At 67.5% G+C, this 113,399-nt stretch carries 106 protein-coding genes (1 of these 106 only partly in view); 45 read left to right on the top strand and 61 right to left on the bottom strand.

What is annotated here, in order from left to right; all coding sequences use genetic code 11:
- The 3 genes in view from dgoD to ACIA49_RS16830 are tightly spaced (each overlapping or abutting the next) and all read right to left on the bottom strand, a layout consistent with a single transcriptional unit that may run on beyond the window.
- A protein-coding gene (gene dgoD / locus ACIA49_RS16840; protein WP_396378071.1) for a galactonate dehydratase crosses the window boundary here: on the bottom strand, positions 1-250 show its 5' portion. 896 nt of this gene lie to the left of the window's left edge; 250 of the gene's 1,146 nt are visible here — the first part of the coding sequence; it begins with the start codon at positions 248-250; its stop codon lies beyond the left edge, outside the window.
- Entirely contained in the window at positions 247-957 is a 711-nt protein-coding gene (locus ACIA49_RS16835; protein ID WP_396378070.1) for a FadR/GntR family transcriptional regulator, read from the bottom strand. Before ACIA49_RS16835 ends, dgoD begins: the two co-directional genes overlap by 4 nt.
- Positions 954-1,691, bottom strand: coding sequence for an SDR family NAD(P)-dependent oxidoreductase (locus ACIA49_RS16830; RefSeq protein ID WP_396378069.1), 738 nt, complete (start codon positions 1,689-1,691; stop codon positions 954-956). Before ACIA49_RS16830 ends, ACIA49_RS16835 begins: the two co-directional genes overlap by 4 nt.
- A gap of 206 nt (positions 1,692-1,897) precedes the next feature.
- On the opposite strand from ACIA49_RS16830, the gene ACIA49_RS16825 reads away from it, so the two are divergent.
- From ACIA49_RS16825 to ACIA49_RS16805, 5 genes are read left to right on the top strand one after another with little or no spacing between them, the layout of a single operon-like run.
- Positions 1,898-3,190 carry an ABC transporter substrate-binding protein gene (locus ACIA49_RS16825; protein ID WP_396378068.1) on the top strand — a complete coding sequence of 431 codons (1,293 nt, stop codon included), beginning with the start codon at positions 1,898-1,900 and terminating at the stop codon, positions 3,188-3,190.
- 2 nt (positions 3,191-3,192) lie between these two features.
- Complete coding sequence (locus tag ACIA49_RS16820) at positions 3,193-4,131, top strand: carbohydrate ABC transporter permease (protein ID WP_396378554.1); 939 nt, start codon at positions 3,193-3,195, stop codon at positions 4,129-4,131.
- Complete coding sequence (locus tag ACIA49_RS16815; protein ID WP_396378067.1) at positions 4,128-4,949, top strand: carbohydrate ABC transporter permease; 822 nt, start codon at positions 4,128-4,130, stop codon at positions 4,947-4,949. The genes ACIA49_RS16820 and ACIA49_RS16815 overlap by 4 nt, the downstream gene beginning before the upstream one ends.
- A complete protein-coding gene (locus ACIA49_RS16810) occupies positions 4,946-7,054 on the top strand; it encodes an alpha-galactosidase (protein WP_396378066.1) in 2,109 nt (702 codons plus the stop codon). The genes ACIA49_RS16815 and ACIA49_RS16810 overlap by 4 nt, the downstream gene beginning before the upstream one ends.
- A 42-nt stretch (positions 7,055-7,096) precedes the next feature.
- Complete coding sequence (locus tag ACIA49_RS16805) at positions 7,097-9,163, top strand: NPCBM/NEW2 domain-containing protein (RefSeq protein ID WP_396378065.1); 2,067 nt, start codon at positions 7,097-7,099, stop codon at positions 9,161-9,163.
- Between the two features lie 129 nt (positions 9,164-9,292).
- On the opposite strand, the gene ACIA49_RS16800 is transcribed toward ACIA49_RS16805, so the two are convergent.
- Both ACIA49_RS16800 and ACIA49_RS16795 read right to left on the bottom strand, forming a co-directional pair.
- Positions 9,293-10,885: a family 20 glycosylhydrolase gene (locus ACIA49_RS16800; protein WP_396378064.1), complete on the bottom strand. Its 1,593-nt coding sequence runs from the start codon at positions 10,883-10,885 to the stop codon at positions 9,293-9,295.
- A gap of 505 nt (positions 10,886-11,390) precedes the next feature.
- The gene (locus ACIA49_RS16795; RefSeq protein WP_396378063.1) at positions 11,391-13,253 is read right to left on the bottom strand and encodes a glycoside hydrolase family 5 protein; all 1,863 of its coding nucleotides are present in this window, start codon (positions 13,251-13,253) and stop codon (positions 11,391-11,393) included.
- A 235-nt stretch (positions 13,254-13,488) separates the two neighbouring features.
- Between ACIA49_RS16795 and ACIA49_RS16790 the strand changes: the two genes are divergently transcribed.
- From ACIA49_RS16790 to ACIA49_RS16780, 3 genes are all read left to right on the top strand, one after another.
- Positions 13,489-15,225, top strand: a complete 1,737-nt coding sequence (locus tag ACIA49_RS16790; protein ID WP_396378062.1) for a bifunctional metallophosphatase/5'-nucleotidase — start codon at positions 13,489-13,491, stop codon at positions 15,223-15,225.
- A gap of 61 nt (positions 15,226-15,286) precedes the next feature.
- Positions 15,287-15,799, top strand: a complete 513-nt coding sequence (locus ACIA49_RS16785; RefSeq protein WP_396378061.1) for a SigE family RNA polymerase sigma factor — start codon at positions 15,287-15,289, stop codon at positions 15,797-15,799.
- The gene (locus ACIA49_RS16780; protein WP_396378060.1) at positions 15,796-17,010 is read left to right on the top strand and encodes a hypothetical protein; all 1,215 of its coding nucleotides are present in this window, start codon (positions 15,796-15,798) and stop codon (positions 17,008-17,010) included. Before ACIA49_RS16785 ends, ACIA49_RS16780 begins: the two co-directional genes overlap by 4 nt.
- Before the next feature lie 47 nt (positions 17,011-17,057).
- Here ACIA49_RS16780 and ACIA49_RS16775 read toward each other — a convergent pair whose 3' ends face one another.
- The 7 genes from ACIA49_RS16775 to ACIA49_RS16745 all read right to left on the bottom strand — a co-directional run bounded on the left by ACIA49_RS16775 (position 17,058) and on the right by ACIA49_RS16745 (position 25,615).
- Positions 17,058-18,458: a GH1 family beta-glucosidase gene (locus tag ACIA49_RS16775; RefSeq protein WP_396378059.1), complete on the bottom strand. Its 1,401-nt coding sequence runs from the start codon at positions 18,456-18,458 to the stop codon at positions 17,058-17,060.
- Between the two features lie 75 nt (positions 18,459-18,533).
- Positions 18,534-19,544 (bottom strand): ABC transporter ATP-binding protein, encoded by a 1,011-nt coding sequence (locus tag ACIA49_RS16770; RefSeq protein WP_396378058.1) that lies wholly within the window; start codon positions 19,542-19,544, stop codon positions 18,534-18,536.
- Positions 19,541-20,569, bottom strand: a complete 1,029-nt coding sequence (locus tag ACIA49_RS16765; protein WP_396378057.1) for an ABC transporter permease — start codon at positions 20,567-20,569, stop codon at positions 19,541-19,543. The genes ACIA49_RS16770 and ACIA49_RS16765 overlap by 4 nt, the downstream gene beginning before the upstream one ends.
- 1 nt (position 20,570) lies before the next feature.
- A complete protein-coding gene (locus ACIA49_RS16760) occupies positions 20,571-21,551 on the bottom strand; it encodes an ABC transporter permease (protein WP_396378056.1) in 981 nt (326 codons plus the stop codon).
- Complete coding sequence (locus tag ACIA49_RS16755; protein WP_396378055.1) at positions 21,548-22,627, bottom strand: ABC transporter ATP-binding protein; 1,080 nt, start codon at positions 22,625-22,627, stop codon at positions 21,548-21,550. Before ACIA49_RS16755 ends, ACIA49_RS16760 begins: the two co-directional genes overlap by 4 nt.
- Positions 22,628-22,699: 72 nt before the next feature.
- Complete coding sequence (locus ACIA49_RS16750; RefSeq protein WP_396378054.1) at positions 22,700-24,382, bottom strand: ABC transporter substrate-binding protein; 1,683 nt, start codon at positions 24,380-24,382, stop codon at positions 22,700-22,702.
- Between the two features lie 183 nt (positions 24,383-24,565).
- Positions 24,566-25,615 carry a LacI family DNA-binding transcriptional regulator gene (locus tag ACIA49_RS16745; protein ID WP_396378053.1) on the bottom strand — a complete coding sequence of 350 codons (1,050 nt, stop codon included), beginning with the start codon at positions 25,613-25,615 and terminating at the stop codon, positions 24,566-24,568.
- Between the two features lie 254 nt (positions 25,616-25,869).
- On the opposite strand from ACIA49_RS16745, the gene ACIA49_RS16740 reads away from it, so the two are divergent.
- Positions 25,870-27,072, top strand: coding sequence for an ROK family protein (locus ACIA49_RS16740; protein ID WP_396378052.1), 1,203 nt, complete (start codon positions 25,870-25,872; stop codon positions 27,070-27,072).
- Here the strand turns inward: ACIA49_RS16740 and ACIA49_RS16735 are convergent.
- Positions 27,069-28,316: a family 16 glycosylhydrolase gene (locus ACIA49_RS16735; protein ID WP_396378051.1), complete on the bottom strand. Its 1,248-nt coding sequence runs from the start codon at positions 28,314-28,316 to the stop codon at positions 27,069-27,071. The two genes, ACIA49_RS16740 and ACIA49_RS16735, sit on opposite strands and share 4 nt — an antisense overlap.
- A gap of 240 nt (positions 28,317-28,556) precedes the next feature.
- Here ACIA49_RS16735 and ACIA49_RS16730 point away from each other — a divergent pair, with 240 nt between their 5' ends.
- The 3 genes from ACIA49_RS16730 to ACIA49_RS16720 all read left to right on the top strand — a co-directional run bounded on the left by ACIA49_RS16730 (position 28,557) and on the right by ACIA49_RS16720 (position 31,750).
- The gene (locus ACIA49_RS16730) at positions 28,557-30,446 is read left to right on the top strand and encodes an RICIN domain-containing protein (RefSeq protein ID WP_396378050.1); all 1,890 of its coding nucleotides are present in this window, start codon (positions 28,557-28,559) and stop codon (positions 30,444-30,446) included.
- 116 nt (positions 30,447-30,562) lie between these two features.
- The gene (locus ACIA49_RS16725) at positions 30,563-31,393 is read left to right on the top strand and encodes a MerR family transcriptional regulator (protein WP_396378049.1); all 831 of its coding nucleotides are present in this window, start codon (positions 30,563-30,565) and stop codon (positions 31,391-31,393) included.
- A gap of 3 nt (positions 31,394-31,396) precedes the next feature.
- The gene (locus ACIA49_RS16720; RefSeq protein WP_396378048.1) at positions 31,397-31,750 is read left to right on the top strand and encodes a VOC family protein; all 354 of its coding nucleotides are present in this window, start codon (positions 31,397-31,399) and stop codon (positions 31,748-31,750) included.
- 254 nt (positions 31,751-32,004) lie between these two features.
- On the opposite strand, the gene ACIA49_RS16715 is transcribed toward ACIA49_RS16720, so the two are convergent.
- From ACIA49_RS16715 to ACIA49_RS16695, 5 genes are all read right to left on the bottom strand, one after another.
- Positions 32,005-33,279, bottom strand: a complete 1,275-nt coding sequence (locus tag ACIA49_RS16715; protein ID WP_396378047.1) for an MFS transporter — start codon at positions 33,277-33,279, stop codon at positions 32,005-32,007.
- Positions 33,280-33,399: 120 nt separating this feature from the next.
- Positions 33,400-34,134 (bottom strand): sugar isomerase domain-containing protein, encoded by a 735-nt coding sequence (locus tag ACIA49_RS16710; protein ID WP_396378046.1) that lies wholly within the window; start codon positions 34,132-34,134, stop codon positions 33,400-33,402.
- Entirely contained in the window at positions 34,118-35,281 is a 1,164-nt protein-coding gene (locus ACIA49_RS16705; RefSeq protein ID WP_396378045.1) for an N-acetylglucosamine-6-phosphate deacetylase, read from the bottom strand. The genes ACIA49_RS16710 and ACIA49_RS16705 overlap by 17 nt, the downstream gene beginning before the upstream one ends.
- Entirely contained in the window at positions 35,278-36,027 is a 750-nt protein-coding gene (locus ACIA49_RS16700) for a 6-phosphogluconolactonase (RefSeq protein WP_396378044.1), read from the bottom strand. Before ACIA49_RS16700 ends, ACIA49_RS16705 begins: the two co-directional genes overlap by 4 nt.
- A 23-nt stretch (positions 36,028-36,050) precedes the next feature.
- A complete protein-coding gene (locus ACIA49_RS16695) occupies positions 36,051-37,580 on the bottom strand; it encodes a glycoside hydrolase family 3 protein (RefSeq protein ID WP_396378043.1) in 1,530 nt (509 codons plus the stop codon).
- Between the two features lie 152 nt (positions 37,581-37,732).
- Between ACIA49_RS16695 and ACIA49_RS16690 the strand changes: the two genes are divergently transcribed.
- The 8 genes from ACIA49_RS16690 to ACIA49_RS16655 are packed head-to-tail and all read left to right on the top strand — an operon-like array spanning position 37,733 to position 45,033.
- Positions 37,733-39,013 (top strand): ABC transporter substrate-binding protein, encoded by a 1,281-nt coding sequence (locus tag ACIA49_RS16690; protein WP_396378042.1) that lies wholly within the window; start codon positions 37,733-37,735, stop codon positions 39,011-39,013.
- Positions 39,010-39,936, top strand: coding sequence for a carbohydrate ABC transporter permease (locus ACIA49_RS16685; protein ID WP_396378041.1), 927 nt, complete (start codon positions 39,010-39,012; stop codon positions 39,934-39,936). The genes ACIA49_RS16690 and ACIA49_RS16685 overlap by 4 nt, the downstream gene beginning before the upstream one ends.
- Positions 39,933-40,748, top strand: coding sequence for a carbohydrate ABC transporter permease (locus ACIA49_RS16680; protein ID WP_396378040.1), 816 nt, complete (start codon positions 39,933-39,935; stop codon positions 40,746-40,748). Before ACIA49_RS16685 ends, ACIA49_RS16680 begins: the two co-directional genes overlap by 4 nt.
- Positions 40,745-41,806 carry a Gfo/Idh/MocA family protein gene (locus ACIA49_RS16675; protein WP_396378039.1) on the top strand — a complete coding sequence of 354 codons (1,062 nt, stop codon included), beginning with the start codon at positions 40,745-40,747 and terminating at the stop codon, positions 41,804-41,806. The genes ACIA49_RS16680 and ACIA49_RS16675 overlap by 4 nt, the downstream gene beginning before the upstream one ends.
- A complete protein-coding gene (locus tag ACIA49_RS16670) occupies positions 41,803-42,831 on the top strand; it encodes a LacI family DNA-binding transcriptional regulator (RefSeq protein WP_396378038.1) in 1,029 nt (342 codons plus the stop codon). Before ACIA49_RS16675 ends, ACIA49_RS16670 begins: the two co-directional genes overlap by 4 nt.
- Positions 42,832-42,856: 25 nt before the next feature.
- Positions 42,857-43,678, top strand: coding sequence for a LamG domain-containing protein (locus ACIA49_RS16665; protein WP_396378037.1), 822 nt, complete (start codon positions 42,857-42,859; stop codon positions 43,676-43,678).
- 30 nt (positions 43,679-43,708) lie between these two features.
- Positions 43,709-44,359 (top strand): DedA family protein, encoded by a 651-nt coding sequence (locus ACIA49_RS16660; RefSeq protein ID WP_396378036.1) that lies wholly within the window; start codon positions 43,709-43,711, stop codon positions 44,357-44,359.
- 59 nt (positions 44,360-44,418) lie between these two features.
- A complete protein-coding gene (locus ACIA49_RS16655) occupies positions 44,419-45,033 on the top strand; it encodes an NADPH-dependent FMN reductase (protein ID WP_396378035.1) in 615 nt (204 codons plus the stop codon).
- Here the strand turns inward: ACIA49_RS16655 and ACIA49_RS16650 are convergent.
- Positions 45,030-45,287 (bottom strand): hypothetical protein, encoded by a 258-nt coding sequence (locus ACIA49_RS16650; protein WP_396378034.1) that lies wholly within the window; start codon positions 45,285-45,287, stop codon positions 45,030-45,032. The two genes, ACIA49_RS16655 and ACIA49_RS16650, sit on opposite strands and share 4 nt — an antisense overlap.
- Before the next feature lie 79 nt (positions 45,288-45,366).
- Here ACIA49_RS16650 and ACIA49_RS16645 point away from each other — a divergent pair, with 79 nt between their 5' ends.
- From ACIA49_RS16645 to ACIA49_RS16635, 3 genes are read left to right on the top strand one after another with little or no spacing between them, the layout of a single operon-like run.
- The gene (locus tag ACIA49_RS16645; RefSeq protein ID WP_396378033.1) at positions 45,367-45,744 is read left to right on the top strand and encodes a class I SAM-dependent methyltransferase; all 378 of its coding nucleotides are present in this window, start codon (positions 45,367-45,369) and stop codon (positions 45,742-45,744) included.
- Positions 45,745-45,770: 26 nt separating this feature from the next.
- Positions 45,771-46,199: a hypothetical protein gene (locus ACIA49_RS16640; RefSeq protein WP_396378032.1), complete on the top strand. Its 429-nt coding sequence runs from the start codon at positions 45,771-45,773 to the stop codon at positions 46,197-46,199.
- Entirely contained in the window at positions 46,133-46,762 is a 630-nt protein-coding gene (locus ACIA49_RS16635) for a hypothetical protein (RefSeq protein WP_396378031.1), read from the top strand. The genes ACIA49_RS16640 and ACIA49_RS16635 overlap by 67 nt, the downstream gene beginning before the upstream one ends.
- Positions 46,763-46,805: 43 nt before the next feature.
- Here ACIA49_RS16635 and ACIA49_RS16630 read toward each other — a convergent pair whose 3' ends face one another.
- Together ACIA49_RS16630 and ACIA49_RS16625 are read right to left on the bottom strand one after the other, a co-directional pair.
- On the bottom strand, positions 46,806-49,283 hold the full coding sequence (locus ACIA49_RS16630; protein WP_396378030.1) for an ABC transporter permease: 2,478 nt from the start codon (positions 49,281-49,283) through the stop codon (positions 46,806-46,808).
- Positions 49,280-50,059 (bottom strand): ABC transporter ATP-binding protein, encoded by a 780-nt coding sequence (locus ACIA49_RS16625; RefSeq protein WP_396378029.1) that lies wholly within the window; start codon positions 50,057-50,059, stop codon positions 49,280-49,282. The genes ACIA49_RS16630 and ACIA49_RS16625 overlap by 4 nt, the downstream gene beginning before the upstream one ends.
- 113 nt (positions 50,060-50,172) lie before the next feature.
- On the opposite strand from ACIA49_RS16625, the gene ACIA49_RS16620 reads away from it, so the two are divergent.
- Positions 50,173-51,168: a hypothetical protein gene (locus tag ACIA49_RS16620; RefSeq protein ID WP_396378028.1), complete on the top strand. Its 996-nt coding sequence runs from the start codon at positions 50,173-50,175 to the stop codon at positions 51,166-51,168.
- Here the strand turns inward: ACIA49_RS16620 and ACIA49_RS16615 are convergent.
- From ACIA49_RS16615 to ACIA49_RS16575, 9 genes are all read right to left on the bottom strand, one after another.
- Positions 51,157-52,281: a condensation domain-containing protein gene (locus tag ACIA49_RS16615; RefSeq protein WP_396378027.1), complete on the bottom strand. Its 1,125-nt coding sequence runs from the start codon at positions 52,279-52,281 to the stop codon at positions 51,157-51,159. The two genes, ACIA49_RS16620 and ACIA49_RS16615, sit on opposite strands and share 12 nt — an antisense overlap.
- Positions 52,278-53,303, bottom strand: coding sequence for a hypothetical protein (locus ACIA49_RS16610; RefSeq protein ID WP_396378026.1), 1,026 nt, complete (start codon positions 53,301-53,303; stop codon positions 52,278-52,280). The genes ACIA49_RS16615 and ACIA49_RS16610 overlap by 4 nt, the downstream gene beginning before the upstream one ends.
- Positions 53,300-54,157, bottom strand: coding sequence for a phosphotransferase family protein (locus ACIA49_RS16605; protein WP_396378025.1), 858 nt, complete (start codon positions 54,155-54,157; stop codon positions 53,300-53,302). The genes ACIA49_RS16610 and ACIA49_RS16605 overlap by 4 nt, the downstream gene beginning before the upstream one ends.
- Positions 54,154-55,110: a Gfo/Idh/MocA family protein gene (locus ACIA49_RS16600; RefSeq protein WP_396378024.1), complete on the bottom strand. Its 957-nt coding sequence runs from the start codon at positions 55,108-55,110 to the stop codon at positions 54,154-54,156. The genes ACIA49_RS16605 and ACIA49_RS16600 overlap by 4 nt, the downstream gene beginning before the upstream one ends.
- Positions 55,100-56,287, bottom strand: a complete 1,188-nt coding sequence (locus tag ACIA49_RS16595; RefSeq protein WP_396378023.1) for a hypothetical protein — start codon at positions 56,285-56,287, stop codon at positions 55,100-55,102. Before ACIA49_RS16595 ends, ACIA49_RS16600 begins: the two co-directional genes overlap by 11 nt.
- Positions 56,284-56,538 carry an acyl carrier protein gene (locus tag ACIA49_RS16590; protein ID WP_396378021.1) on the bottom strand — a complete coding sequence of 85 codons (255 nt, stop codon included), beginning with the start codon at positions 56,536-56,538 and terminating at the stop codon, positions 56,284-56,286. Before ACIA49_RS16590 ends, ACIA49_RS16595 begins: the two co-directional genes overlap by 4 nt.
- A 3-nt stretch (positions 56,539-56,541) precedes the next feature.
- Positions 56,542-57,717 carry a radical SAM protein gene (locus tag ACIA49_RS16585; protein ID WP_396378020.1) on the bottom strand — a complete coding sequence of 392 codons (1,176 nt, stop codon included), beginning with the start codon at positions 57,715-57,717 and terminating at the stop codon, positions 56,542-56,544.
- Positions 57,717-58,952, bottom strand: coding sequence for an MFS transporter (locus ACIA49_RS16580; protein ID WP_396378019.1), 1,236 nt, complete (start codon positions 58,950-58,952; stop codon positions 57,717-57,719). Before ACIA49_RS16580 ends, ACIA49_RS16585 begins: the two co-directional genes overlap by 1 nt.
- A gap of 178 nt (positions 58,953-59,130) precedes the next feature.
- Positions 59,131-59,727: a TetR/AcrR family transcriptional regulator gene (locus tag ACIA49_RS16575; protein WP_396378018.1), complete on the bottom strand. Its 597-nt coding sequence runs from the start codon at positions 59,725-59,727 to the stop codon at positions 59,131-59,133.
- 113 nt (positions 59,728-59,840) lie between these two features.
- On the opposite strand from ACIA49_RS16575, the gene ACIA49_RS16570 reads away from it, so the two are divergent.
- From ACIA49_RS16570 to rfbB, 6 genes are all read left to right on the top strand, one after another.
- Positions 59,841-60,818: a hypothetical protein gene (locus tag ACIA49_RS16570; RefSeq protein WP_396378017.1), complete on the top strand. Its 978-nt coding sequence runs from the start codon at positions 59,841-59,843 to the stop codon at positions 60,816-60,818.
- Positions 60,819-61,000: 182 nt separating this feature from the next.
- Entirely contained in the window at positions 61,001-62,392 is a 1,392-nt protein-coding gene (locus ACIA49_RS16565; protein WP_396378016.1) for an extracellular solute-binding protein, read from the top strand.
- A 14-nt stretch (positions 62,393-62,406) separates the two neighbouring features.
- The gene (locus ACIA49_RS16560) at positions 62,407-63,345 is read left to right on the top strand and encodes a carbohydrate ABC transporter permease (protein ID WP_396378015.1); all 939 of its coding nucleotides are present in this window, start codon (positions 62,407-62,409) and stop codon (positions 63,343-63,345) included.
- Positions 63,342-64,169: a carbohydrate ABC transporter permease gene (locus tag ACIA49_RS16555; protein ID WP_396378014.1), complete on the top strand. Its 828-nt coding sequence runs from the start codon at positions 63,342-63,344 to the stop codon at positions 64,167-64,169. Before ACIA49_RS16560 ends, ACIA49_RS16555 begins: the two co-directional genes overlap by 4 nt.
- Before the next feature lie 281 nt (positions 64,170-64,450).
- A complete protein-coding gene (gene rfbA, locus ACIA49_RS16550; RefSeq protein WP_396378013.1) occupies positions 64,451-65,332 on the top strand; it encodes a glucose-1-phosphate thymidylyltransferase RfbA in 882 nt (293 codons plus the stop codon).
- Positions 65,333-66,316, top strand: coding sequence for a dTDP-glucose 4,6-dehydratase (gene rfbB, locus ACIA49_RS16545; protein ID WP_396378012.1), 984 nt, complete (start codon positions 65,333-65,335; stop codon positions 66,314-66,316).
- Positions 66,317-66,452: 136 nt separating this feature from the next.
- On the opposite strand, the gene ACIA49_RS16540 is transcribed toward rfbB, so the two are convergent.
- Both ACIA49_RS16540 and ACIA49_RS16535 read right to left on the bottom strand, forming a co-directional pair.
- Complete coding sequence (locus tag ACIA49_RS16540) at positions 66,453-67,145, bottom strand: hypothetical protein (RefSeq protein WP_396378011.1); 693 nt, start codon at positions 67,143-67,145, stop codon at positions 66,453-66,455.
- 54 nt (positions 67,146-67,199) lie between these two features.
- Positions 67,200-68,423 (bottom strand): MFS transporter, encoded by a 1,224-nt coding sequence (locus tag ACIA49_RS16535; RefSeq protein WP_396378010.1) that lies wholly within the window; start codon positions 68,421-68,423, stop codon positions 67,200-67,202.
- Positions 68,424-68,645: 222 nt separating this feature from the next.
- On the opposite strand from ACIA49_RS16535, the gene ACIA49_RS16530 reads away from it, so the two are divergent.
- Both ACIA49_RS16530 and ACIA49_RS16525 read left to right on the top strand, forming a co-directional pair.
- The gene (locus ACIA49_RS16530) at positions 68,646-69,071 is read left to right on the top strand and encodes a CBS domain-containing protein (RefSeq protein WP_396378009.1); all 426 of its coding nucleotides are present in this window, start codon (positions 68,646-68,648) and stop codon (positions 69,069-69,071) included.
- Positions 69,072-69,127: 56 nt separating this feature from the next.
- Positions 69,128-69,907, top strand: coding sequence for a DUF4190 domain-containing protein (locus ACIA49_RS16525; RefSeq protein ID WP_396378008.1), 780 nt, complete (start codon positions 69,128-69,130; stop codon positions 69,905-69,907).
- 28 nt (positions 69,908-69,935) lie between these two features.
- On the opposite strand, the gene ACIA49_RS16520 is transcribed toward ACIA49_RS16525, so the two are convergent.
- Genes ACIA49_RS16520 through hisN form a run of 4 tightly spaced genes read right to left on the bottom strand, consistent with a single transcriptional unit; the run spans position 69,936 to position 73,716 of the window.
- Positions 69,936-70,265 (bottom strand): DUF4190 domain-containing protein, encoded by a 330-nt coding sequence (locus tag ACIA49_RS16520; protein WP_396378007.1) that lies wholly within the window; start codon positions 70,263-70,265, stop codon positions 69,936-69,938.
- Between the two features lie 10 nt (positions 70,266-70,275).
- Positions 70,276-71,622: a M16 family metallopeptidase gene (locus ACIA49_RS16515; RefSeq protein ID WP_396378006.1), complete on the bottom strand. Its 1,347-nt coding sequence runs from the start codon at positions 71,620-71,622 to the stop codon at positions 70,276-70,278.
- Positions 71,619-72,905, bottom strand: a complete 1,287-nt coding sequence (locus tag ACIA49_RS16510) for a M16 family metallopeptidase (protein WP_396378005.1) — start codon at positions 72,903-72,905, stop codon at positions 71,619-71,621. Before ACIA49_RS16510 ends, ACIA49_RS16515 begins: the two co-directional genes overlap by 4 nt.
- Positions 72,906-72,936: 31 nt before the next feature.
- Positions 72,937-73,716, bottom strand: coding sequence for a histidinol-phosphatase (gene hisN / locus ACIA49_RS16505; protein ID WP_396378004.1), 780 nt, complete (start codon positions 73,714-73,716; stop codon positions 72,937-72,939).
- 95 nt (positions 73,717-73,811) lie between these two features.
- Here hisN and ACIA49_RS16500 point away from each other — a divergent pair, with 95 nt between their 5' ends.
- Positions 73,812-74,303, top strand: a complete 492-nt coding sequence (locus ACIA49_RS16500; protein ID WP_396378003.1) for a DUF2231 domain-containing protein — start codon at positions 73,812-73,814, stop codon at positions 74,301-74,303.
- Here ACIA49_RS16500 and rsgA read toward each other — a convergent pair.
- The 5 genes from rsgA to ACIA49_RS16475 are packed head-to-tail and all read right to left on the bottom strand — an operon-like array spanning position 74,296 to position 79,282.
- Positions 74,296-75,306, bottom strand: a complete 1,011-nt coding sequence (gene rsgA, locus ACIA49_RS16495; RefSeq protein ID WP_396378002.1) for a ribosome small subunit-dependent GTPase A — start codon at positions 75,304-75,306, stop codon at positions 74,296-74,298. The genes ACIA49_RS16500 and rsgA overlap by 8 nt on opposite strands.
- On the bottom strand, positions 75,306-76,577 hold the full coding sequence (aroA, locus tag ACIA49_RS16490; protein WP_396378001.1) for a 3-phosphoshikimate 1-carboxyvinyltransferase: 1,272 nt from the start codon (positions 76,575-76,577) through the stop codon (positions 75,306-75,308). The genes rsgA and aroA overlap by 1 nt, the downstream gene beginning before the upstream one ends.
- Positions 76,578-76,624: 47 nt before the next feature.
- A complete protein-coding gene (locus ACIA49_RS16485; RefSeq protein WP_396378000.1) occupies positions 76,625-77,920 on the bottom strand; it encodes a hypothetical protein in 1,296 nt (431 codons plus the stop codon).
- A 26-nt stretch (positions 77,921-77,946) separates the two neighbouring features.
- Complete coding sequence (locus ACIA49_RS16480; RefSeq protein WP_396377999.1) at positions 77,947-78,525, bottom strand: DoxX family membrane protein; 579 nt, start codon at positions 78,523-78,525, stop codon at positions 77,947-77,949.
- 52 nt (positions 78,526-78,577) lie between these two features.
- A complete protein-coding gene (locus ACIA49_RS16475) occupies positions 78,578-79,282 on the bottom strand; it encodes a DsbA family protein (RefSeq protein WP_396377998.1) in 705 nt (234 codons plus the stop codon).
- A 58-nt stretch (positions 79,283-79,340) separates the two neighbouring features.
- Here ACIA49_RS16475 and ACIA49_RS16470 point away from each other — a divergent pair, with 58 nt between their 5' ends.
- Positions 79,341-80,204, top strand: coding sequence for an aminoglycoside phosphotransferase family protein (locus tag ACIA49_RS16470; RefSeq protein WP_396377997.1), 864 nt, complete (start codon positions 79,341-79,343; stop codon positions 80,202-80,204).
- Between the two features lie 24 nt (positions 80,205-80,228).
- On the opposite strand, the gene ACIA49_RS16465 is transcribed toward ACIA49_RS16470, so the two are convergent.
- The 7 genes from ACIA49_RS16465 to ACIA49_RS16435 all read right to left on the bottom strand — a co-directional run bounded on the left by ACIA49_RS16465 (position 80,229) and on the right by ACIA49_RS16435 (position 90,431).
- Entirely contained in the window at positions 80,229-81,011 is a 783-nt protein-coding gene (locus ACIA49_RS16465; protein ID WP_396377996.1) for an alpha/beta hydrolase, read from the bottom strand.
- On the bottom strand, positions 81,011-81,727 hold the full coding sequence (locus ACIA49_RS16460) for an alpha/beta hydrolase (protein WP_396377995.1): 717 nt from the start codon (positions 81,725-81,727) through the stop codon (positions 81,011-81,013). The genes ACIA49_RS16465 and ACIA49_RS16460 overlap by 1 nt, the downstream gene beginning before the upstream one ends.
- 128 nt (positions 81,728-81,855) lie before the next feature.
- A complete protein-coding gene (locus tag ACIA49_RS16455) occupies positions 81,856-84,519 on the bottom strand; it encodes an ATP-binding protein (protein ID WP_396377994.1) in 2,664 nt (887 codons plus the stop codon).
- A 16-nt stretch (positions 84,520-84,535) separates the two neighbouring features.
- Positions 84,536-85,792 (bottom strand): ArgE/DapE family deacylase, encoded by a 1,257-nt coding sequence (locus tag ACIA49_RS16450; protein ID WP_396377993.1) that lies wholly within the window; start codon positions 85,790-85,792, stop codon positions 84,536-84,538.
- A 7-nt stretch (positions 85,793-85,799) separates the two neighbouring features.
- Positions 85,800-86,663, bottom strand: a complete 864-nt coding sequence (locus ACIA49_RS16445) for a phosphotransferase family protein (RefSeq protein ID WP_396377992.1) — start codon at positions 86,661-86,663, stop codon at positions 85,800-85,802.
- A gap of 2 nt (positions 86,664-86,665) precedes the next feature.
- A complete protein-coding gene (gene aspS / locus ACIA49_RS16440; protein WP_396377991.1) occupies positions 86,666-87,955 on the bottom strand; it encodes an aspartate--tRNA(Asn) ligase in 1,290 nt (429 codons plus the stop codon).
- A 250-nt stretch (positions 87,956-88,205) separates the two neighbouring features.
- A complete protein-coding gene (locus tag ACIA49_RS16435; RefSeq protein WP_396377990.1) occupies positions 88,206-90,431 on the bottom strand; it encodes a sigma-70 family RNA polymerase sigma factor in 2,226 nt (741 codons plus the stop codon).
- A 459-nt stretch (positions 90,432-90,890) separates the two neighbouring features.
- On the opposite strand from ACIA49_RS16435, the gene ACIA49_RS16430 reads away from it, so the two are divergent.
- The 5 genes from ACIA49_RS16430 (at position 90,891) to rsrA (ending at position 94,689) form a co-directional block, all read left to right on the top strand.
- Positions 90,891-91,562 carry a hypothetical protein gene (locus ACIA49_RS16430; protein WP_396377989.1) on the top strand — a complete coding sequence of 224 codons (672 nt, stop codon included), beginning with the start codon at positions 90,891-90,893 and terminating at the stop codon, positions 91,560-91,562.
- A gap of 134 nt (positions 91,563-91,696) precedes the next feature.
- Positions 91,697-92,488, top strand: coding sequence for an SOS response-associated peptidase (locus tag ACIA49_RS16425; protein WP_396377988.1), 792 nt, complete (start codon positions 91,697-91,699; stop codon positions 92,486-92,488).
- 536 nt (positions 92,489-93,024) lie between these two features.
- Complete coding sequence (locus tag ACIA49_RS16420) at positions 93,025-93,666, top strand: alpha/beta family hydrolase (protein WP_391547282.1); 642 nt, start codon at positions 93,025-93,027, stop codon at positions 93,664-93,666.
- Between the two features lie 124 nt (positions 93,667-93,790).
- Positions 93,791-94,414 carry a sigma-70 family RNA polymerase sigma factor gene (locus tag ACIA49_RS16415; RefSeq protein WP_391547212.1) on the top strand — a complete coding sequence of 208 codons (624 nt, stop codon included), beginning with the start codon at positions 93,791-93,793 and terminating at the stop codon, positions 94,412-94,414.
- A complete protein-coding gene (rsrA, locus tag ACIA49_RS16410) occupies positions 94,411-94,689 on the top strand; it encodes a mycothiol system anti-sigma-R factor (protein ID WP_391547211.1) in 279 nt (92 codons plus the stop codon). Before ACIA49_RS16415 ends, rsrA begins: the two co-directional genes overlap by 4 nt.
- A gap of 18 nt (positions 94,690-94,707) precedes the next feature.
- On the opposite strand, the gene ACIA49_RS16405 is transcribed toward rsrA, so the two are convergent.
- Positions 94,708-97,446: a helix-turn-helix domain-containing protein gene (locus ACIA49_RS16405; protein ID WP_396377987.1), complete on the bottom strand. Its 2,739-nt coding sequence runs from the start codon at positions 97,444-97,446 to the stop codon at positions 94,708-94,710.
- Positions 97,447-97,501: 55 nt separating this feature from the next.
- Complete coding sequence (locus tag ACIA49_RS16400; protein ID WP_396378553.1) at positions 97,502-97,576, bottom strand: 50S ribosomal protein bL37; 75 nt, start codon at positions 97,574-97,576, stop codon at positions 97,502-97,504.
- Positions 97,577-97,830: 254 nt separating this feature from the next.
- On the opposite strand from ACIA49_RS16400, the gene ACIA49_RS16395 reads away from it, so the two are divergent.
- Positions 97,831-99,192 (top strand): HD-GYP domain-containing protein, encoded by a 1,362-nt coding sequence (locus tag ACIA49_RS16395; RefSeq protein ID WP_396377986.1) that lies wholly within the window; start codon positions 97,831-97,833, stop codon positions 99,190-99,192.
- Complete coding sequence (locus tag ACIA49_RS16390; protein WP_396377985.1) at positions 99,189-100,469, top strand: HD-GYP domain-containing protein; 1,281 nt, start codon at positions 99,189-99,191, stop codon at positions 100,467-100,469. Before ACIA49_RS16395 ends, ACIA49_RS16390 begins: the two co-directional genes overlap by 4 nt.
- On the opposite strand, the gene ACIA49_RS16385 is transcribed toward ACIA49_RS16390, so the two are convergent.
- The 3 genes from ACIA49_RS16385 to ACIA49_RS16375 all read right to left on the bottom strand — a co-directional run bounded on the left by ACIA49_RS16385 (position 100,431) and on the right by ACIA49_RS16375 (position 103,076).
- Complete coding sequence (locus ACIA49_RS16385) at positions 100,431-101,018, bottom strand: DUF5317 domain-containing protein (RefSeq protein ID WP_396377984.1); 588 nt, start codon at positions 101,016-101,018, stop codon at positions 100,431-100,433. The genes ACIA49_RS16390 and ACIA49_RS16385 overlap by 39 nt on opposite strands.
- Before the next feature lie 130 nt (positions 101,019-101,148).
- Entirely contained in the window at positions 101,149-102,738 is a 1,590-nt protein-coding gene (gene mctP / locus ACIA49_RS16380) for a monocarboxylate uptake permease MctP (protein WP_396378552.1), read from the bottom strand.
- A 62-nt stretch (positions 102,739-102,800) separates the two neighbouring features.
- On the bottom strand, positions 102,801-103,076 hold the full coding sequence (locus ACIA49_RS16375; protein ID WP_396377983.1) for a DUF3311 domain-containing protein: 276 nt from the start codon (positions 103,074-103,076) through the stop codon (positions 102,801-102,803).
- Between the two features lie 84 nt (positions 103,077-103,160).
- Here ACIA49_RS16375 and ACIA49_RS16370 point away from each other — a divergent pair, with 84 nt between their 5' ends.
- Positions 103,161-104,135, top strand: coding sequence for an endonuclease/exonuclease/phosphatase family protein (locus ACIA49_RS16370; RefSeq protein ID WP_396377982.1), 975 nt, complete (start codon positions 103,161-103,163; stop codon positions 104,133-104,135).
- Here the strand turns inward: ACIA49_RS16370 and ACIA49_RS16365 are convergent.
- Positions 104,122-104,490, bottom strand: a complete 369-nt coding sequence (locus ACIA49_RS16365) for a VOC family protein (RefSeq protein WP_396377981.1) — start codon at positions 104,488-104,490, stop codon at positions 104,122-104,124. The two genes, ACIA49_RS16370 and ACIA49_RS16365, sit on opposite strands and share 14 nt — an antisense overlap.
- Positions 104,491-104,542: 52 nt before the next feature.
- On the opposite strand from ACIA49_RS16365, the gene ACIA49_RS16360 reads away from it, so the two are divergent.
- Complete coding sequence (locus ACIA49_RS16360; RefSeq protein ID WP_396377980.1) at positions 104,543-105,463, top strand: helix-turn-helix transcriptional regulator; 921 nt, start codon at positions 104,543-104,545, stop codon at positions 105,461-105,463.
- Here the strand turns inward: ACIA49_RS16360 and ACIA49_RS16355 are convergent.
- On the bottom strand, positions 105,422-106,327 hold the full coding sequence (locus tag ACIA49_RS16355; protein WP_396377979.1) for a DUF2785 domain-containing protein: 906 nt from the start codon (positions 106,325-106,327) through the stop codon (positions 105,422-105,424). The two genes, ACIA49_RS16360 and ACIA49_RS16355, sit on opposite strands and share 42 nt — an antisense overlap.
- Positions 106,328-106,410: 83 nt before the next feature.
- Here ACIA49_RS16355 and ACIA49_RS16350 point away from each other — a divergent pair, with 83 nt between their 5' ends.
- Complete coding sequence (locus ACIA49_RS16350; RefSeq protein ID WP_396377978.1) at positions 106,411-107,889, top strand: sensor histidine kinase; 1,479 nt, start codon at positions 106,411-106,413, stop codon at positions 107,887-107,889.
- 60 nt (positions 107,890-107,949) lie between these two features.
- Here ACIA49_RS16350 and ACIA49_RS16345 read toward each other — a convergent pair whose 3' ends face one another.
- Positions 107,950-108,201, bottom strand: a complete 252-nt coding sequence (locus tag ACIA49_RS16345; RefSeq protein WP_132169366.1) for a WhiB family transcriptional regulator — start codon at positions 108,199-108,201, stop codon at positions 107,950-107,952.
- A 569-nt stretch (positions 108,202-108,770) separates the two neighbouring features.
- On the opposite strand from ACIA49_RS16345, the gene ACIA49_RS16340 reads away from it, so the two are divergent.
- Positions 108,771-109,067, top strand: a complete 297-nt coding sequence (locus ACIA49_RS16340; RefSeq protein WP_396377977.1) for a hypothetical protein — start codon at positions 108,771-108,773, stop codon at positions 109,065-109,067.
- A gap of 8 nt (positions 109,068-109,075) precedes the next feature.
- On the opposite strand, the gene ACIA49_RS16335 is transcribed toward ACIA49_RS16340, so the two are convergent.
- The 5 genes from ACIA49_RS16335 to ACIA49_RS16315 all read right to left on the bottom strand — a co-directional run bounded on the left by ACIA49_RS16335 (position 109,076) and on the right by ACIA49_RS16315 (position 113,003).
- The gene (locus ACIA49_RS16335) at positions 109,076-109,861 is read right to left on the bottom strand and encodes an RNA polymerase sigma factor SigF (RefSeq protein ID WP_396377976.1); all 786 of its coding nucleotides are present in this window, start codon (positions 109,859-109,861) and stop codon (positions 109,076-109,078) included.
- The gene (locus ACIA49_RS16330) at positions 109,858-110,250 is read right to left on the bottom strand and encodes an ATP-binding protein (RefSeq protein WP_396377975.1); all 393 of its coding nucleotides are present in this window, start codon (positions 110,248-110,250) and stop codon (positions 109,858-109,860) included. The genes ACIA49_RS16335 and ACIA49_RS16330 overlap by 4 nt, the downstream gene beginning before the upstream one ends.
- 82 nt (positions 110,251-110,332) lie before the next feature.
- Positions 110,333-111,130, bottom strand: a complete 798-nt coding sequence (locus ACIA49_RS16325; RefSeq protein WP_396377974.1) for an amino acid ABC transporter ATP-binding protein — start codon at positions 111,128-111,130, stop codon at positions 110,333-110,335.
- Positions 111,130-112,101 carry an amino acid ABC transporter permease gene (locus ACIA49_RS16320; protein ID WP_396377973.1) on the bottom strand — a complete coding sequence of 324 codons (972 nt, stop codon included), beginning with the start codon at positions 112,099-112,101 and terminating at the stop codon, positions 111,130-111,132. The genes ACIA49_RS16325 and ACIA49_RS16320 overlap by 1 nt, the downstream gene beginning before the upstream one ends.
- Positions 112,101-113,003, bottom strand: a complete 903-nt coding sequence (locus tag ACIA49_RS16315) for an ABC transporter substrate-binding protein (RefSeq protein WP_396377972.1) — start codon at positions 113,001-113,003, stop codon at positions 112,101-112,103. The genes ACIA49_RS16320 and ACIA49_RS16315 overlap by 1 nt, the downstream gene beginning before the upstream one ends.
- Between the last annotated feature and the right edge of the window lie 396 nt (positions 113,004-113,399).

Raw genomic sequence — 113,399 nt, 5'->3', positions numbered from 1 at the left:
CGACCGCGGAGGACAGCACCGGGCCGCCGCGGTAGAAGCCGCCCTTGGTGAGGATCTGCCAGTGCCGCTCGATCTGCAGCGGGTCTTGGCCGATCAGGTACTCCGACAGTACGTCGATCGCTGTCCGCACGACCTCCGCGCGGCCCTCGACCACCGGCTCGCCCCAGCCGACGACACCGTCGCTGGTCTCGATCCGGCAGAACAGCCAGCGCGGCGGAACCAGGAACGTCTCGATGCGTTCGATCTTCATTGGCCACGCACCTCGTGCAGGTCCTCGGCGGCCTTGGCCAGCAACTCACGCATGGCCTGCTCGGCGGCCACCGGGTCGTGCGAACGGATCGCTTCCAGCACGCGGCGGTGGCTCGGTACCGGGTCGTCGGACGGTTTCACCTTGTGCACAAGGCGGTCTCGATCGGCCAGGCCGGTCTCCATGATCACTTCCATCTTGGTCAGCAGTTCGTTACCCGTTGCCGCGAGCAACGCTCGGTGGAAGGCGAGGTCCGCGGCCACGGCGGCGTGGTCGTCGGTGGCCGACTCCATCGCTGCCATCGCGATGTCCAGCGCCTCCAGGTGCGCGTCCTTGGCCCGTACGGCGGCCAGTCGCGCGGCCGCGGGCTCCACGATGCCGCGGACCTCGTGCAGCTCCTCGAGCAGTTCGGGCCGCACATCGGAGTCGCTGAAGTGCCAGCGGATCATGTCCGGGTCGAGCAGGTTCCAGTCCGTTCGCGGGCGCACGAACGTGCCGCGCTTCTGCCGCGCATCGACCAAGCCCTTGGCCGTCAGGACCTTCAGCGCCTCGCGGACCGCCGTCAGGCTGACCCCCAGGTCGGCCTGCAGATCGGGCACGTTGATGGTCGCGCCCTCCGGAATCGTCCCCGACAGGATGCGCTGCGCCATCACCTCCACGATCTGCCCGTGCAGTCCCCGCTGAATCCCCGCCACTGCGCTCTCCCTCATGCCGAATCCTTGACGGCCGACCAGCCGCCGTCGACCACAATGCTCGTCGCGGTGACGTACGACGCCTCCGCCGACAGCAGGAATGCCACCACCTGCGCTACTTCGTCCGGCTGCCCGAGTCGGCCCGCAGCGGTTGCCTTGGCGCTCCGCTCCAGATCCTCAGGCCCGTACCGATCCCATGCGGCGGTCTTGATCGGCCCCGGCAACACCGAGTTCACCCGGATCGAACCGCCGTACTCGACACCCAGTTGCCGAGCCAGCGCCACCAATGCTCCCTTGCTCGCCGCATAAGCAGCATGCCCCGGGATCCCGGCCAACGCGTGCACCGACGACACCAGTACGACGGATCCGTCGCGCGCGGCCAAGTCGTCGTACAGGCTGCGGAAGCCGAGGAACGCGGCGGTCAGGTTCACGTCGAGCTGGCGCTGCCAGGAGGCCGGCGTCATCTCGTGGGCCGGCCGGACGTCGGAGATGTAGGCGTTGCTGACGAACCCGTCGATCGGTCCGAGCTCGTCGCGGCCACGTGACACGACCTCCGCCCAGGTGTCGGCCGACGTCACGTCGCCGACCACGCTGAGCGCCTTGCCCGGCACCTCGCGCGACGGGTGGATGTCCACCTGCACCACCTTGGCGCCCTCGCTCAGGGCGCGCTCGGCAGCCGCCGCGCCGATTCCCGACGCGGCCCCGGTCACCACGATCACCCGCCCAGCCAGCCGCACGCGCGCCTCCTCCACAAGCCCGTCCCCACCCAAGCACGCGGACAGGCACGTTCCAACGATGAACGAGGCACCAGTTGACCGTGATCGACTGATCACGTCAAGCGATTTGCTCGTAATTTACGAATTAATATTGACACTCGTGGTCGCTCGCCGCAAGATCGTCGGCAACACACCACTCCCTCGACTGGCACGCTGGTCGAGCAGATCTCAGGAGTTCAGGCATGACGGGTCTGGCAGCAGATCGACGTACTTTCCTCAAGGGACTCGGGCTGCTCGGCGCGGCCGCTCTGGTGCCCGGATGCGCGACCAACGCGCCGAGTCCGGGGAGCGGCGGTGCGAGCAGCGGGGCAACTGGTGAGCTCTCGCTGCAGTCCAACCTGTCGGCCGAGCAGGCCAAGGGTGCGATGGAGAAACTCGTTGCCGCGTACAACAAGACCGGTGGAGCCCAGGTCAAGCTCAACACCGTTGCGTCCGAGATCTACCGCACCCAGCTCCCGACGTACCTGACCAGTGCGAACCCGCCGGACGTCTACACCTGGTACGCCGGTTCGGTCGCGGACTCGTATGCGAAGAAGGGCCTGCTGCTCGATGTGTCGAGCGTATGGGAGGGCCTGGGCAACTATCCGAAGGCGATGCAGACGCTGTCGACGAGCAGCTCCGGCGAGAAGATCTTCGTGCCGACCAGCTACTACTGGTGGGGCATGTTCTACCGCAAGTCGAACTTCGCCAAGTGGGGCGTCACCCCGCCGAAGACCTGGGACGAGTTCCTCGCGGTCTGCAAAACCATTCAGAGCAAGGGCGTTCCGCCGATCGGCATCGGCCTCGGCGACACCCCGTGGGTGGCCTCGGCCTGGTTCGACTACCTGAACATCCGGATCAACGGCGCGCCGTTCCACCGCGACCTGCTGGCCGGCCGCGGCCGCTTCGACGACCCGAAGGTGAAGGCGGTCTTCACCAAGTGGCAGGAGGCGCTGCCGTACTTCGATCCGAAGGGCAAGTCGTTCCCCTTCCAGGAGGCGACCTCCGCGCTGCTCGGCGGCAAGACCGGGATGTTCCTGATCGGCACCTTCTTCGCCGACTCCGCGCCGAAGGACGCCCTGGACGACATCGACTTCTTCCAGTTCCCGATCATCGATCCCGCCGTACCGGTCGCCGAAGAAGCGCCGACCGACGGCTACTTCGCCTCGAAGAAGGCCAAGGACCCCGAGGGCGTGAAGAAGTTCATGACCTGGCTGGCGACGGCCGAGGCGCAGGAGATCTACGTCCAGAGCTCCTCCGGTACGGCGATCCCGGCCAACCCGGACGGTAAGTCCGCCGACACCCCGCTGGTGAAGAAGGGCAAGGCGATGATCGAGAGCGCCGCCGAGCTCACCCAGTTCTTCAACCGTGACTCGAGCGACGCACTGCAGCCGACCGCCGACGCCGCGCTGACCAAGTTCCTCGACAAGCCGGACCAGATCGACAAGATCCTCAAGGACTGGCAGGCCGCAGCCGAAAAGGTCTTCAAAGCGTGACGATGACGGAAGCGGTGACCACCTCCGACCGGCCTGCGCACCGGGCCGGCGGCGGTGGGGATCGCCGTACGAAGAAGCCGTGGAAGGTTTCGCCGCTCATCCTGGTGTTCGTGTTCGTGCCGTTCGTGATCGAAGCGGTGTGGGTGTTCTGGCCGGCGTTGCAAGGGTTCTGGCTGGCGCTGACGCACTGGGACGGGTTGTCGGCGCCGACGTTTGTTGGCTTCGGCAACTTCAAGGACATGGTGTCCGACCCGATCTTCCGGACGGCACTGAAGAACACCGCGATCTGGCTGGTGCTGTTCGGCGGGCTGAGCGTCATCGGCGGGTTCGGGATGGCGTTGCTGTTGCAGCGCGAACGGCGGGGCGTCGGGATCTATCGAGCCGCTCTGTTCACGCCCGTCGTGTTCTCGCTGGTCGTCACGGCACTGATCTGGCGGGTGTTCTACCAGCCGGACGGACTGGTCGACTCGGTCCTGCGCGGGGTCGGTCTCGGCGACTTCATCCGGCCGTGGCTGGCTGATCCCGATACCGCCCTGTACGCCGTGATCCTGCCGGCGTTGTGGCGGCAGATCGGCTATGTGATGGTGCTGTATCTCGCCGGTCTGAAGGCGGTCGACCCGGCGCTGTACGAGGCCGCGAAGGTCGATGGTGCATCGGCTTGGCAGCGGACGCTGTACGTGACGATCCCGCAACTGAAGGGCGTTAACTCGGTGGTGCTGTCGGTGATCGTGATCGACTCGCTGAGATCGTTCGACATCGTCTGGTCGATGACGAAGGGCGGTCCGTACCATTCGTCCGAGTTGCTGAGTACCTACATGTACTCGACTGCCTTCCAGTCCACGCAGCTCGGCTATGCGTCCGCGATCGCCGTGGTGATCTTCATTCTCGCGCTGGCCGTGATCCTCGGCTACCTGATCCGCGCCTTCAAGGAGGAATCGTGAACCGGCTGAGGACGGCGGGCTACCACCTGTCGATGGGGTTGGTCTCGTTCCTGTGGATCGCGCCGATCCTGTGGGTGATCGTGATCTCGTTCCGGAGCTTCGACGATGTCGCCGCGAACGGGCTCGGGTCGCTGCCGCACTCGTTCACGTTCTCGACGTACAAGCAGGCCTGGGAAGACGCGGACGAGTTCCGGGCCCTGATCAACAGTCTGCTGGTGACGATTCCGGCGGTGCTGCTGAGTCTCGGGCTGGCGTCGATCGCGGCGTACGGGTTGGCGCGGTACAACATCCCGTTCCGGCGGACGGTGCTGCTGCTGATGTTGATGGGCAACCTGCTGCCGCCGCAGATCCTGCTGATCCCGATCTCCCGGTTCGTCGAGTTGATCGGGTACTACGACACGCTGATCGCGTTGATCGCCGTCCATGTGGGATTCGGGCTCGGGTTCTACACGTTCGTGCTGCACGGGTTCATGCGGGATCTGCCGCGCGAGATCCAGGAGGCCGCGACGATCGACGGAGCCGGCCCGGGGAAGATCTACGCGAGCGTGATCCTGCCGTTGACCCGGCCGGCGATGGCGGCGCTCGGCGCGCTGTCGTTCACCTGGATCTTCAATGATCTGCTGTGGTCGATCACGGTGATTCGCTCCGGCGAGAAGATGCCGGTGACGCCCGCGTTGCTGGGTCTGCAGGGGTTGTTCGTGTCATCGTGGAACGTCATTGCTGCCGGCACCGTGATCGCCGCCGTACCGACGGTGGCGGTGTTCCTGCGGTTCCAGAAGCACTTCGTCGGTGGATTGGCGATCGGAGCCGTCAAGTGAAGACCTGGACGTTGCGCGGAGCAACCACCTCGTACGTCGTCGGAGTTCCTTCGCATGGCGAATGGGCTCAGCTCGTTGCCTGGGGCCCACATGCGGTCGCCGACGGGCCATCGGTGGTCGCGCCGGTCGGCACGGAACACTTCCTCCCGCGCGCCGACGTGGAGCCCCTCGAGTACGCCGTCCGCGGTGTCCGGTACGCCGCCCCGGTGGACCTGGTGGTGAGCGGCCCCGACGGGATCGACGAGCTGCGCCCCGTGTTCGTGGAAGCGACCGTGACGGAGGCCGCTGGAGTTCCCTGGTCGAGCCCGGGAGCGTTGTGGTTGGGGACAGAGACCACTTTGCTCAGCTCCGCGATCGAAGATGCCCACCTCGCGACTGACGGAGCCCGCGGCGCTGTTGGGGCGGCGGGCCTTGAGCTGGTGTTCGCCGACGCGGTGCGGGGTCTGCGGCTCTCGCTTCACTACCGTATCGAGGGCGATGCGGTAGAGCGGTGGGTGGTTATCAGCAATGACGGGAGTGACGCGCTCACGTTGCACCGGCACGACTCAGCGGGATTCACCGTCCCGAGTGGGAACACGGTCAGGTATTTGTGGGGTGAGTGGAACAGCGAGTTCCAGCAGTCGTCGGTCACGTTGGACCGGGGGCGGTTCACCGTCAACAGTGCGCAGGGGATCACTGGGCATTCGTACTCGCCGTTCCTCGCTGTTGGTGGGTACGGCGTACAGCTGGCTTGGAGCGGTTCGTGGGAGATGACCGCGGACGCGGACACCACGGGGACCGTGCGGATTCAGGCCGGTCGGGTCTCGTCCAGTCAGGGACTGCAGTTGCAGCCCGGAGAGACGTGGACTTCGCCCAAGGCGGTTGGGGCTTGTAGTGCGGAAGGCGCTGACGGGCTCGCGCGGGTGTTCCACGACTACGAGCGAGCACGGTCGCGACGCCGTACGCCGAAGGTCCTGTACAACTCGTGGTTCGCGACCGAGTTCGACATCCGGGCCGAACATCAACTGGAGTTGGCGCAGAGAGCCGCCGGGATCGGCGTCGAGACCTTCGTGGTCGACGACGGATGGTTCACCGGACGCGTGGACGACGCCGGCGGGCTGGGCGACTGGGACGTGGACCAGGCCAAGTTCCCACAAGGCCTCGACGGGTTCATCGGACAACTGAAAGAGCTCGGGCTCGACTTCGGCTTGTGGGTGGAGCCGGAGTCGGTGAACCCACGGTCGCGTCTCGCGGTTGAGCATCCGGAGTGGATTCTGCGCACGCCCGGCCGCGATCCGGTGCTGGTGCGTAACCAACTGCTGCTGGATCTCAGCCGGGAGGATGTCGCCGAGTTCGTCTGGACCACGCTCGATCGGCTGCTGTCGACGTACGACATCTCCTACCTCAAGTGGGACGCGAACCGGCCGCGGCTCGACAGTGGAGATCAGCGCCGTGATCTCGACGGTCGTGTCGTGGCCAACCTGTACGCCGTACTCGACCGGCTGCGGTCCGAGCACCCGGACGTGATCGTCGAGGGATGTGCGGGTGGCGGTGCACGCGTCGACCTGGGGATGGCGGCCCGCGTGGACACGTTGTGGCCGAGTGACAATACGGCTCCGCTGGATCGGCTCAGGATTCAGCAGGGGTTCCGGACCGGGTTCGCGCCGCATCTGATGAGCTCGTGGGTGACCGATGCCGAGGGCACCCATGACGGGCGGGAGCGCTCACTCGACTTCCGCTTCCATGTCGCGATGGCCGGCGTACTGGGGATCGGCGCCGACCTTTCGCGGTGGACCGACGACCAGTTGAAGACCGCTGCCCGGAATATCGAGCAGTACAAGGACATTCGCGATCTGGTTGTCGACGGCAAGGTCTACGGATTGGAGTACGGCGTCCAGTACGTCGGCGCGACGCGATCCGTGGTGTTCCTGTGGGAGACCGGCGACAGCAATGTGCGCGGCACGCTGCCGACACGGCCGCGACGGGTCCCGCTGGCCGGGCTCGATCCGGCGAAGAACTACCGGGTGGGGAACGAGATCCTCCCGGGCAGCTACCTGCTGCAGGTCGGCGTCACGTTCGACGGCGCGACCGACTCGCTCTGCTTGGTCGTCGAAGCGATCGACTGACCCGTTCCGCTCAACGGCAGTGCTCTTCAGTAAGGGGAAAACATGAGGCGATTCCTGGGTGGGGTGATCGCGGCGGCCCTGGTGGCCGGCGCGTTCGCGACCACCACGACGACCGCGGCTGTGGCGGCTCAGGCCACAGCCCCGGTGCTCAGCCCGACGCCATACATGGGCTGGAACACCTATTACGGTCTCGGTGGCGACTTCACCGCGGACACGATCAAGTCCGTTGCGGACTCCTTGGTCAGCCGCGGGCTGGCCAAGGCCGGGTACGACGTCGTCTGGCTGGATGGCGGTTGGCAGGCCGACCAGTCGCGGAGTGCGGCGGGTGACCTGGTGGCCAACCCGGCGAAGTTCCCGGACGGGCTGAAGCCGGTGGTCGACTACATCCACAGCAAGGGACTCAAGGCCGGTATCTACACCGACGCCGGGCCCTACATCCCGGGCAAGTGCGGGCTGGGCAGCGGCGGGTACTACCAGCGCGATGCCGACCAGTTCGCGGCGTGGGGCTTCGACGCGGTCAAGGTCGACTACCTGTGCGGGATCGCGGCGAACCTCGACCCGAAGACGGTCTTCACCGAGTTCGCGCAGGCACTGCGGAACAACGCCAGCCACCGGCCGATGATCTTCAACCTCTGCAACCCGGTGACCTCGCCGGACTGGGGCAACTACCCCGAGTCGCAGCAGTCGATCAACTCGTGGACGTACGCGCCGGGGATCGCGCAGTCGTGGCGGACCTACACGGATGTCGGGTTCCAGGGCGACATCAAGTTCAAGGACGTGCTGCGCAACTATGACGCGAACGCGCGGCACCCGGAGGTCGTGAAGCCGGGCGCGTTCAGCGACCCGGACTATCTGGCTCCGGAGCTGGGGATGTCGGACGAGGAGTTCCGGTCGCAGCTCACGCTGTGGGCGGTCGCTGCTGCGCCGCTCGTGGTAGGCAGCGACGTGCGGAAGCTGAGTGCGACCACGGTGTCGATGCTGACCGATCCCGACGTACTGGCGATCAACCAGGACAAGGCTGCTGTGCAGGCGGTTCGGGTTGGTGCTGCTGGTACGACGGAGACGTGGGTCAAGCGGCTTGCGGATGGCAGCCGGGCTGTTGTGCTGCTCAACCGTGGCGACAGCGCTAAGACTCTGACCACGACTGCCAAGGCTGTTGGTCTGAACGGTGCACGGTTCACGCTGAAGAACGCGTGGACGAACAAGGTGACCGAGAGCGCGGGCACGATCAGCGCGGCGGTACCGGCGCACGGTACGGCGCTCTTCCGCGTCTCGCCGAGCGTCGGCTTGCCAGGCGTATCGCACGTGACCGCCGGGATCCCGCAGGTCACCAAGGTCGGCACGGATGCCCAGCCTGAGGGTGCAGCGCCGGTCGTTGCCGGTGGCGACGAACTGACCGTGCAGGTGAACGTCCGCAACGACGGGCTCCTCCCGGTCCTGAAGCCGGTCGCGACGGTTGCCGGCGGTACCGGCTGGACGGTGAAGTCGTTGTCGAAGGCTCCGGTGTTGATTGCTGGGGGCAAGCAGGCGAACTTCCTGTTCACGGTGAAGCTCCCCGCCAACGCCGCGCCAGGTACGGCGAGCTTGACGGCGGCGACGTCGTACGACGCCATCGGGTACGGCGTGCAGAAGCAGACGACCGTGCTGTCACCAGTGATCGTTGCTCCGGTACCGCCGAAGGGAACCGTGCCGCTGTCGCACCACGACTGGATCACTGCGACCAGCGGGTGGATGACGCCGACGATCGACGAGAGCGTCGGCGGTGGGAACCCGATCAAGCTGACCGGTACGACGTACCCGACCGGAATCGGCGTCGCCTCGCCGTCGCTGGTTCGCTACTACCTCGGCAAGTCGTGCTCGCGGCTGACCGGCACCGTCGGGATCGACGATGTGGTTGGGAACGTCGGCCCTGATGGCGGTACGTCGACCTTCCAGGTTGTCGGTGACGGCAAGGTGCTGTTCGACAGCGGCACCGTGGACCGCTTCACGCCGAAGCCGTTCGACGTCGACCTCGCCAACGTCCGCGTCCTCGACCTCGTGGTCGGCGACGCCGGTGACGGCGGCTACAACGACCGCGCCGACTGGGCAGCCCCGACCGCTACCTGCTGACGGTGCTCGGAGAGGGGCGGACCGCTGCGGTCCGCCCCTCTTTGTGTACAGAAGAACGGGTAGTGGGCGGCTGGATCGCCGTCGCCGGGACGTGGCTCAGGCGTGCGGTCGGGTATACGTAGATGCCTACTACCAGTCCTTCTGTACATCCCAAGCGACTTCGGAGGACTGGAACCAGGTCCAGCCGCGATGCCGCCAGGTGGGGGCCTGCGCCGCTAGGGCGGCGGCATACACCGGCCAGTCGGTGGGGGTGGTGTGGGACCAGGCTTTTTCGGCGGCGCCGGGGAGGCGGGGGAGGAGCAGGAACTCGAGGTCGTCGCGACTCGTGACGGTCTCGCACCAGACCGCGGCCTCGACGCCGGCGACCTGGTCGTCGCTGGTGACGCCGGGGGTATTGGTGACTGGATCCCAGTCGATGCCGTCTTGGAGCGTGGCCGGCGGATAGGCACGCAGGCCGACGCGCGCCCGGGTCTCCTCTTGGGCTGGGTCGGCGGACGGGGCGGCGTGGGGGCGGTCGAAGTACAGGTAGGTGGTGGCGGAGATGAGCAACTTGCAGCCGCGCTCCAGAGCCTTCGGTACGTCGTGGCGCGCCTTGCCGAGGTGTTCGATCAGGAACGCGGGGACCTCGGGACGCTCGGAGATCGCGTCGATGTCCTGGACGTCGAGCCAGTACTGCGTGAGGTCCGCCGGATCCACGTCGGCACGGGCGATCTCTTGCCACCCGACCACCTGCTTGCCGCGTTCCCGCACGAGCTCCGCGGCCCGTCGTACAAACGCGGCGTGTGCCTCGTCGGACATGCCCCAGGCCTCGTCACCACCGATGTGCAGATAGGCGCTGCGCGGGAACTGCGGAATGACCGCATCCATGACGTCCTCGACGAACGTCCAGACCTCGGGGTCCGCCGGGTCGAGTGAATGGAACTGGAGCTTGTCACCGTTCGGGAGCGGGATGCTCGGGAGTTCACTGGTGAGCTCGGGGAAGGCGAGCGAGACCGCGCCGGTGTGACCGGGAAAGTCGATCTCCGGGACCAGCGTGACGAACCGTTCCTCGGCGTACCGGTTGAGCTCGGCCAGCTCCAACGGCGTGTAGTGACCGCCCGGTCGATCAGCCACCGCACCGAGCGACCCGAACTTCACCAACTCCGGCCGGTTGTGTACCTCGAACCGCCAGCCCTGGTCATCGGTGAGGTGCAGGTGGAGGACGTTGAGTTTGTACAGCGCGCACATGTCGATCACCCGCCGTACCGTCTCCGGCGGATGGAACGTGCGGACCACATCGAACGACAACCCCCGCCACGCGAACCGCGGCCCGTCGATGATCCGCTGGCACGGAATCTCATCCCCATGGACGGCGATCAGCTGCCGCAGCGTGGTGAGCCCGCGGTACACGCCTTCTGCGGTTGCACCCCAGACCCGGATGCCGTCCGCACTCACCTCCACGCCGTACCGCTCATCGACCGACGCTCCATCAGCCCGAACCCCAGCAACACCCGGTACGCCGTTCAGTCCCTCCGATCCGAATGTCACCCGAACCCCACCTGCGGCCGTCCCGGTCCCATCGGCTGAGAACACGTGCGGGAGATTCGTGTCGAGACCGACCTCGGTGGTGAAGAGTGCGGCGAGGGGAACGAGCTCGGGCGATCCGATGGTGATGGACGTGTCGGGGGCGAGGGTGAAGGCGCCCTCGCCGAGGGTCACGGAGGTGGGGCTGGGGATGGTCACGAGGTGAGCTCCGGCAGTTGTCGGTGATGGTGGTGGCCGGGGCGGGCCGATGGAATCGAGTCCTGGCGAGCCCCCATCGTGCCCCGACACCTTGAGCACCCGTCAACCACTTCACCCGTCCACGAATGGTCGGCAGGTGCTCAAGGTCGGCGCGCCGGCCCACCTTGTGCACCGCTCAACCGTCGTCCCGCGGTGAGAGTGGTTGATGGGTGCTCAAGGTCGGGGGAGGTGCTTTGTGCACGGGTCAACCGTGGTGGCGCCGTGAGAACGGTTGGTGGGTGCTCAAGGTGAGGGTGGTTGGGGACCTTGGGCACGGGTCGACCGTTTTGGCGGCGCGTGGGTGGTTGGTGGGTGATCAAGGTCAGGGGAAGGTGCTTTGTGCACGGTTCAACCGTGGTGGCGGCAGGCGGATGGTTGGTGGGTGCTCAAGGTGAGGGTGGTTGGGGACCTTGGGTACGGGTCGACCGTGGTGGCGAGTGGGTGGTTGGTGGGTGCTCAAGGTGGGTTAGGTGAGGGGGCGGCAGTAGAGGGCGGCTGGGGTGCCGGTGGAACCTACGCGGGTGGTGAAGGCTATGCCGGCTAGGTATTCGTTCGCGGCGCATTGGCCCTTGTAGGCGCTTGGGGCGAAGTCGGCGCCGTTGGGGGCGGCTGGGCGGTTGTCGGAGCGGTCGAACCAGACGGTGCGGCCGGTGCTGCCCAGGGACTGTGAGGTGGCGGTGCAGAGGATGGTGGAGAGTTTGGCGCCGCGGACGGCGTAGCCGGTCATGAAGTAGCCGGGGGCGCATTGGTACTTGGTGTAGCCGGAGGCCCAGTCGGTGGTGACGTGGCGTTCGTCCCAGACGACTTCGTAGGTGGTGGAGGCGACCGGGCCGCCGGAGGTGCAGAGGGAGCGGTTGCCGGTGTGGGCCAGGCCGATTAGGCGCAGGCCGTCCGGGCAGGCGGCCTTGCGGGCGCCGCTGTCCCAGTCGCCGGCGGCGCGCATGCGGAGTGACTCGACGAAGTCGCCGTGGTCGGGGCTGAGCATCTTCCAGACCGTGCCGGGAGCGATAAAGCCGGTACGAGATGGAGCGTTCATGAGGCGGGTCCACGCGGAGGCTCGCCAGTCGTCGCCGTCGTACAGGCCCATGCGGCTGCCGGCGGAATCCCAGTGCAGTAAGGCCCAGCCGTTGCCGGTGCGGTTGGTGTGCCAGCCGACGAGCGGCCAGTAGGCGAAGTCGGCGTCGGTGCGGATGAGCTGGTCGACGAAGTTCTCGAACCACGCCCGGGGCTTGGCGCCCGTCTCCTCACGACCACCGACCCCGAACTCGCTGATCCACAACGGCGCGGTGAAGTGGCCCTCTTCACCCGACACGAAGAAGGCTTGCCGGTTCAGCTCACTGATCAGCTCGGACGGCGAGAGATCCTGGTACCGCGGATCGCTCGTCTCGCCGGTACCGGTTGCACCACTGTGTCGTGGACCGGTGTACCCGTAGAAGTGGGCCGAGTAGACAAGCTTGTCAGAGGCAACCAACGTGTGCGACAACCCGCGAGCCGGTGTCAACGTGGGCCGGTCATGCGGGAAGCCGTCGACCGGGATCCCGGTCCAGTTGATGCCCTCGACAACGATCAGCAGGTTCGGGTTGGCCTCGGTGAGGATCCGGTCGCCGAGATGCTGGGACGCGGCGAACCAGTCGTGGTCGTCGCCGAGCCCCCAGTTCGGGTCGTCGAGGACATTCCGCCGTACCTCGTTGTACAGATCGGCACCGACCACGCGCGGATTCGTCTTGTAGCGGTTGACCATGAACAACCAGTCGGACTCCCAGGTCGCAGTCGACTGACTCGTGTTCCACCGCTCGTTGCCATCCACTCCGCAACACCAGCGCGTCGTGTTGGTGTGGTTGTTCAGGATCACCGCGAACCCGGCAGCGGTCAGTTCCTGTACGACGACGTCGTAGACCTGCAGTGGCGTCTTCCCGCGCAACGCCGGGTTCGCGGCGACCGCGGCATCGGGTACCACCACGGAGTCGTGGACCATCTCGTTCGAGAACTGCAGCCGGATGCTGTTCAGTCCGAGCTCGGCGAAGCCGGAGATGATCGACGCCATCGGCGCGCGGTCCAGGCCGAGGGGGATCCGGTTGCTGTTCTCGCCGGCGTGGTGGTTGGCGTTGTCGGCCTGGTCGCCGGAGCCGTTCCAGGTACCGGAGCCGCCGTGCCAGTTCCCGGACTTCAGCCGGAACCGGTTCCCGTTGGCGTCGACGATCCACCGGCCCCGGGTGCTCAGCGGTGCGGTCCAGCCGCTGACCAGCAGCGGCGCGGCCTCGGCGGGAAGAGCCGGAAGAGCCGGTGTCAGCGGAAAGAGTAGAGCGAGTACGACGAGCAGTCGGCGCATGGCTCACCTGTCCCCAGGTCGGTGCAGTGCGGGCGGGGTGATGGCCGGAGGCTTCGCGGGACCGCCGGCCACCACGCAGTCATTGGATCAGATCAGCAGTACCGATGGGAGAGCGCTGTCATCGGTGGATTCTTTCCAGATTTGTCGAATCGCCGTTTGGTAGTGACATCTCGTTCACGATGAGGCAGTCTCCTTTTGTCGGAAACCGCTTGCTTAGGCCGCGTTGGAGGCAGGAATGCGCAGAACGCCGAGGTTGCTCGCGACTGTGGTGCTGATCGGAGTGGGGCTCACCGGGGGGACCGCGGCGGCGGGAGGTGATCGCACGGTCCCCGTCCAGCTGGTCTCGATCACCGACTTCCACGGTTACCTCCGACCGCCGTCAGCCGCGGACGGCGGGACGATCGCGGGCCCGGACGGGAAGAACCAGGTGGTGGGTGGCGCGGCCTATCTGGCGACCCACCTGAAGACGATCCGGGCCGGTCACCCGAACTCGATCCTGTTCGCCGACGGCGACAACTTCTCCGGCTGGCCGTTCGAGGTGGACGCCCACGCGGACGAGCCGACGATCGAGGCGCTGAACGCGCTCGGGATCGAGTTCTCCAGCGTCGGCAACCACGAGCTGGACGTGTCGAAGAGCTTCCTGGTCGACCACATGACGCGCGGGAAATGCTTCGGCACGCCAGGTGTCGACAGCTGCTTCACGGACTCGACCGGTCGCCGCTTCCACGGGGCGGACTTCGAGTTCCAGTCGGCCAACATCGTCGACGCCAAGGGCCGGACGATCGTCGCGCCGTACACGATCCGCTGGGTCCGCGACCACGGCCGCAGCTACCCGGTCGGCTTCATCGGCATGACCGTTCCCGATACGCCGGTCGGCAGTACGTCGTACCAGCCGGATCTGAAGGCTCTTGACCCGGTCGAGTCCGCGAACCGGGCAGCCGCCGAGCTGACCCGGCGAGGGGTGAAGGCGATCGTGCTGAACATGCACGACGGCGGCACCGATGCGTCGGCGACGTACGACAACTGCCTCAACCCGAGCGGACCCGCGATCGACCTGGCGCGCAAGGTGACTCCGCAGATCGACGCGATCGTCACCGGGCACTGGCACGCCGCGTTCAACTGCAGCATCCCCGACCCCGACGGCAACCCGCGGCCGGTGGTCGAGGCCGCGAACCACGGCCGGCTGATCAGCGAGATCAACCTCCAGCTGGACCGCCGTACCGGCGAAGTCCTGCGCGACCGGACCACGTCGACCAACCACGCGGTCACCCGCGATGTCACGCCGGATCCGAAGCTGCAGAAGATCGTCGACTACTGGGCCGCCGCCGGAGATCGCAAGTACGCCGAACCGGTCGCGACCGTGACCGGCGACTTCACCCGCACCGCGAACGCGGTCGGCGAGAGCACGATGGCCGACCTGGCCGCCGACGTACACCTGTGGACAGCACCCGATGCCGACCTGGGGCTGATCGCCGCCAAACCGGCGATCGGCTCGACGGCACTCCGCGGTGACCTCCTGGTTGCCAACAGCAACAAGCCGGGAGACGCGGACGGGCGGGTGTTGCTGGGGGAGTCGTGGGAGGCCTACGGCTACGGCAATCCGGTGCTGACCGTGAGTCTGACCGGCGCGGAGCTGGACGCCGTACTGGAGCAGCAGTGGCAGGGCGGGAAGTTCGCGCCGCTGGCCCTGTCGAAGAACGTGAAGTACAGCTTCGACGCGAGCCGCCTCGAGGGCGACCGGATCGATCCCCAGGACGTCCACATCAACGGAGCGTCACTGGATCCGGCCAAGACCTACCGTGTCGCCGCGCTGGCCTACACAGTGATCGGCGCTGACGGTTACCCAGCGTTGAAGGCCGCCTATCGCGACCCCGTTCGCACCGACACTGATCACGAGACCTTCGCCGCGTACCTACGGGTACACAAGACCCTGACCCCGGCCCCGCTGGATCGGGTCACGCAGAAGGGCTGACAACCGTTGCCCCCGCAGCTCCGTACTCATCGGTGACGGAATGAGCGAGGGGACACAACGGATGGCGCGAGGAACAAGGGACGAGGAGTTCAGCGAGTACGTCGCCCAGCGGCGTACTCAGCTGCGCCGCATCGCCTACCTGCTCTGCGGTGATGTGCACAAGGCGGAGGACCTGGTCCAGACGGCGTTGATGAAGCTGTACGTCGCCTGGCACCGGGTGCAGCGCGACGGCAACATCGACGCCTATGTACGGCGGATCCTGGTGAACTCCGGGATCGACGAGAGCCGGCGGCCGTGGCGCCGGGAGGACTCCGGGCTGGACGGGCTGGATCCGGTGATGGAGGAAGGGCTCGCGGTCGAGGACCGCCGGGTGCTGATCGAGGCGCTGGCCGAACTGCCGGCCGGGCAACGCCGGGTGGTGATCCTGCGGTACTTCGTCGGCCTGTCGGTCGACGAGACGGCCGCCGATCTCAACTGCGGCGCCGGAACCGTGAAGAGCCAGAGTGCGCGAGCCCTCGCCCGACTGAACGACATGCTGACTGCCCAGTTTCGGGCTGTGGGAGGACACCGATGATTGACGAGAAGTTGCTGCTGGAGCGCCTGACCGACGCCGCCGAGGCGCAGGACGGCCTGCTGCCGCGGTCACTGGCAGACGACCTGAACGCCGGGCGCCGCCGCCTCCGCAGGCGACGGATCCTGACCGGCGGTACGGCGTTGGTCGCGGCCGGCGCGGTCGCGGTCGCCACGATCGGGATGAGCGGCGTACTGAAGGACAGCACCCAGATGGAGGCGCCGGTCGCCACCCAGCAGGCGCCGGCGAACACGCAGAGCGCAGAGGATGCGGCCGCCGTGGCGCGCACCTCGGGATTCGACACACTGATGAAGGCCCTGCTGGTCAAGCATCTCGACCCCGCCAAGAAGCACCTGGACTTCAGCGTCGGGCCGTTCCTCATTGGTTCCGATGTGGGAGCGCACGGGACCACACGGAAGGTCGGCTGGAACGTCGCCGGCGACAAGGGGCAGGGAATGCTGTACGTCAGCCTCTCCCCGTATGCCAAGGGCGGCGATGTGTGTGGCGGTGACGGTCAGCCGGTGCCGACCTGCCACCAGATCACGCTGCCGAACGGTCGGCCCGCGATGTTCGGCCGCAAGGGCAAGGCCGCGCAGCTCAGCTACGTGCAGCCCGACGGTGAGACCGCGTTCCTGGCGATCGATCCGCTGTTCGGCAACAACACGACGATCCCGGTGAAGAAGCTGGACATCACCGACGACCAGATGATCGCGTGGGCCACCGACCCGAAGCTCAACCTCCCGCCGCTGTCGGCCGACGACCAGGTCAAGGAAGACAAGCTGAAGGGCTTCGCCCCCACCCTGCAGCAGATCGTCCGGACGACCGCCGTACAGATGCCAGGAACGTACACCGCCAACCGGGTGGACGACCTGCCGACGATGATCGACGTCGTACAGAACTGGAGCAAGGGTTCCACCACCGCCGAGGTGTCGGTCAGCGTCTACGCCTCGCCCGTGGTGATGCCGTGCGTCGACGCCCCGTCGGGTAAGAAGTGCCTCCCGGCGACCGCGCCGAACGGCAGTAAGGCGGAGTTCTACGAGGCTCCGCACACCTACCAGGGTGGCCCGATGTACGAAATGCAGGCCGCCTTCACGCAGCCGGACGGCGACCAGGCGCGGGTGCGCATTCTGTACCCGGGCAAGAAGAAGCCGGCGAACGCGATCACCAAGGAGCAGATGCTCGCGATGGTGACGGACCCGGCGCTGGATCGCTGACCGACCGTCCTGGGGGTGGCGGGACATCCACCCCCAGGGCGCAGCGGTCAGCCCTTGGTGCGGTGCCGCTCGGCGATTTCCTTCAGGTAGAGCGCGCTCTGCTTCGGGGTCCGGGCCTGGGTGTCGTAGTCGACCCGGACGATGCCGAACCGCTTGACGTAGCCGTAGGCCCACTCGAAGTTGTCCATCAGCGACCAGGCCAGGTAGCCGCGGATGTCGGCGCCCTGGTTGATCGCGTCGGCGACCGCGGCCAGGTGGGTGGTGAAGTACTCGGTGCGCCCCTCGTCGGCGACGAACCCGTTCTCGTCCGGGTGGTCCTCGAAGGCGGAGCCGTTCTCGGTGATGACCATCGGCAGGTTCGGGTAGTCCCGGGCGATGCTGAGCAGCAGGTCGGTGAAGCCCTCGGGGACGATCTCCCAGCCCATCGCGGTCTTCGGCCGGCCGAGCTCGACGGTCCGGCTGACCGGCAGGCCCTGCTCGTCGGTCGTGCTGCCGTCCTCGGCGTACCCGCTGAACTTCTGGCTGAAGTAGTAGTTCACACCGAGGACGTCGATCGGGGCCGAGATCAGCTCGAGGTCGCCGTCCTGGACGGGGATCTCGGCACCCTCGAGTGCGAGGTCCGCGACGATGTCGGCCGGGTAGCGGCCGTGCACCAGCGGGTCGAGGTAGATCCGGCGGCCCATGCCGTCGGCACGGCGGGCGGCGTCGACGTCCGGCTCGGCGTCACTGGCCGGGTACGCCGTGGCCACGTTGAGCGTGATGCCGATGTCGAGCTTGCGCGGCGAGGCCTCGCGCATGGCGGTGGTGGCCAGGCCGTGCCCGAGCAGCAGGTGGTGTACGGAGGCGATCGCGGCCGGGTAGTCCTTGCGGCCCGGTGCGTGCAGACCGTACGCGTACCCGAGCATCGCGGAGCACCACGGCTCGTTCAGCGTGGTCCAGGTGTTGACCCGGTCCTTGAGTGCCTCGAAGACCAGCATCGAGTAGTCGGCGAACCGGTACGCCGTGTCGCGGTTCGGCCAGCCGCCCGCGTCCTCGAGCTCCTGCGGCAGGTCCCAGTGGTAGAGCGTCACCCACGGGTCGATGCCCTGGGCAAGCAGTTCGTCGACGAGCTTGTCGTAGAACCCCAGGCCGGCCGGGTTCACCGGGCCCTTGCCGTGCGGCTGCACCCGCGGCCACGCGACCGAGAACCGGTAGGTGTCGAAGCCCAGGTTCTTGATCAGGGCAACGTCTTGCGGCATCCGGTGGTAGTGGTCGCAGGCGATGTCACCGGTGTCGCCGTTGTCGATCGCGCCCGGAACCTGGCAGAAGGTGTCCCAGATCGACGGCGTCCGGCCGTCCTCGGCGATCGCGCCCTCGATCTGGTACGACGAGGTCGCGACACCCCAGCGGAAGTCGGTCGGCAGACCCGCGATCAGGTCAGCCGCCCCCGAGACGGACGTTGTACTCATAGCGCTCCTATGTCAGTTGCGTCCGAAGGAACGTAGTACCAGGTACTGCGTTCCTTCGGACGTTAGAGGATTGGGTCAGCCGACCGGAACGCGGCCGGGGAGCCAGCAGGCGACAGACCGGCTGGGGTCGTTACGGGCCGACGGGATCCCGAGCAGCGGGATCTCCTCGGAGCAACGGTCGAACGCGTGCGGGCAGCGCGGGTGGAACGAACAACCGGACGGCATCCCGCGCAGGTCGGGCGGCGAGCCGGGGATGCCGGCCAGCTCCTTGCGCGGACCACGCAACGCCGGGAAGGACTTCAGCAGGCCCTCGCTGTACGGGTGCAGCGAGTCCTTGTACAGGTCGGCCGACTTGGCCTCCTCGACGATCCGGCCGCCGTACATGATCGCGATCCGGTCCGAGAACTCGACCAGCAGCGACAGGTCGTGCGTGATGAACAGCACCGAGAAGCCGAGCGTCTCGCGCAGTTCGACCAACTGGGCCAGGATCTGCCGCTGCATCACCACGTCGAGAGCGGTGGTCGGCTCGTCCATGATCACGACCTGCGGCTCCAGTACGAGCGCCATCCCGATCATCACCCGCTGCCGCATACCGCCGGACAGTTGGTGCGGGTAGGCGTCCATCCGGTCCGCGGAGATGCCGACCAGCTTGAGCATGGACTTCGCCCGGGACAGCCGTGCCTCCGGGCTGAGGTCCGGTTCGTGCGCCTTGATCACGTCGAGCATCTGGGTGGAGACCTTGTGCACGGGGTTGAGCGAGTTCATCGCGCCCTGGAACACGATCGACGTCTCGGCCCAGCGGAACGCCCGCAACTCCCGATCCGTCAGCGCCATCACGTCGTACGGGTCGCCGCCCGGCGGGTGGTAGATGACCGAACCACCGCTGATCACGCCGGGTGGCGGCAGCAGCCGGGTGACGCCGTACGCGAGTGTGGACTTGCCACTCCCGCTCTCGCCGGCCAGGCCGAGCACTTCACCACGGTGCAGCGTCAGAGTGACATCGCGGACCGCCCGGACACCCTGCTCGCCCAGACCGTAGTCGACGTTGAAGTCCTTGATCTCAAGGACAGGTTCTTTCGCGCTCACGCTGCCTCATCCTTCTTCCGTACGACGGGAGTCGGCGCGACCGCCTTGTTGCCGAGAACCGGGGTGAAACCGACGCGCATCCGGACCGAGTGCCCGTCCTTGGTCTTGACCTTGGTGTGACCGGCGCTGCGCAACCGCGGGCTGACGAACTCGTCGATGCCGAAGTTGATCAGGGACAGCGCCGTACCGAGGATCGCGATCGCCAGGCCGGCCGGCACGAACCACCACCAGGCGCCCTGGGCGAGCGCCTGCTGGCTCTGCGCCCAGAACAGGATGGTGCCCCAGTTCCACTCGGAGATCGTGGAGATCCCGATGAAGGCCAGGGTGATCTCGGACATGACGGCGAAGATCACGGTCCCGACGAAGCTGGAGGCGATGATCGCGGTCAGGTTCGGCATGATCTCGGCGGTGATGATCCGCCAGGTGCTCTCACCGGTCGCGCGGGCGGCCTCGACGTAGTCCCGCCGTCGCAGCGACAGCGTCTGGGCGCGCAGCACGCGCGCACCCCAGGCCCAGGACGTCAGACCGATGACCAGGGCAACCATCAGGTCACCCGCGCTCGGGATGGTCGAGGCGACGATGATGATCAGCGGCAGGGCCGGGATCACCAGGAAGACGTTCGACAGTGCGGACAGACCCTCGTCGGCCGCACCGCCGAGGAAGCCCGCGCTGACGCCGATCAGGACCGACAGCGCGGTCGCGACGATGCCGGCCAGCAGACCGACGAACATCACGCCCCGGGTGCCGACGAGCATCTGGCTGAAGATGTCCTGACCGAGGTGCGTCGTACCGAACCAGTGCTTGCCCGAAGGGCCCTGGAGGATGTCACTGCTGCGGGCGCCGGGGTCGAACGGGGCGATCCAGGACCCGATGATCGCGATCAGGCAGAAGAACGCGAGCACGACGAGGCCGGTCGCGGCCTTCGGGTTGGCGACGAACCGCAGCCGTTGGCGCTTGGCCGGCGTGGCCGCCACCTCTGGTCCGTCGGGGGTCATCGCGGTGATGGTGCTGGTGGGTGCGGACATGTCAGCCCTCCTTCCGGGTGCGGGGATCGAGCAGCAGGTAGGCGATGTCGGCGATCAGGTTGGCGACCAGGACCGAGAGCGTGATGACCAGGAAGATGCCCTGCATCAGCGGGTAGTCCTTGGCGCCGACGGCCTGGAACAGGTTGTAGCCGATGCCGGGGTAGGAGAAGACGATCTCCACCAGCAGCGTGCCGCCGACGATGAAGCCGAGCGACAGCGCGAAGCCGGAGACGTTCGGCAGCAGCGCGTTGCGGGCCGCGTAGCTCAGCATCACGCGCTTCTCGGGCAGGCCCTTGGCGTGTGCGACGGTGATGTAGTCCTCGGACGCGACCGTCACCATCATGTTGCGCATGCTGAGGATCCAGCCGCTCACTGACGAGATCAGGATCGTGATGGCCGGGAGCAGGCTGTGCTGGATCGCACTGCCCATGAACTCCGCGTTCCACGACGGCACCAGGCCGGGCTCGTAACCACCCGACGACGGGAAGATGCTGTCCGGACCGGCCAGGATGGCGATCGCCAGCAGACCGAGCCAGAAGTACGGGATCGACGACAGGAACGTTGTCACCGGCAACAGACCGTCCAGCCAGGAACCGCGTCGCCAGCCGGCCAGGATGCCGAGACCGGTACCGATCGCGAAGCTGGCCATCGTGGTGAGACCGACCAGCGCGATCGTCCACGGCAGGCTCTGCTGGAGGATGTCGATGACCGGGGTCGGGAAGAAGTTGAACGAGATGCCCAGGTCACCGTGGAAGATCTGGCCCCAGTAGTCGACGTACTGGCTCCACATGCTGGCGTTCTTGTCCAGGCCGAACAGGACGTAGAGCGAGTGGATCGCGTCGGTGCTGAGCTGGCCCTGGTACTTGGCGATCAGTGCGGTGACCGGGTCGCCGGGGATGAGCCGCGGGATGAAGAAGTTGATCGTCATCGCGGCCCAGGCGGTGAACAGGTAGAAGGCGATGCGCTGAAGCAGGAATTTCACTTCGCTGCCCCTTCCTCGTAGAGCCAGCACGCGGCCCAGTGGCTCTGACCTTGGCCGTGCTCGTTATCAAGGATCGGCAACTCGAAACGCGGCGGTAGTTCGGTCGAGCACTTCGGCATCGCGTGCACGCAGCGCGGGTGGAACCGGCAGCCGCTCGGCGGTGCGATCAGGCTCGGCGGCTCACCGCTGCCCTGGTCCTCCGGAGCCCGCAAGTCGCCGACGCGGTCCAGCCGGTCGGGATCGGGCGCGCTCTCGATCAGCAGGCGGGTGTAGGGGTGCGCCGGGTTCTGGGTGACGGTCTCGGAATCGCCGCCTTCCACCAATCGGCCGGCGTACATGACGATCGTCTCGTCGGCGAAGTACCGGGCCGAGGCGATGTCGTGGGTGATGTAGAGGATGGCGAGGTTGAGCCGTTCCTTCAGGTCCCGCAGCAGGTTCAGCACCCCGAGGCGGATCGACACGTCGAGCATCGAGACCGGCTCGTCGGCCAGCAGCACCTCGGGATCGGCGCCGAGGGCGCGGGCGATCGAGACGCGCTGGCGCTGACCACCGGACAGCTCGTGCGGGAACTTGTCCAGGTACCGCTCCGGCGGCACGAGCTGGACACGGTTCAGCAGATCGCGCAGGTTCTCCTCGAGCTCGGCGGCGTTACTGCCCGCCCGGCCGTGGATCTTCAATGCGCGGGTCAGGTGGTACCGGATCGTGTGCGTCGGGTTCAGCGACGCGAACGGGTCCTGGAAGATCATCTGGACCCGGCGGCAGTACGCGCGGAAGGCGCGGCCGCCATGAACCTCGACGGACTCACCCCGCAGGCGGATGTCGCCGTCGGTGCGTCGGTAGAGCTGCGCGAGCAGCCGGGCCACCGTGGACTTGCCGGAACCGGACTCGCCGACCAGGGCGGTCACACGACCGCGGCGGAGGGTCAGGTTGAGGTCGTCGACCGCGTGCACAGCCTTGCGCTCGCGGCTGAACAGGTCGCGCAGGCTGCGCCGTACCGGGAAATGCTTGGTGAGGCCTTCGGCCTCGAGAACAACTTCAGGGACCACCGCTGGGGCCACCGGGTCGGTCACCGTCATGATCGAAAGACTCCTCGCATCGTGGCACCGCGGTGCCGGAAGGTGAGTCACCTCCCGGCACCGCGGTCCGCCTCACTGAGAGCCGGCAGGCTTCAGGTTCAGGACGATCTGCAGCGCGTTCTGCTGCGTGGGCTGTCCAGGTGCGTACGAGTTCTGCTCGTCCGGCCAGCCGACCCAGTTCTTGGTGCTGTAGAGGCCACCGACGTTCGAGGCCGAGGTCGGGATCATCGGCATCTGGTCGACCATGATCTTCTGCAGCGTGTTCAGCGCCGTGGTACGGGTGGCGTCGTCGGCCGCGTTGGCGTACTGGTCCAGCGCCTTGGTCGCCTCGGGCGAGTTGAAGCGCCCGTAGTTACCGCTGGAGCCGCCCTTGCCGATCGGCTTCATGATCTTGCCGTCCATGATGTTCTGGTAGATGTCGTACGGCGTCGCGCCGCCGTTGGTCCAGTGCATCGCGGCGTCGAAGTTGCCCTGGTCGATGTTCTTCGTCCAGGCGTCCTGGTTGGCCTTGTCGACGGTCGCCTTGATGCCGATCGTGGACAGGTTGTCCTTGATGATCTCGAGGTCGGTGATGTAGTCCGACCAGCCGGCCGGGTTCGTCAGCGTGATCGTGACCGGCTTGCCGGTCTTGTCCTTCAGGACGTCGCCCTCGAGCTTGTAACCGGCCGCGGCCAGGTCGCTCTTGGCGCCCTCGACGTCGACGGCGTGCTTCTTGTCCTTGAACTCCGGGGCGATGAACGAGTCACCGGCCGGGGTCGGGATGCCGGTGACGGACTCGACCTTCGGGTAGAAGTACCCGGCCTCACCCTGCTGGAAGATGTCGTCGCGGTTGATGACCTTGTCCATCGCCTTGCGCAGCGCGGGGTCGTCGAACGGCTTCTTGGTGGTGTTGATCCACAGACCGTGGATGCCCAGGTTGGCCGGGAAGTACAGCTTGTGGTTCTTCGGGTCCTTGTCCTGGAAGACGGCCTTCACGTTCGGGACGAAGACGAAGCTCCACTCCGAGGCGCCGTTGGCCAGCGCGGTGGTCTGCGCGTTGTTGTCGTTATACGACGTGTACCGCAGCTCCTTGACCTTCGGGAGGTCCTGCCAGTACGAGTCGCGCAGCTCCAGCGTGGTGGTCTGCGGCGTGAACGACTTGATCTTGTACGGGCCGGTACCGACCGGGTTCTTCAAGGTGTCCTGGGTCGGGTCCTTGATCGCCGACCACTGCGCCTTCTGCGCGACGAAGACGGTCAGCACCTTGTTCTGGTTGGTGAACTGCGACCGGGTGAAGGTCAGGTCCACCTTGTTGCCGGTCTGCGTGATGGTGCCGTACGGGATGGCGTCCGTGTTCAGCGCCTCGTGGTCCTTGCGCAACTGGAACGTGTAGGCCACGTCCGCGGCTGTCATCGGCGTACCGTCGGACCACTTCACGCCGTCGCGGATGGTGAACGACAGCTTGGTGAAGTTGGCGTCCCACTTCCACTCGGTCGCCAGCCAGGGCTTGCCCGGCTCGGACGGCTTGATCCCGTTGATCATCACCAGCGGCTCGAAGATCATCCACCGGTACCCGAGCGAGGCACCCGCGGAGGAGCCGAGGAACGGGTTGTTGTTGTCGGTCTGCGGCCCGTTCGGCATACCGACGTTCAGCACGGTCGCGGCGGTGCCGGAACCGCTCCCGTTGGTCTTACCGTCCCCGTTACTGCAGGCAGCCAGTGTGGCTGCCGCGAGCAAGCCCGTCAGGGCCAGCGCGACGCTCCGTCGTGCTCGCATCGGTTCCTCCTGTGTATCTGTGTGTGGCGGCGTAAATACCTTGCTTGGTCCACCCCTGAGCCTGGGTGGGCCAGTGCATAGTGGCGTGAAAGCGCTCTCATCGGAAGAGCGGACGCCTTAACGGATCGGTATCGAGGTGTTCACCGGCGGCGGAGCAGGGGCAGCTGCCCCACCGCCGGAGCCTCAGTGGTGGGACCGGACGGAGGGGGCGGGCGTACTGGTCCGAGGGGTGGACTTGGGAGCAGTTGAGCTGCGGACGATCAGCGTCGTGGGCAGCACTTGGGGTTCGCTCGGCAGCGGCGTACCGCCGAAATAGCCCATCAGCATCCGGGCCGCCGCCTGCCCCATCTGGCGCATCGGCTGATGCACCGTGGTCAACGGCGGTTCGGTGTGCTGGGCGTACGGGATGTCGTCGAACCCGACGACCGACACGTCGTTCGGCACGTTCCGCCCGGTCTCCCGGACGGCCTGGATGGCACCGCCGGCGGACAGGTCGTTGTGCGCGAAGACCGCGTCGAAGTCCAGGCGCTGGTCGAGCGCCTGCTGGACGCCGTGGCGTCCGCTCTCGTGGGTGAAGTCACCTTCGGACACGAGTCTCGGGTCGAGCTCGATGCCGGCCTCCGCGTAGGTGTCGCGGAAGCCGTCCAGGCGTTCGTGGGTACAGCCGAACCGTTCGACACCGGTGATCACCAGGGGCCGGTGCCGGCCGAGCTCGATCAGGTGCCGGGCGGCGGACTGGCCGCCGGCGTAGTTGGTGGTGGCCACCGACGGGAACTGGGGGCGGTGGTCGCGGTCGTCGATCAGCACCACCGGCAGGCCGCGGGCATGCAGCTGCTCGATGTAGGTGAGCGTGCCCTCGGGCTCGATCACCAGCAGGCCGTCGAACGACTGCGCGGACACCTGGGAGGCGAACTGGTGCATCGACTCCGCGCCCCGGTTGAAGGTGAACAACAGCAGGCCGTAGCCCTCGCTCTCCACCACGTCGACCGCGCCCTGCAGCACCTCGCCCATCCAGGGCCAGGTCAGCGACGGGACCAGCATCCCGACGACCCGGGTCCGGCCGCGGGCCAGACCGACCGCCCGGGCACTCGGCACGTAACCGAGCTCGGCGATCACTGCGCGGACCCGCTCGGCGGTGCGCAGGTCGAGTTCACCCTTGCCGTTCAGGACGCGCGACACGGTCGTCTTGCTCACGCCGGCCCTTGCGGCTACGTCGGCGATGGTGATGGACACGCGGAAACTCCCCTCGGGCGGTGGGGTGGCGGATGTTGCTGCGATGTTGCGCCTCCGTTGCGGAACCGGTTTCGGAAGCGGTTCCGTAGAGTGAAGCCGAGTGACCCAGGTCTCGTCAATCACGGTGGGGTAACGAATCACGACTTAATTCACGACCTGGAAGAAGTCACCTCTTCCGGGTCGCCCGCTGGGCGTGATGGACTCTGGGCTAGCGGTCCGCCAGGGGCCGGGGGTTTCGGCAAGGGGCTGGGGCAATGGAGTATCGGCGGACGACGGTGCGGGACATGCGCCGGTCCAACCGATCGGTGATTCTGACCGGCATCTACCGCGACGGACCGCTCAGCCGGCAAGAGCTGAGCACCCGTACGTCGCTCAGTGCGGCCAGCGTCAGCAACCTCGTCACCGAGATGATCGCGGAAGGCGTGGTCGAAGAGGCCGGCTCGGTCGAGTCCGAGGGCGGCCGGCCGCGGGTGCTGCTGCGCGTCGCCCCCGATTTCCGGTACGTCGTCGGTGCCGAGGTCGGCGAGACGCGCGTCCGGGTCGAGCTGTTCGATCTCGCGCTGAAAGTGCTCGCCACCGTCGATCACACGATCGACGCGCTGGAACCGGAAGTCGTCGTGAAGCACGTGCTGGAAGGGCTCACGAGCGTGATCAGCACCTCCGGCGTACAGGCGTCGTCGGTGCTCGGGCTCGGCGTCGCGGTGTTCGGAATCGTCGACGCGGATGCCGTCGTCCACGCGCAGACGCTGGGGTGGGACGCCGTACCGTTCGGGCAGATGCTTGCCGAAGGCACCGATATTCCGATCCTCGTGGACAACGGCGCGAACACCCTCGGCCAGGCCGAGATGTGGTTCGGCGCGGGCCGCGGCGCGACCGACGCGGTGGTCGCGCTGGTCGGCTCAGGTGTCGGCGCAGCCCTTGTCACCGGTGGATCCAGCTACCGCGGGACGCGCAGCAGCGCGGGCGAGTGGGGCCACACCACGATCATGTACGGCGGTCGCGGGTGCCGGTGTGGAGCAGCCGGCTGCCTCGAGGCGTACGTCGGTGCCGAGGATGTGCTCGACCGCTATCGCCAGGCCGGCGGGGAGTTGTCTGCTGACGACGAGGAGGCGGCGTTCGCCGAGCTGCTCGTCGCGGCGGAGAAATCAGAGGTGGCGGCAACGATCGTGGCCGACACGATCGGCTATCTCGCCGCGGGCTTCGCGAATCTGGTCAACCTGGTCAACCCCGAGCGGATCGTCCTCGGTGGCTGGGCCGGGCTGTTGCTGGGGGAGCGCTACCTGCCGCGGCTGCGCGAAGCGGTCGGTCGGCATGCACTCCGCCAGCCCTATTCCCAGGTCTCGATCGTGCTGTGCGAACTGGGTCGCGACGCCGTTGCGCTGGGCGCCGCGACCCTGCCGATCCTGCGGTTGCTGCAGGACGGGGGCGCGTTGCCCCCGTCCAAGGTCTTGAGTTAGTTCAGGGTCCACTTCTGGTTGGCGCCGCCGCCGCAGGTCCAGATCTGCGTCGGGGTGGCGTTCGCCGAATTGTTGCCGGTGACATCGAGGCATTTGCCTCTGTTCACCAGATCCTTTGCTGCGTTGGCGGTCCACTGCTGTGCGGTGTTGCCGTTGCAGGTCGCGATCTGGACCCTGGTGCCGTCGGCGGTTCCGGCGTTCGCCACGTCGAGGCACTTGCCCAGGGCACGGATCGTGCCGTCACCGGGACGGCTCCACGTCTGCGCCGCCGTACCGTTGCAGTCGTACAGCTGGACCGTCGTACCGTCCGCCGCGTTGGCGCCCGCGACGTCCAGGCACTTGCCGGCCAGGCCGGTGATCGTGCCGGCGCCGCCGCCACCGCCGCCGTCCAGGGTCGAGACGCGGACGTAGTCGATCGTCATCGTCTGCGGCATCTGGGTGGAACCGTCGGGGTAGCCCGGCCAGTAGCCGCCGACCGCGACGTTCATGATCATGAAGAACGGGTGGTTGAAGACCCACTGGTCGCCGCCGAGGTCGGCCGGCGTCCGGCGCTGGTACTGCACGCCGTCGACGAACCAGGTGATCGAGTCCGGCGCCCAGTCGACGCGGTAGGTGTGGAAGTCGTTGCGGAACGGCTGGCCGTTCGGCGAGTTGTACGCCGCACCGATGCCCTCGGCGCCGGAGTAGCCCGGGCCGTGGATGGTGCCGTGCACGGTGTTCGGCTCGCGGCCGATGTTCTCCATGATGTCGATCTCGCCGTTGTTCGGCCAGCCGCCACCTTGGGCGCCGAGCATCCAGAACGCCGGCCAGACACCCTGGGTGCCGGGGATCTTGATCCGGGCCTCCCAGCGGCCGTACGTCTGGGTGAAGGTCTGCGCGGTGAGTAGCCGGGCCGAGGTGTACTGGCACGGGCCGTAGTGGCACTGGAAGCCACCGTTCTCCTGGCGGGCAGTGATCACCAGGTTGCCGTTGCCGTCCTTGGCGGAGTTGCGGGTGCTGTTGGTGTAGTACTGGCGTTCGTCGTTGCCCCAGCCGGAGCCACCGATGTCGTAGCGCCACTTGCTGGCGTCCGGCGCCTGGCCGGCCGGACCGTCGAAGTTGTCCTCGAAGGTCGTCGCCAGCGCGGCGCTGGCGGCCTGCGGCGCCTGTTGCTGGGCTTGGGCGGGTGCTTGCAGAAGGCTGGTGCCGACGAGTGCGGCACCCATCGCGACGATGGCCGCGACGCGGGAACGCTGGAGTCTCATGCGTGCCTCATTTCTCACGGGGGCGGAGCAGGAACGAGACAGGGATTTGGTCCCGGAGCTTGGCGTGAGAACGCTTTCACGTCAAGGCCGGGACTAAATAAAAGACCTGAAAAAAGTCTTTGCTGTGGCGTTGACACCGGTGACCACCGATGGTTCCCTCGTGCTGACACACCGTTGCGGCGCGGGCAGACGCCACAACTTTGCCAGCATTGCATTCCTTGCAGACAAGGGAGTCCGCCCATGCCCGCGAACGGGTTATCTCGTCCTGCCCGCGTCCTACCGGTGGCCGTGGCCACGCTGTGCGCCGTCGCCGCCGGCCTCGGTTTCGGTACGGCGACCGCACCGGCCGCGCAGGCCGCCGGTGAACAGGTCAACGTCTACCTGACCACCACCAACGACTCGGCCGGCCAGAACGTGACCCGCGGCCTGCAGCAGCAGACGCCGGTCAACTTCGGCCCGGCCGGCGGTTCGGCGAACCAGACGATCACGGTCAACGAGAACACGACGTACCAGTCCTGGGAGGGCGGCGGCGCCTCGTTCGCCGACAGCTCCGCCTGGCTGCTGAACAGCAGCAACACGATCTCGGCCGCGACCCGCAACCAGGTGATGAAGGACCTGTTCGACCCGGTCAACGGGATCGGGCTGTCGTTCACCCGCAACCCGATGGGCGCCTCCGACCTGGCCCGGTTCAACTACTCCTACGACGACACCTGCTGCGACCTCAACGACTTCAGCATCAACCACGACCTGGCCGACGTCGTACCGCTGACCAAGCAGGCCAAGCAGCTGAACCCGAACCTGAAGGTGATGGGGTCGCCCTGGAGTGCGCCGGCCTGGATGAAGGACAACAACAAGTTCACCAACCGCGGCTGGCTGAAGGCCGAGTACTACCCGATGTACGCGCAGTACTTCGTCAAGTACGTGCAGCAGAACGAGGCCCAGGGCAACCACATCGACTACGTGACGGTGCAGAACGAGCCGACCTGTTGCGGCACCGACGACACCGGCTACGCGTCGATGAACTGGAACGGCGCCGGGCTGCTGAACTTCACCAAGAACCACCTCTTCCCGGCGTTCCGGGCGGCCGGGATCACCACCAAGGTGATGGTGCTGGACTACAACTGGGGCAACTACAACGACCTCGGTTCGGTCCCGCTGGCCGACGCCGGGCTGCGCAACGACCCGCTGTTCGGCGGCATCGCCTGGCACGGGTACGGCGGTGACGTGAACCTGCAGACCCAGATCCACAACCAGTACCCGGCGGTCAACGCCTACATGACCGAGCACTCGGGCGGGACCTGGATCCCGAACCAGCAGGTCGAGGACATGAACAACCTGATCGACTACACCCGCAACTGGGACAAGTCGTGGATCAAGTGGGGCCTCGCGCTCGACCAGAACCACCTCCCGTACGTCGGTGCGGGGTGCAACGTGTGTACCGGCTTGGTGACGGTGCAGCGCGGTGGCAGTCGTGCGGGGCAGGTCGATAAGACGGTCGAGTACTACACGATGGGACACCTGACGAAGTTCGTGCGGCCGGGTGCGTTGCGGATCGACTCGACCGCGAACGCCTCGGTGAAGAACGTGGCGTGGAAGAACCCGGACGGGTCGAAGGCGCTGATCGCGTTCAACACCACCGGTGGCTCGCAGTCGGTGCGGGTGAACTGGGGCTCGCAGTCCTTCGTCTACACGCTGCCTACCAAGACGTCGGCCACCTTCGTGTGGAGCGGTACGCAGGGTGGCGGCGGTGGTGGCGGTGGCCAGATCACCGGTCTCGCCGGTAAGTGCATCGACGTCGCTGGAGCCAACCCGGCCGACGGCACGGCCGTCCAGCTCTACGACTGCAACGGCTCGGCCGCACAGCAGTGGACCCGCTCCGGTAACACCCTCCAGGCGCTGGGCAAGTGCCTCGACGTCACCGGTGGTGGCACAGCCGACGGCACCCGCGTCCAGCTGTGGTCGTGTGTCGCCGGGAGTCCTAATCAGCAGTGGACCTACTCGAACAACGATCTGGTGAATCCACAGGCTGGGAAGTGCCTGGACGTGACCGGGAACAACTCGGCCAACGCAACACCGCTGCAGATCTGGACCTGTGGTGGCGGCGCCAACCAGAAGTGGACGATCTCCTGATCTGAATCTCTGACTCGTCACCGAGGCCCGCCCGGCCGCCCCCGGGCGGGCCTCGGTTTGGCGTCTTCGCGGCTGCATTTGACCCTCCGGTTACCGGAGGGTCCAAGCTTGCTTCCATGACGGCGACAGTGACGGTCGGCGAGTTCTCGCGGATGACCAACCTCAGCGTGAAGACGCTGCACCACTACCACGACATCGGGCTGCTCGCGCCCGCGTTCGTGGATCCGTCCTCCGGGTATCGGCGGTACGAGACGGTCCAGGTCGGCACCGCCTTGCTCATCCGTCGACTGCGCGACCTGCGGATGCCGCTTCCTGACGTCCAGGCCGTGGTCTCGTCGACCGACCGGAGGGTGCGGGAGGAGACGCTGCGCGCGCACCTCGACCGGATGGAGAGCGAGCTGCAGGTCACGCGTGGGGTGGTCACCTCGCTGCGCAGCCTGCTGACGGACGACCCCGAGCCGATGCAGGTCGCCTATCGCTACATTCCGCCGTTCCGCGCGTATGCAGTCCGCGCTCATGTCGAGCGACCGGAGATCGGCGCGTGGTGCGTGGAGGTCTTCGGGCAACTCGATGCTCTGGCTGCGGTTCAAGGCATTCGGGCGACGGCCGGGGCGACGTACAGCGACGACTTCTTCACCGAAGACGCCGGCGAGGTCGTCGCGTTCCTCCCGGTCGCACCGACCGCTGAGCCGGCGGACGGTTTCGAGTTGGTCGATCTCCCGGGCGGCTTCTTCGCCATCGGGGTGCACGCCGGCGCGATGGCCGACTTCGACCGCACGTACGGCGCCCTGGGCTCGCACGTCGCCGACCACTGCACTGTCGCGCCCGGTTCCATTCGCGAGCTGTATGTCGTCTCGCCGGGGGACACCCCTGATGAGTCGAGCTACCGCACTGAGGTCTGCTGGCCGATCCAGCAGCTTCCTGTTTCCCCTGCTTCGAAAGGCTGAACAATGTCCATCACGCTTGAGAACATCGCTTTTGACTGCACCGACGCCGCCACCCTGGCCACCTTCTGGGCCGGTGTCCTCTCGGTCGACGTCGATGCTGACAGCAACGAGTTCTTCGCCACCGTGAACCGCGCCGCCGATGGACCGACGCTGATGTTCCTCCAGGTCCCCGAACCCCGCACCGTCAAGAACCGCCTGCACCTCGACCTGGCCACCGCCGACTGGTCCACCGAGCTCGACCGCCTGATCGCCCTCGGCGCCAAACGCCTCGACGAGCACACCGAGTACGGCGTGCACTGGATCACCCTCGCCGACCCCGAAGGCAACGTCTTCGACCTAGCCGACCACAAGTCCTAGGACACCCCCGTCGTGTGACCACCGGCGTGTGATCACCTCCCGTTGTGTGACCACCTCCCGCCAGGGGACCGGCGCTCGTGGTGGGGTTGAACAGGAACTGGTGGGTGTGGGCAGGTTATTTCTTGTTCACGCCCACGGCAGGGGGTGCAGGCCCACCGGAACTGGCTCGCGGATCAGGCGGCCGGATCAGACGGCCGGATCAGGCGGTTGTTCCAGATCAGGCGGTTGCCCCGGATGAGGCGGGCGGGCGTGGGTCAGGTGGTTGTGGTGGCGGGACGTCGGGTGCGTTGGAGGACGGCGTAGGCGCCGGTGGCGAGGGCGGCGAGGGTGAGGACGGCGGCGCTGAGGCTTAGGGACCACTTGATGCCGATGGCGGCGCCGGTGAAGCCGACGGTGAGACCGCTGCCGATGCGGAGGCCGCCGGAGGAGGTGTTGTAGAGACCGATGATGCGGCCGCGGTCGGCGGGCGGGGCTTCTAGCTGGACGACTGTTTGGGAGACGGACATGGAGACGAAGTTCGCGATGCCACTGACCATCAGCATGACGAGGGCCAGGACGTAGTTGTTGGTGAGCGCGAAGACGACGATGCTCAGGCCGTAGAGCACGGTGCCGACGACTGCGGTTCGCACGGTGGGGCGGAGCCAACCGGTTGCTTCGATGACGAAGCCGCCGACCACTCCACCGAATCCGGAGGCGAACAGCAGAGCGCCGTACGTGAGACCTGCGGAGCCTGCGCCGAGCGACTCGGCGAACTCGGGCATCGCGGTCTGGATCGAGGCGCCGACGAAGAACGAACCCAGGCCGGCCAGGATGATCATGCTGCCGATGGTCGGGCCGATCGACGCACCCCGGGCAGCGCGGAGGGCGGCGATCGGGCCGAGCCGGGGGCGAGCCACGACCTCCTCGCGGAGGTGGCCGGTGAAGCGGGTGCGGAAGAGAAAGATCGTCAGCGGCAGGTAGATCGCGATGTTGGCGAAGATGCCGCCGGTGGGTCCGAGGAGAAGGAGGAAGAGCGAGCCGACAACAGGGCCGCACAGGACGCCGAGGCTGCGGAAGGTCGCGTTGAGCCGTACGGCGCTCGGTAGGTCATCGCGGCCGACGAAGTCGTGCAGCATCATCTGCTCGGCGGGACCCCAGAGTGCACCGGCGCATCCGTGCAGCACGAGCAGGACGCACGCGTGCCAGATCTGGAGTGAGTCGGTCAGGAAGAGCAGTCCCCAACAGAGCGAGACGAACATGAACAACGCCTGCGCGGACTGGATGATGCGCCGGCAGTCGTACCGGTCGGCGAGTGATCCGGACAGCACGGAGAACAGCAGGAACGGCAGCCAGTGGCTGATGACCTGGAACCCCGCGAGAGCGGGCGAATGGAACTCGCGCCACAACACCCAATAGGTGATGACGTGCTCGATGTTGTCGCCCATCATCGCCAGACCGGTTCCGAACAGATACGGACGCGCATCCCGGTTCCGCAAACCGGCGAACCGCGGGACTCGTACCCGCTCCGCTTCCGCCTGGTGGCTGCTCACGCCACACGCTCGGCACATCAGACCCTCCCCGTCGCAAGGCACCTTGCCTTGTCATCAGTACCCTAACAGATTCGAGACACGGTGTCTCGATATATCTCGAGGGGTGCCGAGCTGGGGCGTCTACAAGGCGGGGATTCGAGGGCGGAAGTGGGCGGCCAGGTGGGCGTTGTGGATGTCGGCATCGGGGGTGTAGGTGGAGCGCCAGACCTGGGTGGTGGGGGAGTGGGCTAGGGCGGTGGTGAGGAGGGCGTGAAGGGTGAAGGAGTTGAGGACCGTGGAGGCGCCGCCGGCAGGTTGGCCGGCGACAGCGAGGAGAGTGTCGCCGATGGGGACGTGGGTGTTGATGTGGAGATCGGCCAGGTCGGCGAGCGTCGAGAGGCCGTCACCGCGAGCCGGGTGATTGATCGGGAGGTCGGCTGTGGTGGCCGGGGTACTGAGACCGATGACGTAGGCGCCCAGGGTGCGGGCGGCTCGGGCGGCGCTGAGCGCGGCGGCGTTGATGCCGAACGCGTTGATGATGACGAAGGGGTCGCCGGCGGTGACGCCGGAGGCGGCGACTACCGCGGCGCCATGGTTGTCGGCGCGTTCAGCCTGGGTTGAGGCCAGGGCGCCGGCGGCGAGGGTGGTGCTGGTGTCGCTGACTGGTACGACGTTCGCGGGGCAACCGGCGCGGTAGAAGACGTCCTGGACCGCTATCGCGGAGTGCGCCCCGGGGCCGTACAGGTAGATGAGTCCGTCTCGCCGGAGTTGCTCGGCCAAGACGGCGGCAGCGCGATCAATCGCGTCGGCCTCATCACGAGCGACAGCATTGATCGCCTGTGTCAGGCGAGCGGCGTACTCAGTGAGCAGCGGCACGGTGGATCCAGTGGCCGGCGCGCATCGTGGCTTGGACTGTGAGAGCGGAGGTGAGGACGGCTAGGTCGGCATCGTGGCCTGCCGTGAGACGGCCCTTGCGGTGGGCGAGGTTGAGGACTCGGGCAGGCCGAGTGCTGGTGGCGGCGACGGCTTCGGGCAGCGGCCAACCGAGGTCGTGGTGGAGGTGGGCGAGCATGCCGTCCAGGGGAGTGGTGCTGCCGCCGAAGGCGTTGGCGCCGACGACCATGCCGACGCCGGAGGCGACCTCGCAGTCGATGATGCCGAGGCGGTAGCGGAAACCCTCGGGCATGCCGGCGCCGGCCGTGGCGTCGGAGACGGCGATGAGGCGGTCGCCGAGGCAGCGACGGGCGATCTCGATCAGGGTCGGCGGGAGATGGTGGCCGTCAGCAATGATTTCGCCGATCAGGTAGGTGGAGGCCAACGACTCTTCGATGAGACCGGGTACCCGCCACGGTCCTTCGCGGACCAGCGAAGATTGACAACTCCAGAGATGGGTCAGGTGGGTGAGGCCGTTGTCGACAGCGGCGCTGAGTTCGGGAGCCCGGGCTTCGCTGTGGCCCGCGGCCACCACGACGCCGGCCTCCGTCAGTCGGCGGGTGAAGGCCGGTACGCCGGGCAGCTCCGGGGCGACGGTCACCATGGTGATGAGGCCGCCTCGGGCCACGAGGCGGTCGGCGTCGTCCGCGGTGGGTGGGCGGAGGGCGGCGGGGTCGTGGGCACCGCATTGGGAGACGGCCAGATACGGGCCCTCGAGATGTACGCCGTACAGGCCGGGGTTGGCGCTGACCGAAAGAGCGAGGGCGTCGAGTTGGCGGTCGAGGTCGGCCGGGTGGGCGGAGACGAGGGAAGCCTGCAGGGTGGTGACGCCGTGACGGGCGTGGAAGTCGAGGACCTGTTGGTGCGCGGCCGGGTCGGGGTCGTCGAAGGAGTGGCCGCCACCGCCGTGGACGTGCACGTCGATCAGTCCGGGCACGATCGTGGACCCGGTCAGGTCGTGCACCTCGGCAGCCACCGGTACGTCGTTCGCCGCGACGATCGCGTCGATCCGTCCATCGCGGATCACGAGGGCGTGGTCGTCAACGAGCGCGTCGTCGACGACGAGGGTTGCTCCGGTGAGTGCGATCAACGCGGGTCCGACTCGGTGTCGAGGAAGAGATGGACGCGGGCGTGCGTACGGAGCGCCGTACCGGGGTGGTCGGGGCCGATGGGTCGCGTGAGGGTGTCCTGGACCGCTTGGCGCTTGGGGGCGCCGGGGACGGAGGCGATCACGTCGCGGGCGTTCAGGAGGCGGGGGATGGTGACCGTGACGGCATGCGTCGGGACGTCGGACAGTGCGGCGAAGTGGCCTTCGTCGACCTGCTGACGGCGGCTGGTCTCGTCCAGGGCCACGACCTTGGCGGCGCGTGGGTCATCCAGGTCGGCGGGCGGGTCGTTGAAGGCGAGGTGACCGTTGACGCCGAGCCCGAGCAGGACGACGTCGAACGGCGCGCTGCCCATCAGTTGCTCGTAGTACTGGGCGGCTGCCTCGGCGTCGCTGCCCGGGGCCACCGGATGAAAGCTTGCCTGGGGCACCTTGTTGAGGAAGGTTCGGTGCAGCCAGGTGGCGAACGCCTGCGGTGCCTCCGTCGGGAGACCGACGTACTCGTCCATGTGGAAGAACTCGACGCGGCTCCAGTCGATACCGGGTTCCTCGGCGAGGGAGGTCAGGGTCGCCGCTTGACTGGGCGCGGCGGCCAGCATGACGCGGGCGGCGGAGGTCCACTCGATCGCCTGCCGGATCCGCTCCGCGGCCAAGGCCGCGGCGGCGTGGCCGAGGGCGGACCGGGTCGGGTGGGTGCTGATCTGCGGGGCATGGTCGATGCCGACGGTCATAGAGCCTCCTTGGCGAGGTGCGTTCACAGTACGTCGAGTGCGGCGTGGATGGCCGCGTCGGTCACGATCTCGAACGCGTCCATGGCGGGGATGCTGATGACGCGATCGGCGACGGCACCGAACGAGTGGGCGGGGAGGGTCGAGTTCACGATGACCGCGGGGCAGGGATGTGGGGTGTCCGCGGTGACGGCGGCCACCTCCTTCCACTGCTGGGCGGCGGGGATCGGACCGGGTCCGAAGACCGGGATCAGCCGGGCGCTCGGGTGTCGGTCGGCTACTCGCGCCAGTACGCCGGGAGTCAGCGGCGCGGGCTCCAAGACGACGGAGAATCCGCGCTCCGCACCCAGTTCGGCGAACCGGCGAGCCAGCTTCGAATCACCGACCACCACCAGCGATTCGTTGCGTGACAATGCTGTATCGCCGGTCTGGTACAGGTCGACGGTAGTGCGGCGCTCAGGGTCGGCCCAAGGAGCCGGGGTGTCAGGGAGGGGATCTCTGGAGGTGTCGAGGCCGGCCAGGGCGCGGGCGCGGAGCAGGCGGCGGACCTTGTCGTCCAGGTCGGACTCGCTGAGAGCGCCGAGGTTCAAGGCCTCGACGAGGTGATCGATGATCGGCTGGATCTGGGCGGGCGCGCACTTGACGTTGGCTACGTCGGCGCCGGCCTGGAGGGACAGCAAGGCGGAGTCAGCCAGCGAGTAATGACGGGCGATGGCGTCCATCCGGAGCGCGTCGGTGATGATGACGCCGTCGAAGCCGAGGTCGGAGCGGAGCCAGGTCCTGTTGATGGTGGGGGAGAGGCTGGCGGGGACGTCGATTCCCAGGCTGGGATAGGCGATGTGGGCAACCATGATGGTGGCCACGCCAGCGGCTACGGCGGCGGCGAACGGCGGCAGGTGGATGGCCTCGTGGTCGGCGCGGGTGCGGTCGACAATGGGCTGCGCGAGGTGACTGTCGATGCTGCTGTCGCCGTGGCCGGGGAAGTGTTTGGCGGTCGCCAGTACGCCGTTGTCCTGGTAACCGCGGATCTGGGCGGCACCGAGTTCACCGGTGAGCTGCGCCGGTACGCCGTACGCGCGGACGCCGAGAATGGGGTCGTCGGGGACGGAGACCACATCGACGCAGGGACTGAAGGTCCAGTGGTAGCCGACGGCGCGGGCCTCGACCGCCGTGGCGGCGGCGAGGCGGTAGGCGAGGTCGGGGTCGCCGGAGATGCCGATGCCGCGGGGATACGGGAAGTGCGTGCCGCTCCGGCGCAGTGAGTACATGATCCCGGCCTCGAGGTTGCCGCTGATCAGGGCGGGGGGCAGGCCGGCGTCCGCGCAGATCTCGGCGACACGCTCGTGGTACGCGGTCGCGGTTGAGGCCGGCAGATCGGTGACGCTGTGCAGGGTGCCGACGCCCAGCTCGAGCGCGTGCCGGGTCGCGGTGTCCGGGAGGCCGTCGGCGACGGCGGGCAGGACGAGCAGGCAGTGCGCGATCTTCTGGGCCGGGGTCAGCCGGCCGAGCCAATCGTCGGCCCAGCGCTCGGCGGTGGCGTCCAGCGGTGCGGGCATTCGGTCACCTCGGTGTCAAAGGTTTGCACGGAATCACGATCACGGAAGAAATTCATCGAGAGTTATCCGTTGACCGCGGTGAGAATCGAGTCTAGCGTCTGGCTACTGGCTGTCAAAGGTTTGCACAGACCGGCCATCCGAGAGGGGTTGTCATGGGACGGAACACCTGGTGGATAGGGATCGGCGCGCTGCTGCTCGCCGGCTGCGGGCTCGGCGGATCGGCTCAGCCCGAGGCCGACACGTCGGGCGAGGTGAAGGGGACGATCACCTTTCAGACCATCCAGCTGTCGCCGACCTTCGACGACTACCTGCACGGCCTGATCGCGGCGTTCGAGAAGGCGCATCCGGGGACCAAGGTCGAGTGGACCGACATCCCCAGTGACGCCGCCGCTCGCAAGGTCAGCGCGGATTCCGTCACCGGAAAACTGCCGGACGTGATGGATCTCGACTCCGCGACGCTGGCGCCGCTCGGCCGTCGCGAGCTCGTCGTCGACATGGCCACCGCGGCGAAGGACGTCAAGGACACCTATGTCCCCTCGGCCTGGAACTCCTTCGCCTACACGGGAAGCGCGATCGCCGCTCTGCCCTGGTACCTGAACACCCCCGTGCTGATCTCCAACCAGAGCCTGCTTACCAAGGCGGGTATCCAGCAGCAGCCGTCGAACTACGACGAGCTGATCGAACAGTCGAAGCAGGTCGCGGCCAAGGCCAAGGTCGCGGGTTTCCAGCCGACCGAGGCCGGGTTCCCGAGTTCGCTGCTGACGATCGGCGTACCGCTGGTCAACGACGACTCCACGCAGGCCAAGGTCAACACCCCCGAGGCGCAGAAGTTCGTCGCCGCGCTGGCCGAGCTCTACAAGGCTGGCGGCATCCCGCCGGACAGCGTGAGCGCCAAGGAGCGCAGCGAGATCGAGACCTTCTCCGACGCCAAGTCGGCGTACCTGGAGGCGGGCGGTTCGCGGCTGAAGATCATCAAGCAGAACTCACCGGCCGTGTACGGCGAAGTCGCCGTCGGCAAGCCGTTGGGTGATGCGGCCAAGCGGACCTGGGTGGTCGCGCACGGGCTCGCCGTACCGAAGAAGTCGGCGAACGCGGCGACGGCGCTGGCGTTCGCGAAGTTCGTCACCTCGGCCGACAACCAGCTTGCCCTGGGCAAGCAGTCGAGTGTCTTCCCGAGCACGCTGGCCTCGCTGAACGACGCGTTCTTCACCGCCGGTGACGACAAGGACCTGACCGTGGCCGCGCGGAAGATCGCGGCGGCCAGCCTGCATGACGGCAAGACGATCGTGAAGTCGGCGGCGGTCGACGCGGAGTACGCGGCCGCGCTGTGGTCGGCGGTGCAACCGGCGATCCTGGGCAAGGCCGATCCGGCGACGGCGCTGGGCGAGGCCGAAACCAAGCTCACGAAGATCTTGAAGGACCGCCGCCAATGACCGCCGTGGCCACCTCGGGAGTGACCGTGCGCGCGAGCCGCAAGGCCAAGGTGCCCCGAAAGTATCGCTGGTACGTGCCGCTGTTCTTCGTCGGACCGGCGCTTGTCCTGCAGCTCACGTTCCTGTTCGTGCCGCTGGCGAACACCTTCGTGCTGGCGTTCACCAACGCGAGCACGATCGGCGGCGGCCGGTTCACCGGGCTCGCGAACTTCTCCGAGCTGGCCGCGGACTCGGCGTTCTGGAATGCGGTCGGCCGCACCTTCCTCTACATGCTGATCGCGGTCCCGGCGCTGACCATCCTGTCGACCTGCCTCGCGGTGCTGGTGAACACGCGGCTGCGCGGCTCAGGCGTCGTGCGGTCGCTGCTGTTCTCGCCGATGGTGCTGCCGCTGGCCGTGATCGCGGTCGTCTTCCAGTACCTGCTGAACTCCGACGGTCTGGTCAACCAGGTTCTCCAGGGCCTGCACGTCGTCAGCGCACCGGTGCCGTTCCTGAACGACCCGACACTCGCGCTGCTCAGCCTGACGATGGTGACGGTCTGGAAGGGCTGCGCGCTCTACACGCTCATCACCGTCGCCGCGCTGCAGAACGTCTCGCCGGAGCTCGACGAGGCGGGCCAGCTGGACGGCGCCGGCTGGCTGCGGCGGACGATCAGCGTGACGCTGCCACAGATCCGCGGTACGACGGTCATGATCGCGATCCTCGCGTCGGTCGCGACCTTGCGAGTCTTCACCGAGCCCTTCGTCATCACCGGCGGCGGCCCGGGGGACTCGACCGAGACGATCGTGGTCTACCTGTTCCAGAAGGGCATCGCGCCCGGCACGGACGCGGGGTACGCCTCGGCGATCAGCCTGGTGCTCTTCGCCTTCGTGCTCTCGGTCTCCGGCCTCAGTTGGTTGATCTCGCGGAGGACACGGTCATGAGAGAACGCCTCATTCGCTGGCCACTGATGATCGTTGCCGCGGGCACTGTCTTGGCGCCGCTGCTGTGGCAGGTCACGATGTCGCTGAAGAGCTCCGGCGAATCGGCGGTCGGGTTCCCGGGCACGCTGCTGCCGAAGCATCCGACGTTCGACAACTTCGCCACCGCGTTCACCGAGATCCCCTTGCTCCGGTACGTCGGCAATTCGGCGCAGATCGCCGCGTTCGGCATGATCACCAACCTCGTGCTGGCGACCCTGACCGGCTACGCGTTGGCGCGGATCCCGTTCCGTGGCCGTGCGCTCTACACAACGGTGCTGCTGGCAACGGCTGTGCTGCCGTTCGAGGTGATCCTGGTGTCCACGCTGCTGGTCGCTCGTGGGCTGCACCTGAACGACACGTTGATCGGCGTCGTGCTGCCGCAGGCGGTGTCGATCGTGTCGATCTTCGTCATGCGGCAGGCGTTCATCCGGATCCCCGGTGAGCTGGCGGAGGCCGCCGACATGGACGGGGCCGGGCCGCTGCAGGTGTTCTGGCACATCATGTTGCCGTCGGTCCGCGGGTCGCTGGCAGTCATCGCCGTACTGGGGTTCCTGGATTCCTGGGATCATTTCATCTGGCCGCTGGTCTCGCTCAGCGATCCGTCGAAGTACCCGGTCAACGTCGGCGTGCAGTATCTGTCCGGCACGTTCTCGGCCGACCAGCGGGTGATCTCGGCCGCGGCGATCGTGGTCATGCTGCCGCCGCTGCTCGTCTACTTCCTCATGCAGAAGCAGGTCTTCCGTGGATTGGCTGAGGGGGCGCTGAAAGGATGAGCATTCCGCGCGTCGCTCTCGTCGGTACGTCGGGATACGGCCGACGGCATTTGGAGCAGCTACTCGGTTGGCAGCGTGACGGGTTCCTGGACCTGGCCGCGTTGGTCGATCTGAGCTTCGACGCGGAGACGCGGCGACTTGTCGACATAGCGGGCGTGAAACCGCAGTACCTGCCCACGATCGACGGGCTCGAGGTCGACCTCACGGTCGTGGCGACACCACCGCACACGCACTTCGCGTTGGCCGAGCAGGTGCTGCGATCGGGAAGTGCGTTGTACCTGGAGAAGCCGCCGGTGCCGTTGCTCTCACAGCTGGACGCACTCCGGGCGATCACGTCGCGCCGCCGGGCCGAGGTCGGTTTCCAGCAGGCGCGCGCCACGATCGAGCGACTGGAGGCGTTGCTGCCGGATGTCGGTCAGGTCGAGCGGATCACGGCGCACGGATGCTTGTCGCGACCGGACTCCTATTACACACGGAGTCCCTGGGCTGGTGCGTGGTACGTCAAGGGTGAGGCGGTGTTCGACGGTGCGCTGTTCAATCCGCTGGCCCACATCGTGCACACCGCGTTGACACTCGCCCGACGGATCGACTGCGGCTGGGCGGTCGACAGCGTCGAGGCCGAGCTGTACGCCGTACACGACATCGCCGGCGACGATACCGGCGTACTGCGGATCCGTTCCAGGACGGGGCCGGTGGTGATCGCGGTGGGGACGACGGCCGCTGACGTTGTTCGTGCACCGGCGATCACGGTGCACGGCAGCCGGGGTCACATCACCGTCCCGCACGGTGGAGAAGCGTCGACGCATCCGTTGCTGGCGGCATTGAAGGACGTCGACGGTCCGCCGGATCCGTTGATCGATCTGGATGCCGTCCGGCCGTTCGTGAGCGTGGTGAACCGGGCGGTCGAGATTGTCGGTGCGCCGATCCGGATTCCGGGAGCGCAGGGCATCTCGGAGCTCGTCGAGCGCGTGGTCGACACTGGTAGCCTCTTCGCCGAGCTGGGGTCCGGCTGGTCCCGTCAACCGGCCCCTTCTGTGGACCGGGAGGCGCTCAGATGACGCAAAGAACCAAGGCAGCAACGCTGAAAGACGTGGCGGAGGCTGCTGGGGTCTCGATCTCGACCGTCTCCAGGGTCTTCTCGAGTCCCGGACGGATCTCGCCGGAGACGTCGGACCGGGTGCGCGAGGTCGCGCGCAGGCTGCGGTTCACGCCGAACGTGATGGCGCGCTCGCTGATCACCGGTACGTCGCCCAACATCGGACTCGTCGTACCGGACATCACCAACCCGTACATGACCACGTTGCTGAAGGCGGCGCAGAAGGTGTCGCGTGGTCATCAGACCGGCATCTTCGTCGCGGACACCGATGACGACGCGGAGATCGAGCGGCAGGTGTGTGAGCAGTTCGCGCAGCAGAGTCGCGGCGTGATCCTGTGTGCGCCGCGGATGACGACCTCGCACATCCGCGAGCTGAGCGGGATCGTGCCGCTGGTCCTCGTCAACCGGATCGTCGAAGGCATTCCGAGCGTCTCCACCGATTCCCGGTCGGCACTGCGGGAGCTGCTGGACGAGCTGGTCGAGCAAGGGCATCGCCGTGTCGGGTATCTGCCGGGTCCGGCGGGGTCATGGTCGAACAAGCAGCGAGCGCGGACTGTTGCTGACCGGGCTCGGGCGTTGGAGGTCGAGTTGGTGCGGCTCGACCCCACCGACGGTACGCACGCGGGCGGCGTACTGGCTGCTGAGCAGGTGGTCGAGCTGGGGATCACCGCGGTGATGGCGTTCGACGACGTACTTGCTGCTGGGCTGGTCGAGGGACTGCGGCAGCGCGGCAAGTCCGTGCCCGAGGACGTCAGCGTGACCGGGCACGACGACATCCTCTCCGAGCTCGTGCACCCCGGGCTCACGACGATCACCGGGCAGAGCGCCCGGGTCGGGCAGCTGGCGATCGCCCGGCTGCTCGAGGTTTCGGGACCGGACGCGGGGTCGGGCCCGGAGTTGGGCGTGCTGCTGGACGAATCCGTGGGCGTCAAAGCCACGGTCGTCCGCCGGCACTCGACGGCCGCACCGCGGACGCGTTCCGACTGATCCTTCCTTTCCGAGGGGGAACCACATGTACCGAATCGCAGTTGCTGTGATCGCCATGGTGTCGCTGCTGTCGACCGGCACCGCCAACGCCGTACGGCATCGTCCTTGTGTCAGTGCGTACGACACGGCCGTCCTGGCGGACGGTCCGGCCGCTTACTGGCGGCTGGCGCAGCCGGGGTCGGCAAGCGAGGCCTCGGTGGTGGGCGGGCTGACCGGCACCTACGCAGGCACCCGTACGGCGACCACCCTGCCGAACGGGGACACCGCGACGGCCTTCGACGGGTCCAGCGGGTACTTCCAGGTCGCTGATCACGACGTGTTGAGCCCAGCGACGACCGGTGAGTTCACGCTGGAGGCGTGGATGCGGCCGGACACCCTGCAGTTCGCGCACCAGGAGGGCAGCGGGTATGTGCACTGGATGGGCAAGGGCGTGGCCGGCCAGCACGAGTACGTCTCCCGCATGTACTCGCTGACGAACACGGAGAACCGGCCGAACCGGATCTCGGGCTACCTGTTCAACAACACCGGCGGGCTGGGCGCGGGCTCGTACTTCCAGGACTCGATCACGGCCGGGACGTGGATCCACTACGTGCTGGTGATCAACGCTCAGGCGACCAGTGCGACGTATCCGAACGGATACACGAAGGTCTACCGGGACGGGGTGCTGCGGGACCAGGACAACCTGAGCATCAGTGGCACGGTGATCGTGCCGAGCAACGGTACGGCGCCGTTCCGGGTCGGGACCCGGGACTTCGGGTCCTACTTCCAGGGCGCGGTCGGGAAGGTCGCCGTCTACGACAAGGAGCTGACGGCCGCCCAGATCGCAGCGCACCACAACGCGATGTGAGTGGTTGTCCGCGCTGGGTACTTTGTGGAGATGAGTGTCCTCCAAGCGACCCAGGAGCCGACCGGTCTGGCCGGGTGGGCCACTGATCTGATGGAGCGGCTGGGAGCGCCGGGTGCCGGTCTCGCAGTCGCTCTGGAGAACCTCTTTCCACCGTTACCCAGCGAGGTGATCCTCCCGCTGGCCGGGTTCGCGGCCAGCCGCGGCGACCTCGGCCTGGCCGCCGCGATCGTCTTCACCACGCTCGGTTCGGTGGTCGGAGCCCTTGCCCTGTACGGCGTGGGCGCGGGGCTGGGGCGGGATCGAACCCGCGGGCTGGCCGGGAAACTGCCGCTCGTGAAGGTCGAGGACGTCGACAAGGCCGAGGACTGGTTCAACCGGCACGGCCCGAAGGCAGTGCTGATCGGGCGGCTCGTCCCGGTCGTCCGCAGCCTGATCTCGGTTCCGGCTGGAGTCGAGCGGATGTCGGTGCCGCTCTTCCTGCTCCTGACCACAGTCGGGAGTGGGATCTGGAACACGCTGCTGATCGTGGCCGGCTACCAGCTCGGGGAGCGCTGGCACGTGGTCGAGTCGTCGGTCGGGGTGTTCCAGTGGGTCGTCGTCGGCGGGGCGATCGCCGCGGTGGGCTGGTTCGTGGTTGTCAAGCTGCGCGCCCGGAGATCAGCATCTGAGAAAGTCAAGTAGCGGGCTGGACTTTGATTACGCTCGATCCATCACTGCCGATGGTCAGGAGCCCAAGTCAGATGCCCTCAATCGCGTTCGAACCGCAGGTCGTCCCGGATCCGCCGGTCTGGCCGCAGTCGGTGGTCACCGTGGTCGGCAACCCCAAAGCCGGGTCCCGTACGGCGGCGGCCGCGGCCTCGGTCGCGGAACTACTCGCCTCCGAGCTAGGAACGCCGTACCGGATCGACGAACTGATCGACCTGGTCACGATCGCCCCGTCGATCTTCCAGGGCGACGCCGCGGCTGAGCCGGACCGGGCGGAGCTGGAGAACGCGGTCGAACTGGTGTCGTCCGCGTCGGTGATCGTGATCGCGACGCCGGTCTACAAGGGGAGTTACACCGGGCTGCTCAAGAGCTTCCTCGACGTGCTCCCACCGCGCGCGCTCGCCGGAGCGGTCGTCGTACCGGTGACCGTGTCAGCCGCGCCGAGCCACAAGCTGCTCGCCGATCAGCACCTGCGTCCCGTCCTCGCCGAGCTCGGCGCGAGTGTCCCGGTGCCCGGGGTGATCCTGGAGGAGCGCGATCTCGAGGACCTGCAGGTGGTCCTGGCCAGCTGGCTTCGCGCCAACGCCAGCATCATCCAGGCCACCACCACCGCCCTGCAGCCGGTCGCGGAGCCGACGCCCGCGCGCTAGCACCAGGGGATCTGGGCGTCGTCGATGTCGAGGTAGGCGGCGCTCACGTACTTCTGCTGGTGTGTGGTGTTGTCGGTGACGAAATACCAGATGTTGGTGACGCCACCCGGGTACACCACCACCTCGCCGTACAGCTTGCAGTGCACGGTCAGGTTGCCCGAAGGCGCCGCAGTCGCGGGCAACGCGGTCAGTGCCGAGGCCGCCAGGACGAGTGATCCGACCGTGAGCGCGAGCTTGCTGAGTCTCGTCGTCATCTCTCGACTGTCGTTCGCGCGGTCGGGGTCGGCAATCAATTCCATGGAGCCCGAAAGCCGATCGGCCTACCGTGACGGCATGGACGAGCGCGTGGAGCAGAACCGGGCCGGCTGGGACCTACGGGCCGAGGCCCACGCGAGCGGCGCCAGCCTGTACGACGTGGATGGGTTTCGCGCGGGTGGGAGTTCGCTCCGTCCGTTTGAGCTGGAGGCACTCGGTGATGTGCGCGGCCGGCGGCTGCTGCACCTGATGTGCCACTTCGGGCTCGACACGTTGTCGTGGGCGCGGCTCGGCGCCGAGGTCACCGGACTGGACTTCTCGGGCGAAGCGATCGCGGCAGCACGGCGGTTGGCCGACGAGGTGGGGCTGCCGGCCCGGTTCGTCCAAGCCGACGTGTACGACATCCGCGTTAGTCGTGAACTTTTCGGGTCCAGGCGCCGAAAAGTTACCGGCTAACGCACCGGGCAGGCGGGGCCGCAGGGGTGGGCGGTGAGGGTGGGGTCGGTGCGGCGGAGGACGGTGAGGACCTGTACGGCGGCTGCGCACGGGCGGCCGGTGATGTCGAACCAGCCGTAGCGGAGGGTGGATTCGGCGCGGAGGGTGGCTCGGTTGTCGCGGTCGAGGTCCCGCCAGCGGTGGTTGGGGACGAGGTGGAGGCGGCCGTCGAGTTCGACGTTCAGGGTGAAGCCGTCGTAGTGGACGTCGGTGAACTCGCGGTCGACGGCTCGCTGGCGGGTTCCGGTGGGGAGGCCGTGGCGGCGCTCGACGTCACGGAGGTAGCGGAGTTCGAGGAGCGAATGGGTTCCGGCCGCGACGTCGGCGAGGATCGGGCGGAGGCGCGGCCGTGCCGGAGCCGACCGCGAGTCTCCAGTGCGGTCGCGATGCCGGCGGGATGGACCCGGCCGGATTGACAGGCTTCGGCGACGACGGCGGCCGCCTGATCCAAGGTCCGAGTGATGCCGACGATGTCGAGGACCGCGTGTGCTCCGGTACGGCGAGGTGGGACGACGTTCGCGAGGCGGTGGGCCCAGTGGACATCACGGTGGATGACGAGTCCGGGACGCCCACGCACCCGGCGGGCGTCGGGGACGGTGACGTGGACGAGGCGATCCGGAGCGGGTTTGACGAGGCCGAGTTGTTCAGCCGCGGTGTAGTGGCTCCACGCGGCGTCAGGGCCGGCGTACAGGAGAGCGGCGACGAGGCGTTCGTCGTACCCGACCGGCCCGGTGTGGGTGGAATAGACACCAGGGTGGAGGGTCTGCCAACGGTGGTTGCGGGTCTGCTGCCTGATGCGGTCACTCGGCCAGCCCGCGGCGAGCAGTTGGACCCGCGACACGATCCGGGCCTGACTCCGGATCACCACCTGGATCCCCTCGTCGGCGAGTTGCCGGCGCCACCACCACTCCATCCACCCCAGCATGAGCCAAACGCCGTACCGCTGCAGAACGCCCTGTGGATAACCGCTAGCCGGTAACTTTTCGGCGCCTGGGCCCGAAAGAGTACCGACTAGCGAGAGATCAGTCGGTGTGGGTGGGTTGGGTGGGGGAGTGGCGGAGGGTGGTCAGGGCTGGGAGGAGGGTGGAGGCGAAGGTTAGGAGGGTGGCGGCGGTGATGATGAGGAGGTAGATCCAGAGGGGGCCGGTGGGGAGGGAGCGGGCGACTTTGGAGGAGTAGGGGAGGAGGCAGGCTAGGGCTACCAGGGTGCCCAGGGTTAGGCCGGAGAGGGTGATGAGGGTGCTTTCGGTGGTGAGCATGCGGAGGACTTGGGTGCGGGTGGAGCCGGTGAGGCGTTGGAGGGCGAACTCGCGGCGGCGGCGCAGGGTGGTGGAGACGAGGGTGTTGACGACGGAGACTGCGGTGTAGGCGATGAGCATGCCGACGAGCATGTAGTTGACCCAGGCTTGGGTTTTCTGGTCTTCGGCGTTGGCGGAGACGAGGGCTTGACGATCAGCGACCTGTACGCCGGGGTGGGTGGCGGCGAGGGTGGTGAGGTCGGGGTGGGCTCCGGGCTTGGTGCGGACGAGGATCTGGCGGATGAGGCCGTCGGTGGTGTGGGCGGTGACCAGGTCGGCGGGGAGCACGATGGTTTCGTAGCCGCGTTCGGCGGCGAAGAGTGCGACGACTCGGAGGGTGACCGACGTACCGTCGCCCAGGGTCATGGTGAGGTGCGAGCCGAGGCCGCGATTGATCTTCTGGGCGATGTATTCGGGCAGTGCCACGGTCGATCCGGTGAGGCCGGAGAGCGAGCCGGTGGTGACCCGGACGGGTGCGGTGCCATTGGGGCCTTGGGCATCGATTCCGATCAGTGGGGCGCCGTCGTCGTCGATGGGTGCGCCTTGGGGTTCGTCGATGACGCCGGTACTGCGGATGTACGCCGACGCGCCGGCGACGCCCTGGACGGACTGCACCTGCTGGACGAGGTTCGGTGACATCCCGACCGGTGAGGTCAGGACGATGTCGGCGTTGAGGTCGCGGGTGAAGGCTTTGGCGGCGGCGCTGACCTGAGTGGTCTGCATGTAGAGGTTCGCGGTGGAGATGCCGACGGCAAGCATCACCGGCATCACGGCGGCCGACATTGCCACCGAGCGTACGGAGACGTTCCGGATCGCGAGTCGGCCGTTGACGCGGCTGAGGAGTTGGACGGGCCAGCGCCAGAGCAGGAGCGCGGCCTTGGTCCAGAACGGGCCGAGTAGGGCGACCCCGATCGCCCAGCACAACACGGACGGTCCGGCCGTGGCGCCGGCCAGTGGGCCAACCATCACGGTGGCAGTGACGATCAGCAGCGCGATACCACCCCCGAGGAACAGCAGCCCGGCAATCAGACGCGCCCAGCTGAACCACTTCCGCTGCAGCGATGACTCCATCAACGCCTGCACGGGCTTGATCTTGGCCGACTTGCGCGCCGCGATCAGCGCGGCACCGATCACCGCCAGTACGGCGCCACCGGCACCGGCCGCGAACGGGATCAGCCCCTGGTAGAACGAGATCACCGGCGACGCAACCCCATGCGCGGCGAGCTGATCGAAGAGGAACCGCCCGAGCAGCATCCCGGGAATGATGCCAACGGCAACGGCTGGAAGCGCGACGAGCAGACCTTCCCCGAGAATCATTCGCCGGACCTGACCAGGCGTGGTCCCGATCCCGCGCAGCAGCGCGAACTCACGCTCCCGGTGTTGTGCGGACAGCGCGAGCGTGGACGCGACGACGAACATCATCGTCATCACCGCGATCCCGCCGAACGAACCCGCGATCGAGATCAGCGCCGTCCGCTGGACCTCGGTGCCGGGGTGCTCGGCCAGGCCGCGATCGATTCCGGTCCGCACGGTCAGCTCGCCGAGCGCCTCGATCCGCTCGACCACCGCGTCAAGATCGGTGCCCGGAGCAACCAGTACGCCGATGTCGGCGTACCGATCAGGTGTGTGACTGAGGCGGGTGGCGTCGCGCTCGCTGAAGAAGGTGTGGCCGGCTGGACCACTCGCTATCCCACTGACCGTGAAGGTCTGCGGTACGCCGCGGACCAGCACGCTGACCCGCTCACCGACCTTGCCCGTGGTGCTGACCACCTGGCCAACCGCGGGTGCGTGGCCGGAGACCAGTCGGTACGGCGCGAGCGCGGCGCTCGCCCAGTTGTGGCCCTGAGCAACGGCCGGGCCAGCGGGAGTGACAATCGGAGCGGAGAAGGTGCGATCACCAAGAGCGCCGGTGACACCTTCGACGGAACGGATCTTGGCCAGCAGGTCCGTCGGTACGCCGACGACCTCGGGCAACGGGAACGCGTCCAGATCCTCGTCAGCACCGGCGGGCTTGTGTGACTGCGGGCCGCTGACCACGATCGGAGCCGCGGCCAGGCGCTGGGGCTCGACGTTCGAGCGGATGCCGGTCTCCATCAGACCGCCGCAGGCCATCACGATCGCCGTACCGAAGACCACCGCGACGAAGGTGGCGATGAAGCCGCCCTTGCGGAAGCGCAGGGTGCGGATCGCGAGCCGCATCATCCGGCCACCGCCAGCTTGCCGCGGGCGCCCAGGTGGGTCATCCGGTCGGCGACCTGTTCGGCGGTCGGGGCGATCAGGCTGCCGGCCAGGCGGCCGTCGGCGAGGAAGACGACCTGATCCGCGTACGACGCGGCGACCGGGTCATGCGTGACCATCACGACCGTCTGGCCCTGGGTGCGGACCGGCTCGCGAAGGAGCTCGAGGACGTCAGCCGCGGTCTGGGTGTCGAGCGCACCGGTCGGCTCGTCGGCGAAGATGACCGCCGGGCGGGCGACCAACGCGCGAGCGATCGCGACCCGTTGCTGCTGACCACCGGACAGTTCGCCGGGACAGTTCTTCTGCTTGTCGCCGAGACCGACCCGCTCGAGGACCTCACGGACCGCAGCCTTGTTCGGTCGGCGACCGTCGAGCTCTTGCGGGAGGACGACGTTCTGCCAGACGGTGAGCGCAGGGAGCAGGTTGAAGGACTGGAAGACGAAGCCGATCCGCTCCCGCCGGAGTTCGGTGAGCTCGCGCTCCTTCATCCCGGCCAGCGGCAGCCCGTCGATCAGGACCGAGCCCGAGGTGGGGCGGTCCAGGCCGGCGGCGCAGTGCAGGAACGTGCTCTTGCCGGAGCCCGACGGCCCCATCACCGCGGTGAACGTGCCGCGGCCGAATCCGATGCTGACCCCGTCGAGCGCGGTGACGGTGTTGCCGCCGCGACCGTAGACGCGCCGTACGTCCTGAAGTATTACCGAGTGCTCGCTCTGAACGGCGTCCTGCCGCTTCTTCGTCATGCTCAGGACGCTACGGATCCGGAGTCGCCCGTCCCAGGGTGCTGGGCCGCGGTCGATGGTGGTGCAAACTCCACCCCCGGCGGCCTGGACCGCGCCGGAGCTACAGTGCCGGGATGCGAGGAGTGGGCGTCAACTACGACACCGGCCTGCTGTACGACGGGCGCAGCACCCGACGCCGATTCGCCACGGAGACCGTTCGCGAGGAGCTCCGGCTGATCGCGGACGAGCTGCACGCACCGGCGGTGCGGGTCTCGGGAAACGACCTGGACCGGCTCGTGCTGGCCGGGGAGGCGGCGCTCGAGGCCGGCCTCGAGCTGTGGTTCTCGCCGGTCCCGATGGATCTCGAACCCGACCAGTTCACCGAGTTCCTGGCCGAGTGCGCGGCAGCGGCGGAGACGCTGCGGGCGCGTGGCGACGTCGTACTGGTGCTGGGGTGTGAGCTGTCGGTCTTCTGCAAGGGCTTCGTGCCGGGCGAGACCTCCGGCGAGCGGATCGCGACGATGATGGATCCGGCGACCTTCGCCGACCAGGCCAAGCTGGCCCAGCTGTACGCGGGGATGCAGCTCTGGCCTGAGGTGCAGCAACGAGTGGTCGCCGCGGCACGGGACGCGTTCAGTGGCCGGATCACCTACGCGGCCGGGATGTGGGAGGACGTCGACTGGTCGCTCTACGACATCGTCGCCCTCGACGCCTATCGCGATGCCCAGAACGCCGCGACCTTCGCCGACGAACTGCGTGATCGGGCCAATTGGGGCAAGCCGGTCGTCGCCACCGAGTTCGGCTGCTGCGCCTATCGGGGCGCGGCCGCGCGCGGCAGCGCGGGCTGGATGATCGTCGATCGCTCGGTCGATCCGCCGGCGCTCAATGGCCAGTACGAGCGGGACGAGCAGGAGCAGGTGACCTACCTGCAGGAGCTTGTCGAGGAGTTCGATCAGCTCGACCTGGCGTTCTGGTTCAGCTTCGCGGGCTACGAGCTGCCGCACCGGCCCGATGATCCCGCCCACGATCTGGATCTGTCGTCGTACGGGCTGGTGGCCGTCGACGACCTCGGCGAGCGCCGGCCGAAGGCAGTGTACGGCGCTCTGGCCGAGCTGAATCTAGGTCAGTAGGTGACTGCGCATCACGGCGCAGAGTTGTGAGACCAGGGGCTCAGTCCAGTCGATGCCGTCGCCGCTGAAGTGGCCGGTGAGGGCGTCGTCGGTGGTGGGGCGGAGACGGATGCCGAGGATGTCGGCGAGGCCGGTGTCCTTCGGGCCGGCGACAGCAGTGACCGCGCCATGGACTGCGCCGAACTGGTAACCGGCCGGCCACTGCTGTGGGACGTACTCGAAGAACGGCGACCTGGCTGGCACCTGGGCCTCGAGGACGGGGAAGCGGGCGTAGCGGCTGCAGCCGACCACAGCGTCGCGGACTGGCGGGATGTCGGCCTCACGTGGGATGGCGAGCGCAGACGGCACTATGCAGGGGCCGAGGACGCGCTGCCACTGGGGGCGGTCGCGCTTGCTGAACAGCGTGTTGAAGGTGAGGGTGTCGCCGGATCCGACGTACGGCGCCATGCCGGCGGCCAGCGCGGTCAGGAGCGTGATGAGCGGCGTACTGCGTTGTTGCTTCGTCCGTTGGTCTACAGCGGCTACCTCTGAAGGGCTGAGGAGCTGTTGGCGGTACGCGAACTGCTTGGCCGGCTGGTCTGGCGGTTGGGGACAGGGCTTGGCGTCGATGATGCGGGACTGCCACCAGTCACCGGCCGGACCGCGCTGCCGCTCGACCAGTGCGGCTTCGTTGAGCGTGTAGTCGGAGTACTGCGCTTGGGGAGCCGGTACGTCGGTAGTGGTGTAAAGCGTGGACAGCTCGTCCAAGGTGGTCCAGAGCGTCACCGGGTCGGCGATCATGTGGTGCAGGTGGAGTGCGAGGCGGTTGCCGGCCAGACGGAGTCGGACCGGTGCGGCTAGCGGTACCTCGGCGTGCGTTTCGACCGCATCCACCAGCTCCAGCTCGGCTGTTGGATTGGCGTGGATCAGCTGGGACTGATCGACGATCTCGGTCCGCAACCCGGAGTGCCGTCGCTGTAGCTCGTCGAAGGCTCTTGCGAGTCGGCTGTGGTCCAACGGACCGTCCAGCTCGAGTACGGCGTTCATGGTGAACCACGGACCGCGGGCGAACCCAGGGCGCTGTGAGTCGAGGTGGAGGGCGAAGGTCTGCCAGAGCGAGGTCGGGAGGGTCACAGGAGCGCCTCCGAGTAGTCAGGCACCTCCGCTGTGAGCAGGGCCTCGTGGAGGTCTTGCAGCACGTCGACTGCGAAGTCCTTCCGAGCCCAGTCCTCGAAGGCGATGCCATAGCCGAGTGAGATCCACAGGTCGGCGTTGCGTTGCTCATGCGCGCCGAACGGTTCCAGGAGGACTAGTGGCGTCGCCGACCACAGTGAGTCCAGGAGAGTGCCGCCGCCTGGTTTGCTCACGGTGGCAAGGGCCTGACGGCAGAGGTCGAACGAGCCATGGTGACCGGTCCGCTGCTCGTAGGCCTCACCGGCCAGTCCGAACGGCGGGTAGCCGTCGTCGAGCCAGGGGTGCCAGTCCGGATCGATCATGAAGTAGCGGACGCCGTCCGACGTGAGGTCTTGCTTCTCGTACGCGACCACGTCCAAAGCGAAGCCGACGGTACCCAGCTCGGCGGCGTACTCGCGGTAGGTGCCCATGCCCCAGCCACCGCCGTGGACGAGCAGCCGGCGGTCGCGGTCGGTCCAGGGGACCGGTGCGTCGCGGCTGACCGGGATGCTGCAGGGGATCGTGCCCGCGTCGGCGTCTGCGAGTTTGACGTGCCGGACCGGGTACGGCGCCGTACCGACCTTCTGGAAGGACGGTGAGACGACGGAGTCCACGTGGCAGATGTCTACGTCGACCGGTCCGTGCTGTTCGACGTAGTCCGCCAACAGGGTGAGCCAGAAGCCGGAGAAGACGACGAAGCGAGTGACGCCGCGGCTCTGCCAGTCTGCGAAGAGCTTGGCGACCGCTGCGGGGTCTGCGGCGCGGGAGGCGTTGCCGGCGAGCTTCTGGCCGGCCATGGCTACCCGGAAGTCGCGGTGAAAGGCCAGCTTGGACTGAGCGGTGGTCTCGAGGGTCTTGGCAGGCATGAGGCGTTCCAGGACCGAGACGTGCACCTGGCCGCCCTGTTCGCGGATGCGGTCGGCCAGCAGCAGACCGGGGACGTGGACGCCTAATGCGACGCCGGACGTGAGGATCTCGATCACAGTGCCGCCAGTTCTTTGGCCAGGTGGCGCTTGACGAGTTTGACCAGCCCGGCCCGCTCGGGGCCGGTGTAGCCGCGTGGTGTGCCCTCGATGAGCATGATCAGGTAGAGGTAGACGCGGTACAACGCAAGCCGCTCGCGGTCGACATCGGCGCCGTACCCGGCGATGAGGTCGTGGTCGACGTCGCCGAAGAGCGTGAGCGAGACGAACTCCGCGACGGGGTCGCCCCAGAACGCGCGCTCGCCGTCGATCAGGCCGGTCACCCGGCCGTCCTCGACCAGGATGTTGCCGTCCCACAGGTCGAAGTGGATCAGGCGGGGGACCCGGACCGAGTCGAGGAGCGCTTTGCGGGTGCTGACCAGCTCCCGGGTGACCTTCGTCGGCAGGGTGACGTCGTAGCGCTCGGCGTCGGCGAGGAGGTCGTCGAACATCCCTTGGAACGCGGCGCTCCAGGAGCCGTGCAGCCCGCGCTGGGGGTAGCCGAAGCCGTCGGTACCGGTCACCTCGTGCAGACTGGAGACGATGCTGCCGAGCTCTCGCCGGTACGGCGCTCTGTCGGTCGTCAGCAGGGTCACGCCGGGGAGCGCGGTCATCAGCAGGAAGTCAGGACCCGAGTGCACGACCTCCGGGACCGGGGCTTTCCCCAACGCTGCTTGGTAGAACGCGGCCTCGGTCTGGATCAGATCTCGTTCATAGGTGAGACCAGGGCCAGTGGGTGCGACCTTCAGGACGAGATCACCGCTGGCCAAGGCCAGTCGATGGACGGTGTTGTAGGTGCCGTCGGCAAGCTCCGTCACCCCGGTGAGGTCGTTCGGATCGCGGCCCGCGTCCGCCAGCATTGTTTGGAAGTTCATGGGGTGACCTTCCGGCGGGCGTCGGTGTAGATGGCGTCCATCAGCTCGATGCGCGGGATCGCGTCGGCCAGATCGGAGTGGCCCTCGACCACGCGGGTCAGTTGGCGCTCGTAGTACGCGACCGGGGCGAACGTGATCACCTTGCGGTCGCCGTCGGTGGGGGTGATCACCAGGTTGAGCGGGAGCGCAGCGATGACCGGTCGGAGGAAGTTGCGGAGTTTGACCGTTGCCCGGTCGAAGGTGAAGAGGTGTTCGCTGGCGTGGTTGGGGCCGATTCCGCACTCGAGGGCGGCCGTGGTTTCCCCATAGCCGAGGGTGGCTTGGAAGCTCCGGTCGACGCCGTTCGGCCCGTCGAAGGAAGACGCTCCCGCGTAGTCGGTGATGTCCAGACCGATGGTGGCTTGGAGAGCCTGCAGCCAGTAGCTCGCGCAGTCGTAGAAGATCCCGCCGCCCAGCTCCGGTCGGTCCCGATAGCCGCCGGGCTTGGGCTCGGCGAAGGTCAGCTGCGTGTGGACGGTACGCAGTGCGCCGTACCGGCCGTCCTCGATGAAGGAGCGAACCACCTGCTGCCACTCGTGGTTCGCGGTCGCGACGGCCTCGGTCACCTGGACGTTGCCGTCGGCAGCGAACTCCAGTTCGGCGACCTCTTCGGCCGTGAGGCACAAGGGTTTCTCGACGATCACGTGTTTACCGGCGACCGCGGCGCGGACCGCCCAGCGGTGGTGGGCCGAGTTGTGCAGCGAGATGTAGACGGCCTCGACCTGTGGGTCGGCGAGCAGGGCCGCGTAGTTCTCGTGCACGACCTCGATCCCGTACTGGTTGGCGAACTCCTTGGCCCGTACGGCGTCACTGGCGGCGACTGCCCGGACATGGGCGTTCGCCGTGGAAGCCGGTGCCAGCATGGTGCGGGCAGCGATCCCGGTGGCTCCGATCAGCCCTATCTCAAGCGGCATCGGTCGTCATCCCTCGTGGTGTCAGGCCGGCCGAACCGACCGCGGCCACCGAGCGGCGTTGCCACTGGGCCAGGTCGTCCGAACGACAGTAGATCGCCAGGTACACGCGGCCACCGGGCGCGGCGAGGGTGCTGCCGTTCAGCACCTGGACGCCGGGCCGGTCGCCGGTCGTGAGCAGACCGTCGAACGCGGTCAGTACGTCGGCAATTCCCTTGCCTGGAGCAACATTCAGCTCGAGCTGCCACAGATGCGCGGTCAGCTCCGTTCGCTGATCCAGGTGCAGGGTGAGCAGCCCGAGCGACTGCCGGGCATTGATTTCCAGCACCGGTACGACGGTTCCATCCCGGAGCAGCATCGCGTCGACCCCGACCGGTCCCCAGTACCCGGCCTTGGTGAGCGCATCGGTCACGCCGGCCAGCGAATCGGCGTACCAGCCCTCGTCGACCAAGGCGGGCGGCGGCCGGTGCGAGCCGAGGTGGCGGAAGCCCTTGTTGGTCATCTGCTGCAGGCCGAGGAACTCCGCCGTACCGTCTTGGTCGAGAAACAGGTGCCCGGAGAAGTCGTGCAGCTTCGGCAACTTCTCCTGGACCAGCAACTCGACCCGGCGGTCCTGCTTGCGTAGGACCCGCTCCACCGCCCGCAGCACGCCGGGGGTGGAGATCTCCAGCAACGCGCGCCCGGAGACGCCGTACGGGTCCTTGACCAGTGCTCGGAACTCGAGCGCGGTGACGGCCTCGACGAGCTCCTCCGGTGAGCGGACGACTCGGCCTGCGCCGGGGAGACCGAGTTCGATCACCAGCTCGTTGGACCAGGTCTTGGAGTTGACCAAGGCAACGACCTCGCTCGACGGCAGGCTGGCGCCGACCAAGCGTGCGGTGTCCGGCAGAACGGCGTACGGCGCGACTGGTTCGTCGCGAACCAGGTCAGGTCCGAGGTACCGCTCGACCGGGCCGGGCCCTGGTTCGTCGACCGACAGGTGGCGAATCGCGTGACCGGCCAGGAGATCCGGGTGGATCGGATACCTGGTGATGAGCAGGTCGTTCGGTGCGCAGAAACCCAGTAGCAGCTCGTCCATGGCGTCGACCGCCGGGTCCTGGCCACCAACCGATGGCAGCTGGGCCAGGTCGTCCGGCCGCCACCAGGTCTCTGCGTCGAACGTGCCGAAACGGACGGTCATTGCACGGGAGCGGCCAGTCGCGCCACGAAGGTGCTGAACTGCCGCACCGATCGCAGGTCGTCGAGCTGCAGGTTGGGATAGTCCAGCTCCAGGTCGAACTCGTCCTCGATCGCCAGCAGGAACGTGATCGTCTGCAACGAGTCCAGCCCGTACTCCTCGACCAGGTCCGCGCCCGGGCCGATCTCCTCGGCCGTAGTGCCGTTGTCCAGTACCTTCGCGAGCACGGCCTTGACCCTGTTCTCGATCTCCATCGGTCACACTCCGTTCAGGTAGAGAAGGATGCACTTCGAGCAGACCGGCATCATTCCGTTCTCGGACATGATCCGGCGGACCTCACGGAACGACTGGCTCTGCCACAGGTCGTTGACCGACTGCTCGTAGAGGTTGCCGACCACGAACTCCGGGAAGAACTTGCAGGAGCTGACCGCGCCGTCCGCGTGCACCTCCATCCGGTTCGAGACCGCGAGGCACTTGCTGCGGTGCTGGGCCGGGCGCGACGTACCGAGGATGAAGTCGGTGACCTCGTCGTCCTCCAGTTGCGGCTGGTAGCGCAGCCGGACGTTCCAGGCGCGGGAGGCCAGCCGGGCCATCGACTCACGCAGGGCGGGCAGCTCTTCTTCGGGCAGTTGGTAGGTGTACGAGTGCCAGGTGGGCTTCTTGGTGTCGGTGTTCGGCTCCAGCCACGCGAACGACTGCTCGTACAGCCTGTCCATCGCTTCGGCGACCGACGGGCTGATGTACCACGGGAACTGGAAGTACACCGTGTTGACGCCGAGCTCCTCGGCCCACTCCATGAACTCGTACATCTTGTGCACGGTGACGTGGGAGACCATGCAGGACAGCGAAAGCTCGCCGTCCCACTTCCCCTCGCGCTTGAGGTCCAGCATCATCTGGATGTTCTCCATGGTCCGCTTGAACGTGCCGCGGCCACGCAGTGCCTCGTGGTCCTCGCCCAGGCCGTCCAGACTGACCAGCAGGTTGAGGTTCTCGCCGATCCGGAGCAGGTCGTCGACCTTGCGCTTGAACAGCAGGCCGTTGGTGCACATGTTGACGGTCCGCGGGTACTTCTCCAGCAGCTTCGCGACCTCGTCGAACTTCGTGTGCATCAACGGTTCGCCGCCCCAGAGGAACAGCTTGGAGCGGACCTCGGCGGTCGTCTTCAGCACGTCCTCGATCACGGACAGGTCCAGCTCGGTGCGCTGGCGCTCGGAGCTGAAGTCGCGGAAGAAGCCCTGCTCGTTCCACTGGTAGCAGTGGGTGCAGCGCAGGTTGCAGCGGTAGGTCAGTTGCAGACTGACCTCCTGCGGAAGCGGAGCGGCGTACTCCGGGTCGAGGAGCAGGTTCTTGCGAGCTTTGGACCGGATCGAGACGGTGTGCAGGATGTCGGCGAACTCTTTGGTGTTCAGGGTGCGGGTCGTGGTGGGGCGCATCAGACCTCCCGTTGGGTGTTTGCTACGAGCAGGGCACTGCTTCCGGCGATCACACCTCCCGTCGCGAGTACCAGGACGAAGCCGGTCGCGGCCCCGAGGTGAGTGCTCAGTACGCCGCCGGCGAAGCCGCCAGTGAGCGCTCCGAGCGGAACTGTGGATGAGGTGAGCGTGCGGGCGGTCGCGTGCACTGTGCTCTGCAGCGCGGCCGGAGTGAGCTGCTGACGGACACTGGTGGTCACGACGTTCCACACCGGTAGCCAGCCGCCGGCGAGCACTCTGATGAGCACCAGTGTGATCGCGGGCGCCGTCACGAGGCAGAGTGGAATCGCTAGCCAGCACAGGGCTTCCACGCTCGTCAGCAGCAGCACTCGGCGCGTGCCGAGGGCTTTTGCCAGCCTGTTGGCTCCGAATGCGCCCAGTAGGCCGCCGACTGAGCCTGCAGCGATCAGGAGACCGCCTGCGAGGCTGGAGAGGCCGAGGACGCGGTAGGCGAAGAGGAGCAGTACGGCGTCGACCATGCCCGAGCCGAAGCTTCGCATCGCGGCTGCGGCTACCTGTCGTCTGAGCACCGGGTGCTGCTGGACGAACGTCAGACCGGTCCGGATCCGTTGCAGGATGGGTTCTTGAGTCGCTTCGACGGGCGGCTCGATCGTGGTGATCCGCGTCCGGCCGTAGGCCGAGGCCAGGAAGGGCAGTGCGCTCAGGAACAGGCCGACGGTGGAGCCGGTGGTTCGTAGGAGCAGACCAGCGAGGGCAGGGCCGACGAGCTTGGAGGCGCTGTCCGAGCTCTGCAGCTTCGCGTTGGCGCCAACCAGGTTCTGGGGTTCGACGAGGGCCGGTAGGTAGGACTGACCGGCGACATCGACGAACACCATCGCCACTCCGGCGACCGCGACCACGACGAAGAGTTGGCCCATCCCGGCACCGCCGAGCACCGCGGCCAACGGGATGGTGGCAAAGGCGACGTACCGGATGACCTCGCCGGTGATCATGACGCGGCGGCGCGGGATGTGGGGGAGGGCCGCACCGGCGACCAGCCCGAACGCGGGGTAGGCGAACCAGCCCAGGGCGGACAGGACGCCGACCTCGGCGCTGGACGCGTTCAGCGTCAGGATCGCGATGCTCGGAACGGCGAAACCGGTCAGCCGGTCGCCGACGAAACTCGCCGTCTGACTCGACCAGTACCACGACAGATCCGAGACCGGCCGTGCCTGTGTGATCGTTCGTCCGCGCACCCGTCGACTCCCCAGCGGTCGTTGGCTGATCCCGGCCGAGCTCGCCTTTCTTCAAGTCCTGAATGAAGTGCTCGGACAACTTAACCGGGTAGGTCGCGCGACTCAAGACCTCCGTGATGAATTCATCGCGGGGAGTGACAAGTGGTACGGACTCTCAGTTTTGCGGACATCTGATGACTTAGTCACGGAGGATGGCGCGGAGGCCAGCGGTGTAGCTCTGCGGGGTGACGTCGCCGATCAGCAGCCGCTGCAGGATGAAGCCGGGGATGAAGCCGAACAGGACTTGGGCGACCTGCTCGGGGTCCGCGTCGGCAGGGATGGTGCCGTCGGCCTGGGCGCGGCGGGCGACCTCGGTGAACCGGCCGCGGAGCATCCGGTACTTGTCCTCGGCAATCGCCTTCACGGCCGGGTTGCGCAGGGACTCGGCCCAGGCCTGCAGGGCGATCTTGGTGATGTCCCCGTCGGGCCGTTCGGCCATCGAGACAATGTGTTTGAGGATGCGCTCGAGCACGAGCAGCGGGCTCACCGGTTCGCCGGTGAGCAGGACGCTGCCGAACAGTTCGTCAACCGAGCTGAGGGCCTCCTCGGCGATCGCGGCGACGATGTCTTCCTTGCTCTTGAAGTAGCCGTAGACCGCGCCCGCGGACAGGTCGGAGGCGGCGATCACGTCGGCCATCGTCGTCTTGTGGAAGCCCTGTTCGGCCACGCAGGTCCGGGCCGCCGCCACGATCTGGGCGCGGCGGGCCATGCGGTGTTCCTCGCTCACCTTCGGCATGGGGCTGAACCTAAAACGAATGTCCGTTCTTGACAAGCCGCCCCGGCGTACGCCAGGCTCGGAGCTAATAAAGAACGGTCATTCGGTTTTAATCGTCTCGAAAGGTCCCCGCCATGACTGGTCGCCGGCCACCCGTGGTCGTTGTCGTCACCCTGCTCACCGCGGCGCTCACGGTGCTGCTGATCGCGTTCGCGTGGCCCGCGGCCCGGTCCGCGCCGCGCGATCTCCCGGTCGCCGTGGCCGGCCCGGAGCAGGCCGTGAGTCAGGTCGGGGCCGGGCTGGAGAAGGCGATGCCCGGCGGGTTCGAGATCACCACGGTCACGGACCGGGCATCCGCCGTACAGCTGATCGAGAACCGCGACGTGTACGGCGCGATCGTGCTCGACCCGGCGCAGCCTGAGGTGCTGACTGCCTCTGCTGGTGGTCCGGCGGTCGCGCAGATCCTGGTGCAGTTGGCGTCCAAGTTGTCGCCGGAACATCCCGCCAAGGTGACCGATGTCGTCCCGCTGCCGTCGGAGGATCCGCGCGGGACCGGGTTGGCCGCCGGCGCGTTGCCGCTGGTGATCGGCGGCATCCTGGCCGCGGTGATGCTGACCCGATTCGTCGGGTCCGGTGCGAAGCGGATGGTTGGAGCGGTCGGCTTCGCGGTCGCGGGCGGTCTCGCGCTGGGCGCCGTACTGCAGTTCTGGCTCGGGTCGTTCGAGGGTAACTACTTCGCGAACTCCGGCGTGATCGCTTTGTCGATCGCGGCGACGAGTCTGACGCTGCTCGGGCTCGAGTGGTTGTTCGGGATGGCCGGGCTCGGCGCCGGGGCCGCGGTCATGATGCTGCTCGGCAATCCGCTGTCGGGCCTGACCAGTGCGCCGGAGATGCTGCCCAGCGGTTGGGGTGCGTTCGGGCAACTGTTGCCACCGGGAGCAGCCGGTACGGCGTTGCGCTCCGTGAGCTTCTTCGACGGGGCCGGGTCGGGCTCGGCGTTCGTCGTACTGAGCGCTTGGTTCGCGCTCGGACTGTTCCTCTGTGGCCTGGGTGCGATGCGGTCGCAACGCTTCGTCCATGGCCGTCACGAAGCGACGCCCGTTACTGTCTGAACCAGGTTTCGGCGCGGTGACCGGATTGTTATGACAAGGTTGCCGCGTCACCCCGGCCAGGCGGGGACAACGTTGTCTGTCAACCATTGACTTCCGCGCCGTCAGGCTCCTAAGTTCGCCAAAAGCCCGCTCAGTTTGGGTCGTGGTACCGGGATGACAACGATTGCCCGAAGGTGGACCTGATGGTGACAAAGAAGCGTTTCAAGGCAGTTGGCGCGCTGGCCGCGTCCGCGCTGCTGCTGGCGGTGTCGGCCTGTAGTCAGGGGTCGACCACCAAGCAGCCGGAGTCCGGCGGTGCGAGCAGTGGTCCGGCGAACATCAAGATCGCCTACCAGCAATGGGGCCCGGGCACGACCATGAAGACCTTCCTGGCCGGCGTGAAGTCCGAGTACGAGGCGGCCAACCCCGGCTCGACGGTCGAGATCCTGCCGATCGTGGCGAGTGAGAACGACTACTACACCAAGCTGCAGCTGATGATGCGGTCGCCGAACACCGCACCGGACGTGGTCTACGAAGACACCTTCCTGATCAACTCCGACATCACCGCGGGCTACCTGCGGCCGCTCGACGAGTACATCGGCAAGTGGGACCAGTGGGGCCAGTTCCAGGACTCCGCCAAGGGCGCGGCCAAGGCATTGGACGGCAAGACCTACGGCATTCCGGACGGCACGGATACGCGGGCCCTTTGGTACAACAAGGAGATCTTCGCGAAGGCCGGTCTGCCGACCGACTGGCAGCCGAAGACGTGGGACGACGTCCTGAGTGCGGCCCGGACCATCAAGGCGAAGGTCCCCGGCGTCACCCCGTTCAACATGTACTCGGGCAAGCCGATGGGTGAGGGCTCGGCCATGCAGGGCTTCGAGATGCTCCTGTACGGCACCAAGGACTCACTCTACAACAACGACCAGCAGAAGTGGGTCGTCGGTAGCCAGGGCTTCAAGGACTCGCTGAACTTCGTCAAGACCGTCTTCAGCGAAGGCATCGGCCCGTCGCCGAAGCAGGCGCTCGACCCGAACATGGGCTCCAAGGTCGGTACCGAACTGCTGCCCGAGGGCAAGCTCGGCATCGCGCTCGACGGCTCCTGGATCTACGGCAACTGGCAGAAGACCGGCGCCAAGCCGTGGCCCGAGTGGACCAAGGTGATGGGCCAGACCGCGATGCCGACCCAGGACGGCGGCGGCAAGGGCAAGGTCAGCCTCTCCGGTGGCTGGACCTGGGCGATCCCGGCCAAGGCCAAGAACCCGGACGCCGCCTGGAACCTGATCAAGACGCTGCAGACGCCGAAGAACGCGGCCAAGTACGCGACCGACGGTGCCCAGATCGCCGTCCGCAAGGACGTCGCCGAGGACGCGTCGTACAAGAGCTCCTCGGAGTCCACGAAGTTCTTCACCGACCTGGTCTCGGTCACGGTCTACCGGCCGGCCTACGCGGAGTACCCGAAGGTCTCCAACGAGATCATCACCGCGATGGAGGCGGTGATGACCGGACAGTCCTCGGTGGACGACGCCGCGAAGAACTACGACGAAGCGGTCGAAGGCATTGTCGGTAAGGACAAGACGACCTCCGGCCAGTAGAAGGACCTCTCCCTGTGACGACTACTGTCGCCGCGACCCCCGCTCCCGCTCCGGCCGGTCAGAAGACCGGCCGGAACGGGAAGCCGCGGACCGCGAACCTGTTCAAGATGCTGCCGCTCACCCCGGCCATCGGCCTCATGCTGGTCTTCCTGGCCGGCCCGATCGGGTACTGCATCTACGCCGCGTTCACGAACATGGCTCTGACCGGCAACGGCGCGGCGAACGTGACGTTCGTCGGGCTGGACAACTTCCGCAAGGCCTTCGGCAGCGGCGCGTTCACGAACGCGATCTGGCTGACGCTGATCTTCACGCTGCTCTCCGCGATCATCGGGCAGAACACGCTGGGCCTCGGCCTGTCGCTGCTGATGCGGAAGTCGACCAAGATCGTCCGCAACTTCGTCGGTACGGCGGTCATCGGTGCGTGGGTGCTGCCCGAGGTGGTGGCGGCGTACCTGCTGTCGGCGTTCTTCAACGACGACGGCACGCTGAACGTGATGCTGCGCGCGGTCGGGCTGCCCGGCCAGGACTGGTTGTACGCGGCACCGATCATCGCGGTCTCGCTGGCCAACATCTGGCGCGGTACGGCGTTCTCGATGCTGGTGTACTCGGCCGCGCTGAGTGAGGTACCGAAGGAGATCGAGGAGTCGGCCGAGATGGACGGCGCCGGCGGCTGGCGGCGGCTCGTGTTCGTGACGCTGCCGATGATCAGCCGCGCGATCATGACCAACCTGATGCTGATCACGCTGCAGACGCTGAGCGTGTTCGGCCTGATCTACGCGATGACCCGCGGCGGTCCCGGGACGAAGTCCCAGACACTGCCGCTGTACATGTACGAGCAGGCGTTCAGCTTCTCCCAGATCGGCTACGGGACCGCGATCGCCCTGGTGATGCTGGCGATCGGTGCGGTCTTCTCGCTGATCTACCTGCGTGGACTCAATGCGGAGGCAGCGTGATTGCGCGGGACCGGCTGAGCAAGCTGACGTCGAACCTGGTGTTGCTTGCCATCGGCATCTTGTTCGTGCTGCCGTTGTTGTGGGTGCTGTTCGCCTCGATCAACCGGACGGCGGGACTGCGGGTCGAGTTCCCGACCCACCCGACGTTGGGGAACTTCAAAGCGGTGCTGAACACCGACACGACGTACCGGCCGGTCCTGAACGGGCTGATCCTGTGCGGCGGTTCGGCGTTGCTCACTATGGTGTGCGCGGTGCTGGCGGCGTACCCGCTGTCGCGGTTCAAGTCGCGGTTCAACCGGCCGTTCTTGTTGACGGTGCTGTTCTGTACGGGGTTGCCGATCACCGCGGTGATGGTGCCGGTGTACGGGCTGTTCGTTCAGCTGAACCTGGTGGACACGCTGGGCGGGACGATCATGTTCATGGCGACGAGTTCGCTGCCGTTCGCGATCTGGCTGACCAAGACGTTCATGGACGGCGTACCGATCTCGCTGGAAGAGGCGGCGTGGGTGGACGGCGCGACCAACATGCGGGCACTGAAGAGCATCGTGCTGCCACTGATGTGGCCGGGCATCGCCGTGGTGCTGATCTTCACGTTCATCGGGATGTGGGGAAACTTCTTCGTCCCGTTCATGCTGCTGCTGTCCCCGGAACGTCTGCCGGCCTCGGTGAGCATCTTCACCTTCTTCGGCCAGTACGGCGAGCCCAATTACGGCCAACTGGCGGCGTACTCGCTCATCTACACGACGCCCGTGCTGCTGCTGTACCTCTTGCTGAGCAAGAAGCTCGGCGGTGCCTTCGCCCTCGGCGGAGCCATCAAGGGCTAACCACCTGAACAGCCGCCGCGCACCGGACCCCGCTGCGCGGCGGCTCCTCTTTGCCGCCTTCGGCGGGGTGCGAGCTGGGGGTGAGCGCGGGAAGCGGTTGGTGCCGGACAGGTGGTTGGACGGCGCCGCTTGATCCTGCCGGTGGGGGATGTGCGGTGCTGGAACGCTGTGGGTAAGCGGTTCCGGAACCAAGTCGGCGTCTCCGTCCTGTCGTTCGGCGACTCGCCGGGGTGATTGCGGAGGGCAAGCAGTCGACCTAGGCTCGCGGGGGAGGAGGCTTGATGAAGGGGATCGTGCTGGCCGGTGGGTCGGGGACTCGCCTTTATCCGATGGCTCGGGGGATCTCCAAGCACCTGATGCCGATCTACGACAAGCCGATGATCTACTACCCGCTGTCGACGGTGATGAGTGCGGGGATCAGCGAGATCCTGATCATCACGACCCCGGAGGACCGGGCGAGCTTCGAGCGGTTGCTGGGGGACGGGGCGCAGTTCGGGTGTTCGTTCAGTTATGCGGTGCAGGCGCGACCGAACGGGATCGCCGAGGCGTTCCTGGTCGGCGAGGAGTTCATCGGGGACGGCGCGGTCGCGCTGATCCTGGGGGACAACCTGTTCTACGGCGACGGCTTCGGGGACGAACTGAAGGCGGCCGCGGATCCTGACGGTGGGGTGGTATTCGCTTACACCGTGGCGGATCCGCGCCGGTACGGCGTCGTGGAGTTCGATGCGGACCGCCGGGCGATCGGGATCGAGGAGAAGCCGAGTGAGCCGCGGTCGAACTCCGCGGTCGTCGGGTTGTACTTCTACGACAACGACGTGGTGGAGATCGCGCGGTCGCTAGAGCCGAGTGCGCGGGGCGAGCTCGAGATCACCGACGTGAACCTCGAGTACCTCCGCCGCGGCAAACTGCAGGTGCAGGTGCTCGACCGGGGTTCGGTCTGGCTGGACACCGGCACCATCGAGTCGCTCGCGGATGCGTCCGACTTCGTGCGGGTGCTGGAGAACCGGACCGGGCTCAAGGTCGGCAGCGTCGAGGAGGCCGCGTGGCGGCAGGGGTTCATCAGTGACGACGACCTCCGGCTGCTCGCCGAACCACTGCGCAACTCCGGGTACGGCGAATACCTGCTGGCGTTGCTGAACCGGCCGAGCATGGTGCGTCGGTAGATGAACCGCCTGCTGGTCACCGGGGGAGCCGGGTTCATCGGCGCCAACTTCGTACAGAACGCCGTACGGACGAATCGGGTCACTGTGCTGGACGCGCTCACGTATGCGGGCGACCGGCGCAGCCTGGAGACGGTTGCCGATGACATCGAGTTCGTCCACGGCGACATCGGGGACGCCGAGCTGGTCGACCGGCTGGTGAAGCAGTCCGACACCGTCGTGCACTTCGCGGCCGAGTCACACGTCGACAACTCGCTCGGTGATCCGGCGCCGTTCATCCGGACGAACGTGGTCGGCACGTTCAACCTCCTCGAGGCAGTACGCCGGTACGACGTCCGCCTGCACCACATCTCCACCGACGAGGTGTTCGGCGCGTTGTCCCTCGACACGGAATCCCGGTTCACCGAAGAGACGCGGTACGACCCCTCCTCGCCGTACTCGGCCAGCAAGGCGAGCTCGGATCATCTGGTGCGCGCCTGGTCCCGGTCGTACGGAATCGCCGCCACGATCTCCAACTGCGCCAACAACTACGGCCCGTATCAGCATGTCGAGAAGCTCATCCCGCGGCACATCACCAGCGTGCTGACCGGCGTGCGCCCGAAGGTCTACGGGACCGGCGCCAACGTCCGCGAGTGGACCCACGTCGACGACCACAACGCCGCCGTACAACTGATCCTGGACAACGGCCGCCTCGGCGACACCTACCTGATCGGCTCCGGCCAAGAGCGCTCGAACAAGCAGGTGACGGAGTCGATCCTGCGTCTGCTCGGCCAACCCGCCGACGCCTACGACCAGGTCGCCGACCGCCCCGGCCACGACCTTCGCTACGCCACCGACTCCACCAAGCTCCGCACCGAGCTCGGCTGGAGCCCGCAGTACGTCGACTTCGAGTCGGGCCTGGCCGACACCATCACCTGGTACCGCGAGCACCGCCCCTGGTGGGAGGCCGCGAAGATCGCGACCGAGGAGCGTTACGCCGACAGCTGATCACTCGTTTGGATCAGCCCATCGCGTTGTGGGTTGGCCAGCCGCCTGCAGGTGGCCCACCACCATTTGAGGCTCTTCTGCTCGATGTGTGGGTGGTACGACGCGGGCGGCGTCGCACGGTGGTTTCGGTCGCTGGCTAGGCGAGGTCTTCGTAGGTTTCTTGCCAGAACTCGAGTTTTTCGGCGAAGGGTTCGTCGACCTGGGGGTCGGGGGTGCCTTCGGCGAAGGATTCGAGGGCGGTGGGGACGAGGACCGCTGCTTCGGGCGCCTGGTGAAGGATGAGGGCCAGGCGGACGATGAAGGTGACCAGGCGGGTGAGCTTGTTGTGGTCGATCGGGGTGTCGCGGCCCAGGGGGTCGTGGATGACCTCTTGGGACTTGAGCTGCTCGCGGATCGACTTGAGGGTGCGGGCGGCGTCCTTGTGTTCGGAGCGGCCGGGGGTGGCGTTGACCGCCTCCGCTGGGAGGCCGAGGAGCTCGGCCAGGTCGGTGGACGGCGGGTCCAGCGGGCTGCTCTTGCCGAAGAGGCCGGGCTTGGTGGACTGGAGGTGAGTGTCGATCTCGTCGACGAGCTCCGTCAGTCCCCTGAGGAGGGCGGGGACGAAGTTGTCGGCGGTCTTGCGACGGTTGGTGGTGAGGGCCGTCGTGCGCTCGTAGTCGGCTTCGACCGTGGAGCGCAGGGCGTCCGGCCAGTCGTCGAGGCCGGTCAGGCCGGTGTGCTGGGGCGCGGACGGGTTGAGGTCGCTCGCGGACAGAGGTTTGGCGCCGGAACGGGCGGCGTCGATCTCTTGCTCGAGCTTCTTCTGCGGACCCGGAACGATTGAACTCACGTGATCACCCTAGCGGTGGTGGCGTGAGACCTCGGAGCGATGGGATCGAGCGGCTCAGCCTGCGGGTGGCTGGTCCAGGCGGCGGAGGTTCCAGATGGACGGTACGACGAGGGTGGCGATCGTGATCAGGATGTAGAGCGTCAGGCCATACAGCTCGACGGCCTTCACCGAGATGGCGGCGGCGATGTAGCCGACCGTTAGTTGGCCGACGGGATTGGCGATGAAGGAACCGAGCATGTCGTACGACGAGACTCGGGAGAGCTTGTCGAGGGGGACGTGCTGACCGAGTGCGGTCTCCCAGCCGATGCCGAAGATCTCGAAGCCGAGGCCCATCACGAAGGCTGCGGCGGCGACAGCGACGGCGTACGGGAAGAGCGCGAGGCAGAGGATGATTGGTGCCGCGAGCAACATTCCGGCCATGCCGGCGCGCAGCGGGTACCGCGGTTTGAGGCGGAGCATCAGCAGGCCGCCGGCGACCAGGCCGGCGCCGAAGCAGGCGCTGACCACACCCCAGGCGGCGCGGCCGAAGGTGGTGTCGGCGATGACCGGGCCGAGGGTCGTGTAGCAGGCGGTGAAGATGACGTTGAGCAGGCCGAACGCCAGGACGACGACCCAGACCCACTGCCGGGAGGCGAACTCGCTCCAGCCCTCGCGGAGATCGGTGATCATCGAGGACGCGCGGCGTGCGACGGATGGCAGCTTCAGCCGGGAGATCAGGGCCGCGGCGATCAGGAAGGTCGCGGCGTCGACCGCCAGCCCGACTCCCGGACCGGTCAGTCCGACGATCACGCCGGCCACCGCGCCGCCGCCGATCATCGCGGCCGAGCGCGCGAAGCCGGAGATGGCGGTCGCCTGCGGCAGGTCGGCCTTGTCGACGATCGAGGGGAGGACGCCGGTCATCGCAGGCATCACGAACGCGGACGCGGCGCCGTTCACCGCCTCGATGGCGGCGAGCTGCCAGATGGTCGCGTGGTCGGTGAGCACCAAGACGGCGGCAAGCGTCTGGGTGAGGCCGCTGATCGTGTTGGCCACGAGTACGACGAGGTGCCGGGGAAGGCGGTCGGAGATCACACCACCGACCAGCAGGAAGACGATGTTCGGGATGCTCCGGGCGGCCAGCACGGTGCCGACGGCGCTCGCGGAGTGTGAGATGTCGAGTACGGCGAACACCAGCGCGACCGGGGCGATCGTCGAGCCGAGGATGGAGACGAACCGGGAGGAGACGAACAGCCGGACGTCTCGATGCCTCAGTACCGCGAGGTCCTGCCGCCAGCCCATCGATCCCCCTCGCCGGTCGTTCGACCCCCGCGATCCTACGGGCGGATCGAGCCGTCCACCTCCGGATTTAGCCGACAGCAGTTGCCGTCGGCATCTTGTGAAGACCTTCACAACAGCGGGTGACATCGTCGTCACCCATCGTTTCTGAGATGAGACCTGCCGCGTCAGTGGTCTTTTCGCTACCTTGGGGTATTGGTCCCCCCTCGATCTGCAGGAGGCTCCGTGAAGATCAACGACGTACTGCGCGGCAAAGGCACCGACGTGGTCACCATCTCGCCGCAGGCCACCGTCACCGAACTCCTTGCCCTGCTGGCCGAGCGCAACATCGGCGCGGTGGTGGTGAGTGCGGACGGGACGTCCGTGGCCGGCATCGTCTCCGAGCGTGACGTGGTCAGGCTCGTGAACCGGACTCCGGACGCCGGTGATGTCCGGGTCAGCGCCATCATGACCGCCGAGGTCCACACCTGTACGCCGGACGACCTGATCGACAACCTGATGCGGTTGATGACGGACCGCCGGATCCGGCACGTTCCGGTCGTCGTGGACGGTGCCCTGACCGGTCTGGTCAGCATCGGTGACGTGGTCAAGTCGCGGATCGGTGAGCTGGAGTTCGAGAAGGAGCAGCTGTCCAACTACATCTCCAGTTAATACCGGTCAGGCCGTAATTCCGGACAGGGCCGGTCCGCGGGGTTTACAGTCCGTCCATGAGTCAGACTCCACCCCCGGCCGGGCCTCCCGGCGGCCAGCCGCCGTACCCGGGATCACCGCAGCAGCCCGGACCTCCGCAGTACGGGCAGCAGCCGCAGTACGGAGGACAGCCCTCGTACGGCGGACCTCCGCAGCAGCCCGGGCAGTACGGCATGCCGCCGATGGCCCCGATCCAGGGCATGCCCCAGCAGCCCTATCAGGGCCCGCCGCAGGGTACGAACGGCTTCGCGGTCGCCTCGCTGATCTTCGGGATCATCAGCGGGGTGCTGCTCAGCGTCATCTTCGGCATCGTCGCGCTGCGGCAGATCAAGCAACGCAACCAAGGCGGCCGGGGACTCGCGATCGCCGGTCTGGTGATCTCCGGGTGCTGGGTCCTGCTGTTCGGGGTGGGGCTGATCATCGCGATCGCCACCGACGACGAGCCGAGCCGGGACGCGTCCGGTCAGGTCACCGAGACGGCGAATGTGCGGCCGGAGAAGCTCAAGGTGGGTGACTGCGTCGAGAAGGTCGACACCGAGGGCCTGATCCGCAACATGAAGCTGGTGCCGTGCAGCGGGCCGAACGGCGGCGAGGTGTACGCCGTGTTCGAGCTGCCGGCGGGGAAGTGGCCGGGCGAGAGCGCCGTCTCGACCGTCGCCGAGTCGGGTTGTAGCGACCGTTGGGACGCCTTGAAGCGGAAGGTGGAGGAGGACTCCAACATCTACTACCTGCAGCCGGTCGAGGCCAGCTGGAGCATGGGCGACCGCGGCGTCACTTGCTTGGTGGTTCCAAAGTAGTTCGGGGCGGGGAAGGTATCAGATCAGCTCAGATGGCTACGAAGAAGAGCAGGAAGCTCGCCAGGGCGAGCGCCAGCAACGCCGTACCGACGATGCCGAGGACGCGGCCGGCCTGAGCCATGCCTCGGTTGCTGTAGGTGCCAGGCGCCGCGTCGATCTCGGCGAGCGCCTGGCTACCGAGCGCCCACGTGACGGGCGACAGGATGAGCAGACCGCTGCAGAGGGCGAGGATTCCCAGGACGAGTGCGACGGTGGCCTGGGTGCTGTCCCGAAGGATGCCGTACGCCGGTTGCCCCGGGGAGCCGGGCTGGACCGGGTAGAACGTGTGCGTCCGGTCAGTGCCGTCGGTGTACGACATCCTGGGCTCCTCAGGTCAGTTCGATCAGGTCCCCCAGTCCGAGCTCGGTGAGCTGCGGCCTGACGTCCTTGGCTTCCCCTACGACGACGACAAGCAGTCCGTTGGTTCCCACGAACTCCCGGTACGCCGCTGTGGCCTGCTCGGCCGTGGTCGCGGCGATCCGCTGCATGTAGGTGTCGGCGAAGTCGATCGGTACGCCGTTGGCGATGTTGCTGCCCACCTGCTGGATGATCGAGTCCGCCTGCTCGTAGCGCAGCGGTGCGGTCAGCGTCAGGCTGTCCTTGGCCTCCTGCACCTCCTGCTCGGTCAGACCGTCACGGGCCTCGCGCAGGATCCGCAGTGCGTCACCGATCGCCGCACCGGTCACCTCGGTGCGGACTGCGCCGCCCAGAGTGAACGTGCCGCCCTTGCGCGGTGCGGAGAAGCTGCTGCGCGTTCCGTAGGTGTAGCCCTTCTCCTCGCGCAGCACGGTGTCCACGCGGGAGGTGATGGTGCCACCGACCACGTGGTTCGCCACAGCGGCAGGACCCCAGGCGGCGCTGCGCCGGTCCGGACCGGCGCAGCCGATCACCAGCTGGCTCTGCACCGAGCCCGGCCGGTCCACCAGCACCAGACGATCACCCGGCAGGTACAGCGGCTCGGGTGTCTCCAGTGCCGGGCCCACCTCGGCCCGCCAGTCACCGAAGGCGTCGTCGACGATCGCAGCGACGTCCACACCGGTCGCGTCGCCGGCGAACAGGATCTGCGCTCGCGCCGGACCGATGTTGCTCCGGTAGAACTCAGCCACCTGGACGTTCGTCAGCGGGCGGATGGTCTCCGGAGTCCCCGCGGTCGGCCGGGACCGGCGCGTGGAGGCGTCGAACAGGTGCGCGGCAAAGGCCTCACGGGCCCGGTAGCCGGCGTTCGCCTTCTCCTGGTTGATCTCGCCGAGCCGGATCGTCACGTGCCGCCCGACGTCGGCGACATTAAACGCAGGACGGGTGACCGCCTCGGCCAGCAGCTTCACGGCCGGGGCCAGGTGTGACACCGGGACCGAGATCTCCACATGCAGCGCGTCCGAGCTGACATCGACCCCGTACGCCGCTCCGTGCCGCTCCAGGGCCGCTGCGAAGTCGTTGGCCGAGTGGAGCTCAGTGCCCTCGTCGAGAGTGCGGGACATGATCGTCGCGACGCCCTCGAGGTCACGCGGCTCCGCGAAGAGCGGCATCGCGATCGTGACCCGGACAGTAGCGACGTACTGGCCCGGGCGGTCGAAGATGTGCACCGGCGTACCGGCGCTGGTCGTGGTGGCCGTCGACTCCGGGAACTTCCACGGACCGGGCGGGCTGACCGGCGGGGGAGTGGTGAGTTGGGTCATGCTTCCGCTCCAGCCTCTTCGGTACGGCGGTAGGTCACCTGAGCGCGACCGGAGGCCCGGATCCACTCGCGGGCCGCGGCCTGGACCTGCTCGGCCGTGATGGCGCGGACCTGGTCGATGCGGGTGTTGATCCGGTTCGGGTCGCCGAACAGCAGTGCGTGGTGCGAGATCTCGTCAGCGCGGCCCGCACAGGTCGACAGCTGCTCCAGCCAGTCCCGCTCGGCCTGCGCCTGCACAGTGGCCAACTCCTCGTCAGTGACGCCGCTCTCGGCCAGCTTCTCGATCTCTTCGAGCAGTGCGTCCTCGACCTTCTGCAGGTCCACGCCGTCGGACGCGATGCCGGTCAGCGTGCCGAAGGAGACCCCACCGATCAGTGGCAGCGCACCACCGGAGACGGACTGGGCGATCTGCTCGTCCCGGACCAGCCGACGGTTCAGCCGACCACTCTGACCCGCGGCCAGTACGTCGAGCGCCAGCCCGGCCGCATCCAGCTCCGGAGTCCCGTCCGGCGGCAGCCGGAACATCATGGTGACCAAGTCGGACGGTACGTCTTCCTGTACGTCGTCGCGCAGCACCTCGGTGAGCGGCCCGATCGTGCCGTCCGGGGCGGGCGGCGGCGTCGGGATCGCCGGCAGGTGACCGAAGTACCGCTTGGCGGCGTCGAAGGCGTCCTCGACCGACACGTCGCCGACGATCGTCAGTACGGCGTTGTTGGGGCCGTAGTAGGTGCGGAAGAACTGGTGCACGTCCTCCAGCGAGGCCGCGTCCAGGTCGGCCATCGAGCCGATCGTCATGTGCGCGTAGGGGTGGTTCTCGGGGAAGAGGAGCCGGACCAGCCGCTCGTACGAGTCGCCGTACGGGCGGTTGTCGTAGCTCTGCCGCTTCTCCTCCTTCACCACGTCGCGCTGGTTGTCCAGGTTCTCCTGGTTGAGCGCGTCGAGCAGGTAGCCCATCCGGTCGGCCTCCAGCCACAGGGCCAGGTCCAGACCGCCGCTCGGCAGCGACTCGAAGTAGTTGGTGCGGTCGAAGAACGTGCTCGCGTTCAGGCTGGCGCCCACCGTCTCCAGCAGGCTGAAGTGCTGCCCGGACTGGACGTTGCGCGACCCCTGGAACATCAGGTGCTCGAACAGGTGCGCGAAACCGGTCAGACCGGGTGGCTCGTGACGCGAACCCACGTCGTACCAGAGGTTGACCGCGACGATCGGAACAGCGCGGTCCGAACTCACCACGACCCGTAGGCCGTTGTCGAGCGTCTGCTCCGCAAGGGGGTAGTTCAAGGGCATGCGGCCACCCTACGTGGTCAGGCCTACGTGGTCAGGCCAGGCGCTTGAGTACCTCGTCGTGCAGCCGGCCGTTGGTGGCGACGGCGTTCGGGCCGTTCGGACCGGGAGCGCCGTCGACCGACGTGAACCTGCCGCCGGCCTCGTCGACGATGATCGACAGCGCCGCCATGTCGTAGAGGTTCAGCTCAGGCTCGGCCGCGATGTCGACCGCGCCCTCCGCGACCAGCATGTAGGACCAGAAGTCGCCGTACGCGCGGGTCCGCCAGCAGTCGTCCATCAGCGTGGCCCACTGGTCCTTCTTGCCGAGCTTGTCCCAACCCTTGAGTGAGGCGTAGGACAGCGAGGCGTCCTCGATGGTGTTCACGTCGCTGACCCGGCAGGGCTGCGAGGAGTGCAGCGCGCGGCCGGTCCAGGCACCATCGCCGTACGACGCCCACCAGCGCTTGCCGAGTGCCGGAGCGGAGACGACGCCGACGACCACCTGGTCCTCGATCATCAGGCTGATCAGCGTGGCCCACACGGGGACGCCCCGGATGTAGTTCTTGGTGCCGTCGATCGGGTCGACGACCCAGCGCCGGACACCCCAGCCCGTGGTGCCCTCTTCCTCACCGACGAACGCGTCCCGCGGGCGGGCCCGGGAGAGCGTCTTGCGCATCACGTCTTCGACCTTCTTGTCCGACTCGCTCACCGGGGTCAGATCGGGCTTGGTGGCCACGTGCAGGTCGAGTGCCTTGTAGCGGTCCATCGTGGTCGAGTCCGCATCGTCGGCCAGGATGTGGGCGAGCCGCAGGTCATCCGTGTGCGAGGGCATAGCCGGAAGGCTAGCCTGCGGCGAGGTTGAACCGAATAGCGGTTCAGATCGTGTGGAGTGGTACAGAACCACACGACCGCCTTTAGGAGGCGTCAATGTTCGAGCGCTTCGGGGACCTGCCCTTGCATGTGCTGGTCATCCACGCTGCGGTGCTGGTGCTCCCGGTGTCCGCACTGACCGCCATTGTCTTCGCTCTGGTCCCGCGCTGGCGGTGGCTGCTGCGCTGGCCGGTGCTGCTGCTCGGTCTGGGCTCGCTGGTGCTCGCGTTCGTCGCCAAGGAGAGCGGTGAGGCGTTCGTGGCCGCCGTACCGACCCTGCAGAAGGCTGTCGAGCTGCACCAGGAGCGGGGCGACCTGCTCTTCTGGTTCTGCCTGATCTTCGCTGTGGTGGCGGTGGCCGCATTCCTGCTGCTGGGCGGTCCCTCTGCGCTGGCCAGTGGCAAGGGCGCCAAAGAAGGGCGCGGCGGCCCGCTGGGGCTGGTGACCAGCGCTGCGATGGTAGTGATCGGCGTACTGGTGATCTACCAGACCGTTCGCACCGGTGACGCCGGTGCGAAGGCTGTCTGGGACGGGCAGCTGCCTAAGTAGTCGGCTCGGAGTCCCGCTGCTCGCGGCCCTCACGGCTGGCCAGCAGGCGGCGGAACGACGTGACCCGGTCAGCGTCGGCCTTGCCCTCGGCGACAGCCTCGTCGAGGGCACAGCCGGGCGACGTCTCCGTGTGAGCGCAGCCGCGGGGACAGTCGACCGTGAGGTCCGCGAGATCGGGGAAGGCGTCGATGAGCTTGTCAGGATCGACATGCGCCAGCCCGAACGACCGGATACCTGGGGTGTCGATGATCCAGCCGCCGTCCGGCAGCCGCAGTACGACGGTGCTGGTGGAGGTGTGGCGGCCACGGCCGGTGACCTCATTGACGACCCCGATGGCGCGGTGCGCGCTGGGGATCACTCCGTTGACCAGAGTGGACTTCCCGACGCCGGAGTGACCGACCAGCACGCTGGTGCGGCCCTCGAGTTGCTCACGCAGTGCCTGTAGGTCACCACCCTGCTGGGTGGCTACGGACTCGACTCCCAGTGGGCGGTAGATGTCGAGCAGGGGTGTCGGGTCCGCGAGGTCGGTCTTGGTCAGACAGAGCAGCGGCCGCATGCCCGCGTCGTACGCGGCGACCAGGAAGCGGTCGATGAGTCCGGTCCGGGGCTCCGGGTTGGCGACGGCCACGACGATCACGAGCTGCTCGGCGTTCGCGACCAGCGGTCGCTCGATCGGGTCGTCGTCATCGGCCGAGCGACGCAGCAGGGTCGTCCGGGGGAGCACCTCGACGATCCGCGCCAGGGAGCCCTCGTCACCGGTCGCGTCGCCGTCCAGCTTGACCAGGTCGCCGACGATCACGCCCTTGCGGCCGAGCTGGCGAGCCTTCATCGCCGTCACCTGCCGACCGGTCGTCGTGTCGCCGACCCAGCACGTGTAGCGACCGCGGTCGCGGGTGGTGACGAAGGCGACGACGGCGTCGTCGTACGTCGGACGGTCCTTGGTCCGCGGCCGCGTCCGGCGCTTGGGCCGGTCGTACTTGGCCTCCTCGTCGTACCGCGACATCAGCCGGCCAGGCCCGACCAGAGCTCGGGGAACTCCGGCAGTGTCTTCGCCGTGGTCCCGATGTTCTCGATCAGCAGCCCGTCGACGAGCAGTCCGACCACAGCGGCCGCGTGCGCCATCCGGTGGTCGTTGTAGGTCGCGAACAGCCCGCCCTGCAAGGGCTTCGGCCGGATCTCCAGCCCGTCTTCCAGCTGGGTGACCTCACCGCCCAGTGCGTTGAACTCGCGCTCCAGTGCGGCCAGTCGATCCGTCTCGTGGAACCGCAGATGCGCAATACCCCGCAGGTACGACGGTCCGTCCGCAAAGGCTGCCACAGCCGCTATAACCGGGCTGAGCTCGCCGACTGCGCTCAGGTCGAGGTCACATCCGTTGACTCGCCCGGTGCCGCGCACCGTGAGGCCGTCGTCGGTGCGAGTCACCTCTGCGCCGAAGCGGGTGAAGATCTCGGGCAGCTGACCACCTGGCTGCGTGGTGTGCTCCGGCCAGCCCGTCACGGTCACCTCGCCACCGGTGAGCACGGCGGCGGCCAGGAACGGCGCGGCGTTCGACAGGTCGGGCTCGATCGCGGTGTCCAGCGCACGAATGGGGCCGGGGGCAACCACCCAGCGGTTCGGCTCGGAGTCGTCAACGACGACGCCGCGCTCCCGCAGCATCGCCACCGACATGTCCAGGTGCGGCTGCGACGGCACCGGCTTGCCGTCATGCCGGATGTCGACACCCTCGTCGTACCGGGCGCCGGCCAGCAGTAGCGCGGAGACGAACTGGCTCGAGCCGGAGGCGTCCAGCGTGACCTTGCCGCCGCGCACCGACCCCGTGCCGGACACGGAGTACGGCATCCGGCCGGTGCCACCGTCCTCGATCTGTACGCCGAGCGCTCGCAGCGCATCGAGGATCACGCCCATCGGGCGCTCCCGGGCGTACTCGTCACCGTCGAACGCGATCACACCATCGGCCAGCGCGGCCACGGGCGGCACGAAGCGCATCACGGTGCCGGCCAGACCGCAGTCCACACTCGCCGGGCCCTTGAGCGAGCCGGGGGTGACGGTGACGGTCGAGCCGTTGTCCGCGATCCCGACGCCGAGCGAGGTGAGCGCCGTCCGCATCAGAGTGGTGTCACGCGCGCTGAGCAGGCCCGTCAGGTGTGACGGGCCGTCTGCGATCGCTGCGAGGATGAGTGCCCGGTTGCTGATCGACTTCGATCCGGGCACCGTGATCCGGCCGCTGACCGGCCCCTCGGCCCGAGGTGCCGCCCAGCCCTGCTCCTGACTCATCCCACTCCCTCAGCTCGTTTCTTGCCTCTGAGCCTAGGGCATCGCGCTTACTGGACCTTCCAGCCTTCCGGGAGGCTGATGGTCAGACTGTTCGGGGACTTGCCGAACTGCGGCGTCGGGAGGGCCTTCGGCCAGGAGTAGTTGACCACCTGGATGGTGGTCCGCTTGATGGCCGGCTCACCGTTGGCCGCAGGGGTGTCGATACCGCTCTGGAACGCTGCGACCGGCAGCAGGGTGGCGGGGTCGAGGTAGTAGACCATGTGGATGCCCTCGGTGATGTTGAAGGGGTTCGACCACCTCCACTCGACCGGGTCGATCCCTGACTCGCGCAGCGCCCAGGTCAGGATCTGCGAGCCGTAGTAGTTGTCGTCGGCCCGCACGACCGGCTTGAAGTCGACGACCTGCCGGACGTAGGTCTTGCCACCGGCGCTCAGCAGCGTGGGCTGGGCCGGGTTCACGAACCCCTTGCTCTCCCGCAGATAGCCGATCACCTTGTCCGCCTGCTCGGCCGTCAGCCCGGTCGAGACGATCGCGTCGGTGCTGCCCTGCGGCATCTTGGTGCACCAGAGGTCGTCGAAGGTGCTGCGCTGCCAGGCCTTGTTGAGTTTCGACCAGACCATCGGCTTCGGCTCCCCGGTGCAGACCGAGTCCGTCGGTTCCTTGTCCGCCCGGCCGTCCATGATGGTCTGGGCGTAGTAGTACTTCTTGCTCTGGCGGTCGGCGGCCAGGTCACTGATCGACCAGATCGGCTGTCCGGTGGCGAACACCTTGGCATCCGCGAAGACCGACGTCTTCAGCCGGCCGATCGGTGTGGTCATCTGACGCTTCAGGATGCTCTCGTGGAACGCCTGCGGGTTCACCTCGCTCAACGCCTGCGCTGTGACGGGCTGGCCGGGCTCGATGATCTTGGCGTCCTTGGGCGGGGCTCCCGCCGAGGTGCCACCACCGTTGCCGGAGCCGGTGTTCTTCCAGACCACCACACCGCCGACGGCGATGACGAGCACGAGAGCCAACGCCCCCGCGATGATCAGCGGGGTGCGGCTCTTCTTCGGCGGCTGCTGGGGCTGGTAGAAGCCCTGCGGCCCACTCGGGTACGACGGTTGTGCGCCCGGGTACTGCGGTGGGCCGGCCGGGTACTGCGGCTGGCCACTGGGGTACTGCGGCTGCTGCGGACCCGGGTACTGCTGCTGAGGCGGAGCCGCGTACTGCTGCTGCGGGGGACCGGCGTACTGCTGCTGCGGACCGCCGTACTGCTGTTGCTGAGGCGCGGGTGGCTGCTGAGTCACGGGCTGCCAGGCGCGCCCGTCCCACCACCACTTGCCGTCGTCACTGTAAGTGGGCACGGCCTCCAGCGTAGGGCCGCGCCAGGTCAGCCGAGGTGCAACTCGGCCTTCGCGAGTCGGGCCCTGGCCTTGGCGTCGCGGGCCAGCTGACGGGTCTCTCGCTTGGCTGCCTTCGCGCCGCGCTTGGTCTCCCGCTTGGCTGCCTTCGCGCCGTGGCTCGCCCGCCAGGCCACACCCGGCTTGCCCTCGGTGTCGACGGCCGCGAGGAGCAGACCGCCCATCAGACCCAGGTTCTTCAGGAACTGGACGCGCTGCTGAGCCTTGGCCGCCTTCTCGTCCTCCTGCCAGAACGAGTGCCCGGCCAGGGTCGTCGGCACCAGTGAGGCGGCCAGCAGCGTCGCACCGAACCGCCGGCCTTTGCCGGTGGCCAGTGCGAGACCGCCGAGCACCTGCGCGGCGCCGTTCAGGCGGATCAGGTTGACCGTCGTCTCCGGGAGCCGGTCGGCGACCTGGGCCGGTGCGGCCTTCTTCAGCATCGGCACCAGCCGGTCGGTGACGGGCTGCGCCTTGGACACGAGCGGCTCGGGATTACGGACCGAGTTGGCGCCCTGGACGATGAAAATGGCGGACAGCAACGGCCTGGCCAATGCACGCACGACAGTCATGCCTCCTTCATACACCACCTGTTGAGGAGACTCCGGTACCCAGGCCCAACCGTCAGATCGGGCAGCCGTCCGGACCGCAGGTGGCGTCGTCCGCGTTCGGTGCGCTGATCAGGGTCACCGGCTTGCGGTCGGCGTTCGCACGGCGCAGTGCCTCGCGGAACACCTCCGCGGGCTGGGCGCCGCTCACGCCGTACTTCTCGTCGATGACGAAGAACGGTACGCCGTTGGCGCCGTACGCGAGGGCTTGTGCCTGGTCGGCGGCCACCTCGTCGGCGTACTCGGTTCCGGCCAGCACCTCAGCCACTCGGTCGGCCGGGAGACCGACCTCCTCGGCCAGCGCGGCCAGAGTGGTGTGGTCACCGACCGGGAGGCCGTCGGTGAAGTATGCCTTCAGCAACCGTTCCTTCAGCTGGCCCTGGGTGTCCGTGCCGTACTCGAGAGCCAGGTGCAGCAGCCGGTGTGCGTCCACGGTGTTCACGGACTTCGCCTGATCCAGGTGGTACTCCAGACCGAGCTCAGCGGCCACGGCGGTCACCTGCTCGTTCGCCTGGACACCCCACGCGCGGTCACGGCCGTACTTCTCGCCCAGCCGCGTCGGCAGGTCGCGGGGGTCGTCGTTCGTCGACGACGGGTCCAGCTGGAAGCTGTGCCAGACGATCTCGGGCTTGTCGCCGCTCTCGGCGATCGCCTCTTCCAAGCGCCGCTTGCCGATGTAGCACCACGGACAGACGACATCGGACCAGACATCAATACGCATGCTCAGAAGAACCTGTGCCGGTCCGAACCCATTCCCCGTGTGACGCGTCTGACGCCACATGGAGATCACCGAGGACCTCGTCCGGAACCTGCTCCGCGACCAGTACCCCGACCTGGCCGAGCTGGAGCTGCGGGAAGTCATCGGCGGTTGGGGCAACCAGATGTGGCGCCTGGGGGAGGAGCTGGCCGTCCGGATGCCCCGTCAGCCCGGTGCTGTGCAGCTGCAGGAGGTCGAGTACCGGTGGCTCCCGACCCTGGCTGAGCGGCTCCCGCTGCCAGTGCCGATACCTGTACGGCGGGGTGTGCCGTCGGAGCGGTTTCCCAATCCGTGGCTGATCACCCAGTGGGTGCCCGGTGAGCCGGCGGACCGGGAGTTCATCACGGCGGATGAGTCGGGTACCACCCTGGCCACCTTCCTGCGCGCACTGCATCAGCCCGCGCCGGTCGACGTACCGGCGACCTCTCGGACCGGACCGCTGCGGCTGAGCGATATCGAGCACTTCTCCGAGAGCATCGCGCCAGGGGAGGACGTACGGGAGATCTGGGCCGATGCTGTCGCCGCACCGTCCTGGGACGGGCCTCCGGTGGTTGTGCACACGGATCTGCACCCGGCGAACATCGTGGTGGCAGAGGGCCGGCTGGCTGGAGTGATCGACTTCGAGGACCTGGGGAGCGGCGACCCTGCCATCGACATCTCGGCTGCGTGGGTGCTGCTTCCGGATGGCGCGGCCAAGCGGTTCTTCGAGGCCTATCCGATGGACGACGCGACGTTCCGGCGGGCTCGGGGCCACGCTGCGATCAAGGCGATGTTCATCCTGGCCATGGCAGTCAACGGGGAGCGAGGGCTGCGCGGCGGCAAGCCCACGTGGCGGGCAGCGGGGGAGCTGGCCCTGGAACGCGTCGTCGGCCGGTCCACCCGGTGAGGGGTGGACCGGCCGACAGGTGACTCAGCGAGCTGCTTGCTCGATGGTGTGGGTGACCAGCGACGGCTCCGAGAGCATCACCAGGTGTGAGGCTCCGGGCGCCTCGACGACCTTGGCGTTGGCTCGCTTAGCCATGAACCGCTCAGCCGCTGGGGCGATGGCGCGGTCCTTGCCGGCGATGACGGCGTACTTCGGGAGGCCGGCCGGTGCGCTGGCCGGGACGGTCTCGGTGAAGACCGATGCGGCGACCGGACGCTGCGACGAGGCCAGTACGGCGGCCTGCCGGCTGGGCAGGTCGGCGGCGAAGACCCACCGGAACGCGTCCGGCTTCATGACCAGGTCCACACCACCCGGGTAGGTGATGGTGTTGGTGGTGGTCTCGTTGATCTCGCTCCCGGGGAACTGTGCGTTCAGTGCACCGATGGTCTCTCCCGCCTGCGGAACGAACGCGGCGACGTAGACCAGCGACTTCACATCGGCTGCTGCTCCCGCGAGCTGAGTGATCAGAGCACCGCCGTACGAGTGTCCGACCAGGACCTTCGGGCCGGAGATGCCGGCCAGGACACCCTTCAGGTACGACGTGTCGCTGGCGATCCCCCGCAGCGGTACGGCGGGGGAGACGACCGTGTAGCCGTCCCGCTGGAGCTTCTTGGTGACCTCGGACCAGCTGCCGCCGTCGGCGAACGCTCCGTGCACGAGGACGATGGTGGGCTTGGGCTTCGGCTGGTGAGTCGCGGCTGCCGTGGTGGCTCCGGTGACAGTCAGCAGGACAGTGGCAACGGCTGCGGTCAGGCGACGGATGCGCATTACTTCGCACCACCCTCGACTGCGGTCGCGATGAAGGCGGCGACGGCCTTGGGCTGCGAGACGGCGACTGCGTGCGAGCCGTCGACCTCGATCGTGGTGGCCTTGGCGCGGGCTCCCATGGTCCGCTGGCCCTCCGGGTGGATGGCCTCGTCGGCCGATGCGATCAGCTGGTAGACCGGCAGCCGCTTCCAGCTCGCCGGACCGGACTTCTCCTCGAAAGCCGCGGCAGCGATCGGACGCTGCGTGCGGGCCAGCAGGTCGTACTCCGCGACGTCGGCCGCGAACAGGTCGTGGAACTTGGCCTGGTCGATGCTGAGGAAGGTCTCCTCGCCACCGTCACCCGTGGGCAGCTGGTGCGGGACCAGTCCGGCGCCGAAGTCGTTGGCGGGGAAGCTGCCGAGCAGGTCCTGCAGGCTCTCGCCCTCATCGGGGATGAAGGCCGAGATGTACACGAGGGCGGTCACGTTGTCGGCGGCGTTCGCGACGTTGGTGATCACCGCGCCGCCGTACGAGTGCCCGACCAGGACGACCGGGCCGTCGATCTCCCGGACCTGAGCAGCGATCCGGCTGCCGTCGTACTGGGCGCCGTGCAGCTCGTTGGACAGCGCCACCGCCGGGATGCCGCGGCTGGTGAGATCGGCGATCACGCCGGTCCAGGACGAGTTCTCGGCGAACGCTCCGTGCACCAGGACGACGGTGGGGGTCTTGTCGGTCATCTGTCTCGCACTCCTTCAGTAGGTGATGACCTGAAGATTGCCGCGAACAGGCGCTCCGCCGGATCGACCGAACATCTGAACTTCTGGCGAACGCATGAGGCGTGCTGGGGTGCCGGTGCACCCAAAACTCATGCGTTCGGGGGAGGGGCGAACCGCTCCAGCACCAGGCGGGTCAGTTGGACCCTGGAGTTCACCCCGAGCTTGCCGAAGACCGAGCGCAGATGGGTACCGACCGTGCTGGCCGAGACGACCAGCTGCTCGGCCGCTGACCGGTTGGTGTGGCCCTCTGCGACCAGGAGCGCGACGCGACGCTCCATCGGGGTGAGGGCCTCCCAACCAGCCTCAGCACGAGCCGGTACGGCGGACCACCGGCGCCGGCGTACTCCGGCCGACTGGAGCGCCGCCTGGATCTTGGCCGCCGGTCCGGTCGCCCCGAGTGCGGTGAGGGCGTCCAGGGCCTGCTCCAGCGCGGCGACTCCGGTTGCGCGGTCACCGCTCTCCAGCTCTGCGCGGCCGTAGCGGTCCGCGGCCAGAGCCGCCAACAGCGGCCGGTCCGCGCCGCGCAGCTGTTCGGCTGCCGCGGCCAGCCGCTTGAGGTCGGTACCGGCGGCCACCAGCTCACGCGCACCGAGTGCCGCCACGGACGGACTCGCTTCGACCTGCGCTGCCAGCAGATCCTCGGCATCTGCTTGCACGAGGATGCTGACCCGCTCTGGAAAACCATGCGGTACGTCGCGCAGCCGTGGCAACGCCTTCGTGTCGCCGTCGGTGATTGCGAGCAGAGCGTTGATGATCGGATCGGCGCCGGCGAACTCCCGCGCCTTGGTGGAGTGGCCCCGCAGTAGAGCGATCAGGGCGAGCACCTGCTGCGTGACCGGCACCAGTGCGGTTTCGTGGAGATCCTTCATCCACCGCTGGCCGTTTCTCGCCTCCTCCTCGGCTGCGTCGAGGTTGCCGGCCGCGTACTCGAGCCGGGCGTGCAGAACACTGAGATGGGCAGCCGACTGCCAGTCACCGGCGGTCATCAGTTCGCGGCTGCGCCTCAGCGCCTGGGGTAGCTCGTCGGCCTCGGCGCGACAGTGGAGCTCGCCGACCTCCAGCAGGGTGTCCGGGAGGCTGCCCAGGTCCGGCGTCACTTCGCGCGCCTCGACGTAGTAGCCGCGAGCTGTGGCGTAACGGCCCTCGTTCCGAGCCGCCTCGGCAGCTGCGGCCAGGACGATCGCCCGGGCCACCGGGTCGCTCAGACGGGGGAGCAGGTCTGTCGGTGCGACCTCGTCCGGGGCGAGCAGCGTGCGGTAGGCCGTGAGGCGTTCGGTCAGGTGTGTAGCAGCGCCCGGCGCGAAGAGGTCTTGCCGCTCCAGACGGCTGGTCACCCACTGGCGTGGCGCCAGGTGCAGGCGGATCGATGCGCGCAGGTCCGGCGTGACCGGTCCGTGGTAGAGCGCCGTACCGCCCAGCAGGTCATCGGCGAACGCCTTGGCCCGGTCGTACTGGTAGGCAGACAGCAGGATGGCGACGACGTCGACTCCGACCTCGGCGCGCAGTGGATCGTCGATAGGTGTCAGGTCGAACGCCTGCTGGATGACCTCTGCTGCTGTGGTCGACATGGTTGCCAGCAGCTCGTGGGCGGCCTGGCGCAGGGTTTCTACGGCCTTGGTGTCGCCCTGCTGCGCAACGGCCAAGACATGTGGTGCAGCGGCTGCGGCGCCGCGGCCGGCCGCGACCAGTTGACTCGCGATCGCGCCGTGCAGCGCGCGCTGAGCCGAGGGTGGTACGTCGGCCAGGGTCGCTGACCTCAGGAGTTCGTGCCCGAATCGCAGTGTGGAGCCCGCGTCAGTCAGCAGCCCGGCCTGGATCGCCTCGTCCAGTGCGGTGGCCAGCTTGGCCACAGGCTCGGACATCAGCGCAGCCACGTCATCAAGGCGGAACTCACTACCAAAAACCGCAGCGGTCCGAACGAGTGTCCGGGCAAGCTCGGACAGCCCGCTGCTCCGTCGTCGCACACCCTCGACGAGTCCGGGCGCCAGCGGGCCGGTGGGGAGGCCGGCAGCCAGCAGCGGACCAACCGGCCCAACACCAACCACCCCTGATCCAGAGATGTTCAGATAGAGGCCGGCGATCAGTTGCTCGGCCAGGAACGGGTTGCCCTGGACACCGGCCAATTGGTGGGCGAGCCCTTCGCCCACTGGGCCATTCAGTCGGTCTGTGGCGATGTCCTGGATGGCGTCGGCGCTGAGCGGTCCTAGCTCGATGGTGTGCACCGGGACCTGGGTGTGGACCGCATTGACCAGTTGGTCGGCGACTCCGCCGGGAGCAGGTCGGGTGGCCACCAGCCAGAACAACTGGTGCGTGGAGAGCCGGGCGATCATCACTCGGAGCGCGAAGGCGCTCAGCGGGTCCGACCACTGAGCGTCGTCCAGAACGATCATGGCGTTGGTTCCGTCGAGCTGGCGGCCCACGAGGTCGGCCAGTCGCTCAGCCAGCCACAGCGGCTGCGTGTTGAGCGTGGCGAGCTCCATGAAGTGCTCGGTGTCGATCAGCGGCTCACGTCCAGCCCTGAGCGCCGGTGCGAGCGACGACAGCGGGCTGATGTCATCCGTCTGCTGCGCCGTGGCCTGCGCGACCAGAAACCCCTGCCGCTCCGCCTGCTCAACCGCCGCAGCCACCAGCGCCGACTTCCCCAGCCCCGGCTCACCCGCGATCACCGCCAACGACGCCGTACCGCCCTCAGCCGCCCGCAGCGCCTCAAGCAGTCGCCCGAGCTCCTCCGAACGCCCCCGCAACGGCACCATGCAGCGTTTCTACCACTCAGCCGCAACGCCTGACTGCTAGGAGGGCGTAGGTGCGGGTGGCGTGGAGGACTTCGGTGAGGGAGACGTGCTCGTCGGTGGCGTGGGCGTAGCGGACGTCGCCGGGGCCGTATTGGAGGGTGGGGATGCCTGCGGCGGCGTACTGGCGGAGGTCCGAGCCGTAAGGGGCGCCCTTGACGGGTGGGGTCGGTACGCCGGTGTCGGACGCCGCCTGGAGGGTGTCGGGGAGCAGGGGGTCGTGGTCGGGTAGGAGGCCGGAGGCGAACTCACCGCCGGGCCAGGTGACGGCTGCGGGGTGGTCGCGGAGCCAGTCGTCCTTGGCGCAGGCCTCGGCAATCGCTGCCTCGAAGGCGGCTCGGGCGGTGTCGACCGACTCGCCCAGCCGAACGCCGTACCGGCCCTCTGCAATGAGGAGGTCAGGGACGGTGCTCGCCCAGTCGCCCGCCTGGATGGTGCCGACGGACAGTGGGTTGGCCAGGTCGAGGTGCGCGAGCAGTGGGTGCGGGTCGCGGTTGCGCTTGGTCTCCAGTGCCTGCAGGGCGTTCTGGAGCACGGTGAACTTCTCGATCGCGCTCACCCCGCGGCTGCGCGTCGAGCCGTGCGTGGCGAGCCCGGGAACCTCGAGGCGGAAGGTGAGCGAGCCGGCGTTAGCGGGGATCACCGCACCCGCAGTCGGCTCAGCAATCAGGCAGGCCTCGCCGGTGTGACCACGCTGCAGCGTTGCGAACGCTCCCGCACCACCGTCCTCCTCACCGAACACGGTGTGCACGGCCAACGGCCTCCGAAGCTCCACACCGGCAGCAACGATCGCCGCCACCGCACCCAGGATCGCCGCAACCCCACCCTTCATGTCGCACGTCCCACGACCCCACATCACCCCGTCGACAACCCGAGCCGAGAACGGGTCGCGGTCCGGCCACTGCGCAAGGTCACCAGGCGGTACGACGTCCACGTGCCCGTTGAGGATCAGCCCCGGCGTACCGTCCCCGCCCAGCACCCCCACACAACCCCAAGCACGCTCCCGCTCCACCTCCCACCCCGGAAACCCCGGATGCGCAGTCAGCGCAGCCAGATCAACCTCCCAGTGGTCAACCGCCAGCCCCAGTACGCCGAGCCGCTCCGCACACCAAGCCTGTACGTCGACCTCAGCCGCAGTCCCGTCCACACTCGGGATCCGCACCAGCTCCCGCAGTACCGCGACCACCTGCTCATCGTCTACGGCCGCTAGTACCTTCCGCTCAACCTCACTCAGCATCCGCCCATCATGCCTGCAGTAACTCGAGCACTCGGCGCGCGCCGACGGCTACCAGTTGCTCCATGACGGGTGATCGACTGTGGGCGAATTCGGCGACGCTGGCGTAGGCCGAGGCCGCGCAAACGACGGCTGTGGCGTGGCCGCCGGCTTGGAGGGCAGCTTCGACGAAGAGCCCGTCGATTCCGGGTGGGGCGCCGTCGCGGGCGGCTGAGGCGGCGAGGGAGATGAGGTCGTAGACGCGTGAGCCGGAACCGGCGGCCTCGAAGTCGATGACGCCGGTCAGCAGGCCGTCTTCGACGAGTAGGTTGCCGAGGTTGAGGTCGCCGTGCACGAGGTCGTTGGTGGGCAGCGGGTGATCGCGGTGGGGGCGGCAGAGGGCGGCGTACTGGTTGATGAGGTCGGTCACCTCGCCGCCGTAGCCGCGGACGCGTTCCCAGAGGTCGTCCTCCCAGCTCTCGAAGACGACACCGTGGGCGTACCCGGACCAGTTCACGATGTCCTCGGGCACTAGGTCGCGTTGCAGCTCACACGCCGCGATCAGTTGCCGGGCGAGCGACTCGTTCACCAGCGCTCCGCCGCGGACCGGCGTACCGGGCACGAGGGCTTGCAGTTGGTACGGCGAGCCGGCGGTTGTGGTGCCGACTGCTAGCCACTCGGGGGTGGGGTAGCCGACTGCGCGAGCTCGGCGGACCAGGTCGGCTGCTCGGTGGACGCGGGGGGCCCAGTCGGGGTTGTCGGTCCATTTGAGGACGGCGCCGTCGGTGAGTTCGAAGGCGCCGGACTGGAGACCACCGGTCAGCCGCCGGACGAGCCGATAATCGGTGCCTAGGGCAACGTTCAGTTCGGCGACGACCGACTCGGTGGTGTCCATGGTTACGGCGTCAGACGGTGCAGGTCGCGCGGGAACAGCGTGACCTCGCGGACGTTCTCGGCGCCGGTCAGGCGCGCCACGAAGCGCTCGAGGCCGATGGCGAAACCGCCGTGGGGTGGCATGCCGTGTTTGAACGCCTGCAGATACGACGTGTACGCCGGTGCGTCCGCCGACTCGCCGCGTGCGGCCAGGGCGGCCACGTAGTCGCTGTAGCGGTGTAGGCGCTGACCACCGGTGACCAGCTCGACGCCCCGGAACAGCAGGTCGAACGAGTTGGACCAGCGGGGGTCAGACGGCTGTGAGTGTGTGTAGAACGGCCGCTTCACCATCGGATAGCCCTCGACCGCGACGAACGCGCTGCCGTGCTCACGCAGGGCCCACTCGCCAATGGCGCGCTCGTCGGCCGGTGCGAGGTCTGGCTCGTCCGGGTTCGCGCCGGCGAGCTTGAGCGCCTCGGTGAAGTGCAGGACCGGTACGTCGACCGGAATCTCCGGTAGTTCGACGCCGAGCCGGTCCAACGCGGACGACGCCCGTTCGCCCACTGTGGACAGCATGGTGGCCAGGACAGAACGCAGTACGGCGAGAACGTCGCGGTGGTCCTGGATGAACCCGAACTCCGCGTCGAGCGAGACGTACTCGGCCAGGTGCCGCACAGTGTCGTGGGGCTCGGCCCGGAAGACCGGACCGACCTCGTAGACCCGCTCGAACACGCCAACCATCGTCTGCTTGTAGAACTGCGGCGACTGCGCCAGGTACGCCGGTCCGCCGAAGTAGTCCAGCGCAAACACGTTAGCGCCGGACTCTGTCGCCGTACCGACGATCTTCGGCGTCTGGATCTCCGTGAAGCCCTGACCGTCCAGGGCCGCCCGGAAACCGTGCAGCGCCGCTGCAGCGATCTCCCAGCCCGCACGCACCGCAGGGTGCCGCAGCGCGACCGGTGCGTTGTCCAGTACGACGGGCAGTCCGGCGCGGACGTTTGGTCGCCAGAGCTCGATCGGCGGTGTCGCGGCCGGTTCGGTGAGCGGTTCGATCACCGGGTCGACCAGCTCCGCACCACCGGGTGCTTGTGCGTTCGCGGCGACCGTGCCGGTCACCTGAACCACAGTCTCCTCGCCGAGTTCGTCCAACTGGGCTTGGGTTTCCGGCGCCTTCACGACGATCTGGCTGAGGCCGGACCGGTCGCGCAGGATCAGGAAACTGACGGCCGCCAGCCGTCGTCTTCGGTGCACCCAGCCGGCCACCGTCACGGTCTGGCCTACTGCTGAGGGGATCTCTTGGTTGAGAATTCGCATCGCTGTTTCACCTCCAGGTCTGTACTCGAACCCCGGAGGTGTGGGCGAAGGGGAATCTCGCGGTGCCACCACACCTTCACCAGGACCGAACGCCCTGGCCTCTTGCCGTGCATCCGCTCAGGAGTGTCTTCACGACCGCTCCACGTGCCGCCTTCACAGCTACCGGCGACTCTCTCGGACGTGGTGTACGGCGCTACTCGGTTCCCTCAGCGCGAACAGAACAACGATAACCCAAGTGGGCAACAGGATTTCAGCGGCTGCCCGAAGCTGGGGGGATCTGGACGGAATCGGTGTCTTGGCGGCCGCCGACGTGGGCGTACACGGTGACGGTGTTGGCGCTGCCCTTGCCTGGCCAGGCGGTCCACTCGGAGTTGAACGGCTTGCGGTAGCTGTCCGTCCAGCAGGTCGCCCGCCGTACGTCGGTGGACCGGGAGCACGTCCAGCCGTGGTCCAGCGCGTTCAGGAAGGACAGGTTCCTGCCCCAGGAGATGTCCAGGGTGACGCGGCGATTCGTGACGCCGTTGACCTGGAGGAACCGGTTGTAGACGAACGGGTTCGGGTCGTCGTGCGGTGACGGAGTGAGGATCTGCAGTAGTGACTCGTCGTTCCGTACGCCGGGGAGCGTCTCGGAGTCGGTGTCGCTGACCAGACCGGCCGTGGCGCTCACTGTGAACGTCCTGGCGCTGGCCGAACCGCCCTCAGGCACTGGGAAGACGGCAGGGAGGGGGACCGGCTTCAGCGGAGTGAGCGATGTACAGGTCTTGGTTGTGGGGGAGCACTTCCAGCCGAGTGGGTTCTTCATGAACGGCCACTGCAGGCTGGAGCCCAGGCTGATCTTGAGCGTCACCGCGGTCCGGTCCAGGCCCGGAGCAACTGTCAGCACCCGGTGGTGGACGTCGTTGTCGGCCGGGCCCTTCAAGATCTTGAGCAGGTTCTCGTCGGTGCGCGCCGGGGCTTCCAGGGTGCGCGAGTCGTCGTCGTAGAAGCGGCCTGTCTTGGCGGACACGGTGAAGGTGCGGTCCGGGTTCGTGCCACCGGTCGGGTTCGTGAACGACACGGTCATCGGCTCCGGTTTGGCCGAGTTGGTCGCCGTACAGGTCCCGGCTGCCTTGTCGCAGGTCCAGCCGCGCGGGTTGCCGGTGAGCGGCCAGGCGAGGGACTTGCCGTACTTGAGACCGATCACCACCGGCTCCTGGTTGCCCGTCGGAGTCTTGATGGTGATCACGAAGCTCATGCCTGCTGCTGCCGCGGCTGGTGCGCTACCGCCACCGGAGATCCGCGTGGCCGGCGGGATGCTGATCGTCAGCAGCCCCTCGTCCAGCACGGGTGTTGTCGGAGTAGGCGGCGTGGGCGTCGGCGTGATCGGCGTGGGGGTCGTTGGCTCAGTGGTCGGAGCTGTCGTCGGGGCGGTCGTGGGAGCCGTGGTGGGCGCAGTCGTCGGCTTCACAGGCGGCGGCTGCGTCGGGGGCTTGACCGGTGGCACGGTCGGCGGATTCGCCGGCGGCTTGGTGGGCTGCGGCACGGACGGCTTGTCGATCGCGGCTGGGGGAGTCTCGTTGCCGGTCAGCGCCATAGCGGCGATCACTGCGGCCACTGCGACGACCACGACCGCACCGGCTCCGACAGCGGTCCGCGTGCTGTTCTCCGTTGCCTTGCGCCACAAGGTGACGAAGACACCGGCCAGCCCGATCTTGGTGCCGGAGGCTGCGGCCAGGTAGCCGAGACCCGCCGTACCGAGCAGGGCCGGGGCGAGCAGGGCTGGCAGTGCGCTGTTGACCTCGACCAGCTCGAGGTAGACAGCCGTGCACTTGGCGCAGTCGTCCAGGTGCTCGCGGACGTTGCGGTTCTCGCGCTTGGTCAGACCGCCGCGGACGTAGGCACCCAGACGCTCAGTAGTCCAGCGGCAACGGTCACCGGCCACGTCAGCCAGGTGCTGCTGCAGGTAGGCCTGCCGTAGACCCTCACGGGCCCGGTAGGCGAGTGCGGAGACACCGTTAGCGGTCAGCCCGAGCAGGGGCGCGATAGCGGCCGGCTTCTCGCCCTCGACCTCGGTGTGCCAGAGCACTGCCTGCCAGCGCTCCGGGAGGCTTGCGAACGCCTTGGCCGCCGCACCGCTCTCGAAGCCGGTCACGGTCGGGTCGTCGAAGGTCTCCGGCTCCCGCTCGTACGCCGCGATGTCGTCGGTCGTCTGGACCTTCTTGCCCGACCGGATCCGGTCGACGTGCACACGCCGTACCGTCGTGAGCAGGTAGGCACGGAAGGAGATGTCGGGGCCACCGCCGCCGCGCAGCGCGTCCAGCACCTTGGCGAAGGCGTCACTGGCCAGGTCGTCGGCGTCTCCGGCCGGAACCAGCTGGCGTGCCATCCGCTCAGCTGCGTGGTGGTGCCGGCCGAACAGCTCGCCGTACGCCTCCAGGTCGCCGTTGCGAACGCGCGCGATCAGCTCCGCGTCGCTCGGCCCTTCCGGCGTCTCCATGTTTCCCCCGTGCTCTCGTTCACTGTACTGGCCCGCGTTGTCACCGTGTGTCACATCGTTGCCGGAGACAAGGCTCCCACGAGAGACGCTCCCACGCATCTGTTTCTGACGCGGAACTGTGCCTCTTTCCTGACGAGATGACCAGCACGGAAGTTACGCGAAAAAAGTTTTGGGAATCCGCGTCATGAACTTCCCGGCCGGCTGTCTCATCCCTGGAACGACGCTTCCGGCCGTCCGGCCGGGAGACTGAAGGGACCCCTGAGGAGGGACATGTCACTGTTCGCGGACATCCGCCGACGGTTCGACCTGCGCCCGCCGAAGTCCCTGAACCTGGCGGGGTCGCCCGCCCGGAACACGCCGGAGGCGTCGTCCCCTGATCTGGGGTCATCAGGTCCGCCGCGCGGGAGGAGGGACCCGCACGGAGGGCAACTACACGGGGAAGCACCACATCACGGGGGATTGGGTACCGATCACAGCGCCTATCTCGCGATTGCCGAGGCGTTGCACGACGGTGCCGATGTCGTGCCTGCGAGTGACGAGGTCGGCCGCCGGCTGGCGGCCGACGGAGTCTCGTTGCTCGAGGCACTCGATGGGCTGAGTGCGCTGTACCGCTCGATCGCCGGGGGCGAGCCGGCTTTCGCCGCGGTACGCGCACTCAGTTCCAGCTGGGCCGAGGCCTCGCTGATCTATCTCCACACGCTGTCCTGCGAGGACCCGCTGACCGGGCTGTCCAGCCTGGCGCACCTGCGGTCCCGGCTGGGAGAGCTCTACCGAGAGGCGGAGTTCCGTGGAACTTCCGTACCGCAGACCCACGCACTGGTGGTTGTCGAGCCGCTCAATCCCCCAGGCACGCCGCCGTTCGAGCGCGAACTCCGCCTCGTCGACGTCGCGGAGTGCCTGCGCATCGTCTTCTGTGGGGGTGACGTACTGGGTCGCGTCGGCGCACGCCGCGCGGCGGCGCTCGTCGGCCGCGACCCGAACCTGCCGGAGCAGGTCGAGACGGTACGAGCCCTGATCACCCAGTGGCGGCTGGACACCGACGTACCGCAGCTGGCCCGCGTCTGGATCGAGGGTCTGCCCGGTTCCGAAGTGATGGCCGAGCGGGTGCTGGACGAATTGGCGCGCCCCTAGAACTCGCGTCCGGGCGCCGACAGGGGGACGCCCGGACGCCTCAGGCCGGTAGTGGATCGCCCATCACGGGGTGGGCGATCCACTACCGCTTGTTGCAGTCCAGTTTTGTCGGTCACCGTGTCTAGGCTGTCGGTATGTGCGGTAGGTATGCGTCCAGCCGGAACCCGTCCGATCTCGTCGAGGAGTTCGAGATCCAGGCGGGCAATGTGCGCGAGTCGGTCGAGGAGCTCGGCGAGAACTACAACGTCGCCCCGACCAACGAGGTGATCGCGGTCGTCGAGCGGAAGAACCGCGAGGTGCCCGACGAGACGGTCCGCAAGCTCACCACGGTCAAGTGGGGGCTGGTGCCGTCCTGGGCCAAGGACACCACGATCGCGTCGCGGCTGATCAACGCGCGGATGGAGACGGTCGCCGAGAAGCCGGCGTTCAAGAAGGCCTTCGCGTCCCGCCGCTGCATCCTGCCCGCCGACGGCTACTACGAGTGGTACACGGCCGAGGAGAAGAAGGACGGCAAGCCGGTCAAGCAGCCGTACTTCATCCATCCCGCCGACGGCGGCATCCTCGCGATGGCCGGCCTCTACGAGATCTGGCGCGACAAGACAGTCGCCGACGCCGAGTCCGACGAGGCCTGGCTCTGGACCTGCACCGTCCTCACCACCTCCGCCACCGACGACCTCGGCCGCATCCACGACCGGATGCCGCTGCTCGTCGAGCGCGACCGGTACGACGCCTGGCTCGACCCGTTGTCCTCCGACCCCGACGACCTCCTCAGCCTCCTGGTCCCCGCCGCCCCCGGCCGCCTCGAGGCCTACGCCGTCTCCACCGCCGTCGGCTCCGTCCGCAACAACGGCCCCCACCTCCTCGACCCCCTCCCACCCGACGGCACACCCCCAGTCGGCGGCGAAGACGGTACGACGCTCTTCTGAGCCAACCCCACCGCCGAGCCTCACAGCCGTCCTTCTCCGGCCCCGGCCGCCACTGACGGCCGGAGACAGGCATTGGTGGCAAGAGACCTCGCACCACAGGTCCCCGGCCCGGGTTGTGGTGCCCGGGAATAGCTGAGCTCCGATCAAATCCGTCGGCTGCTGCTTTGCCGATCGGCCAGGATGTACCGACGAACGGGTAGTCGTCGCTCGACCGGTCGATACGGGTGGCAGTTCACGCCTGCGCTCGTGGTGGGTAGCCCACCACTACCCGTCGGTCGGTACGCCGATAGGCGGGAGCCGGCCGATGCGGTCGCCCAGACACGGTGCCTCCTCTCGCTCTGGCTCAGCACTTTGAGCACCGTTTAACCGGGATCTGCTGCTTGGAAATGGTTGGTCCGTGCTCAAGGTGGGTTGGGGTGCGCGACCTTGAGCACCGGTCGACCATGTTTCGTCGGCCGGAATGGTTGAACCGTGCTCAAGGTGCGGGTCCGACCCGCGTCGGCGGTTGTGCTGCGTTCCTGCCTGCGGATGACAGGATGGGGCGGGTGACCGACGAACGAATTGTGGGGACCCCGCACGGGGAAGCGCGGATCGTGGCGCACCGGGCTCGGCGGCCGGTGGCGACGCTGGCGCTCGGTCATGGGGCCGGTGGAGGGATCGAGGCGCCGGACCTGGCTGCGTTGGCGGCACGGCTGCCGAAGCAGGACATCAATGTCTTTCTGATCGAGCAGCCGTGGAAGCGGGCCGGCAAGAAGTTGGCGCCGGCGCCGAAGATCCTCGACGAGGCCTGGATCGCGATCGTCGGGCAGTTGCGGATCCGCACCCCGCTGGTGATCGGTGGGCGAAGTGCGGGCGCGCGGGTGGCTTGCCGGACCGCGAGCAGTCTCGGAGCGTCCGGCGTACTGGCGTTGGCTTTTCCACTGCATGCACCGGGCAAGCCGGAGAAGTCGCGAGTCGATGAGTTGCGAGGGACCGGGCTGCCGACGTTCGTCGTACAGGGGGAGCGGGACACCTTCGGGACGCCTGAGGAGTTCCCGCCGCTGACCGAGATGGCTGTCGTCCCGGATGCGGATCACTCGTTCAAGGTGCCGAAGAAGGCCGAGCTGACGCAGGACGAGTCCTACGAGCTTCTGGTCGAAGCTGTGTTCGAATGGGTCGTCCGCGAGGTGTCCGGATAGTGGTCACCAGCTGACCCGGTACGGCGGGAATTACGCCGTACCGGGGGTTGTTGTGACGGTCATGACGGCAACGAGTCTGGCTCCGGCGCGGAACACTGGGAAGAGCCCGGTATTCTCGATCACGATGCCGACACCGACGACCACCGAGACACCCGAGCAGCGGACCGCGCGCTTCGAGCGCGAGGCGCTGCCGTTCCTCGATCAGATGTACGCCGCGGCGATGCGGATGACGCGTAACCCGTCCGACGCCGAAGACCTGGTCCAGGACACCTTCGCGAAGGCGTACAGCTCCTTCCACCAGTTCACGCCCGGGACCAACCTGAAGGCGTGGCTGTACCGGATCCTGACCAACACGTTCATCAACGGCTACCGCAAGCGGCAGCGCCAGCCCACGCAGTCACCGACCGAGGAGATCGAGGACTGGCAGCTCACCGCCGCCGAGTCCCACACCCCGGGCGGCCTGAAGTCGGCCGAGGCGGTCGCTCTCGAGCACCTGCCCGACTCCGACGTGAAGTCGGCGCTGCAGTCGATCCCCGAAGACTTCCGGCTGGCCGTGTACCTGGCCGACGTCGAGGGCTTTGCCTACAAGGAGATCGCCGACATCATGGGTACGCCGGTCGGCACCGTGATGTCACGCCTGCACCGTGGCCGGCGCCAGCTGCGTGAACTGCTGGCCGACTACGCCCGCGACCGCGGCCTGATCGCCGGTTCGGACGACGACGCGACCGCGAAGAAGGAGGAGTCGTGAGCTGCGGCGAGGACCACGACGTCGACTGCAACGAGATCCTTCAGCGGGTCTACGTCTTCATCGACAACGAGATCGAAGGCGCCAGCACCGAAGAGATCCGCCAGCACCTCGAGGAATGCGCCCCGTGCCTCGACGAGTACGACCTGGAACGGTGCATCAAGAAGCTGGTCCACCGTTCCTGCGGCTCCGACCACGCCCCCGAAGCCCTCCGCCAGAAGATCCTCCTCCGCCTCACCCAGGTCCAGGTAGAGACCACCATCATCACCACCGACTGAACCGGTCCGTAGACCGGTTCAGATCGCGTGATGGGTGAACGCGTAGGTGTACGGCTCTCCGCGACGCAACTGATCGACCAGATCGCGGGCGTATTTCTCGTGGACCGGCGACGTCCGGGTCAGTTTGGTGACGGCCTGGGTCGCGTTCATGATGGCGGCCGAGCGCTCGCCCGCAGCGGCCTGAATGCGGGCGAGTTCAAGGTATAGACGTCCCTCGCGGATGGCGTCCGCGGACCGCCTGGCGAAATGAATTCCAGCCTCGGCCTGCTTCGCCGCGGCCGCATAATCTCCGCCCGCGGCAAAGATGAGCGCACGTGTTTGGTGGGACTCGGTGCGAGCGACATCGTCTGTTGCCTCTTCGGCAATGCGCTGGGCCTCGCGGTTGTACCGGTCGGCCGCGGCCAGCCGTCCGGCCAACAGGTGCGAGAACGCCGCGTTCGCATTCCGCTTCTGCTCCGAGCGGCTGTGCCCGATCTGCCGGGCGAGCGCGATGCCCCGGTCGAAGTTCGTGTCCGCCTGTTCGTAGTCGCCGACCCGGTTGTAGAGGACGCCGAGAGCCGTATGCGCAACGCCCTCCAGGACCTGGTCACCGAGCTTCTCGCTGATCTCCAGCGACTGCTTACCGAACTCGAGCGCCTCGTCGATCCGATCCAGCCCGGCCAGTACGTAGGTCAGCGACGAGGAACATCGCGACTGCCCGGTCAGATCGCCGGCATCCTGGAACATGCTGAGGGCTTTGGACAGAGAGGGAACGGCCGATTCGAGTCGTCCGTTCTCGACCGTGGGGATGGCGCGATCGTGCTGCAGCCAAGCCGCCATCAACGGCAGATCGAGTTTCGTTGCCAGCTCGACCGCCCCGCGGGACATCTCTTCCATCTCCATCCAGCGCCGCCGCGACTCGTGATACCCGAACATCGCGAGGGCCGCCTCGGGAAGCAGGGTCGAGCCGGCCATCACCGATGTTGCCTGCGCGAATCGGTCCATGAGGTTGCGCTGCTCCGCATCGAACCACTGGAGGCTGGACGTCCGGGTTGCCAACGCGGGAAGCTGGAGCGGCGGCACGGTGGCGAGCGGGATCCGGGGGCTTGCGGTGTGCGTCAGCGTCTGGCACTGCCAGGCACAGCCGATGTAGAAGCGCAGCACCCGCTCAAGGCTGTGATGCGACTCGGATACCGACAGGGTGTCGTCGGCGATCTCCCGCCCGTAGGCGCGGATCAGGTCGTGAAACCGGTAGCGCTCCGGAGCGACCGATTCCATCAGGTTGAGGTCGGCGAGGCGCTCGAGGATCGCGTTCGTCTTCCGCGTCGGCAGCTCAAGGATCTGGGCAGCAACGACCGTGAGTAGATCCGCTCCGTCCGGAATACTCAGCAGCGCCAGCGCACGTGCGGCCTCGCGGTCGAGGGCACGGTCGCTGGTCTGCAGGAAGTCGACCGAGCTGGCGATGTTGGCACGTACGCCGGTCTCGTCGGAACCGAGAGTGTCGAGCCGTCGGTCCTCGTCCTCGAGCAGTTCGACCAGGTGCTGGATGGGCCAGCTCGGACGGGCTGCGAGGCGGCCGCCGATCAGCCGGACGGCCAGTGGCAGGCGGCCCGTGAAAGAGGCCAGCGCCTCTGCTGCTGCGGGCTCGGCGGCAATGCGCGACTGGCCGATGACACCTGACAGCAGCTCGACCGACTCCGATTGCGACAGCGCGTCGAGTCGCACCTGACGGGCTCCGGGTAACGAGGACAACGATCCTCGGCTGGTGATGATCGCGGCCGAGCCGGGGTTGCCGGGCAGCAGCGGCATGACGTGTGCCACATCGGCGGCGTTGTCGAGGAACAGCAGGACTCGTCGCCCGGCCAACTGCGAACGCAGCAGGCCCGCGGCCTCCTCGACCTGGTCCGGAATGAGCTGCGGCTCGGTGCCGAGCGATCGCAACAGCTGCCGCAACGCATCTGCGGTCGATACCGGCTTACCAGGCCCGTAGCCGCGGAGGTTGAGGTACAGATGACCGTCCGGGTAGCTGTCGACGAGTTTGTGGGCAGCCTGAACGGCGAGGGTGGTCTTGCCGATTCCACCCATCCCAGTGACCGCGACGAGACCAACGGTGGCGCTCGGCGCACCGTCAGGATGACGCAGGGCATCAAGAATTGCTTCGATCTGGGCGGTGCGGCCGGTGAAATCGGAGACCGCCGGCGGCAGCTGCCAGGGCAGAGGTAACGTTTCACTGGCCGGCTCAGGTTCGGCTGCCGTTTCCTCTGCCGAAGGATTCTTGCCTCGTGCAACGGCCAGGAACTGGGCGGCTTCGTCCTTGTCGAGGCGCAGCACCTTGATCAGGGCGCGGATGGTGTCGATGCGGGGGCGGCGGCGGGTTCCTCGTTCGAGGACGCTGATGGCCTGGTCGCTCAATCCGGCCTTGGCCGCAAGTGCGGCCTGGGTCAGCCCGGCCCGGCCGCGGTACTTGCGTAACAGGTCACTCAAGCTCTCGTCGGTCAGCTGACCCACCTCCCTTCTGCAATCAGCCCACTCCTGGGTGACGGCCAGGGCGGGTGGTCCGGAGCTAACAATAGGAGGCTCCGCCGACGGTTCGCTGAAGTTATCCACATCAGCGTCGTCGAGGGGGTCCGCCGCGGGGCCGGCCAGCGAGGTCCGGTGGCTTGCACGGATTCGTGCAGAATACCCAACAGGCGTTTGAAGATCGCATTCGGTGTGCACTTGGAGACGCTCCGAATACAGGACCTCTGATAATGCTGGTCTTCCGTGCGTTGTGACCAAATTGCAAAGACCCCGGCTTTCGGCCGGGGTCCTCGCTTTGCGTAGTCGCCTGCGTTCAGGCGTTGGGGCGCTTACCGTGGTTCGCGCCCTTCTTCTTGCGCGAGCGACGCTTGCGGCCGGTCTTGCCCATTTCAAAGCCTCCTAGAAACAACTGCAAAGAGTCACAGTCTCTCATACCACGCACAGTTGCTCGTGTCCGGCGGGGGGTCACAGTCTGGCTTACAGTGTTTCGGCGCAGCCGGTACGAGCAAAATTCAGTCGAGTCAGCGATGCGCTGTCTAGCCCCCCTGAACCCGATTTGGGTTCGAGACTTCGCCGCTGATCGGAGGTGACTTACCATGGGCACGTCGATCTGGGAGTGGTGACTCTTATTGAAGGCGTGTGATGACGACGACGTTGCACCGTTCGGCGCTTCGCCTTCTGGTGACAGCGGCTTCGATCGTCGCGCTCGCAGTCTGGCTGATCGCGATCCGCAAGGTCGACGACGTGCCAGCCACTGCACAGTTGTGTGCTGTCGCCCTGGCCGCCAGCACGTTGAGATTTCCGCATGGACCGGCACGCGGCGCCAGCATGGCGACGATCGTCATCATGTCGGTGTACGTGATCTGTGGCCCTTCGACGGCGGTCGTCGTCGCGGGGGTCGCCTCGCTGGCGCAGCCACGCAATGTGCCGATCATGAAGCGCCTCTACAACAGCTCGCAGTGGATTCTGACCGCTGCGGCCGGTGCGCTCGGCTACGGCCTGCTGAACGGGCCCACCGGAGACGCGGCGCTTGAGCACGCCCCCGAGGCCATCCTGGCCGTCGTGGTGGCAGGTCTGCTGCATCAGGGCGCGAACGCCCTGATGATGGCCGCTGTGCTCGGCCTCGAGCGTGGCGTCAAGGTCGTCGTGTACTTCTTCCGGGACGTCGTCGGATCCACGGCTCTGCCGATGCTCGGCTACAGCTTCCTCGGTGTGCTGATGGCGATGGCCTGGACCGGAGGCCTCCGTGTCGTGGCCGGGCTGCTGGTCATGGTGCCGCTGGTCGTGGCCCGTTGGGCACTGACGCAGGACCTGGCGGAGCGGCAGGCTCAGGAGGCGGCGATGCGCGCCTTCATCCAGGTGATCGAGACCAAGGATCTCTACACTCGTGGTCACTCCGAGCGGGTCAGCCAGGGCGTGGGGATGGTCGGGCGGTTCCTGAAGCTGCCGGAGGATCGCCAGGAGGCGCTGGAGCATGCGGGACTGCTGCATGACGTCGGCAAGGTCGGCGTACCGACCAGCATCATTCGTAAGCCGGGCCGGCTGGACGATTCCGAGATGGACGCCGTCCGGCTCCACCCGGCCCGGGGTGTCGAGCTGATCGGCAACATTCCTTTCCTGGAAGAAGTGAAATCGGCAGTTCTTCACCACCATGAGAAGTACGACGGAACTGGTTATCCGGCCGGTCTCAGCGGCACCAACATTCCGTACTTCGCCCGGATCATCGGCATCGTGGACGCATTCGACGCGTTGACCTCGACGCGCTCGTACCGGCCGGCCCGCAGTGTCGAGGAGACGCTGGCCATTCTGGACAAGGACCGGACGACCCATTTCGATCCGCAGCTCGTCGACGCGTTCATCACCGTGATCCGGTCCCAGGGCTGGACGGCGGCGCGCAAGGAGCAGCCGGCGCCGGACGAGACGGTCGAGGCCGGTGTCGACCACGACGACCTCAGTCTGGACAGCGGTGGCGGGGCCTCCGGGTCGGCGGCGGGGCCCGGATGAGCCTGACGACCGACGAGACCTTCGACCCGCGGAAGCTCGGCAGCGGTGCAGTGATTCTCTGTGCCGGGTCGGTGATCGGCATCGCCGGATTTCTGGTCACCTTGCGGCACGGTGTGACGGAGTGGGCCTTCGCCGTCGTGTTCGGGCTGCTGATCGCCATCGGCGAGATGGTGCAGTTCCGGGTCGATCGCAGCAAGAACCGCGCGCCGATCGCGACCAGCGCCGCCCTCGCCTACGCGATGCTGCGCGGTCCGTCGCTGGCAGATCCGCCGGAGCTGGCCCAGATCATCGCCGTGACCTGGCTGGCGACTCTGGCTGGTATCGCGCCCCTGGCGATCGCCGGCCTGCGCTGGGACCTGGTGGTTTCGAACCGACGTGTCATTTCGGTCTGGTGCGCGGCGGCCGTCTTCGCGGCAGTCACACCGAGCGATCTGGACTGGGACAGCTCGTGGCGCCACGGCATCCCGCTCATCGGGGCCATGGTTCTCGGCGTACTGGCAGCCGGTTTCGTCGACGCGCTGGTTGGCGCCGGGCAGGCGACCGAGCGGCTCAACATCCCGTTCCCGGCGGCCTTGCGCGACGAACTCGTCGTCATGGGCCGGATCGGTATGGCGATGGGGCTGAGTGGTGTGATGCTCGCAGCAGGTACGTCGTTGATCGGGTTGTGGGCCGTGCCGCTGGTCGTGGTGCCGTTGTTGCTGACCCAGTTCGCCTTCCGGCGGTTCGCGTCGGCCCAACGGACGTATCGGGCGACGGTTCGGTCGATGGCGCGCAGTACGGAGATCGCAGGCTTCAGCTCACCTGGGCAGAACGCGCGGACCGCGCAGTTGGCCGTCGCCATGGGGCACGACATGGGGCTGACTCCCGCTCGCATGGAGGCCTTGGAGTACGCCGCTTTGTTGTCCGGGATCGGGCAGTTGGCGTTGGCGGATCCTAGTCCGGGTGGGGCGAGTCTGCTGCGGACGCGGGAGGAGCGGCAGCGGGCGGCGGAGATCGGGGCTTCGGTGATTGAGCGGTCGGGGGTGCTGGATCATGTGGCGGAGATCGTGCGGCACTCGAATGATCCTTATCGGCATGGGCGCGCCAACAATGCCGAGATTCCGGTCGAGAGTGGGATCGTGAACGTGGCGCTTGCGTACGAGCAGTTGGTGGGGGAGAGCGGTGGGCAGTCGCCGGACAAGGCGATGGAGTCGATCGGGTTGGGGATCGGCGCGGAGTACGACCCGGTGGTGGTCGACTCACTCCGGCGGGTGATTGGGCGCGGCTTCCGGTTCTAAGAGGTCGTCCCAGGTGGGGGCTTCGCTGGTGGGGATACGCCCCGAGCCGCCCATGCCGACGTACAGGAGGAGCCCGGCGCCGGCGGCGATGAGGACGTCGCCGGGGCTGACCGCCTGCCCCAGGCCGGGGAGGGCGACGGGTACGACGTCGCCCAGCCAGGGCCACGTGGTGGTGGCTGTGACGAGCTCGTGGCGCTGGTCGGTCACTACACCGGCCGGGAGGCCTGCACGGGCCAGAGCGGCGGCTGAGACGGGCATGGCGCCGTTGAGGGCGACGACGGCGGCGTTGGAGAAGAAGCCGAAGGCGAGTAGGCCGACGCCGGGGCGGCGGAGGTTCTCGCGCAGGAAGACGGCGATGCAGACGGCTGAGCCGATCAGGCCGACCGGGTACGCCGTACCGCCGAAGAGGGCGCCGAGGAGCTGGCCGATGGCGGCAGCGGCGAGCCAGTGCAGGCCGGTCAGGGTGTTGTCGGCAAGGCGGCCGAGGCGTCCGCCCGTGGCGAGCGCCGCGAGGGCGGCGAGCGCCATGACGAGGAGGACCAGCAACACGCTCGCGATTCTGCCGGTCGGACGGCCCGAATTCGGGCAAGCTGACTGCGCAGCGTGTCGATACGATGGCAAAACGTAACGTCAGCACAAACAAAAGCGGCGGCCCCGAAGGGCCGCCGCTTCCCGAAGACTAGGACTTGGCTGTCGCCGCGCCGCCTTCGTCGAGCAGGTCGGGCAGATCCTGTACGCCGGGATCTCCCTTGTCGGCGGTGTAGTCCGACGGGTGCGTGACGTCCTCGCCGGACGCGATCTTGAGTGTCCGCAGGATCAGCGTCAGCACGATCACGATCACCAGGTTGAGGGCGAACGCGACCAGGCCGATGTAGGCCTGCGTGTCGGTGAACGGGATGTTCGTGACCGAACCACCGAAGTGCTTCTTGGTGGCCGGGTTCACCACGTTGTAGGCCTCGATCGTGCCCCAGACCATCGCGACCGCCCAGCCCGCCAGCAGCGCCCACTTGTGGAACCAGCGGGTGAACAGGCCGACCACGATCGCCGGGAACGTCTGCAGGATCCAGATGCCGCCCAGCAACTGCAGGTTGAGCGAGATCGTCTTGTCCATCCCGAGCACGAAGATCAGTGCCCCGAACTTCACCAGCAGCGAGGCCAGCTTGGAGACCTTGGCCTCCTGGGCCGGCTGGGCGTCCTTCTTGATGAACTCCTTGTAGATGTTGCGGGTGAACAGGTTGGCCGCCGCGATCGACATGATCGCCGCGGGCACCAGCGCACCGACCGCGATCGCCGCGAACGCGATCCCGGCGAACCAGGACGGGAACTCCTGGTCGAACAGCCGCGGGATCGCCAGCTGCGGGTTGGCCAGGCCGTCGAGGCCCTTGATGTTCACGTTCGCCTTGATGGCCATGAAGCCCAGCAGGGCGAGCAGACCGAGCAGCAGCGAGTACGCCGGCAGGATCGCCGCGTTCCGCCGGACGATGTTGCGGCTCTTGGTGGACAGCACCGCGGTCACCGAGTGCGGGTACATGAACAGGGCCAGCGCCGAGCCCAGTGCCAGCGTCCAGTACGCCGAATGTCCGGCCGCGCCCGGGATGAACGTACCCACCGGCTTGCCGGTGGCCGGGTTCGGCGTCGTGAGCTTCTTCTCCGCGGCACCGAAGATCGCGTCCCAGCCGCCGAGCACGTGCGGCAGGTAGAGGATCGCCACGGCGATCACCAGGTAGATCAGGCCGTCCTTGACGAACGCGATCATCGCCGGGGCCCGCAGACCCGAGGAGTACGTGTACGCCGCGAGCACGGCGAACGCGATCAGCAGCGGCAGGTCCTTGGCCAGCACGTTGCTGCCGCCGAGGCCCATGGTCTCGAAGACCGCCTGCATACCCACCAGCTGCAGCGCGATGTACGGCATGGTGGCCAGGATGCCGGTGAGTGCGACGGCCAGCGACAGCCACCGGCTGCCGTAGCGGCCGCGGACGAAGTCGGCCGGCGTCACATAGCCGTGCCGGTGCGAGACCGACCAGAGCCGCGACATGAAGACGAAGATCACCGGGTAGACCACGATCGTGTACGGCACGGCGAAGAAGCCGGTGACGGCTCCGGTCGCGTACATGGCGGCCGGTACGGCGATGAACGTGTACGCCGTGTAGAGGTCGCCACCGAGCAGGAACCAGGTGATGAAGGTGCCGAAGCCCCGGCCACCCAGGCCCCACTCGTCCAGGTTGTCCATCGCGCCCGAGGAGCGCCAGCGCGACGCCATGAAGCCCATCACCGTGACGGCGGCGAAGATCACGACGACGACGATCAACTGCACCCAGTCGACTGAGTGGTTCACTGCTCTGCCCCCTTCGCCGGCTTGTCCGGGTCACCGAGACCCTGGGCAGCCCGCCGCTTGCGTTCCTCACCCATGACCAGCCTGTACGCGATACCGACCGTGAACACGGACAGCACGACCCACAGCAGTTGGTACCAGTAGAAGAACGGGAAACCCCACAGGCGGGGCTCGGCCTTGGCATAGGTCGACACAATGAGTGGTGCGAGAACCGTGACCGCCAGTAGCACTCCGGCAATCCAGTACGCGGGTTTCACCGCGGACAATCGGGACACTGCGAACCTCCTCGGGACAGTGCGGGCGCAACGGAGCACGCTACCGTTTCGTCCGGACAAGCGACTAGAGCTTCGGGGTGGTCCGTGGATAACGAAAAGGCATGGCTCGTACGCCGGGTCGTGCTGTCCGTGCTCTTTGTGGTGATCGTTGCCGTCCCGCTCTATCCGGAGCTCTACGGTCTCGACGAGGTCACGCCCTTCGCCCAGCTGGTCGCGTTCCGTCCGCAGGGGCTCGTCCTGGTGTTCGTGGTAGCCCTGCTGATGCTGATCCGGAAGGGCTGGCGGATAGCGGCCGGACTGGTCGCCGCACTGACTCTGGTCGGTGCAGGGCTGACCCTGCCCCGGGTGACGAGTGATCCGAGGACGCCGGCCGCGGACACCCGAGTGCTGACGATCATGGTCGCCAACGTGTTGGGCGGTGGTGCGAACGCCGGTGCGGTCGCCGCACTCATCCGGGAGCGCAAGCCGGACCTCGTGTCGTTGCCGGAGGCACAGGTCGACGTCCGCGAGGAGATCCGTGCGCAGCTCGAGGACCTCAAGTACGTCGGTTATACCGAGCAGCCCACCAAAGCCGTGGAGAGCGCCACCAGCGCGCTCGTAGCGCCCACCCTGGGTGCGGTCCAGGTCAAGCAGGACCTGCCGACCAGCTTCGGCAACCTGATGATCACCGGTGGGAATCTGGGTGAGCTGCGGCTGGTCGCGTACCACGGCTACCCGCCGCTGCCGGACGACGTACCGCCGTGGAAGCACGACCTGACGCAGCTACGGCGCTGGTGCGCGCAGGACCCGCCCACCATCGTGGCCGGTGACTTCAACGCCACCCTGGACCACTCCGACTTCCGCTGGGCCCTCGCGTCGAACTGTCACAGCGTCGGACCGTCCGTGGGCGGCGGTCTCAAGGGCACGTGGCCGTCGGACCAGCCGGCGATCGCCCGGACCCAGATCGACCACGTTCTGGCCACCCGGACGATCGAGCCACTGCGGTTCGCGACGTACGAGATCGAGGGCACCGATCACCTCGCGGTCGTCGCGACGGTCGCCGTCCCTAAGGCCGGGTGAAGAGGTTCACCAGATTGCCGTCCGGGTCGCGCAGTACGACCGAACGGTTGCCCCACGGCATCGTGGTCGGCTTCTGCAGGAACTCCAGGTCGGACAGCCGCTCGTACTCGGCGTCGGTGTCGGTGACCTCGAACTCCAGGAATGCCGAGTGGATCGGGTCCGGCCGGACGACGTCTGCGCCATACAACCGGTTGGTTAGTTCACTGCTGGAGATCGCCAGGGTGCCCGCAGCCGTCCGGAACTCGGCGAAGACCGGCGCCGGCCGGCTCGCGGTGATCCTGGTGATGCGCTCGTAGAAAGCCGTCATGCCGTCGAGGTTGTCCGTCACGATGCGGACCGAAGCAAAAGTCGTCATCCCCAGACAGTAGAACCAATACCGGACACCTTCCGCCCGGTATTCTGATCCAATGTCCACCGCACGGGTCCTGGCACTCCTGGAGCTCCTCCAAGGCGGCGGCACCCGACGGGTCGCCGACCTCGCTGACCGCCTCGGTGTCGACGAGCGCACAGTCCGCCGGTACGCCGAGCACCTGACCGACCTGGACATCCCCGTCCGCTCGGTTCGCGGTCGGTACGGCGGCTATCACCTCGCACCGGGCTACCGAATGCCCCCGCTGATGCTCACCGATGACGAAGCGGTGGCCGTGGCCATCGGACTGCACTCCGGCCCCGACTCACTCGCAGCCGAGAGCGCACTGTCCAAACTCCGCCGAGTGCTCCCCAAGCAGCTGGCCGACCGCCTCGGCGCTCTCCTCGACACAGCCTCATTCACCACAGCCCAGCGCCCCGGTCCCGCCGACACGAATGTCCTCCTCACCATCGCCAAAGCCGCCCGAGACCAGCAGGCAGTAGAGATCACCTACACCGATCGTCACGGGCAGACGAGCACGAGGAGCATCACGCCGTACGGCGTTGTCGGGCACGGCGACCACTGGTACGTCGCCACCGCCGACCGCACGTTCCGGCTGGACCGCATCGCCGCGGCATCGTTGCTGGCAGCAACCGAGGGCGCTCCGCCACCAGGTGACGCGGCTGACGCAGTACTGCGCTCGCTGGCGACAACTCCGTGGGCTCACCGGGTCTCGGTGCGGGTGCAGGGCACAGTGCAGGAGCTGCGGCTCCCACCTGGTCTGGCAGTGCTCACACAGTTGGAGAACGAAGTACGGGTTGAGCTAAGAGCCGAGCGACTCGACTGGGTGCCTGCCCTGCTGGCCGGACTCGACCGACCGTTCGTGATCGAGACACCGGACGAGCTGCGGGACCACGTGCGTCAGCTGGCAGACCGGCTACGACGGATTAGTGGCCGGCCGGTAGATGTAGGGCTGTGATCCCTGCACTGCCTCAGTCAGCATCAGCAGGAGATCCGCGCGGGCCTCAATAGGCCGGCCGAACAGCTCGTCGTCCCCGGGGATCGGGAAGCCCTTCACACCGATCGCCAGCTGGCTCAGCAGCACATGCAGCACGCCACGTGCGTTGAAGACAGGGGGAGTTGGCCACTCGGGCAGAGTCTCGTGCATAAGCGGCTGCTGGGCCGCAGTCGCCGCGATGGGCTTCAGCCAGCGCTCCAGCTCGTCACTCGTCAACATGTTGCGGTGCAGGATCGTCATCACCGCATGGGCAACCCGGTCGTGCTCCTCATGCACCCAGCGGTACTGCGTGTCCTTGACGATCCGATCAGCCAGTACGTCGAGCAGCGCCCGGAGCACTCCGACATCGCAGTGCCGGGAGCGGGCCAGCGCACCGATCGCATCGGCGCCGTGGGCAACGGCATGGGCCCAGCCACAGTCCGGCACGTACCCGCGCAGGTCGCGCTCGCGCAGCAGCCAGGTGGCCAGCCGGTCGCCCCAGCGCATCACCACCTCGTCGTGGACGAGGAACTCGGCGTTGTCGCGGTGGATGACCTCAGCCAGCGTCAGAGCGGTGAAGGACCGGCGGAACACGCTGTCGGTCCCCTCCTCACCCAGCCCGTAGGACAGTCCGGCGCAGAGGCCGTCGCCGAAGCCGGGCAGGAGGTCGTCGTACACGCCCCGCTCGAGCCAGGTCGCCAAAGTGGGATAGGCCAGTGCGTCGCGCACTTGCGGGTTGGTCGACGCCAGACCGCGGACGAGCTCTTCGGTGAGGTCGTTCAGCGCACGATCGTGGGGAACCGCGTAGTCCGCGGCCATCACGTCCTGCCAGTACGTCGACTCCACCGAAAGATCCTTCCGTCCGTCTGAGATCAAACACCTGTCTACACCCAAATGTCGAGCTGCCCGACCTAGGTAGCATCAGCAACGTGCCGTCTTTGAGTGACGTGGCCAGAAACCACACAACGTTGGACCAGGCCGACCTGGATCGCCTGCAGCTGCTCGTCTCGGACTGGCAGATGCTGGCGGACCTCTCGTTCGCCGATCTGGTCCTCTGGCTGCCCGACACCGAAGGCCTCGGCTTCTGGGCCGGTGCCCAGATGCGCCCGACCACCGGACCGACGGCGTACCTGGACGACATCGTCGGCAGCTTCATCCCGCGCGGCCGTCGGCACCTGCTGGACCAGGCCTACGACGGTGGCCGCATCTGCCGCGAAGGCGACCCGGAGTGGCGCGACGACGTACCGGTGCGGGTCGAGACGATCCCGGTACGGCGTGGCTCGCGCGTGATCGCGGTGATCGCCCGCAACACCAACCTGCTCGGTGTCCGCACCCCGTCGCGGCTGGAGATCGCCTACCTGCAGAGCGCCACCGACCTGGCCCGGATGATCACCGACGGCATCTTCCCGTACGGCGGGGAGCGGCTGCTGTCCACGTCGCCCCGAGTGGGGGACGGGTGTATCAGGGTCGATCGGCACGCCATGGTGACGTTCGCCAGCCCCAACGCGTTGTCGGCGTACCGGCGGATGGGCCTGGTCACCGACCTGGTCGGCAGCCGGCTGAAGGATGTCACCGCGGAGTTGCTGCATAGCGGACGCAAGGTCGACGACGTACTGGCGACCGTACTGACGGGACGTGCGGCGCAGGAGATCGAGATCGAGAACTCCGACGCGACGCTCTTCCTGCGAGCGATCCCGTTGCGGGCCGACGGCCAGCATGTAGGCGCTCTGATCCTGCTCCGGGACGTGACGGAGCTGCGCAGCCGGGAACGGGAGCTGGTCACCAAGGAGGCGACCATCCGGGAGATTCATCATCGCGTCAAGAACAACTTGCAGACCGTCGCCGCGTTACTGCGCATGCAAGGCCGCCGGATCACCGTGCCGGAAGCCCAGGAGGCGTTGGCCGAAGCGGTCCGCCGGGTCGGTTCGATCGCGATCGTGCACGAGACACTCTCCGAATCGTTCGACGAGCATGTGGACTTCGACGACGTAGCCGACCGGGTGGCCGCGATGGTGGCCGACGTGTCGACGGTCGCGACCGCGGTCGAGATCCGCCGGACCGGCAGCTTCGGGGTCCTGGACTCGGATCAGGCCACACCGTTGGCGATGGTGCTGACCGAACTCATGCAGAACTCCGTGGAGCATGCCTTCGGCACCCGCGACGGCGGGGAATCCAGTGGAGTCATCGAACTGACCGGTGAGCGGTCGGTCGGCCGGTTGCATGCGACCGTCGTCGACGACGGTCAGGGACTGCCGGCGAACTTCGACTCCGAACTGTCCGGAAACCTTGGCCTGTCGATCGTTCGCACGCTGGTGCTGGGCGAGCTCGACGGCACGCTGGAGTTCGGTCCTCGCCGCGACGGCAAGGCAGGAACCCAAGTGACACTGGACTTTCCGGTCGCTGACTAGCGGCACCGCTGAACAGCAAAGGCCCCGCGGATCCCGCGGGGCCTCGACGAAACGCTCAGCTCAGGCGGTGCGGATGCGCTGGCGGGCGTTACGGCGCTTCAGCGCACGTCGCTCGTCCTCGCTCAGGCCGCCCCAGACACCGTGGTCCTGGCCGGCTTCCAGTGCCCACGCAAGGCACTGCTCACGCACGTCACACCGGCGGCACACCTGCTTGGCCTCCTCGATCTGCATGATCGCGGGCCCGGTGTTGCCGATGGGGAAGAACAGTTCCGGGTCCTCATCGAGGCAAATGGCCCGGTGGCGCCAATCCATGGCGAATCCCATCTCTCTCAGTAGTGGAAGTACGCTGTCGGTCTGGTCTGTGCCCGATCAGCGGGTGCTGTACTCGTCGTACTTCTCGCGACGGAGGGGACCGTCAGGCGAGGGTCTGAATGTTCGCGGCAAGTTGTGAACGCTTTCACGAACGACTCCATGTTCCCAATCTCAGCCGTGCGAAACAAGGGTTCTGGAGTTGTCGATCAGATCACAACACTTCCTTAACACTACGAACCGGTGCGTGACGGCCCAGCCCGTCCGTTAACCGGACAGAGGCGCGAACTCGCAATCACCCGTTCACTGCAAGTAACCGATGGAACAACGCTTTGGTTACGCACAACCTCGAATCCCTGTGGGGCTGGGGTTCCGCTCACCCGGCCGGGGCGCGGAAAGAGGTGGTTGTCGTCCCGTGCGCCCGAGTACCCCGGCCCAACGCGCATTAAGCTGACGGAGTGCCGACCGACTCCCCAGCTGCCGTAGTACCGAGACCATTGAAGTTAGCCGCGGCGGTGGTCGCAGCGGAAGGGCTTGTGTTCGTCGTCCTCGGAATTGTCGAAGCATTTACGATGCACAGCTCCCGTCTGGTCCTCGGGCTCACCGTCACCGCGTTCTTCATCCTGTACGGCGTGGGGCTGGGCGCGGTCGCGCGCGGCCTGTTCCGGGCCTCCACCTGGAGCCGTGGGCCGGCCGTGTTCACCCAGTTGATCCAGCTGGCACTCGCCTACAGCTTCTGGGGCAGCGGTACCAGGGGGGTCGGCTTCGCCCTCGCGGTGGCAGCGATCGCCGTACTGATCGGGGTCTTTCGTAAAGAATCCACGAAAGCGCTGGCGGGCGACTCGGAAAAAGATCACCCGGTCCTTTAATTCTTTGGTTATTCCTTGAGCAGACCTGCGCGGAGTTCGGTCAAGGTGCGGGCGAGCAGCCGGGAGACGTGCATCTGCGAGATGCCGATCTCCTCGGCGATCTGGGACTGCGTCATGCCCCGGAAGAACCGCAGCGTCAGGATCCGCTTCTCGCGGGTGTCCAGCTGGGCCAGCAGGGGTTTGAGCGACTCGCGGTACTCCACGCTCTCCAGCGCCTCGTCCTCGCCGCCCAGCCCGTCCAGGACCGTGGTCGCGTCGGACTCGTTCTGGTCCGGAGCGTCCAGGGACAAGGTGTTGTAGGCGTTCGCGGACTCGAGCCCCTCGATCACCAGGTCGGTCGGCAGGCTCAAGCGCACAGACAGTTCGGCCACGGTCGGTGCCCGGCCGAGCTCCTGGGTGAGCTCGGCGGTCGCCGCGGTCAGCGACAACCGCAGCTCCTGCAGGCGCCGCGGGACCCGGATCGCCCAGCCCTTGTCCCGGAAATACCGCTTGATCTCGCCGAGAATCGTCGGGGTCGCGTACGTCGAGAACTCGACCCCACGGTCGGAGTCGAACCGGTCGATCGCCTTGATCAGGCCGATGGTCGCGACCTGCACCAGGTCGTCGTACGGCTCGCCCCTGTTGCGGAAGCGGCGGGCCAGATGCTCCACGAGCGGCATGTGCAGCGAGACCAGGCCATCGCGCGCGGCGACGTGTTCCGGCGTACCGCGTCCGGCCGCAGCCATCGCCGCGAAGAACGTGGCGGTGCGGGTGCGCAGATCGGGGTGGTCGTCAGCTGATCTGTCGTCGGTCACGCGTTCTCCGTGGCGCTGGCGGAGGCGGTCACGGTGATGGTGAGCCGGCCGTCGATGGTCTCGACGGCCGCGGTCTCGACCAGTGCGGTCAGCACCGTCCAGCCGAACGACGTCGTGTCCGGCGTCCAGCCTTCCGGTACGACGGCGCTCGTGCGGACCGTCAGCTGCGGCGGAGCGACCTCGAAAACACACTCCAGCACGCCGTCCGTGGCCTGCGGGAGCAGCAGGGAGCACGCCTCGTCGACGGCGATCCGCAGATCGTCGATCGCGTCGACGGTGAAGTCGTTGCGCGCCGCGAGGTTGCCCACCACCGACCGCGGTACGGCGATGTACGCACCGTCGGCCGGGATACTCAGGCGGACCTCGGCGGATTGCCCCGTGCTGCTCACTTCGTCTCCTCCAGTTTGGCCTGACGCCGTACTTCTACCACTCTCACCGCATTTCAAGCACGGCGCCAACCCTTAGGAGTGTTCAGACATCCCGCGGGCGCTCGCCCGGGTGTTCGGCCGTGAGCCGGCTGAGGAACGTCTTGGTGCGTTGGTGTTGCGGGTTGCCGATCACGTCGGCCGGGGGACCGGCCTCGACGACCACGCCGCCGTCCATGAAGACGACCGTGTCGGCGACCTCGCGGGCGAACGACATCTCGTGGGTGACCACGATCATCGTCATCCCGTCGGCGGCCAGTTCACGCATCACCGTCAGCACCTCGCCGACCAGTTCGGGGTCGAGCGCGGAGGTGGGTTCGTCGAACAGCATCAGCTTCGGCTGCATGGCCAGCGCCCGGGCGATCGCCACTCGTTGCTGCTGGCCACCGGACAACTGCGCCGGGTACGCCGCACAGCGGTCACCCAGCCCGACCCGGTCGAGCAGCGACTGGGCGCGCTCGCGGGCCACCTTCTTCGACTCGCCCTTGACCTGGACCGGCGCCTCGGCCACGTTCTCGATCGCGGTCATGTGCGGGAACAGGTTGAACCGCTGGAAGACCATCCCGATCTCGCGCCGCTGGGCCGCGATCTCCTTGTCCTTCAGGCGATACAGCTTGCCCGCGCGGTCGGCGTACCCCATCAGGTCGCCGTCGACCCAGATCCGGCCGCCGTCGATCGTCTCGAGCTGGTTGATACAGCGCAGGAACGTCGTCTTGCCCGACCCCGAGGGCCCGAGCAGGCAGACCACCTGGCCGGCGTCGACATCGAGGTCGATGCCCTTCAGCACCTCGTTGTGGTGGAACGACTTGGTCACGTTGACCGCATGCACCAAGGACTCGGTCATCACGCACCCCCTGCCCCGGCCGGACGCGCGGCCCGCGGCGCCGACGTCGTACCGAATCCGCGGCCGAAGCGCCGCTCGAGGAAGTACTGGCCGACCATCAGCACACTGGTCGCGGCCAGGTAGTACAGCGTCGCGGCGACCGCGATCGGGAACGTTTTGTAGTACGTCGAACCGATCGACTGCAACTGGTAGAACAGCTCGCCGATCACCGGGACGGCGAGCAGCAGTGACGTATCTTTCAGCATCGCGATCGTCTCGTTGCCGGTCGGCGGCACGATCACCCGCATCGCCTGCGGCAGCACGACCCGGCGCATCGCCTTGCCCTTGCTCATCCCGAGCGCCTCCGCGGCCTCGGCCTGGCCCTTGTCCACCGACATGATCCCGGCGCGGGCGATCTCGGCCATGTACGCCGCCTCGGAGAGCCCGAGGCCGATCACACCGGCGACGAGCCCGGTGAACACCTGGTTGGCGTCCAGGGTCAGGAACCGCCAGTCACCCGACATCCCCAGCCAGTCGATGATCTTCCAGTCGAACGGGATGCCGAGCGCGACGCCGTTCGGGAAGAGCACGCCGAGCGTGCCCATCGTGAACAGCAGCAGGTACCGCGGGACGCTGCGGAAGAACCACGTGAACGCCCAGGAGACCCCGGACAGGATCGGGTTGTCCGACAGCCGCATCACCGCCAGCAGGACGCCGCCGCCGACACCGACCACCATCGACAGCACGGTGACCAGCAGCGTGCCCTTGAGGAAGCCGTTGATCACCGGCTTCTGGTTCATCGCCTCGAAGGCGAACTTCCAGTCGAAGGCCTTGTTGGTGAGCAGCAGGTGCAGCAGCATCGCGATCAGGACCGCGATCACTGCGATCGCGACCCACCGGCCGGGGTGACGGACCGGTACGGCGTTGATCGCGCCCGGCCGGTCGGTCGTCGTACCGGCCGGGGTGCCGTCCGAGGTTGGGTCGGCACTCATCAGGGGTTGACCGCGAAGTCGGAGATCGCTCCCGACTCGTTGCCCCACTTGGCCAGCGCGGCCTTGTAGGAGCCGTCGGCGGCGGATGCCTTCAGGGCCTCGGCGATCGCCTTCGCGAAGTCGGCCTGGGCCTTCGGGATCACGTAGCCGTACGGCGCGGCGTCGTAGATCTCACCGAGCTGCTCGAGCGCGCCGTTGGTCTGCTTGACCGCGTACAGCGAGATGGGGGAGTCGGCGAGCATGGCGTCGGCCTTGCCGGCCACCAGGTCCGCGGTCGCCTGGTCCTGCTTGTCGCGGACGACCAGCTTGATCTCGGGCTTGCCGTCGGTCTTGCACTTGGCCTGCCGCTTCGGAAGGTCGTCCTCGAGCTGCGTGGTGCCCTTCTGGACGGCGACCGTCTTGCCGCAGGCGTCGTCGGCGTTGACACCCTTCGGGTTGCCCTTCGCGGTCACCCACAGGGTGCCGGCGCTGAAGTAGCTGACCATGTTGACCTGCTGCTTGCGCTTGTCGTTGATCGTGAACGACGAGATGCCCATGTCGTACTTGCCGCCCTGGACACCGGTGATGATGGTGTCGAAGCCGGCCGGCTGCCAGTCCACGGTGACGCCGAACTTCGCGGCGACGGTGTTGAACAGGTCGACGTCCATCCCGACCACGGTCTTGCCGCCCTCGAGCGACTCGTTCGGCGGGTAGCTGGCGTCGACACCGACGACGATCTTCTTGGCCGCCGCGATCTTCGGCGGGAGCGCGGCGCTCAGGGCCGGGTCGACGGACGCCGGTCCGCTCGTGGGAGCGCTCGGGCTCGAGCCGGACCCGTTGTTCTCGAGCGAGTTCGAGCCACAGCCGGCCGCAGCCAGAACCAAGACACCCGACAGTACGAGCGTCCTCCGCAGGACAGACATCTAGTCCTCCAAGACCGGGCGCCGACCGGATTCCGGCGCCGTGTGGTCCGCATCTTGACACAGGGCGCTACCCCGTACGCAGCGTTATCCCCCGAATGGAGACCTATTCGTAGTGGATGTACGCACCCCGTCCTCACCCCACTACCCACCGTAACTCTCCCCCCGACTGCCTACCCACCCACATCGGGGGTTCTCCACCCTTAACCACCCTGCGGAACCCCCAATTTGAGTGCCTAGCCAGGCAAGTGGGGGGTTGTCCACCGTTAACCAGGGTGCGGAACCCCTGATTTGGGTGCCTGGCCAGGCAAGTGGGGGGTTGTCCACCGTTAACCAGGGTGCGGAACCCCTGATTTGGGTGCCTGGCCAGGCAAGTGGGGGGTTGTCCACCGTTAACCA

This window comes from Kribbella sp. NPDC051587 (assembly GCF_044453945.1).
GTDB lineage: Bacteria > Actinomycetota > Actinomycetes > Propionibacteriales > Kribbellaceae > Kribbella.
This window is presented reverse-complemented; position numbering and strand designations above follow the sequence as displayed.

Excerpts from the sequence above, each read along its gene's own strand:
- ACIA49_RS16720 (WP_396378048.1), top strand. The coding sequence starts at position 31,397 with ATGTCCATCACGCTTGAGAACATCGCTTTTGACTGCACCGACGCCGCC.
- ACIA49_RS16390 (WP_396377985.1), top strand. The coding sequence starts at position 99,189 with ATGAGCCTGACGACCGACGAGACCTTCGACCCGCGGAAGCTCGGCAGC.
- aspS (WP_396377991.1), bottom strand. The coding sequence starts at position 87,955 with ATGCGAATTCTCAACCAAGAGATCCCCTCAGCAGTAGGCCAGACCGTG.
- ACIA49_RS16500 (WP_396378003.1), top strand. The coding sequence starts at position 73,812 with ATGTTCGAGCGCTTCGGGGACCTGCCCTTGCATGTGCTGGTCATCCAC.
- ACIA49_RS16645 (WP_396378033.1), top strand. The coding sequence starts at position 45,367 with ATGGACGAGCGCGTGGAGCAGAACCGGGCCGGCTGGGACCTACGGGCC.
- ACIA49_RS16600 (WP_396378024.1), bottom strand. The coding sequence starts at position 55,110 with ATGCCGCTTGAGATAGGGCTGATCGGAGCCACCGGGATCGCTGCCCGC.
- ACIA49_RS16345 (WP_132169366.1), bottom strand. The coding sequence starts at position 108,201 with ATGGATTGGCGCCACCGGGCCATTTGCCTCGATGAGGACCCGGAACTG.
- ACIA49_RS16650 (WP_396378034.1), bottom strand. The coding sequence starts at position 45,287 with ATGACGACGAGACTCAGCAAGCTCGCGCTCACGGTCGGATCACTCGTC.
- ACIA49_RS16725 (WP_396378049.1), top strand. The coding sequence starts at position 30,563 with ATGACGGCGACAGTGACGGTCGGCGAGTTCTCGCGGATGACCAACCTC.
- ACIA49_RS16525 (WP_396378008.1), top strand. The coding sequence starts at position 69,128 with ATGAGTCAGACTCCACCCCCGGCCGGGCCTCCCGGCGGCCAGCCGCCG.
- ACIA49_RS16575 (WP_396378018.1), bottom strand. The coding sequence starts at position 59,727 with ATGCCGAAGGTGAGCGAGGAACACCGCATGGCCCGCCGCGCCCAGATC.
- ACIA49_RS16340 (WP_396377977.1), top strand. The coding sequence starts at position 108,771 with ATGCACAGCTCCCGTCTGGTCCTCGGGCTCACCGTCACCGCGTTCTTC.
- ACIA49_RS16365 (WP_396377981.1), bottom strand. The coding sequence starts at position 104,490 with ATGACGACTTTTGCTTCGGTCCGCATCGTGACGGACAACCTCGACGGC.
- ACIA49_RS16590 (WP_396378021.1), bottom strand. The coding sequence starts at position 56,538 with ATGGAGATCGAGAACAGGGTCAAGGCCGTGCTCGCGAAGGTACTGGAC.
- ACIA49_RS16435 (WP_396377990.1), bottom strand. The coding sequence starts at position 90,431 with ATGGAGACGCCGGAAGGGCCGAGCGACGCGGAGCTGATCGCGCGCGTT.
- ACIA49_RS16320 (WP_396377973.1), bottom strand. The coding sequence starts at position 112,101 with ATGAGTGCCGACCCAACCTCGGACGGCACCCCGGCCGGTACGACGACC.
- ACIA49_RS16425 (WP_396377988.1), top strand. The coding sequence starts at position 91,697 with ATGTGCGGTAGGTATGCGTCCAGCCGGAACCCGTCCGATCTCGTCGAG.
- ACIA49_RS16395 (WP_396377986.1), top strand. The coding sequence starts at position 97,831 with ATGACGACGACGTTGCACCGTTCGGCGCTTCGCCTTCTGGTGACAGCG.
- ACIA49_RS16470 (WP_396377997.1), top strand. The coding sequence starts at position 79,341 with ATGGAGATCACCGAGGACCTCGTCCGGAACCTGCTCCGCGACCAGTAC.
- ACIA49_RS16685 (WP_396378041.1), top strand. The coding sequence starts at position 39,010 with ATGACCGCCGTGGCCACCTCGGGAGTGACCGTGCGCGCGAGCCGCAAG.
- ACIA49_RS16750 (WP_396378054.1), bottom strand. The coding sequence starts at position 24,382 with ATGCGAGCACGACGGAGCGTCGCGCTGGCCCTGACGGGCTTGCTCGCG.
- ACIA49_RS16740 (WP_396378052.1), top strand. The coding sequence starts at position 25,870 with ATGGAGTATCGGCGGACGACGGTGCGGGACATGCGCCGGTCCAACCGA.
- ACIA49_RS16655 (WP_396378035.1), top strand. The coding sequence starts at position 44,419 with ATGCCCTCAATCGCGTTCGAACCGCAGGTCGTCCCGGATCCGCCGGTC.
- ACIA49_RS16835 (WP_396378070.1), bottom strand. The coding sequence starts at position 957 with ATGAGGGAGAGCGCAGTGGCGGGGATTCAGCGGGGACTGCACGGGCAG.
- ACIA49_RS16795 (WP_396378063.1), bottom strand. The coding sequence starts at position 13,253 with ATGCGCCGACTGCTCGTCGTACTCGCTCTACTCTTTCCGCTGACACCG.
- ACIA49_RS16450 (WP_396377993.1), bottom strand. The coding sequence starts at position 85,792 with ATGCTGAGTGAGGTTGAGCGGAAGGTACTAGCGGCCGTAGACGATGAG.
- ACIA49_RS16415 (WP_391547212.1), top strand. The coding sequence starts at position 93,791 with ATGCCGACACCGACGACCACCGAGACACCCGAGCAGCGGACCGCGCGC.
- ACIA49_RS16565 (WP_396378016.1), top strand. The coding sequence starts at position 61,001 with ATGGTGACAAAGAAGCGTTTCAAGGCAGTTGGCGCGCTGGCCGCGTCC.
- ACIA49_RS16820 (WP_396378554.1), top strand. The coding sequence starts at position 3,193 with ATGACGGAAGCGGTGACCACCTCCGACCGGCCTGCGCACCGGGCCGGC.
- ACIA49_RS16620 (WP_396378028.1), top strand. The coding sequence starts at position 50,173 with ATGCGAGGAGTGGGCGTCAACTACGACACCGGCCTGCTGTACGACGGG.
- ACIA49_RS16595 (WP_396378023.1), bottom strand. The coding sequence starts at position 56,287 with ATGACCGTCCGTTTCGGCACGTTCGACGCAGAGACCTGGTGGCGGCCG.
- ACIA49_RS16735 (WP_396378051.1), bottom strand. The coding sequence starts at position 28,316 with ATGAGACTCCAGCGTTCCCGCGTCGCGGCCATCGTCGCGATGGGTGCC.
- ACIA49_RS16775 (WP_396378059.1), bottom strand. The coding sequence starts at position 18,458 with ATGAGTACAACGTCCGTCTCGGGGGCGGCTGACCTGATCGCGGGTCTG.
- ACIA49_RS16665 (WP_396378037.1), top strand. The coding sequence starts at position 42,857 with ATGTACCGAATCGCAGTTGCTGTGATCGCCATGGTGTCGCTGCTGTCG.
- ACIA49_RS16660 (WP_396378036.1), top strand. The coding sequence starts at position 43,709 with ATGAGTGTCCTCCAAGCGACCCAGGAGCCGACCGGTCTGGCCGGGTGG.
- mctP (WP_396378552.1), bottom strand. The coding sequence starts at position 102,738 with ATGGGCTTCATGGCGTCGCGCTGGCGCTCCTCGGGCGCGATGGACAAC.
- ACIA49_RS16765 (WP_396378057.1), bottom strand. The coding sequence starts at position 20,569 with ATGTCCGCACCCACCAGCACCATCACCGCGATGACCCCCGACGGACCA.
- ACIA49_RS16670 (WP_396378038.1), top strand. The coding sequence starts at position 41,803 with ATGACGCAAAGAACCAAGGCAGCAACGCTGAAAGACGTGGCGGAGGCT.
- ACIA49_RS16515 (WP_396378006.1), bottom strand. The coding sequence starts at position 71,622 with ATGACCCAACTCACCACTCCCCCGCCGGTCAGCCCGCCCGGTCCGTGG.
- ACIA49_RS16480 (WP_396377999.1), bottom strand. The coding sequence starts at position 78,525 with ATGACTGTCGTGCGTGCATTGGCCAGGCCGTTGCTGTCCGCCATTTTC.
- ACIA49_RS16570 (WP_396378017.1), top strand. The coding sequence starts at position 59,841 with ATGACTGGTCGCCGGCCACCCGTGGTCGTTGTCGTCACCCTGCTCACC.
- ACIA49_RS16825 (WP_396378068.1), top strand. The coding sequence starts at position 1,898 with ATGACGGGTCTGGCAGCAGATCGACGTACTTTCCTCAAGGGACTCGGG.
- ACIA49_RS16325 (WP_396377974.1), bottom strand. The coding sequence starts at position 111,130 with ATGACCGAGTCCTTGGTGCATGCGGTCAACGTGACCAAGTCGTTCCAC.
- ACIA49_RS16420 (WP_391547282.1), top strand. The coding sequence starts at position 93,025 with ATGGGGCGGGTGACCGACGAACGAATTGTGGGGACCCCGCACGGGGAA.
- ACIA49_RS16675 (WP_396378039.1), top strand. The coding sequence starts at position 40,745 with ATGAGCATTCCGCGCGTCGCTCTCGTCGGTACGTCGGGATACGGCCGA.
- ACIA49_RS16520 (WP_396378007.1), bottom strand. The coding sequence starts at position 70,265 with ATGTCGTACACCGACGGCACTGACCGGACGCACACGTTCTACCCGGTC.
- ACIA49_RS16755 (WP_396378055.1), bottom strand. The coding sequence starts at position 22,627 with ATGACGGTGACCGACCCGGTGGCCCCAGCGGTGGTCCCTGAAGTTGTT.
- ACIA49_RS16465 (WP_396377996.1), bottom strand. The coding sequence starts at position 81,011 with ATGCGCATCCGTCGCCTGACCGCAGCCGTTGCCACTGTCCTGCTGACT.
- ACIA49_RS16605 (WP_396378025.1), bottom strand. The coding sequence starts at position 54,157 with ATGAACTTCCAAACAATGCTGGCGGACGCGGGCCGCGATCCGAACGAC.
- ACIA49_RS16700 (WP_396378044.1), bottom strand. The coding sequence starts at position 36,027 with ATGACCGTCGGCATCGACCATGCCCCGCAGATCAGCACCCACCCGACC.
- hisN (WP_396378004.1), bottom strand. The coding sequence starts at position 73,716 with ATGCCCTCGCACACGGATGACCTGCGGCTCGCCCACATCCTGGCCGAC.
- ACIA49_RS16510 (WP_396378005.1), bottom strand. The coding sequence starts at position 72,905 with ATGCCCTTGAACTACCCCCTTGCGGAGCAGACGCTCGACAACGGCCTA.
- ACIA49_RS16630 (WP_396378030.1), bottom strand. The coding sequence starts at position 49,283 with ATGATGCGGCTCGCGATCCGCACCCTGCGCTTCCGCAAGGGCGGCTTC.
- ACIA49_RS16690 (WP_396378042.1), top strand. The coding sequence starts at position 37,733 with ATGGGACGGAACACCTGGTGGATAGGGATCGGCGCGCTGCTGCTCGCC.
- ACIA49_RS16475 (WP_396377998.1), bottom strand. The coding sequence starts at position 79,282 with ATGCGTATTGATGTCTGGTCCGATGTCGTCTGTCCGTGGTGCTACATC.
- ACIA49_RS16360 (WP_396377980.1), top strand. The coding sequence starts at position 104,543 with ATGTCCACCGCACGGGTCCTGGCACTCCTGGAGCTCCTCCAAGGCGGC.
- ACIA49_RS16780 (WP_396378060.1), top strand. The coding sequence starts at position 15,796 with ATGATTGACGAGAAGTTGCTGCTGGAGCGCCTGACCGACGCCGCCGAG.
- ACIA49_RS16445 (WP_396377992.1), bottom strand. The coding sequence starts at position 86,663 with ATGGACACCACCGAGTCGGTCGTCGCCGAACTGAACGTTGCCCTAGGC.
- aroA (WP_396378001.1), bottom strand. The coding sequence starts at position 76,577 with ATGAGTCAGGAGCAGGGCTGGGCGGCACCTCGGGCCGAGGGGCCGGTC.
- ACIA49_RS16785 (WP_396378061.1), top strand. The coding sequence starts at position 15,287 with ATGGCGCGAGGAACAAGGGACGAGGAGTTCAGCGAGTACGTCGCCCAG.
- ACIA49_RS16805 (WP_396378065.1), top strand. The coding sequence starts at position 7,097 with ATGAGGCGATTCCTGGGTGGGGTGATCGCGGCGGCCCTGGTGGCCGGC.
- ACIA49_RS16730 (WP_396378050.1), top strand. The coding sequence starts at position 28,557 with ATGCCCGCGAACGGGTTATCTCGTCCTGCCCGCGTCCTACCGGTGGCC.
- rfbB (WP_396378012.1), top strand. The coding sequence starts at position 65,333 with ATGAACCGCCTGCTGGTCACCGGGGGAGCCGGGTTCATCGGCGCCAAC.
- rsgA (WP_396378002.1), bottom strand. The coding sequence starts at position 75,306 with ATGTCGCGGTACGACGAGGAGGCCAAGTACGACCGGCCCAAGCGCCGG.
- rfbA (WP_396378013.1), top strand. The coding sequence starts at position 64,451 with ATGAAGGGGATCGTGCTGGCCGGTGGGTCGGGGACTCGCCTTTATCCG.
- ACIA49_RS16625 (WP_396378029.1), bottom strand. The coding sequence starts at position 50,059 with ATGACGAAGAAGCGGCAGGACGCCGTTCAGAGCGAGCACTCGGTAATA.
- ACIA49_RS16680 (WP_396378040.1), top strand. The coding sequence starts at position 39,933 with ATGAGAGAACGCCTCATTCGCTGGCCACTGATGATCGTTGCCGCGGGC.
- ACIA49_RS16695 (WP_396378043.1), bottom strand. The coding sequence starts at position 37,580 with ATGCCCGCACCGCTGGACGCCACCGCCGAGCGCTGGGCCGACGATTGG.
- ACIA49_RS16460 (WP_396377995.1), bottom strand. The coding sequence starts at position 81,727 with ATGACCGACAAGACCCCCACCGTCGTCCTGGTGCACGGAGCGTTCGCC.
- ACIA49_RS16535 (WP_396378010.1), bottom strand. The coding sequence starts at position 68,423 with ATGGGCTGGCGGCAGGACCTCGCGGTACTGAGGCATCGAGACGTCCGG.
- ACIA49_RS16585 (WP_396378020.1), bottom strand. The coding sequence starts at position 57,717 with ATGCGCCCCACCACGACCCGCACCCTGAACACCAAAGAGTTCGCCGAC.
- ACIA49_RS16790 (WP_396378062.1), top strand. The coding sequence starts at position 13,489 with ATGCGCAGAACGCCGAGGTTGCTCGCGACTGTGGTGCTGATCGGAGTG.
- ACIA49_RS16315 (WP_396377972.1), bottom strand. The coding sequence starts at position 113,003 with ATGTCTGTCCTGCGGAGGACGCTCGTACTGTCGGGTGTCTTGGTTCTG.
- ACIA49_RS16455 (WP_396377994.1), bottom strand. The coding sequence starts at position 84,519 with ATGGTGCCGTTGCGGGGGCGTTCGGAGGAGCTCGGGCGACTGCTTGAG.